Origin of the sequence: Moorena sp. SIO3E8 (genome assembly GCF_010692445.1) — a bacterium.
GTDB lineage: Bacteria > Cyanobacteriota > Cyanobacteriia > Cyanobacteriales > Coleofasciculaceae > Moorena > Moorena bouillonii.
In genome coordinates this window covers 172,141-276,366 of sequence record NZ_JAAHHM010000003.1, presented here as the reverse complement: position 1 = coordinate 276,366, position 104,226 = coordinate 172,141, and the positions used below count along the sequence as shown (strand labels likewise).

The following is a 104,226-nucleotide window of genomic DNA, read 5'->3' as shown; positions in this document are numbered from 1 at the left end:
ATTGCCCAAGTCCGGGGTTGGAAACCAGGAAGTCAAGATTATCAGTTTTTGTATTTCTCCTGGATCAGCTTTGGAGAATGGTTACAAGATTTAGTTGATTTAAATGGGAATGGTCAGATTGAACTCAGTGAATGGTTAGAATGCCTCGATAAGCGTTTGGATTATGATTTTTATGAAGCCTTTATCAAGCTCATTGATGGCAATGAAGATGGCAAAATTGTGATAGATGAACTTAGACTATTTTATCAAGCTTACCAAATCGATACAACTCATATAGAGGAAGCTTTTGAAACTCTCGATCTCAATCTTGATAGTTCGATTTCTAAAGAGGAGTTCAAACAAATCTTCGATCAATTTTTGTATAGTGAGGATCTGCAAGCACCTGGAAATTGGTTTTTAGGTGTTAGTTTAGCGAAGCAGCTCTAAAGTTTTGAGTAGTTTGTTACATTAGTCATTGGTCATTAATTATGGCTATTTAGGAATTATGGGCAATATAGCAATTATCATTTTGGTGAGGTACTTGGCTTATCCTTTTATAGCAGTCGCCAGGGCAGTTAGGACATGACAAAAGTCTCAAACCTAAGTAAGCGCAAGAGTTTGACTTCTGACTTCTGACTTCTGATTTCTGACTTCTGCTATAAGCCAGAGGGCATAATTAAAAAGTTCTTAAAGGCAATCAGCGCCAATAAATACTGTACCTCATATTTTTGAAAAAAAACTAGATATCCAATCCAAGCGGAAGTTCAGTTGAGAGCCCGAATTGTGTAGTCAAATTTTAAGCCAGGTTATTGCAATTTTATAACTCGATTAAGATGCGATTAGCATGCTTTACTATGATAAAAGTACCCTGAAAACCTAGTTTATTTAGGGGTCATAGTTTTTCGAGCTTAAACAGATGAGGGGCTGTCGCCGGAACCTACGTCTGGCTCTTGTAAGCTCGGTTCCACGCTCACCCTATCGGGCTCTTGAGGTGGAGCTTTTCCGGTTCTAGTTAAATTGAGTATACATTCAAGACATTCCATGAAAACCCAAGACAATAAGCGTGGGTTGATGCTCGTTTTATGCGCGAGTGTATTTATAGATTCCATTAGTTATGGTATCGTCATTCCCCTGCTACCTTTCTACGCTCAGTCTTTTGGTGCATCACCGATGGGAATTGGGCTCCTGGTCAGCGTGTTCCTATTCATGCAGCTATTTGGTTCACCGCTGTGGGGTAGTTTAAGCGATCGCATCGGTCGCCGCTCAGCATTACTGCTAAATCTAGCTGGTAGTGGTCTTTCCTGTCTTTGGTTTGGTTTAGCCAATTCCCTGTGGATGTTATTTGCGGCTAGGGCTTTGGCTGGGGCAAGTAGTTCCAGTATTACCATTGCTCAGTCCTATATTACAGACATAACTACACCTGAGAATCGGACTAGTAGCTTGGGGTTTTTAGAAGCAGCGACTGGATTTGGTTATCTGCTAGGTCCAGCTATCGGTGGTCTGTTAGTCGGTGCCGACCCTAACAATCCTAACTTCCGTTTACCAGGATTTGCTGCCGCTGGAGTATCACTGCTGACGCTATGCTTTGCTGTAATTGCTTTACCGAGTTTAAGGACGCCAAAGTCACTAGGGACAGTTGAAACAAGCTGGGAACCCCAGAGGCTGTTGATGAGTGGTATTGAGGTTTTACGACGACCGCTATTGGGTACCCTAATCGGTATCGTTTTCTTAGCAATGTTTGCAGGAATAGGTTCTATGGCAATCTTCCCTCTGTGGTGCGAGCATCAGTTCGGGTGGGGACCTCGACAGTATGGCTATCTCATGATCTTCTGCTGCATGTTAGGGGCAACTACCCAAATTGGCTTGATGAGACCCCTGACCCGATGGTTCCCAGAGGCTAAATTACTAATTTGGGGGTTAATCAGTATTGGCGTAGGGCTACTGCTGATTTCTTTCTCCACGAGTTTACCCTTGTTGCTAGGGGCAATGGTTTTTACCACGTGCGGTCAAGCTGTTGCTAATCCAGCAAACATCAGTTTAATTTCTCAATTGGCTGGAGCTAAGCAGCAGGGAAAAACCCTCGGACTAGCGACATCTATTGGCAGTTTAGCCAGCTTAACTGGAGCGATTTGGGCGGGATTTCTATTTGAAGCCCTTGGACCTAACTGGCCCTACTGGGTAGGTGGATTTCTGATACTGGGAGCCGCTGCTTTCAGTTGGAGCCAAATTACCAACTCACGCCTATCTACTGTGGCGCACAAGCGACGTCAACGCAAACTAATCTATTTGTTTAACATCTTAGACTTCGATAAAAATGGGGTGATTGAGCTGGCTGATTTTGAGCAAGCTGTCGAGAATATTGCCCAAGTCCGGGGTTGGAAACCAGGAAGTCAAGATTATCAGTTTTTGTATTTCTCCTGGATCAGCTTTGGAGAATGGTTACAAGATTTAGTTGATTTAAATGGGAATGGTCAGATTGAACTCAGTGAATGGTTAGAATGCCTCGATAAGCGTTTGGATTATGATTTTTATGAAGCCTTTATCAAGCTCATTGATGGCAATGAAGATGGCAAAATTGTGATAGATGAACTTAGACTATTTTATCAAGCTTACCAAATCGATACAACTCATATAGAGGAAGCTTTTGAAACTCTCGATCTCAATCTTGATAGTTCGATTTCTAAAGAGGAGTTCAAACAAATCTTCGAACAATTTTTGTATAGTGAGGATGTGCAAGCACCTGGAAATTGGTTTTTAGGTGTTAGTTTAGCGAAGCAGCTCTGAAGTTTTGGGTAGTTTCTTACATTAGTCATTGGTCATTAATTCTGGCTATCTAGGAATTATGGTTTTAATATGCGTTACTGTAGCTGTTTCTACGGATCATCACTATTAGCTTAGATAAAATGGTATTATAGCGCTACGTGCAATGGCATTGGCAAGAGGCATGCATGCTAAAGTTTACTACAACAGCTTTTTCTGCTTGTATCAATGTCCTAACTTTAGTGCGTAGTGCTATATATTCAGAATAATTTAAGTTTGATTAATGTCAACCTGCATTTATTATCAATAACCCAGAGATTATTTATTCTGTGATTTGATAAAGCTGGAAATTTTAGAGCTGATTCGTAAATTCGCTGTAATCCTTGTAGGATAAGCAGGGCTATTTCATTCTAAATTACAATATTTTATGCATTGACGAGGATACGTCGTTTCAGGCTTCGATAATTCAGGTATGGGATGCCTGAAAGCCTCTAAACTCGTTACCTAGATCCAGAATAAAATAGCCCTGGTAGGATAAGGCTTGCGCTAAACTAGAACAAGTGAACTATTTAATAACCAAAAGACAATCATAGCAAGGCTTTCAGACTTCTTAAGATTTACGTTACGAATCAGCTCTTAATTGCGATGCGGCTTTGCCGACGCTACGGGAAGGCAACGACTTCTGTTTATCTTGCTCAAAGTAAGCCAAAATCTCGGACTCAATAGGACTAATGTACGGGTTTTGACCGGAGTTTTTACGAAGTTCACTGTCAGCCATGCAAAGCGCGAGTGGGGGAAACCCCCAAGACCGCGCTGCATCGCTAAAAATCAATTGAATGTTTTTTTTCAGTTACAATTTATACCAAATTTAATGAGTTTAGGCTGGACGATTTTCCCGGATGATTCCGATCAATGTTATTACTTTCTGGATTTTCTGGATTCTGAGCCTGAAGGGTTTCAAAAGCTTTGGTGAACCGATTTTGGGAAGATTCCTGGCTGCTTGGAGAAGTTGGGAATCTCAACTGTAGTTGCGAACGCGCCCCGCGTGACCAAAGGTCAATCGCTGTTAGCGTGGCCTATGGCCAATCCCGTAGCGTGACCAAAGGTCAATCGCTTTTAGCGTGGCCTACGGCCAATCCCGCAGCGGCTCTTTTGGAGCATCGCATTTCTGTAGTTTTCTCTGCCAGAGACAAGTGACAGGATCCCCAATTTTAGGCATTTTCGGAAATCTGTGAGTATTTCATTGAGCGGTTCTCATATTAATGAGATACACAGTATTTTTGGCGTATTCCCTATGGCGTATTCCCTATGGGGTATTGTCTCCTGAGCCAAAGTTCCCTGATCCCAAGTTGCTTATTCCCTGTCTTGATGCATAAATAGCTAATTAGGCCATGATAGAGTGTTAAATCAAGGCTCTAAGTATTAAAAATATTAAATTAGTATTAAAAATATTAAACAAGTTTGTCAAACCGTCCAGCAGTTTTTATAAGATTTAGTTATAATAGGATTATTAGAAATAAATACTCATAATTAGATCTCAAAAAATAGATCTCAAAAATAGATCTCAAAAAAGTAGATCTCAAAAGAGTAACATCTGCTCACCGCAGCCCAAACAGTAAAATCAGATACTAAAGTCAGCACCGCGCTTGTGCATAGACGGGGCTTCCAAACATCCTAAGATTTTCTGTGAATCAATTCCTGCCAGTCTGGAATTTTCTTCTATCTAGAGTGTGGCTAGTTGGGCAACAATAAACTGGGCGGAAATTAGAGGTGAAGGTTAAAAAAACTGGATAGTTGGAGATAACCATAATGGCTATTACTCGTTCGGAACATCTGCCAGATCTAGAAAGTGTGCATCGGGAACTCAACCGCCGACTCACCCATTTCATGAATAGCGACGAGGGAGGATTTCCAGGGATGACGTTTATGCCCTATGCAGAGATCGAAGAAACTCCTAAAGCCGTTTACCTCAGACTAGAAATTCCAGGCATGGAAGCCAAAGACCTTGATGTTGAACTCACCGAAGACTCTGTTTGCATCAGTGGCGATCGCAAATCAGCAGCTAGGACTAAAGGAAGAGGTATGGTACGCTCGGAACTACGCTATGGGAAATTCAAACGGGTTATTCCAATATCAGCCAAGATTAACAGAAATCAGGTTGAAGCTGAATATCACAACGGCATGCTGAAGCTCACCCTGCCTAAAGGGTAAGCGTGAATCTTCAACCTTTTCTGGGAGTGAAAGTTAGTGACCTGAGGGGGTGACAACAAGGCGCTTCAAGGCGTGCTTGTCACCCCTTCAGGTTGCTTACTGACTGCCTTGCTTGTTTGATCATGTCAATTAAGGTGTAGTGAGCATCTTCAGAATCTTTAAGTACATGATCAAACGTAATGCGCACAGTGGAAGACTCCCCCTTGACTTTTGTGATTATATTCATGCCTTGAGGATCAATGGAAACCATTTCTGCTTCTTCTGTATCAGGCGAATTACCGAAAGTCTGAGCATACAGTGCCACAGCATCAGCATGATCATCGTTCATGTGCTTACAAATGCGATCGCTTACCTCAGGAGACAATGGGTCAGACATGATTAACTCAACAAGTATAGTGATCAAAACAAGTATCTTTATCAAGATATCAGGTTTCCCTTCTCAAAACAGTCAGGACTTACCCAGCTCAAAGGAAAAATAAAGGTTTTAGCCAATAGGTAACCGCCAACGGCGAACGGGGATATCAGAATTACAGACGTTTGATAGGTCTGGGTGGATATACTGTCTATGGGGAACTCCTGATTTACCTATTAGCAGTTGACTAGCTTGGAGGATAGAATTCATAGGCACAGCGGTAATTCCAACCTGTGTAAAATTCCCAGGGTGCCTGTTTCAGCATCAAGTTAGCTGATCTGATGGGCGTTTTCTGATATATTCAATATTAGGTATGAGCATTTCCTCTGATTCAAGAAGGTATGTTAAATAGTAATCCCTAAGGTCAAGAGCTACCGGGATATCGGGTGTACTCAGCTAAATCGTCAGGGTTAGATTATCAGGGTAGACGAATCAGTGAAACACCCAGGGTAAACCCATCTAATTTTTTCAATCCTATATATAGTGTTTTTCAAATTAAATAAACACTATATGTATAAAAATAATTGTCAATAAGCACAATAAGGCTAGGTTTATTGAGAACTACCCCCGCTTACCCAACAAGATGCGTTTACCCTGGTGAAACACCTTTAAACTAAAAGCTTGATAAATACTTATGAAGATACTGTGACGGTATATCAATTGGCTGCTATCAGCATAATTCATATCATTCTCAGTGATATCTAAATAGTGGTGCTTACCCTAGTTTACGAAGCTAAAACTTGCTGGATGTCCCAGAAGTCTATTTAGGGCTTGTGATCTAGAACACATCTAAAAGAGGATCTAGATCTCCAGACAGGCGTGCTATCTATCATCCTACTGGTGTGACTTTCGTAAGCGTAGTTATGGGAGTTTGATCACTTCCAATACCTAGAAATTAGTGGTCAAATAGAAAGCAGTCACTACCCACTTCGAGTGAGTAGAAACAGGGAGGGTTGTCATGCAAACTTTAAAACAGGGATCCAAGGAGTGCAATGTCATGGCAAAGTTGGCGGATAAACTGGAAAGAGAATGGCAGTCGCGCTTGTTGAGTGACTGTCCCAACCAAAATCCAGCCACCAGCTCCAGTATTGTACAGTGGTTAATTGGAGAAGATAAAGAGGGGTTTGACACTCTCACTCAGAGCAAACTGGTAATCGCTGTCCAAGCAATGGAGTATCGTTACAGAATTTTGCAACAGCGTTACTTGGGGGTGCCACCAGAACGTTGCTATCGCAATTTGACCACCCGCTTAGCTAGTCTAGTTACCTTACGCAATAAAATCCGCACTTGGGTGTCCCTAAGTCGCGATCGCCAAAGGGCTGTGGTGGATGTTCTCCAAGAAGTGATTCAGGAATTATTAAATAGCGATCGCTATATCCAAAAGCAAATTGCCTGGATTAGACAATGTACCAAGGAAGAACCGCTGCGCAATGCTTTATTATTAACTACTCTTGAAGAGTATTGTCTGCGCCCGATTCGCAACCAGCCCTTAGTTGTCTATCGGTTTGTCAACTTTCTGCGTCGGTCTCAACGTGGCGGTATGACCCATGTGCCAGAAGGAGACATGGTACGTTTAGTGTCAGAGTCAATCAACCCGGAAGGGGAAACCGATGCCCCAGTAAGTCTATTGGATAACCAAGCCATTACTAATTATCAACATAAGCAGGCTTGGGAAGACAAACAAAGCCTAAGGATGTCCGTATCTAAGGAATTTGAGGCTTACTTAGAGAAAAACTTAGGGTCTGAGGCGGCCCAATGGCTGCGACTTTACTTGCAAGGTCAATCTCAAGAGGCGATCGCTCGTCGCCTAAATTGGCCGATCAAGAAGGTCTATCGTCTACGGGAAAAAATTAGCTACCATGCCATTCGTGTCTTTTCCATCAATGGGGTAAAAGGCCAGCCAGACTTAGTAGCCAGTTGGCTGGAAACATCCTACACTGAGCACAGGTTTGGACTAACCCCAAGGCAATGGCAAGAATATCAGCAAAAACTGACCCCTGAACAACAGCAGTTGCTGGATAAGATGAAAGCTGGTCATACCTTCGAAGCGATCGCTAACGATCTTAACTGGAGAACTAACCAGGTGATGGGTGAATGGAACAAACTCTATCTAGCAGCTCAAGCCCTGCGCAGTGCTTCAGCAAGTTGAGGTTTGAATTTTATTATCCAATCAATCCCGCTAATTATTGATCAATAAGTGATAGGTATTAATTAGTATAGCTACAAGGAGCTACAGCCAAACAACACCAATTTACTTTCATCAAAAAAAAATGGGTCTGAAACCCCGTCCTTCTAGGACGGCTTTGTGCTAGAATATCAGAAAACGCAATGAAGGGAAAAGGAAGGGTGAAACTCCCAGCAGTGGGACGCCTTGGTTAAATGGTAGTTACTCGAAATGGGGACTCGGTCTAAGACTCCAATTCCAGCCCAATGCCACGCAAGAGTCTTTTCGGAAAGCGAATCAAAGTACTTCAAAAAAAAAGTAGACTCAATGACATTTCTGTCGGAGAGAGTAGAGGCAATTGGCACCGCCAAGTGGACTATCAACCCCATGTTGGTAGTTGTTACGAGCAATGCCCCAAAAGGGTACCTCCTCTAAATAATCCTCGCGCCTTTAGGCCGGGGAGTGTCAAACTAATTTAGTCAAACTAATTTACTGGAATAGGGCATGGAAAGCAATTGAGACAATTGTCCATGCCCTATTTTTTATACTCCTCACCTGACAAGGGCTAATGCCACCAAACTAGATATCACTTTTTAGCTATAAACTGACCTTTAAGGGATTGAATCTCCCCTGATAATTCTTGGCGTGTTTCGACTTTGAGTAGATAACGAGCTACAAACCAGATGGTATAGCCAATACCCACTAATTCAAACAACGGTGCCATCAGGGGAATATCGTTAATTGCATCCAGCACCGCCAACGTGACCTTAACAGTAATGAACCCAGCCAGCAAAAGACCAACGGTAAGCAAGGGTTTTTGGTAATTGCTAACAAATCCGCCGATATATTCCGGCAATTGTGACAAAATTTCTGTAAGAGTTTGCAACCATTCTTGCCACGGTTGGGTCAGTCCTGGCTCAGGAGCAGTGAGTTTGGCTATAGCACCAGGTTTGTCAACTTTGAGGTCTACTTTCAGCTGTTTTTCATCCTCCAGGGTAGTTTCATTGGTGCTGCTCTGAGTATATGCAGATGCTTGGGGATTTGACGCCATATTTCCTCCAAAATTCTATTAAAGCAGGATATTCTATCGTTTGAGCAAGGCAGCTGCATAAAATTACAGACTGACTAACTGTTGCCCATGTTATCAAAAGTTTCATCATGACCTGCTAGGGGTGAGCATCCGTAGGTATGGGCTGATTTATAGCCAACTGGTCTGGTGACCAGTGCTCACTAAGTAGGTCAGCATTACAACAACTCGTTAGGGAAAATCTAAAGATTTTGTTAAAATACTAAAAAATAAGCTTCCAGGAGAACACCTCCAATCATGAGCAACACCCTATCCCAAAAGCAAGTTGTTATTGCCCCTTCTATCCTGTCAGCTGATTTTAGCCGACTGGGAGAAGAAATTAAGGCTGTGGATGCCGCAGGGGCTGATTGGATTCATGTTGATGTAATGGATGGTAGATTTGTCCCTAACATCACCATTGGTCCTCTAGTTGTTAAAGCCATTCGCCCGATTACCGAAAAGCCACTGGATGTCCACTTGATGATTGTGGAACCAGAAAAGTATGTCGCAGACTTTGCTAAGGCAGGGGCTGATATTATATCCGTTCATGCTGAACACAACGCTTCACCCCATCTGCACCGCACTCTCTGTCAGATTAAAGAATTGGGTAAGCAAGCAGGTGTTGTACTTAACCCCTCCTCATCCTTGGATTTAATTGAGTACGTCCTAGAAGTCTGTGACTTGATCCTGATTATGAGCGTCAATCCTGGCTTTGGTGGTCAAAGCTTTATCAAAGAAGTTGTGCCAAAAATCCGCAAACTGCGTCAGATGTGTGATGAGCGTGGTCTTTCTCCCTGGATTGAAGTTGATGGGGGACTTAAGGTCAACAATACCTGGCAAGTGCTAGAAGCTGGAGCAAATGCGATTGTGGCTGGCTCGGCTGTATTCAAGGCACCAGATTACGCAGAGGCAATTAGTGGTATTCGTAACAGCAAGCGTCCTGAACCCGAACCCGAGTTAGTAACTGCCTAATCAGAAGTATCCCAATTAGGGAAATCTTAACCAGAGGTCGAGGGGGCTCATAAGGGTATGAGCTCTGAGCAGCCCCCTTCCCACACCCGAGCCCCCTACTCCCTACTCCCTACTCCCTACTCCCTACTCCCTAAAACTCCAAGGGCGTAAGTACCTCAGTCAAGGTCGAACTGCTATAATCTGCAAAACTTTCGCTCGCGGTCAAATTCTGGATTTTGCCAAGAGAAGGCAAAATGACTGACTGAGTTGATTTGTGGTGTCACTCGGCGCAATGCCTGCATCTGGTTTTCTAGGGAAGGACGATTTTTTATGGATCTTCCCCAAGTTCCTGCTAATGCTGGTTTTACGTCTGTTTCCGACGAGGCCCACTTGAACACCCGTTTGACTAAATTAGCAATACAACCGGTGTGACCACAAACACCATAAGACATGGGATGCCATTCCAGGGAACGGGGAAAATGTTCCCAAGGCTGTAGTCTGGAATCATAACCCATGCGACCTACAACTTGGTTGCCATCGGGGAAAAACACTGCACCGGCTTGTACCCCAGCTCGCTCTGCTGCCAATTCGCCTAATTTAAGAAAGTCTAATATCCCCTGGGCAGCGTGAGCAACACTTAGTTGCCATAACTGCCATTGTATAGTTCGAGTACTCTCTCTTGGGGAAGGAGTGCGACCTTGCCACAGGGGAGTTTTTTCATCAGGGTAGAGCTTTTTGACAGCTTTTATATCCTTAGCACTAATGGAACCCTTACTCAGATAGCGCCGAATTAGCTCCTTACCTTGATTGTTACCAGCCCGTTGATAGAGGGCTTGCTTAGCTGCATCACTGTAAATCCAAAGATCCTTGACACTGCTGGCCACAGACTGGGAACCTGAACCACGGGGATAGCGAATGTAGTCAAATAAAATCCCATCGGGGCGTCGCTTTAATACACCCTTAAGCATCTCATAGTAGTCTACCTGGGCTTGTCGGTTGTAAGGGTCGATAAATACTTGAGAGCCATCCTTAACTACAGACAAACTGGTCTCTCCTCGACCATTGCGGGCAAGAATCTGTTGCCGCTCAGCACGATGACCGTAGGTATAACCAAAATTCATCGTAAACATCCAGGCATACACCTGCAAACCCCGCTCACGACCTTTTTGAATCGCCTGGGCTAATAAATCTACGTTCTCAGTCCCCGGTTGTTGTATGACTGACGGCCAAGGAGTACGATTATCTGACTTTGGTAACAGGACGCGACCATCGTAAAATACTTCAACGTAGACCTGATTGTAGCCTTGGTTCACAATACGGTCGAGGGTTTCCTCAAGGGCTCCAGGACGAGCATCACAGGGATATAAGCGCACCCAAATTGCTTGATTTTGCGGCCAGGTTTGGGAACGACACTGCTGTAAGAAACTGGCGTGTTCCTGGATAATGGTTTGGTAGCTGATTTTAGAGTCTGAGTTGTCCTTTAACGAATTAACTCTTAAGCTTTCTTTTTGAGCGATCGCTTCCTGAGTAAAGTGGCAATAAGCTTTTGTTTTTGCCTCAGCGGTTGGTACAAACCAACACTGACTCAAAAGACTACTTCCTACTGCAAAGGTGGCAATCAAGCTACGATGTAGACCTTGCCGGTCTTGCCTCCGTTTACCAAAACTGTTATACATTCCTAGAAACACTACAAAAGAACAGAAAGTTAGCCAAAAGCCAGTTAACTCATCCCCGATTGCTTCAATATCTTTGAAATCTACCCCAGGTGCAGCATCAGGGATTCTAAACGGATACTACGAGAGGGTGAGCAATTCACTAACTCGTTTTCATCCCCGCCGTTATTCCACAGGGGTTTTTAACTATGATTTTTTCTAAAATTAGCTTTAGCTTGTTATTATATAGTTTAGGGATAGAAAGGGAAACACCAAGGCAGGGGTTAGAGGTAAATCTATAGGTAAATCTATATCGTTTTCGTTGATGCATATATCATTGTCTTGATGCAGTCGCTCATGGGGAGGGGCTGTGTGCGGAACCTGCGTCCGCACCTTGTAAGCCCCGTGGAAACCCCCAAGACCGCGCTGCATCGCTAAATTTGTCAACTTTGATTATTGTTGATTATTAGTGAACTAAAGCCCTAGTAGTAGCCATAAACCCTATAATAATCTCTCTAACCCCTAACCGCGCTTCGGCTGGCATTATCTTTAACTGTTTTCAGCTCTCTTACCTACTGTTCCGGAAAATTCTTACTTATGATGAGAGTTAGGGCCAGAGCAGATAAAAAAATTGGCCAAAACTTTGATCTCATCGATAATCCTACCCTCCCTTACCTGGGATGTTCTCAATAAACCTGAAGATAGGACAGGTTTCTACTCCTAGTTTTTTGTTAACCCAGCTTATCCCTCGCCTAGAATAGGCGAGGTGTGGACAGCTTAAGCGCCCCGTTTGAGAGAACGCTCTACTTGGGAAAATTCCTGCTCTAGACGATCCTTCACCTTTTTCGGTAAAGGGCGATTGGGATAGGAACTGTAGTAACCAGCCAAGGAATTGACAGCAGTTCGCATGGTAGTGAAGGAATTAAGGGTAGACACAGCTCTATCTCTGCGGTAGCGCGAAGCATAGTCATTCATCAGTAGAGTTGCTTTTTCACGAATTGCCGTCTTATCTGGTGAATCTTCTGGTAATTCAAGGGCTTGTCTTAATTCTTGTAGAGCAATTATTGTATCCTGACGGTAATCTCCTGTTAAGCCTGTACCACTTGAGGCACAACCAGTTAAACCGATAACCATAACCAGTACCAGGGCAAGAAAACCTGATAAGTAGCGCTTTATTCCCATGATTGACAACAAATCCAATTTTATAATCAGATTTGATCCTATCTTGAATTGGTACTGGGGGGATCATCCCCATCAGAAAAAAAAATCCCACGGGCGTGTTGCCGTGGCATGTGTAGTCTAAGATCAAATCTCCCATGAGTTGGGTTTGAAACGCAAGTTTTCTGTGTATGTCACGGGAAAATTTTGGGGGAATTTAGCCGAAACGCCCACTCACATAGTCCCTAGTTGCTTCCTGCTGAGGATTTTGGAAGATGACTTCAGTTCTATTGAATTCTACTAAATAGCCTTGTTTACCACCTGTTTCCGTTGCCCTAGCGTTATAGAAAGCGGTCATATCTGCTACTCGGGTAGCTTGTTGCATGTTGTGGGTAACGATAACAATCGTGTATTTTTCTTTCAGCTCGTGCATGAGTTCTTCCACTTTGAGGGTGGAGATGGGGTCAAGAGCGGAGCAGGGTTCATCCATCAACAACACTTCTGGCTTAATGGCTAAGGCACGAGCAATACACAAACGCTGTTGTTGACCACCAGATAGAGACAGACCACTCTGTCTTAGTTTATCTTTGACTTCATCCCAGAGGGCAGCTTGTTGAAGACTGCGCTCCACTAATTCATCCATGTCCCCTTGATAGCCATTAATCCGGGCTCCAAAGGCAATATTTTCATAAATGGATTTGGGAAAAGGGTTTGGCTTTTGGAATACCATCCCAATGCGGCGACGTACTTCTTCAATGCTGTTGTCAAACTTTTGATCATAGAGATTTTCCCCATGGAAGGTAATTCTACCTGTCACCCTTGCTCCCGGAATCAGGTCGTTTAAGCGATTAAAGCACCGTAACAAGGTGCTTTTTCCACAACCGGACGGTCCGATAAACGCGGTAACTTGGTTTTTTGGAATATCTAAATAGACATCTTTGACTGCTAAAAATGATCCATAGTAGACGGAAACTTTTTCAGCCCGTAAAACCGGATCTTCTACTTCTACAGACGAAGTGGTGGAGTCGATAACTTGCTCGGGATTCATCTTTCAATCCTCTGTGGAATTGTCAACGTTTTAAATCCAAACTGAAAAATTTTCTATGCCTTTTAATAGGTCTTTTACTACTGGTGCAGGTGAATTACTATCTATTGGTTTGGAATTTGTTGCGCAGGAAAATTGCTCCGGCATTCATGACCAACAGCACTACCATCAACATCACAATTGCCGCCGCAGCGTTAGTGTGAAACTCTGCTTGCGGAAGGGAGATCCACCTATAAATTTGAATTGGCAGTGCAGTAAATTGACTTTGTAACCCCGTTGGCGCACTGGTAATGAAGCTCAAGGCTCCGATAGTAATCAAGGGAGCAGTTTCTCCAATTGCCCTTGAGAGTGCCAAAATCGTTCCTGTCAGGATACCAGGTAAAGCGAGAGGAAAAATATGCTCTCGAATCACTTGCCAGCGAGTTGCTCCTAATGCGTAACCCGCTTGACGCAAACTATTGGGAATTGCCCGTAGACTTTCACGGGTGACAACAATAATTATGGGCAGAATTAACAAGGACAGGGTGAGGGCACCACTTAGTATGCTTGTACCATTAGTAATCGGTTTCAACCACCGGACAAAAACTGTTAAGCCCAACAAACCGTAAATAATTGAAGGTACAGCAGCTAGGTTAGCGATGTTGATTTCAATAATCTGGGTCAACAGGTTGTCAGTGGCATATTCTTCTAAGAAAATACCTGCCCCTACTCCCAAGGGAAAAGAGACCATTGCTGTTACCACCAACAGCCACACACTACCGATTAAGGGAGGAAAAATACCGGCTTGGTCTGGTTTACGGGAGGGAGGACTGGTGATAAATTGCCAATCGAGCCGGGGCAGACCATCAAGAAAAACATCAATCAGCAATACTGCGAGTATGGCTAGCCCAAAACAGATGCCAACCCAGGCCGCAATGGCGAAGATTTTATCAAAGTTATAGCGCTTGGTTAGCGCCAGGTTGAAGTTACCTAGGGAATCGTCTCCTAGAGGTTTTAGGTCTTGTGCCATTAGTCGTATTTCTCCCGAAAGCGACGGACAAACCAAAAGCTAAAGATATTTAGGGCTAAGGTCAGTAAGAACAGGGTCATGCCTACGGAAAAAATAGTTTTGTAGGCTAGGGAACCTGCTGGTGTATCTCCCATGCTGACCTGAACGATAGACGCTGTCATGGTCATCACTGGTACTAGGGGATTTAGTCCTAAGGTGGGATTTTGACCGGCAGCAATGCTAACAATCATGGTTTCACCTACAGCACGGGAAACTGCTAGTACGAAGGAAGCAACAATTCCAGATAATGCTGCTGGTATTACTACTCCGATGATGGTTTCTCGTTTAGTTGCCCCCAAGGCATAAGCACCTTGTCTTAAACTATTGGGTACAGCATAGATAGCATCTTCACTGAGGGAAGCTATCATGGGAATAATGGCTATTCCTAAAACAATCCCAGCGCTTAAGGCATTGAATCCTGGTAACTCGGGAATAAATCTTCTTAAGAAGGGGCTCACTAGCATCAGGGCAAAGTAACCAAATACTACTGTAGGAACCCCTGCTAATATTTCTAGAGCAGGTTTGATCCAGCGACGGACACCACTAGATGCATATTCACTCAAGCAGATAGCTGCCAGCAATCCCAACGGTAATGCTACCATCAGCGCAATTACAGAGGTCAGGAAGGTGGCACTAATCAGCACAAAAATGCCAAACTTGGGATTAGCAAACAAGGGAGTCCATGCTTTATCGGTCAGGAATTGTTTCCAGAGTGATACTTCTTGGAAAAATCCTACTGTTTCAAATATTAGGGTTAGAACAATGCCGATAGTAGTTGCGACAGAAACAAAGGCAAAGGTAGCAAAAATTATTTTTACTACCAGTTCTACCCGCTTGTTTAACTGCCGGTTTGGTCGAAACATCTCAGAGTCTGATGACTCAAAAGATGAGGGAGTGGTAGACATCAGTAAAGTATTAAGTGTGAAGGAGCAAGTTTGAAGGAGCAAGTGTGTTCGCCTGATAGCGTTCTCTTAGGGTAGGATCAAGTGTGAAGGATAAAGGATAAAGGATGAAGGATGAAGTGTGAGGAATCAAGTGTGAGGAATGAAATAATTCTACTCATAGGTGTAGTGGTGATATCTATCAAGGTGACTTACAAGGTGACTTAGCAACTTGGTTCTTTTCAGCCTTCATCCTTCATCCTTCATCCTTCAAGACATACTTTACTATTCTTTATTTCCCTTTCATCAATAGCTGTTTCACTTTCGAGCCTTTAGGAGCATTAGCAAAGACTGTACCGACTTGGCCGTCGCTAAAACGCTTTCTCACCAGCATCATAATGTCTTCTGGCATGGGAACATAGCCAACTTCTGAGATTAATTTGGAATTTTCTGCTGCCAACTGATACTCTACAAAGGCTTTAACTTCAGGTCGAGTTGCAGCCTCTTTCTTGACGTAGATAAACTCTGGACGAGATAGAGGTTTGTAACTTCCATCGGCAATAGTTGCTGTGCTAGGGGCAACGCAACCACTTCCTCCATCAATCTCTAGCAGTTTGAGTTTATCTTTGTTTTCTTCGTAGTAGGCGTAACCAAAGAAGGCTAGTCCACCCTTATCAGTCGATACCCCTTGAACAAGCAAATTATCATCTTCACTAGCGGTATAGTCGCCCCGAGAGCCAACTTTTTTACCAACCGTGTTTTCCATAAAGTAGTCATAGGTTCCCGAGTCAGTTCCTGGGCCATAAAGTCCTAGTTTGGTATCAGGGAAACCAGGACGAATTTGCTTCCAGTTTTTGATTTTGTCTTGAGCTGCTGGCTCCCACATTTTTTTGAGTTCAGAAATTTTTAGGCAGCTAGCAAAGTTATTTTCTTTGTTAACTACTACAGAGAGTCCATCAAAGGCGATGGGTAATTCGATGTACTCAATTCCTCCCTTCTTGCAAAGTTCTATTTCTGATTCTTTGATCGGACGGGAGCCGTTGGAAATATCGGTTTCTCCAGCACAAAACTTCTTGAATCCACCACCAGTACCAGAGACACCGACAGTAACTTGGATTTCCGGATTGGCTTTCTCGAACTCTTCCGCCATTGCCGCAGATATGGGAAATACGGTGCTGGAACCATCTACCTTAACTTGAGCTTTAGGGGTTGAACCACCACAGGAGGTAATCCCCATGGCTAAGGTGGTGATCAATGCTATTGACAATAAATTATTCTTTTGAGACAACATGGAATTGGCTTGATTTTTTTAGGCGTCACAGCCGGAGTTTACCGCTCCACCATAAAGAGTAGGTTAAGCATTAGGTTAAATTATAATTAAGAAAAGGTTAAATTTTTACTTGGGGTAGTAGAACTCACTAGCCAACTTACTCTAAGGTGGTATAGTGAGGGGTGCCTTTAAAGCTGATATATGTCGGAGATACTGTGGTTCAAGCACCTTTGTCAACTGCTGTAGGTCTATCTGTAGATTTATCAACTACACCAGCAAGTACACCAGCAAGTACACCAGAACAATGCTCAACATCCCCAGCATCCGTGAATGAGTGGCTGCAAAAGCTAACTGAGGGGATTATTGCAGGCGATCGCATTACTAGAGAGGAAGCCTTAGCCCTGACCAAACTCGAAGGGCAGGATAATATATTGCTGCTGTGCCAAGCAGCTGACAAAGTGCGCCAAGCCTGCTGTGGTAATACCGTGGATTTGTGTAGTATCGTCAATGTCAAATCTGGGGGCTGCTCAGAAAACTGTGGCTTTTGTGCCCAGTCGGCTCACCATCCTGGCGTTGATTCCCCGATTTATGGTCTTAAGTCTAAGGAAGAGATTATGGCTCAAGCTAAGGCAGCTGAAGCGGCTGGAGCCAAACGTTTTTGCCTAGTCAGTCAGGGACGTGGACCAAAGTACAGTAGCCCTAAATCAAAAGAGTTTGAACAAATTCTGGAAACCGTACGGGAGATTATTGCCGAAACCAGCATTAAGCCTTGCTGTGCCTTGGGAGAAGTGACCTCGGAACAAGCCCAAGCCCTGAAAGAAGCTGGGGTAACTCGCTACAACCATAACTTAGAAACCTCAGAGCGGTTTTTCCCAGAAATTGTGACTACTCACAGCTGGCGCGATCGCGTCGAGACGATCCAGAACTTGAAAGCAGTGGGGATTCAAGCCTGCACTGGTGGGATTATGGGCATGGGAGAAAGCTGGGAAGACCGAGTTGATTTAGCTCTAGCCCTGCGGGAGTTAAAGGTGGAATCAGTACCCCTGAACTTGCTCAATCCTCGCTCTGGAACGCCTTTGGGAGAATCTGGGAAGCTAGATACCTATGAAGCACTAAAAGCGATCGCAATTTTCCGGATGATCCTACCTGAGCAAATCCTGCGCTATGCTGGTGGGCGAGAAGCCGTGATGGGCCAATTGCAGGCACAAGGGCTAAAATCCGGAATCAATGCTATGCTGATTGGACACTACCTCACCACTCTGGGACAGCCACCAGAGCAAGACCACGCTATGCTGGACTCTTTGGGTCTAACCGGTGGTGAAGCTCCGATTCCCGGAGAATATAACTCCCAGAATAAATAGATTATCGATGTAACTGTGTCTGCTCCCAATGAGATTTTGTGGGCCATAATTGGTTTGCTGCTGACCATCGGCGGCACGTTTCTAGAAGCCTTCTTTGTCTCCAATCCACCCTGGGATTGGTCAACTCAAGGTGTTCAAACTATATCCTTAGGGGTTACCTATCAGATTGGAGCAGTCCTACTAGCTGCTTGTTTAGGAGGCAGAAATGCTGGTGCTCTTTCTCAAATTGCCTATGTTGTGATCGGGTTAAACCTGCCAATCTTTACTCAAGGTGGAGGTATTGGCTATATCAAAGAACCCAGCTTTGGATACATACTAGGCTTTATTGCCGGAGCCTGGGTTTGTGGTTTTTTAGCCTTTCGCGTACAACCACGAGTCGAAACATTGGCATTTAGCTGCCTCTGTGGTTTACTAACCATCCATGCCTACGGTGTCGGCTATTTGATGATTTTCCACGGCATCAATTGGTCAGTGCTTGGGGCTGTGCCTCTCATGGAAGCGATCATGAAATATACCATTTCGCCTTTACCGAGTCAGCTAGTGGTAGTTTGTTCTGTGACCGTTGTGGCATTTGGTCTACGGCAGTTAATGTTTTATTGATAGTCATTTTAATGCCCAGCTCCGAAGTTCCCTATTGGCTAAAACGTTAATTTTTCTTTTCCCTGGGTAAGTCGTAGACTAATCACAAAGGACAAATCACAAATGACTATAGCTTTTACCATACTTATCAGGTAAAGTCAATTTTGTTACCCCTACTCCCTACTCCCTACTCCCTACTCCCTACTCCCTACTCCCGACTCCCGACTCCCGACTCCCGACTCCCTACTCCCTACTCCCTAAAACCCATCGCTGTAAGTACCTGACCCAATTAATAAATGCTATCATGACTAATGACTAATGAAAAAAAACCGCCTGTTTTGGTTTGCTGCTGCTATTGGTCTGATTCTGGATCAGCTGACTAAATATTGGGTGGTGCAGAATTTTGAATTGGCTGAGACTCTACCCCTGTGGCAAGGGGTGTTTCACTTTACCTATGTGACTAATACTGGTGCCGCTTTCAGTCTCTTTAGTAAAGACGGCAGCTGGTTGCGCTGGCTGTCCTTAGCTGTGAGTCTTGGTTTAATCGCCCTAGCTTGGTTTGGGCCAAAGCTGATTAGGTTGGAACAGCTTGGTTATGGCTTCATACTGGGAGGAGCATTAGGGAATGGCATAGACCGTTTTTTCAACAGTTGTTTGGTAGATAACCAGACAGTAACGGGTTGCGTTGTGGATTTCCTCGATTTTCGGTTGATTAACTTCCCGGTATTTAATGTGGCCGATGTGTGTATCAACCTAGGTATTGTATGCTTGCTTATTGCAAGTTTTAAGCATCAATCGCCAAAATCTAGGGAGAAGGGGCAATAACATAGTCATAACATACAAGCCACAAGGCACAAGGGTTATGGCCAATCTGCTTACCCTTTGCCTGTTCCCTGTCTTCCCTCTGTGCCCCCTCTTTCCCTGATTCGCCCTTTTCCTAACTTATTTGCCAAATCCGGATCCCTTAGCTGGATTTGGTATTTTCGGCGTATCCCTGCATCCGAGGTGCATCCGTGTCGTGCCCTATTCTCAAAAGTAACCAATAATCCTTTACTATTTATTCTCAATTAGGAAATTTTCTTGCAAGTGAGAGAAATAATTATTTAATATTGTCAATAATGGCTCGTTTTTGAGAGGGTTACCATGGCTAACTATACTGCCGCTTCACTCAAGGCCGAACTCAATGCTCGAGGTTGGCGTATGACACCGCAACGGGAGACCATTCTCCACGTTTTCCAAAATTTACCGAGAGGAACCCATCTGAGTGCTGAGGAACTTCACGAATTGCTCGACCAGCGAGGAGAAGGAATCAGCTTATCTACAATTTACCGCAGCGTTAAGTTAATGTCACGGATGGGCATCCTGCGGGAATTGGAATTGGCAGAAGGGCATAAACATTATGAACTCAATCAGCCTTTTCCCCATCATCACCATCATCTGGTGTGTATTCAGTGTAACCAGACGGTGGAATTCAAGAATGACTCAATCTTGAAACAAGGGATGAAGCAGGTAGAAAAGGAAGGCTTGCAGCTAATTGATTGCCAGCTGACCATTCATACCATTTGCCCAGAAGCCCTGCGGATGGGATGGCCTTCGGCTCTACCGAGTAATTGGCGTTGCTCTCGATCCATTGCGATGGACGAACATTAGTTTTGTGAGTGGTTAGTCCTATGATAAGCGCTATACTAAGATCCTCTTGTCAATGGACTAAATGACAAGCAACATAATGTCCTCTACCTGCATCTTTAAACTCTGGTTCTGGGTCTTGCCGACAAGTATCCATTACCATAGGACAGCGAGTGTGAAACCGACAACCTTTCGGGGGATTGCTCGGGCTGGGTACATCCCCTGTTAGGATAATACGTTCCCGTTGACGCTCAAGTTCAGGGTCAGGAATTGGTACGGCTGAGATTAATGCTTGGGTATAGGGATGCAAGGGGTTCTCATATAAACAGACGCGATCTGCGAGTTCTACTATTTTGCCTAGGTACATTACTGCCACCCGGTCAGAAATGTGGCGCACTATACTTAAATCGTGAGCAATAAATAGATAAGTTAAGCCCATATCTGCTTGCAACGACTGCATCAAGTTAACCACTTGGGCTTGAATGGATACATCTAAAGCAGCAATCGGTTCATCACATACGATAAAGTCAGGGTTTAACGCTAAGGCGCGAGCAATCACAATCCGCTGACGCTGACCCCCAGAGAATTCGTGGGGATAGCGATTGATAAACTGAGGATTGAGTCCTACCACTTCTAGTAAGGACTGGACTCGTTCTTGTTTTTGTTTACCGGTGGCTAACCCATGGATTTGCAGGGGTTCACCGACAATACTTCCTACGGTCATGCGGGGATTGAGGGAAGCATAGGGGTCTTGAAAAATCATTTGCATCCGGCGGCGCATCTGGCGCAGGGATTCAGCGTCTAGCTCCGTTAGGTCGATATTTTCAAAGTAAACATGACCAGCTGTCGGACGGTATAGTTGTAGGAGCGCTCGTCCGGTGGTACTTTTGCCACAGCCAGATTCTCCTACTAAGCCTAAAGTTTCGCCACGGTTGATCTCGAAGTTGAGTCCATCCACAGCTTTGATGGAGCCTATTTGCTTTTGCAAGATGATTCCTTGGGTGATGGGGAAGTGCATCTGTAGGTTTTCTATGTGTAACAGACTGTTGTTTTGTGGGTTGGGCTTGGGGTTGTCTAGCTGTGCTGCTGTCATGTGATGGTTTAATGCTTAATCGCAATCATATAGCGTTTTTATTTTAAAATGCTATAGCTGTATTACCATATCCATTTTTTTTTGAACCCAATTTCTTTTTTGTAAATTATTTGAATACAGTCACAGGATTTTTTTTTAAATTATTAAATTTGCTCAATATTTATTTTTTATTGAGTTTTTTAAAAGCTCAATTAATTATTGAAAAGGTAATAATAAAACTCTCAAAATTGGATATACTTAGATAAGTTGTAGTCAACTTGTCAATAACCGTCTTATCAAAAAAACGGGCGATTTATTCTCCAAAAAAAACTTATATATAGCAATTATTATACTCATGAGGTACAAATTTGTGGGTTTTAGGGAGCAGAGAGCAGGGAGCAGGGAGCAGGAAGCAGGGAGCATGGAAGAGGAAAGAGGCAAGAGGCGGCAAACCTGTGTACCTCATAGCTATGATAAACGCTATAGTTGGAGTTATAAATAATACTTGACAGGGGGAAAACAATCAGCTTTATAAGTCAAATAAGGATGGCTAACTATGGCAGTTTTTACAGTTAATACCACAGCTGACAAAATTAATCCTTCTGATGGGGTTATCAGTTTACGAGAAGCCATCGCGCTAGCGAATAATAATCCTGGTCAAGATACAATCTTATTTCAACTTGAACCAGGTCAACAGACGATTACTCTAGACTCTAATCCTCTTAATCTCCCTAATATTCCGAGTCTTCCTAATATTCCGAGTCTTCCTAATATTCCGAGTCTTCCTAATATTCCGAGTCTTCCTGATATCCCTAATCTTCCAACACTCGAAAATCAACCGACACTCGAAATTACCGAAAGTGTTAATATTGTTGGACTTCAAGAGCCTGACCAAATCACTATCGAAGGTGACGGTGGGTCTTTTGATATTTTTACGATTAGCAATGGTGCGAATGTTACCGTCACAAACCTGACAATTTCTGAGGGAGAGGATGGGATCCAGGTGGATGATGGTAATCTAAACGTGATTAATAGCATCCTCACAGACAACAAAAGCGATGGCATCAAGATAGAAGGAGACAATGCTAATGTCAACGTAGTCGGTAGCTCCTTCACAAAAAACACATCAGATGGCATCGAGATTGCAGGAGAGAACACTAATCTCAAGGTGATTAATACCATCTTCACAGAGAACAAAAGCGATGGCATCGAGATTGCAGGAGAGAACACTAATCTCAACGTGGTCGGTAGCTCCTTCATAAGCAACGAAAAAGATGGCATCAATATCAAGGCAAACAACACGACATCATTTGTAAGCAAAAGCACCTTCAGCCAAAATGGAGACAATGGTTTTGATATAAATGCCGTAGGTCAAAATGTAAAGGTTATTGATAGCACTATAATCAAGAACGAGGACACTGGAATAGAAATCGGTACTTCGGAAGAAGTAACTAACAACGTTGTACAGATATTCAATAGCGATATTATTGAGAATTTGACAGGAGGTAGTGGCGGTGGTGTCAGTGTCCTTGGCATTGATAACGAGGTGCTGCTGGTCAATAATCAGATTACTGGTAACTCCGCAGAAGTCAATGGCGGCGGCATTGCTGTCGATAGTGGAAATACCATGTTCCTGGGCAACAACACAATCACTGATAATATTGCTGACAGTGACAACAATGGTACCGGCGATGGTGGAGGTCTCTTTATCGGTTTGGGTGCTATCGTCGGAATCAGAGCAAGCCAAATTACCGATAAGGTTGACCTAGGAGGTGAGTATCGCAATGTATTTGGTAATTTCTTCGACCTTGGAGATAATGACATTGCAGGTAATGACATTCAAGTTTAGAAATTGAGTTAACTTAGATCTGGCTTGGACTTTGGACAAAACCAAGGGGATCAAACATCTATCCCTAGAGCATCAAACCTCTCAAAAGCTTTCAGAAACTGTGTTTTATCGGAATCTGAACCTGAGGATATGGTTGCGCTAGGAATACCTTGGCGCAAGGGGGGAAAATAGTTTTTGCCTCCAACTTCAAAGTTATTGCTTAACCAAAGCCTGAAGTAGCCTCAAAGGAAGCCAAATTTCTCAGGGGGTGACAACAAGGCATTAAACTAAACAGGGTGACCGGGTGTGGGGGGTAGGGGGTGGGGAAAATAAAAGCGATGCCTCAGGTGCGACCCGTGGCGAATTTAATTCGCCTACGGTTCGCGCACCATTACCGACCTGCGGGGGTTTCCCCCACTCGCGCTTTGCTTGGCTGACAGCGATGCAGCGCGGTCTTGGGGAGCCAGTGCGGTCTTGGGGGTCTCCCCCATGAGCAACTGGCGTGGTTTCCCCCATGAGCGACTGCATCAAGACAGGGAATTTGGAGTGAGCCGGTGGGATAACAATCGGTTCGAGACCTGATTTAACCGTCCCGTCGCCACTCCGCCAGCTCCTGATCTTCCCCTACACCCATCACCCCACACCCGGTCACCCCGTCAAGCTTTTAAGGCTGTTTGTCACCCCGTCAGGCAAAATTTTGAATTAGAGCTTAGGTCAATAGGGAGTTTGTCTAAAGTCCAATCAAGTAAATAGGTGACATTATTGCTTAGTTATCCCCTCGACAACAACTGGTGTCGAGGGGATAAACTGTTGTTATTTAAAAATGCCTAACAGCAAGGCATAAGACAGAATACAGAAGACAGAAGCGACAAGAGTTTCAGTTTTTTTTCCTGATTGAATAAAAGGTTCTTTAAATGAATGGCTATAGTTAGTTTATCCTAACAGGTATCCCAGAGCTTATTTTCTGTCTGTCAAAGGATATTCAGAGATTTATATCCTTGATTTATTCCCTAAAAAATTTGGTTAATCTTTAAAATTTTGGTATTTTTTTTAAAAAAACTAAAGAGTCAATAAAGAAAATAAAAAACTGTAAAAATCGGATAACTTTAGGTAAGTTGTCGTAAACCTGTAAACAACCACCAGGGTTAAACGGGCTATTTATTCTCCCACAATCTCCGGTAAGTAGTCGGACAAAAGTTTTGGGTGCTGTATAAAGTTTTGTAAATATAGACAAAACCTTTTGGGGTAAAGGTTACAAGCATTTTACAGTTTTCGAGACAGTACCGTTTATTTATGTCCGACTACTTAGTGGAAGGATTAAGAATAATAGCTGACAAGGGGGAAGCAATCAGGGTAAACGCATCTAATTGGCTGATTACTATATATAGTTTTTAAAAAATCAAATAAACACTATATGTAGAAAATTTCTGGTCAATAAGCGCAATAAGGCTGGGTTTATTGAGAACTACCCCCGGTTACCCAACAAGATGCGTTTACCCTGGGGAAACAATCAGCTTTTTAACTAAAAAAAGGATGAATAACTATGGCAGTTTTCACAGTTAATACCACAGCTGACGGAATGAATTCTTTGGATGTGGTCACCACGTTACGAGAAGCGATCGAGGCAGCGAATAATTCTCCTGGTGAAGATACAATCTTATTTGAACTGGAACCAGGTCAACAGACGATTACTCTAGACCCTACCCTAGGGACACTGGAGATTACCGACAGTGTGAATATTGTTGGAAAAGATGTTGGAATCAGCTTCGATATTAGCGACAGCGACAGTCCTAATCTCGAGCTTGGTGTATTTAAATATGCTGACCAAATCACAGTACAAGGTGATGGCTCTTTTGATATCTTTACGATTAGCAATGGCGCTAATGTTAGCGCTGAGCCTAATGTTACCTTCAAAAGCCTGACAATTTCTGAGGGACAGGATGCCATCCAGGTGAATGACGGGAATCTGACAGTGATTGATAGCATCTTAAGAAATTCCTCAGATGGGATCGAGTCCGACGCAGACAACAGCAAAATCACTGTGATCAATAGCATCTTCGCAGACAACACAGATGGCATCGACATCGATGGAAACAACACTAATCTCGAAGTGTTCCGTAGCTTCTTCGTAGGCCACTCAGATGATGGCATCGAGATCGATGGAGACAACAATAATGTCAAGGTGCTCCGTAGCTCCTTTACAAACAACACATCAGATGGCATCGATCTCGATGGAGACAACACTAAATTATTTGTAAGGAACAGCAACCTCAGCCAAAATGAGGGCCAGGGTCTTGATATAAGTGCCGCAGGTCAAAATGTAACGGTGATTCATAGCACTATCAGCAATAACGAGGACAATGGAATAAAAATTGGTACTGCGAACGAAATAAGTAACAACGTTGTAAAGATATTCAATAGCCGGATTATTGACAACCTGGCAACAGACGAATTTGAAGACGGCGGTGGTGTCAATGTGATTGGAACTGCTAACGACGTGCTGCTGGCCAACAATCAGATTACTGGTAACTGGGCAGTAGTCAATGGCGGGGGCATTTCCGTCGAGAGTGGTAATACCATTACCTTGCGCAACAACAAAATCACTGGTAATATTGCTGACAGTGACAACAATGGTACCGGCGATGGTGGTGGTCTGTTTATCAGTATGGGAGCCATCGTCGAGATCACAGACACCAAAATTATCAATAACGTTGACCTAGGAGGTGAGTTTTTCAATATCTTTGGTGATTTCATCGACTTGGGAGGTAATCTGATTGGAGTTTAGCCAGTCCCAAGCAATCAAGATCCACAAGAGTTAAATTCCCCAATTGTTGACAACACTAACTTGTCTTGATTAGGGATTACCAGAGCCAGAAATAGCATGAGTAGACAGTAACTCGTTAACGTAGCGCCGAATGACAATCTGCTGGTGGTCAGAGCTAAGGCGTTTGGCTTGAATCAGGGAGTCGAGGCTAACCCCATTGACTAGGGCTAACAGGGCGTTGGCTTCTAACTCTGGCTCTATGTTAGCTCGAATCAGTTTGGCTGACTGTAGAGCAAACAACTCTTGAATAATCACCTCACGGAGCTGAGCAGCACTCTGTTGATGCTCAGCCATCAAGGATTCTCGTCCAATGGCATACCCCAAAAAGGCCACCCAGACCTTGAGAATATCTTGCCGTTCAGTGTCTAGTGGCAAAAACGCAGATAGCATTTCTACTAGTCGATCGACTCCCCTAGCGTGCTCTGTTGCAGCCTGCATCGTTTTTTGCAGACGCTGAGTTACTTGATTAAGGGCAAAGAGAATAAGCTCCTGCTTATCTCGAAAGTGGTGAGTAACAACTCCGGTGGTGCAACCAAGCTCTTGGGCGATCGCCCGCATACTGGTGCGATCTAACCCCTCTCGGACAATAACTCGCCAGGCGGCTTCAGAAACTTCAAGGCGGCGATCCTGTTGGGACATGAGCATTAAAGGGAACTATAGGGGTTTTCAATTGGGTGAGGTACAGAGTCCTGGGTTTTAGGGAACAGGGAACAGGGAACAGAGAAGAGGCAAGAGGCAAGAGGCAAGAGGCAAGAGGCAAGAGGCAAGAGGCAAGAGGCAAGAGGCAAGAGGCAAGAGGCAAGAGGCAAGAGGCAAGAGGCAAGAGGCAAGAGGCAAGAGGCAAGAGGCANCAGAACTGATTGGGGCAGCAGTTCCAGAGCTTCAAAGCTATTTGGGATAGCTGGCGGTTTGATTTCCATGGTTCTACACTACTACTCATCCTTCCCTTTTTGTCAACCCCATCACCTGAATGCTTACAAACATCCTAACCACTGCCCTTGAAAATCTAACTCTTTCCAGCTCAACTCTAATGCTGCTTCTACTCCTCTTTGAGCTGTCATTTCCCCCGATGGCTCCAGTGTGTTTAGCTTTTGCTCCAATTCCTGTGCCATCCTGGCCAAGGTCCACCTAGATTTTCTCTTGAGGAAACGTCCTACTAACTCCAATCCCAGGGGTAGGTATCCTAAGTCTTTACAGAGTTGAGAGGCTGCTACTGGTTCTTTTTCCAGTCTTGACTCATCGATAAAATTTGCTAACAACTCCAAAGCTGCTTGCTCATCTAGCACCTCTAGACGTAATTGTTCAAAGGATTCTGATAGCCAATATTTACGTGTCGTTATTAGTACTTTGAAACGGGATTCTTGGGGTGGTAGATAACCTTCAATATCCTCGTAGTTTCTAACATCATCCAGAATGATCAGGACATCACCATCTAAAGGCGGCCACCGAGACCAACAAAAGTCTAACTGGTCTAGTAACTCCCAATCTTCAGGAGGATTGAGATTGAGCTGAGACTTAGCAAAACTCAGCAATTGTAACCCAGGGTTGGATTCTTGTACCTGTATCCAACAAATACCAGCGGGATAGGTTGATTGCTGTTTCTGGCGTTGAGCATACTGTATGGCAAGTTCAGTTTTACCTACTCCAGCCATACCGCTAACCACAGCAGTGATAGCAATGCGCTCCTTCTCTTGAAGCTGTTGGTGTAGTTCTTTTAGTTGTTTCTCCCGACCAACAAAATTGACTAAGCCACTGCGTACTATAGCTAAATTATTAGGATTAGCAACTGGGATTTGGTTAACCTGCTCCCCAGGCGACTTCAGCTAATGTTGAGGAGGATTATTGTAGGTAATGCTGATGGTAGTATTACTACCAGTTCCTTCAATTACTGGAGATTGTTTTTTATTGTCATAAGTTAAATCACCAGATACCTTGTTGTAATTTACCTCACCACCAGATACTTGCCAATTTTCCCCTTGCCCTTGGTTCAAATTATCGATTTCCCTTGCTAATACTTCAATCTCCTGGGCAAATTGAGAATCTGCTCTCATCGCCTCTTGCAAATAGTCAGATACAACTTTTAGCTCAGTCTTTGACCCTGGTTCGGCACGTTGCAAAGCTACTTCAGCCCTCGGATTACCTCTTAACTTATTAATAATCTTCTCGCGCAGGAGCTTGGCTTTTTCTATGGCTGCCTCAGTGACCTTTTCTACTGTAGTTTCCGCAGCTTTGGTACCGATAAAGGCTAGGGCAGCAATGGTTAGAGGTTCCATATCTGATTAACTAGGGCAGATTTACTAAGGTATCCATGAGTACTACAGTCAAAGTTATTGTTTTTCCGGATTAACTCTAGATCAAATTAGAATCGATGCCTAGGTCTTACTCCCTCAGCGACTAGCCGGAAAACTCTCACCAGCGATGCAGCGCGGTCTTGGGGGTTTCCCCCACTCGCTATTGCATCAAGAAATAAAGTGAATATCACTAAAGGTTTCAATCCACAAACGAGCGCCACAATCCAGTGGATTATCGGGATTATAGACAATCTTACTTGGCCCAAGGATTTCCACTTCGTTGCCGTAGAGATTGGTACCACTGCGTTTTACTGAAATCACTGGCTTCCTGTCTTGAGGGCTTTTCTTGATATTCGAGCCAATGTGATTGCGATTGACATTAATCTTGGCTAAAGCGGGAGGACGACTAGTGCGCCATTTCCCTTTTGGTCCACGAGACCCTTTGGTAATTTGTGGCAAATGGTTGAACAGAGGGATAATCCAGAATTTCCCAGTTTTATAAGCACCCCGGACGCGACCCTTCTCTAGGAGTTGGCGCAATCGTCGAGAGGAAATTCCTAATAGAGATGCCGCTTCAGTAGTTCCAACGCACTTGTTCATTAGTGGACTTAATTTTTAACTCTTCCTATAATACTATTATAATGGATAAAGAAAAAATTGGCAACTTTAGGGAGTCGGGAGTCGGGAATCGGGAATCGGGAAGAAAGGGAAGAGTTTAGGGTGTGGTAGGGAAATGCGATTGACCTTTGGTCACGCTACGCGATCGCAAAGCCGACGCTTCATCGCGTAGCGGCTCCAAAGGAGCATTGTTTGGCCTGTCCTAAGAATCCCTTAAGGTAGCTTGAGTCCACGCAGCGGCTAGCTACCATCACACATAGTCACTTACAAAATTAATTAATTAATGGTTGGGGAAACAGGATTTTTCCCGACTCCACTACTCCCGACTCCCGATTCCCGACTCCCGACTCCCTCACAAGTTTGTTACAAAAATTTTCAAAATATGTTATAATATAAGATTATTTGTGCTATAATGAAATTACCGTGGGCGCTAAAGCGATGCAGCGCGGTCTTGGGGGTTTCCCCCACTCGCTATTGCATCAAGAAACGTTCCACGGTAAGAGCCAGCCTACAGAAGTCACACGGAAGGCTGGCTCTCGTCCCCCAGTTAAGGAGATAACTTATTATTATGACGTACTCTCAACGCCTATATCCATGGGCGGTAGTTCGGCTATTGCCCAAGATGCAAAGAGTAGTTGTTGGTCGTTTCCGCAACCGTTCGGATGCGGAAGGTCACATGGAGGCTCTGAAGCGGTTAATGCCTGATGGGAAATTTATCATTGTATTTGATATTGGGCAGGATATAGATGAAGAATCTGAGGAGATGGAGTAGGGAGTAATTAGCTTTCAGCGATCAGCCATCAGTAATCAGTAATCAGCTTATGGGTTAGGTCACAGGCTTCCAGCCTGTTCCACCCTACTTGAGGGGTTAGGTCACAGGCTGGAAGCCTGTGCCACAGCTGACCACTGACCGCTGACCACTGACCGCTCATTTACTACTCACAATAGTCTCCCAATTCTGAATCACTTGCTGCAAAGCTTCCGGGAGCTGATTACTACCAATATCGGCATAACGTGTGGTACCAGCATTGCTGCTCAGAGTAACACTGATGTAATCAGCAGCACCAATAGGAGCAGGGTAACTGAGCTGATCAAACTGACCAAAGTCTACGTCTTTGTTGAGAAACTCTTCAAAGCCTTTGACATCTTGACGGGAAATGCGAGCAATCTCGGTGGGAGTGCTATTCCCATTGATCCGTATGTACTGCTGAATCACTTGTCCATTGTTGAGCAGACGGGTTTCAACGGTTTGACCAAAGAAACCACCATTTGCGATCGCACGAAATACGGTATTCTTTTCTAGGGCTGGTGGTAATTCACTGCTGGGAATCGGTACTGCTGCCAGTAGGTCTTGATTGTCTACTGATTCAACCTGAGCGGTTGCGGTAGAGTTACCTGATGGTAAGAACTTACTTTGACCAGCTTGGCTAGTTACTGCACTAAAGGATAAAATTCCGGTTAATGCACAGGCAGCAATAATATAAGAGGATGGGGTGATTGCACGCAAGTTTTTCATCTGATTCCCTTTTTTAGTTGAAGGTGTACCGATAGGCCAAGGTAGAGAAGTTAGCAGCAGTATCAAGACCAATTGCTGGTGTTTGCCTCTTCACTTAGGACTATTGACTTGTGGGAGATTTGTTTTGTTTCGTGGTAACTACCGCACTAACGGTAGGGAAATCACGTCTTCTGACCGAAAAAGGCAAAAGGCAACAGGCAAAAGGCAAGAGGGGCAAGAGATCGGAAGTTTAATTGTCCAATCAAAAAAGACCATACAGGTTTACATCTGATTCAGAACGCTAAATAAGCGCGTTTGTATCTAGGTCCTAAACACACTTTTTGCCTTGGGTGTAGCGTTATATATTTGATTAACTCTTGCCTCTTGCCTCTTGCCTCTTGCCTTGACCTAAGGGATTCTGTTCACAACTCAAATATAAATGCTAGAATTTTCCGACTTTCCCCCGTAACCCTTCCAATTCCTCCCGCACTGATAACGGTTGATACCCCAAACTAAATGCTAATGAACTATCCAATGACGTATCCGGAGATCTAGGGGCAGCCATCGGTACATCCTTTTGTAGACAGCGTCCCAAGTTATCTTGGGAAAGCTCAAATACCTCAGCCATCAGACAACCAAATTCATAGCGGGAGATCCTTTCTTTTCCCCCCAGATTAACTAGACCTTGGACTTTCTCTAGCGCTAATAACAGTCCCTTGGCTGCTGTTGTGCCACTGACAGGGGTTCTAATTTCATCGGTAAATAAGCTCAATGGTCGCCCTTCTCTCAGGATTTTGAGAAAGGGTTGGATAAAGCTACTGGCAGTAGGGGGAGTGATCCCAAACATTAAGGGCATGCGGCAAATCGCGACTTTAGGATAATGCGATCGCATCCCTTCTTCTGCCATAACTTTTTGCTCACCGTAATAGCTGATGGGCGATACCGGATCAGTTTCCAGATAAGGAGGATTTAAACCATCGAAGACCAAGTCAGTAGAGGTAAACACGCAAGGGATATCATAATCTGCACTTAGTCGAGCAATATTGATAGAAGCTGTAACATTAATCGAGTATGATTCCTCTCGATGGGTCTGACAAAAATTAGGTTTAGAGTGAGCTGCGGTATGAATTACTCCTGCTGGCTGAATCTCAGCAAACAGATGCTTCATGTCTTGAAAGTCTCTCAAGTCAGCCTTTACTAGGCTTATTCCCGGAATATCTATCGTCTGGGAAAAATAAGTTCCATAAATATCCCATTTTTCTTTAGCGAGCTGGCAAAGGTTCCATCCTAGGAAACCGCTAGCTCCTGTCACTAAGAGTTTTTTTCTCATCAAAATTTAGAGTTAGTAAGGGGGGAAAACAGATATCCTTGTTACTGTTCTATCTTTTGATTTCCTTAAGTGCCCATTAAATAAGCTGACAGCAGTCAGCGGTCAGCAGTCAGCTTAGATGGGCTTTTCCCAAGACTTTCAATTGGATGCATCTCATTGTATATCTGATGTCTTCACTGCTCCCTACTCCCTACTCCCTGCTCCCTAAAAACATGTATACCTTACCTAATTGAAAACGGCTATATCAACGATTAGCCGTTCATAACAGCGTGTTCCTTAAATACCTCCAAAGGAATGTAATCAAGGGCTGCTTCATGGGTTGCTGACAAAATCACCGGTGGCGCAACCCCAGCATCCAGCGCCTCCTTCCAACGACTGAGACACAAACACCAATGATCTCCGGGTTTAAGACCAGGAAAACCATAGACCGGGGATGGTGTACTCAAATCATTCCCTCTTTGCTTAGTAAAAGAGAGAAACTCTTCCGTCATTTCTGCACAAACGATATGTACACCAACGTCAGTTGGTCCTGTGTCACATTTTCCGTTCCGAAAAAATCCCGTCATCGGAGATGTGCAGCACACCTTTAGTGTTCCGCCAAGAACGTTTTTGGCATTGTTCATGATCCGGTAGTTAACTCTAATTACTACAATAATCTTGCTTATGTGTTGTGCTAGGATGGTGTTTGGAAAGCTGTCAAACACATCGATGGTGATGAAGGTTGAAGCTTTACGTCTACGGTTTTGTAACCAGCTGTCATCAATAAATTAGTCACCACTAATTGCGCCCTTTGATTAGCTTGCTCTAGCACACCTTGCTGACAAGCAGTAGCCTGAATTTTTCGGAGGGTTTCCTGTTGAGCTAGCATCTGTAATTGAGGGGCAACATCGGGTCCAAGACCCAAAAATCCTCGGTTGTAGTCGTAGACCTGGGAACGGGTAACATCAATCTTGCTATCCAGTAATTGAGGCGCTGGTAACTGCACTTGGATCGAGTCATTGCTGACTTTGACATCATCGACGCTTAATTTCCCTAAATCAACCCCAGCTCGCACTTCCCCATAAGCAATGTAGAGTAATGTCGTTGACGCTAAGCGATATTGTCCTAAGTTTCTATCTTGACGAGTTGGGACCACCGCCTCCATGCTAAACACAGCAGTGGTCAATTCACTAACGTTACGAACTTTATTAACCACAACGTTTCTGACATCCACCTCTGGTTCTGGCTGTGATAAGTTTAATTGTGATAAGTCGAATAGACCATTAACTTGTTCAAACAAGCGGGAGCTAGTGCGCCACATCACCACTCCTAAAATTAGGGTCGTGAGTATCATGCCCCCTGTGCTCATCAAAATCAAACCTCTAGGTATACTAGAGATAATGCTGAGTAACTGATGCTTTTGATGCTGACTTTTCATTTTTGTTTACCTTAAAAATTATCGTCAGGAATTATGAACTTTAATTATTAACAGTTAGTTATTCCCAATCTATGCTATACCAAAGGGAACAGGGAACAGGGAACAGGGAATAGGTAATAGGGAATAGTGATACGCTGCATCAATAAAGGTAATCAACGTCAAAGAAGACTGTACCTCTTAACTGCGAAAAACGCTATAACAAAAAAATGCTATTCAGCGTAAAAAATCTATTCTCAAAATATCAAAGCTATAGAAGTAGTTTTAGGCGATATATAGTTATTTTTATATCCTAATGAGGTACACAAGTTTTTTCCCTGTTCCCTGTTCCCTGTTCCCTGTTCCCTGTTCCCTGTTCCCTGTTCCCTGTTCCCTGTTCCCTGTTCCCTGTTCCCTGTTCCCTGTTCCCTGTTCCCTGTTCCCTAAAACCCAAAAATTTGTACCTCACCTAATTAAAAACCGCTATACTTGTGCTTATCTACCTCAACCCAACGTCTGGTTTCATGGGACTCATGGGTTAAATCCATTAACATCTGGGAGTACACTCCTTCTTTGAGAGATAGTGTGCTGACGCCACTATTGTCAATGGCTTTTACCCAATAGTCAACCACCCGGATAAATGGGGCTAAACGACCATCGAGGTAAGTTTCAGCAAATGCTAGTCGCTGGGGAATTTCTACTTCCATCAGGGATTGACCGGCGGTGGCTGCCCACAGGCGAAATCCATGAACGTAGTCTTTGAGATTGTTACTGCCTAAGACTAAGGTACCGCGATCGCCATAAACCTCTACAAAGTGACCTCGCCCTTGATAGGTTACCGAACTAATAGTGAGTTGACAAGGGGTACCATCTGCCAATTCCAGTAATAACAGACAGGTGTCATCAGCATCTACTGGCTTAAGTAAATTGCTAGCATTGGGGTCTGGTCGGGCTGGAATTGCGGTACTCAGTTGAGCACACAACCGCTGCACTGGTCCAAATAGCCAATGAATATAATCAAAGGCATGAGAACCAACTGCCCCTAGTGCTCCGCCACCCTTATCCTTTTGAGCATACCAGTTCCAGGGGCGTTCAGGATTAGCTCGGCTAGAGACTAACCAGTCAATTTTAATCAGACGCTTTTTACCGACATAGTCTTTTTCGAGATATTCCGCTAACAGCTGCCATGAGGGGATAAAGCGGAATTCAAAATCAGGTATAGCGACAACACCCTTTTCTGTAGCGAGTTGGTAAAGCTCCTGGGTTTCCGCTGCCCTTAAGGTCATGGGTTTCTCTAGTAGCAGATGTTTCCCTGCTTCTAGAACCATTTTCGCCATTTCGTAGTGCAGAAACGGGGGAGTACAGATGCTAACCGCTTCTACTTCCGGTAAAGCTAGGATGTCTTCTAAGCGATCGCATCCATGGGGAATATCATATTGGTTTGCGATCGCATTTGCCTGATCCGGGTCTCGGTGATAGACAGCCACCACTTCCGTCCGGGAATGAGCGTTAAAGCCAGGGATGTGGATTTTTTGTCCAAATCCAGTTCCCACTACCGCTACACCAATTGTCGGTAGCTGTTCAGTTGCACCTGTTGCAGAAAACTCAGCCATTGTAGACTATACCGTGACTTATATTACTCGTGACTTATCGTAAAAATCGCAGGGTAAACGGGTAACGGTAAACCCTACCATATTGAGCAGCGATTGAAGCCATAGTCACCAGCAGCGAATCAATGATTCCCAGGATACTAGCTAGACACCATAGCCAGAATTCTATGAGCTTAAACAGCTCCAACCAAGAGTTACGGTCAAAACCCTTTATTCCACCAATCAGGATGAAAAACGCCCAGGCAAAGGCCGTAAATATGGTCAGGATAATGGTAGCGTAAAGGGTAATCGAGATTTGAAAATTAATAGATTCTTTACCGTGAACCTTTACAAAGCGGTATTTATTTCTCTTGTTTAACCAGATCATCAACGGGCCTGCCAGGTTAGCCAAAGGGATAGGTAGACCCATAATCAATAGGGGAATCCATAGCAGGGAGGATAGATGACACAGCATCCCCCAGATTCGAGCTTCCCTATCGTTCCGTGGCACTGTTATTTGATCCATAAAACTGACCCAAAACCGACATTACATCCCATGACTTTACTCAGCAGTCTGGTTACCCAATCCTATTGTTTAACCGCCGTTGTTTTTCACTGCCTCAACCCAGGTAATTACCTCTTTAGCCAGATGAGTACCATCTAAGCGGTCAATTTCCCGGATGCCAGTAGGACTGGTGACATTAACTTCGGTCAGGTAGCCGCCGATAACGTCTATGCCTACAAAATATAAGCCATCTTGCTGCAGTTTTGGCTTGAGCAGGGCACAAATTTTTTCCTCTCGGGGAGTTATTTCCGTAGCGGCTACTCGACCACCCACAGCCATGTTACCCCGAAATTCCTTACCTGTGGGAATGCGATTTACTGCTCCAATCGGTTCACCATTCAAGAGGATAATCCGTTTATCTCCATCTTTGGCAGCAGGCAGATAAGCCTGAACCATCACTGGCTCACTACCCTGTTTAGTGCTAATTTCCACCAAGGAGTTAAAATTGCGATCGCTTGCCTGTAGAAATATAATGCCCTCACCAGCTTTCCCTCCTAGAGGTTTAAGTACTGCTGCCTCTTTTTCCTCAACGAATTGCCGAATCACCGATTTCTCCTGACTGACAATAGTCTGTGGAATCACCTCCTGAAACTGGAGGGCATACATTTTTTCGTTAGCTGTCCTGATGCCAGTTGGTGAATTAATCACCAAGGTTTTATCTGGATTAATGTAGTCCAAGATATAGGTCCCATACAGGTAAGGTATGGTAACCGGCGGGTCTGTCCGCATCCAGACAGCATCCATCTCCTCTAGAGGTTTCAACAGAGCCTTACCAGTCTGGTACCACTGCTCACTGACGACCCAATGCCCGTCATCGAGTTTGGCTGGAGTTAGTTGCACAGGTTGTAGAAGTCCCCAAGCCTGACCCTTAATAACACTCAATTGTTGAGCCTGAGTGACCCAAACCTCATGACCTAATTCCTGTGCGGCTTCCATCAGTGCCACACTAGTATCATGACCGGGATCAAGTTTCGGGAGAGGGTCTATTATAAACGCAAATTTCACTGTTGAATTCCCCTGTCAGCCAATTCCCCTATGCTACAGCAATCTTATTTGATTCGGTAACATACTGTTCAAGATCTTGAATGGGGAATCGGTAACAGGGATTAAGGCAGATTAAGACAAAAGGCAAAAGGCAATAATAAATAAAGCCTTAAAGGAATCATGTCCCCCCCTTATTAAGGGGGGTTAGGGGGGATCCATTAAGGGGGGTTAGGGGGGATCCTTACTCATAAGTGGGATCAACGCTATATAAACCGGATGAGATGATCACCTTTAGGATCCTATCCGTGTAGTGATAGTTATCTAGTCGTGGGGTGTTCTTTTCCGTTGTGCTTTCTTGCATACTAGATGGTTACTCACCTAGTGGTTAGCTTGCCTTGAGCAGATTGTCTAACTGACCCTGAAATTCCAGAGTGTGAAGGTCATCACAGCCACCGATATGCTGGTCATTGATAAAAATCTGTGGTAAGGAGCGTGCTCCATTTGCCCTTTGAGACATCTTCTCCCGTGCCTGGTTATCACCATCAATACAGTATTCAGTAAATTCAACTCCCTTCTGGTTTAGTAGACCTTTAGCACGGATACAGAAGGGGCAACTGCTCCAGGTGTAGATTTCAACGTTTGCGCTCATGCTTGGCGTTAGAGTATTAAGTAATGTTTCTTAAATTTTAACTAGTGGTTTAGCTTGGCGCACCAGCTCAGTAACGTAATGCCAAATCATAGACAGCCCAGCTCCTGATTACCTCAAGGCTGGGCTGTCTATTAGTTATAAGCGTTTGTTATATCTAGGGTCTTTATATAAGCTGACCCCATTTAAAAGGTTGGTCATATCTAGGGTCTTTATATAAGCTGACCCTCTTTCCAACTGTTAACTATTGTGTCAGACAAATTTTGGTTTAGTAATTTTTATAATATTTTCTTTATATTTCAGTTTATTTTGATTTGTCAGGTTTGTTGAAGTTTTGTTGCATGGTGGTCAAGGAAACCCCTAAGGCTTGAGAGAACCACACTTCTAAATCACGCATTGGGTATAAAGACTTACTCATAGCTTGGTCTCGTATGGGCTCTACAAGAATGGTGAACATTCCCAGTCGATTCCCAGCTAAGACATCAGTGAATAAGCGATCGCCTACCATGGCCACTTGGTCTATAGGTAGGTTCATAGCATCTACAGCTATTTTCAGCTTGCGTCGCGAAGGTTTGCGAGCTCCATATATGTAAGGCAAATCTAGGGAGGAAGCAATACGGCTAATGCGATGTTCACTGAGGTTATTACTGACCAGCCACAGGGAAACCATCGCTCTAGTTTGCTCTACCCACCGTTCAATTTCCCGAGAAACACGGGATTTGGTCACTGGTATTAAAGTCTGGTCAACATCCAACACTAGACCTGAGAGCTGATATTGCTGGATAATATCTGGTGTCAGGTCTAAGATGGAGCCACCAAGGATTAAGTCAGGTTGTAACTTTGAGACCCAAGACATATGTAATTAACTGATAAATTTAAGGTTGGTAACTCTGTTGATTTTTGATGCTTACCCGTCAATTGTCAATGCATTAAGCCCGCTCAGCCTGATGATGGCAGCGGGCAACGGTTAAGTGATTCAGTTCTATTGAACCAATATTGTAAAGCTTCTTTGATCCGATACTTTTTAGCTACCAGAATCTACCAAGGCAGATCCTAGCCCGCCAATGCAAGCTGATTTCTCAGCTAGGGGGTATCTCCCAAAGCTCTCAGGAATATCCTGGGAGCGCCATAAAAATGTCAAAAAAGTTATAACACCGGAATAGAGAGCGCAACGATTAAACCCTTGGTTTTCGGCTTTAATTTAAGTTACATAATAATCCCTGTCGGTGTTACCCTAATTTAAGTCTAACAAATAATAAGAGTTTTTGGTAGACTCTGCGACATTTTCGATTAGCTTTTACTAACCCTGATTGTTGTGGTTTATTGTTTGGCTCGCCGTTCTCTACGGATAGCATTTTTAGCGGCTTCGTGTTCTGTTAGGGTTTTGCTAAAAACATGAGTGCCATCGTAACGAGCCACGAAAAACAAGTATTCGGTGTCTTCGGGATCAAGGGTTGCTTTCAAACTCCCTATGCCAGGACTGGCAATCGGGGTCGGCGGTAATCCTGGGTTGAGATAGGTATTGTAAGGGGAGGGTTGCCGCACTTGCTTGTAGGTCAGGGGCTGATCAGCAGTTTGTCGAATCCCCAATCCATATTCAACGGTGGGATCCGTTTCTAATCTCATCCCTCGCCGCAACCGTTCAGTAAAGACACCAGCAATGCGATCGCGTTCTTCAGCAACTACTGCTTCCTTCTCGACGATGCTCCCTAATGTTACCCAATCATTGATACTAAGCTGGGTTTTGTACTGACCTTTTTCGTATACTGGTAAGGCTACCTGTTCAAATCGATTAAGCATTTGTTGGATGACTGCTTGTGGCGAGATGCCATCACTGGGTAACTTATAGGTATCTGGGTATAAATAACCTTCTAGATGAGGGAGCTCACTGGGCAACCAAGGGTACTTATTCCAGGGGATTTTGCTACTAGCAGCGATAAAGTCATCAGCCGAGAAAAATCCTAGGGATTCAAAATAATCCGCCATTTGCTGAATCGACCACCCTTCCGGTATGGTGAAAGACAGCTGCATCACCTTTCCTTTCCAAATCGTTTCTGCGATTTTGGTCAGGGGTTGAGTTGGTGATAGTTCGTAAGTTCCAGCTTTAAACTCACCATCTCGGTCTAGCAGCTGCCGCCAATGAGTCCAGAGTTTCCAAGCATCGGCTGAGCGAATTAAACCAGAAGCTTCCAGATCTCTGCCTATTTGCTGACCTGGGGTTCCTGGGGGAATCTCAATTTTTACGAGGCTTCGAGCGACATCTTCGGAAGATTGTGCTTTAACGGGTGGGGATACCACCCAACTCCACCACTCCCAACCCTGCCATGCACAAAGACCAAGGGTGGTTGGCAACAGAACGAAATAAAAAAATCTATTGGAGATGCTTTTGAGCGTTTTCATACTCTTATACACCAAAACACTAGTTTCCCCTGAATCGTTTAAGGGGTCAAGCCGAGTTCTTGTCTTCTACTCGAGATCATCGAATAGCAGTTCTTCGAGCAATGGCTGAACTTGTTTAATTTCCTGTGTAGACAGTAACTCTGGTTGACCAGATTGGTTCGAGCGAGCAAAAAACAGCAGTGGCTCTACAGGAGTATAGATTCCATACTCTTGTTCTTGGTAATAAAAGCTCGCTAGCTCCTGTAGTTCCTCTGCTTCCATTGGAACATCATCCTCTTCAATTTCCAGGGTGAGAATGTCGTCTTCCTCAACTGTTGGCAACTCACCAGCAACAGTTAAGGTAAAAGCGGTGCGCTTGAGCTGAAGATTTTGCTCAGCTAGAACCGCTTGGGCGTCAGGGAAGATCAAGTCAAGCTCAGCTTCATCTTCAACTAGAGAGGCATCAGCTAAGTCTTCTTCATCATCATCCCAAGCCACAATTTCTATGGGTGAGTCCACAGGTAACAGCAGAAGGTATTGACAACCCTCCAGCTCTAGGGAATGCTCAATGTAACATTCGAGAGTTTTACCGTTAGCGTCCTTCAGCGTAATGTCCCCTTTTGGAGATTCCCCATTTTCTTGGGGAGATTGAGATGAAAACATGGCACTTAATGTGTCTATTATTGGTCAAGTGGTCGTGGAAATAAATCCAACCTCCCTTTTGACAGTACGCTTTAACAGTACGCGACAGTAAGCTTTGACAGTACGCCACAGTACGCTCGAGTTTAGACTGCTTCCGATCAGCATAGCACCAAAACCAAAGACGAGAGTTCCAGCAGTTGTCTTTGAATGATTTAGTCTATACTTTTTATCCAATCATAGGCTTTCTGTGCTCATAAGCATTAGTTAACTATGGACTGTACAAAAATTGCACATTCTTTAATCATACCGAACGCGCCCCTGGTGACCTACGGTCAATCAGTGATCAAAAAGTGTTGTGAGCAAACTATAAATATAACTAATCAGTCGAACTTGACATAAGTACTATAATTTGTTGCTATAGGAAATCAGCTCAGCCAAAAGGTTGTAGAGCCATGGGTTATGATGCTCTTAAGGCCAAAGGCCACGCTACGCGAACAGAGCCGCTACGGGAGCCTATGATTAGCACTACCAACCCCCTATGTTATTGCCGTCGTGAATTGGTTTATAAATTCTACTAAACCTACAAGAAAACTGCTAAAGCTGTCGTAACTAGGGCTTGCTGATTAACTCTCAAAGCATTTACATATAAAGGTTTTCGCCTTTTTGGGTCGAAAAAAGTGCCAGCAAATCGATCGAAAAAGCTCAATAACTTAGGCTTTTGGGCAGACAAGAGCCGAAAAATAAAGGGACAAGTCTTTCGACTACCTCCTATATAATTACCATTTATCCACACTCGCTGACTCCACACTCGCTGACTCAATCCAATACCTATTGACTTTTTCAGCAAACCCTAACTATTAAGCTATCAGCTAATGCGCTACTATATATGCTACTTGAGGTGCTATCAGCTATCAGCTTATGGGCAAGCTACTTGAGGTGCCATTGGCCAACAACTGACCACTGACCACTGACCACTGACCGCTGACCGCTGAACGCGCACGCGTGCGCGTAGCGCATATGCTTACGAGCTGTGATCGTGAGCAACTAGGAATTAGAAATTGTATATTATAAAGGATTAAAATCTCAGGGTGTTATTCTTAAGAATACTCAGCAGTATTTTAAAGTTAATTAACAAGACTAACGGCCCAGAATTCGCTGCCGTCCAATTCTCAAGTACTCCCAAACTGGAAATTGATAAAATTCCATCACCAACCAGACAACAATTGCTAAATGGCAGAAAAACGTTAAGCCTACCCAAGCAGCTGGAAGCCAGGATACAGGACTATCTGGGGCAGGCGGAAACATATAAACGGCTGCCCCAATTAACGTGGTTGGACAAACTACAAATGCCAAGGCTAACAACCAATTCACCCATCCCCATTCAACCCCCTCTAGATGCGCCCCTGTCCACTTTTTGCCATTCCAGTGCCAGGTCATTGGGGGCTGCCGATCGGTTATTTTGAGTATTTGCCTTTCGAGATCAGCAGTGAAAATGTGGCGGCACTCGTGACAGGCAAAAGCTTCCATTAACGATAAATTTTGAATCTGACCCACACGACAGACTGGGCAGGGGTAGACTCCCTGATAGTTCAAAGCTTTATACTTCACATTCACAGGTTGGGATGATTGTTTGGAACTGTACATTTGTAGTCAGTCTAATCCTTTATTTTATCTCTTGGCAATCACCCAAACGGCATGGATAATTCCTGGAATATACCCCAATAGGGTTAAAAGGATATTTATCCAAAAGGGCCAGCCAAAACCCACTTGCAAAAATACTCCCAGTGGTGGCACGAAAATAGCACATAAAATCCTAATTAAATCCATTCTGGTATACCTTTGGTGTTTGTTACGACAAGGCTGATTGGCTTAAGCACTCTTGAGCGCGTACTCATTTCCATTGTGCCAAATTTTTCTAGTCTTAGAGTCGGATTACCCGACCTATAATCCTTGTTTTGTGTTCGGTTAGGGCGCTCGTCCCTATTAAACAGTCTAATCCTGATATTGATTAGCAGTCACCCATACAGCATGGAGTATGGCAGCCACTACACCATATTTGGGAAAACCAAATTGAGTGCCTACTATGATACCCAATACCATTAACAGAATATTAAGCCAAAAGGACTTGCCAAAACTCACTTGCAAGAACACACCTAGTGGTGGCAGGAAAATGGCACAGATGATTCGGATGAAATACATTATTGTTGTACCTCGATTACTGCTCTTAGTTAATTCCCTGGTAATTTCCTCTGAATCCGGAATTTCCTAGCTAAGATGCCAGCAATGGAGTTCCTAGTCAGTAATAGGTAATCTCTAATTACTAATTTTGTAAGTATTCAGCAGTCAGCGGTCAGCGGTCAGCTTATTTTATTCAAAACCTGTTTCCGTAGCTTGCTCATAACCCATAAGCACCTCAAGTAGCCAATGGCTGATAACTGAATGCTGATAGCTGAATGCTTACCTAATTTTGATTACTTAAGGGTTTATTAGCTATTAGCTATACCTATTACCTATGACTAAAAAAAACTTCCAAAAATCTTTTCGCCCTTAGGAGCAGTTATTTACAATGTCTTATCAACAAGAGAAACAAGTTGCCATTGAGGCAGCCTTAGCCGCTGCCAAAATTTGTGAGCAAGTCCGGAGTGAACGGGTGACTGAAGCTATGGAAAAAAGTGACAAAAGTCCTGTCACTGTTGCCGATTATGGCTCTCAGGCAGTGATTTGCCGCTTACTTGGCCAAGCTTTTCCTAATGATCCAGTAGTGGGTGAAGAAGATGCTGCTGATTTGGTGGAACCAACCATGGCGAATCAGTTGGCACAGGTAACCAGTTATGTGCAATCTGTCACTAATGATGCTACTCCTGAAGCAGTGGTTAGTTGGATTAATCGAGGCAATGGTGAGATTGGACCTCGCTACTGGACCTTAGACCCGATTGATGGCACCAAAGGGTTTCTGCGTAAGGATCAATATGCCGTAGCCTTGGCTTTGGTAGAACAAGGTGAAGTGAAAGTAGGAGTGCTAGCTTGCCCAGCGTTACCCGTGAACCTAGCACAACCAGATGGAGAGCGGGGTGTTCTATTTGTAGCAGTACGGGGTCAGGGAGCCACCATGGTACCTATTAATGGTGGGGAACCCCAGTCGATTCAAGTGACTGATGCTGAGAATACAGCAGAACTCCGGTTCGTCGAAAGCGTGGAATCTGGTCATGGGGACCATTCTCGGCAAGATTTGGTCGCTAAAGCGGTGGGAATTACTGCAGACTCCCTGCGGATGGATTCTCAGGCTAAGTATGGTGCGGTTGCCTCTGGTCATGCCGCCCTTTACCTACGTTTACCTTCCTCGAAGTATCCCAACTACCGTGAGAAAATTTGGGACCATGCTGCAGGCACCATTGTTGTAGAGGAAGCTGGTGGGGTTGTTACAGATATGCATGGCAAGCCCCTGAACTTTTCTATCGGTTCTAAGCTAGTTGAAAATCAGGGTGTGGTTGTCAGCAATGGTGTGATTCATGAGACGGTCCTGGCAGCACTGCGGGATACAGCCAACTAGAATCAGCTAAAGAACAGGGTATATCCTAACCTAGGGCAACGATCCGGCAAGGGAATAGTATTTCTCTTGCCGGATCATCCCTGTGTGTAAACGCGCGGGAAGTTTCATTCACACTTATAGGTTTATTAAGGGATTAACCATTGCGCAATACCTGGGTAAAAATATCCCATCCAATATCCCCAGTCTAATGATTGGCTAACTGGAGCAGGGATCATCTCTCCTCGAAAATCTAGCAGCTGGACAATAATTAAGTAAGCGATCGCTAGCAATATCGATATAGCTCCAGTTATAATAGCGACTATTTTTCCGCGTTCCATAAGTGTCCTATCAAATCACAGCACAGTTGTGGGGTTGTCGATCGATCCTTTGAATATGGTTAAAGGAAAAGAGGTTGAAATGTCAGACGTTGGATTGAAATGCCAGATCCTATCCGGTTGTTTCAGTAGTGTTTATAGTTAAAGGTGTTTTTCGGTCAGAGTAATGGTGCATGGGTAATAGCCCGGTGAGTCATCATAATTACCAATTACTCAAGCTTAACAATACCAATGCTCCCGCAGATGATGTCACAGAGCTTTCTATTCCCAAAATCCCATCCTACTATGGACGTGCATCACCAGGAGGCTCTATGAAACGGTCTCGTTTGAAATTCTCCCGCTACTATCCTTTATTGCGCCAGCAATTGCGCCAGCGTACCAGACGACAAATCCTACTAGCGTCTAGTGTGGGATTGAGCCTACTGCTGATCTCGATTACCATCTTCGCGTTAATTGATCGCAAGAACCCGCGAGGATTAACGAATTGGGTAGTTTTGCTCCCCCAGCAAATCATGGGGCGCAGAGATCCTAGGGACACTACAGTCCTAAAACTAGCATCCCAATCCCCCGAGGAGCGGGTGGCACAACTCGAAGCGATCGCAACTAGACCAAAATCCCTCAATCGTGGCCGTGCTCGTTACCTATTGGCCGTTGATGCCATAGCTGGGCAGCAGGGAACGGAGGCATTGCGTTGGTTAGATAAATTAGAGTGGGAATATCCAGTATTAGCAGGACAGATTGTGCTCAAACGAGCACAGGCTTACCAACTCACTGGGGACAAAGCTCAAGCCCAACAAGCTTGGCAGGAGTTGCTCCAACGCTATGGTAATCAGCCAGTGGCAGCTGAAGCCTTGTATGCCTTCAAGTCAGATGATTCACCCTACCGCAAACCAAAAAAGGAATCTATTGCTCCGAAATATGCCAGCACCATCTCGACTTCTGAGCAGCCCTGGTTGGCAAAAATACAGCAGATGTATGACTTCTCTGCGGAAGAGCCCAAATACTGGGAACGAGCACTGAAAAACTATCCTTCTCATCCTCGCATCATTGAATTAATCCAGCAAGACCTCAAGGATCAGCCTAATCAACCTGAACTGATGCTGTTATTAGCCAGGTATACCTTTGACCAACCGGGGGTTACCCTAGTGCTAGATAAACTAGTGAGTAACTACGGGAAATCTGTCGATGAGAAAAATCGTGCTATAATCCAGCCGAAAGATTGGGAAGCGATCGCATTAGCCTATTGGAAAGACCGCAAATATGCTCAAGCCAGTGCTGCTTATGGCAATGCTAAACCAACACCTAAGCATACTTACCTAGGGGCTAGAGGACTTCAGTATGCCCAAAAGCCCAGAGCAGCGAAACTGGCTTATAAAAAGATGGTCGAGGAATTTCCCGATGCGAAAGAAACCCCTTTGGCTTATCTCCAACTCGCTGCACTAGAACCACCCATTGACAAGATACCGTATTTCGACCAAGTTATCGATCGCTTTCCCGACCGAGCTGCTGAGGCACTTTTGGCCAAAGCCAAAACTCTCGAACAACTCAAAAGTCCCAACGCTGCTGAGCAAGCCTATCAATTATTAATCAACAACTATAGCAATTCTGATGCGGCAGCGGACTATCGCTGGCAGATGGCTCAAGAGGCGGCACAAAACAGAGACATCCTGACAGCTTGGCATAACGTTCAGCCGATCCTTAAGGATAATCCCCACAGTCTGATCGCCCGTAGAGCAGGGTTTTGGTCGGGAAAATGGGCAACTCAGCTAGGACGGAAGCAGGAAGCCGAAGCAGCGTTTAAGCAGGTGATTACCAACCATATTCAATCTTACTATGCTTGGCGCTCAGCGGTACAGTTGGGTTGGGATGTGGGAGACTTTAGCACACTGCGCCAGTCATCCCTTACTGTAAACTGGCCAACGGTGCGACCCGAGTTACCTGTGGGCTCAGCAGCTTTGAAGGAATTGTATCAGCTTGGTCAAGACCAGGATGCTTGGAGCCTATGGCAAGGGGAATTTCAAACTCGCCTCAAGCCCACTGTGCCCCAACAGTTTACTGATGGCTTGTTCAGGCTAGCGATGGGAGAATACCTCAAAGGCATTTCCGAGGTAGAGACTCTCGAAGACCGAGAAACCTCCCAAGAACAGGAGCAGTATCAGAAAATCAGGAAAAAACCCGCTTACTGGCAAGCCCTCTATCCCTTTCCCTATATAGAGGTAATCGAAACTGAGTCAAAACAGCGTGACATTAATCCTCTACTGGTTATATCCTTAATGCGTCAAGAGTCTCGATTTGAGCCAAACATTACATCAGTTGCTGGTGCCATGGGCTTAATGCAAATGTTACCCAGTACTGCAGCTTGGGTAGGGCAATCCATCAATTTTAACGACTATAAACTCGATAATCCCAACGATAATATTAAACTAGGAACCTGGTTTCTCGCCCATAGCCATCGCGTGTATGAGGATAACTCCGCATTCGCTATTGCTAGTTACAATGCTGGTCAAGGTAATGTAGGGAAATGGCTCAAGGGAAATGAACCCATTGATTTAGATGAATTTGTGGAAACTATACCCTTTGGTGAAACCAGAAACTATGTCAAGCAAGTTTTGGGTAATTACTGGAATTACTTACGCTTATACAATCCTGAGGTTGATCAGCAGTTAGTAGACTTTTTCGCTCAAGAGTGATCCAGCAACACTGACCGTAAACATTCAGCAAGACCCTACCGGATCAGATATCATGGATTTTATTCATAATAGATACAAAAGTAACCAAAATAGGGAATAAATAAGTATAGATTATATCCTCATCTCCCAGCAACAGGATGGAGCAATCTACTCTCACTTTACCCCCCCAACTAACTACCTCTGAACCAATCCCAGTGGTTCAGACCTCCCAACTGCGCAAAGTCTACCGCACCGGCTTCTGGCTCAATCAAAAAATTGAATCCCTGAAAAATTGCTCCCTCAGCGTCTATCAGGGAGAAACCTTTGGATTACTCGGTCCAAATGGAGCCGGGAAAACTACCCTCTTAAAAACCTTACTAGGAATTGTCCGTCCTACTGGCGGACAAGGATGGTTACTGGGACATCCCCTTGGTAATGTTAAAGTCAAGCAGCGCATTGGTTACTTACCAGAAAACCCCTACTTCTATGACTATCTCACTGGCTGGGAATTTTTGCACTTTACCGCTGGACTATTTGAAATTCCCCATGAGGTAAAACGTAAACGCATTCCTCGACTGTTAGAACTAGTAGGATTGTCCCAATCAGCAGCACGCAAGAAACAACTACGTCAGTATTCTAAAGGGATGCTCCAGCGCATCGGTATGGCCCAGGCACTGATTAATAACCCAGAAGTAGTATTTCTCGATGAACCCATGTCCGGTCTTGACCCGATGGGACGCTACCAAATCCGGGAAATTATTATGTCTCTGAAAGCTCAAGGCAAGACTATTTTCTTCAACAGCCATGTCTTGTCAGATGTAGAGAAAATATGCGATCGCATCGCAATTCTCGCTAATGGGGAATTAATTTGTATGGGAGCGTTAGATGAACTTTTGGGTACCGATAACACCTACCGAGTTAAAGGCAAAGGTGGAAATATAGACATTATCAAACGGTGGCTGATGGAATTGGAATTTGAGGATGACTGCTGGTACGGTCAATTGCGAGGGGAACCCCAAGAGTTTATAGCTTCCCTGCGGCTGATGGATGCCCAATTGATGAGTATGACGTTAAATCGTCCTTCTTTGGAAGAGTTTTTTATGAAGCACTTGAATAATCCGGGTTTTAGGGAGTAGGGAGTCGGGAGTCGGGATCCAGCAGAATTCTTGATATGGGCACTCTGATATAATCGTTTAATGTTCGATAATACCTGCAAGTTCCTCGCTGAGAGCTTTTCGGAAGATTTTGCCTCCTGGTTACTTGGTGAACCCATCACCATGACCCAACTCAGTCCATCTGAACTGTCCCTTGAACCCATTCGAGCGGATGCTTTGATTTTGCTGAATTCTGATGATTTTGTCCTTCACGTCGAGTTTCAGACTCAACCTGACTCAACTATGGCCTTCAGAATGGCAGATTACCGCCTAAGAGTTTTCCGCCGTTTTCCAAATAAGCAGATGCGCCAAGTGGTCATTTACTTAACCAGTTCAACTTCTGAACTCGTTTATCAGACAGCGTTTGAGATTCCTGGTACTCGTCACGAATTTGAGGTCATTCGGCTATGGGAACAACCAACTCAGCCGTTTCTGGAATCGACGGGGTTATTGCCCTTGGCTGTGCTGACACAAACCCCCGATGCTGCTCAAACCTTGCGTCAGGTGGCTGCAAGAGTTGAGGCGATTCCAGAAATGAGGATACAGAGCAATGTGGCTGCGTGCGCTGGGATTCTAGCAGGGCTATTATTAAAGAGGGACTTGATTAACCAGGTTTTACGCACAGATATCATGCAGCAGTCTGTAATTTATCAAGACATTAAGGATGAAGGCCGTCACGAAGGGGAACAATCTCTCATCCTCCGCCTACTCTTGCGTCGCATCGGCGAAGTGTCCCCAGAAATGCGATCGCAGGTTCAAGCCTTATCCCTCCCTCAGCTTGAAGCTTTGGGGGAAGCGTTGTTGGACTTTACGAAACCCGAGGATTTGGATGAATGGATGCGTTCACTATCTGTTGCTGATAGCAAATCCGACTTGTAGGTTTCGCTTTGGGTGCGATTGGCCTACGGCCACGCTACGGGATGAAGCGTTTCGGCAAAGCCGACGCTACGCGAACGCAAAGCGTGGCCAAAGGCCTCAGCTTCCGCTAAAAGCGATCAGCCCTACGGGCATAGCTGCGTTTAGCACACTACTTCTCAACTAAGATTAACTGAGTTAGCGTACGCTTCTTTTTCATGCTGCTCCCGCTAAGTGTTGATGGAAATAATATTAGCTAAAGCTCGCAGTGCATCATTAATTGATTTTTGATCTGGAAACATTTCAGCAACATCGTTATCTAACTTAACAATGTTGCTACCTTCGCTATATCTCTGAGCATATTTACCCCGTATGCCTTTGCTGAAATCGTATTCATCTAGCAGATCCTGATCCTGTTGATTATTAATAGTCATTGTTCTCCTCGTATGTCCTTTTCTCTGGTGATGTAGCCAAACGAGCACGCTTTAAGCCTGATCGATTACTATTTACTTAAAGTCCGGTTTGCCGGATTATGGTTATTTGGAATTATGGAAGTCATCAAGCTAGGAAAAAAAGGTGAACTCTCTATTCCCAAAGCAATTCTCAAGCGTCTAGGGTTGGAGGGTGAAACTATGCTACTGGTAGAGACTACTGCTGATGGTGGAATTCTACTGCGTCCTGCGGGAGTGTATCCGATTGAGATGTATACAGAGGAACGGATTGAGGAGTTTTTATCAGGCGATCGCTGGCTACAACAGAATCATTGATTTTCAAGGTCTTTTTTGGCTCTAATTTCTTGAATGTCTTGCCAAAAATCAGATCTTGTCACATTTTTTAGAGACTGTTGACGTTCTTGAGTATAATCACCAAAACCCCATCCTAAATCTTGTAAAAAACGAATTGCATCAACTTGCCCTAATTCCTTAACTAAGGCATAATAGGCTTTTTGTTTTAATTCAATTGGTGTCATTTTTGTTATTTCCCGCAATAGCTTAAGTTTAGCGCTCAATCCGCGTTTCATCCATGTCGAGTAATTCCCTTCAAAATTGAAAGAGGCGATCGCTATTGTATACCAATAGTTTTCATAAAGCGATTGACCTTTGGTCACGCTACGCGAACGCATTTATGTACCAACAGTTTTGAGAAAGCGATTGACCTTTGGTCACGCTACGCGAACGCAAATTCTTAGACAATTAGAAAGATGAGCCAATTGCAAAAAACCTAATCGTGGGTTAGTGAGGCTGAAGTGGCTACCAAAACTTTTAACTTTTGTAACTACTTGTTAACATTGTCGCAGAGATGGCGATCGCTTTCCTCAATATTGGGGTTATTCTCCAAATAGTCACGCACCCAATTGCAACCCCGCACCATCAGATCATCGAATGATTCAATCTTCCATAACCTCACTATTTGATCGTTGTCAACCATAGCCAGTTGCTTACCATCGCGGCTAAAATTGAGATCCAAGACCCGATATTTTTCCTGTGCGTTGAATTCTGCCACCTGCTCCTTGGTCTCTACATCCCATAACTTAGCGATACGATCTAATCCAGCAGTTGCAAGTAATTTGCCATCAGGACTAAAACGGACATCCATTGCCCCGTTTGCATATCCTTTGAATTTGGCTAACTCATTGTAATCTGAGTCCCACAAACAGACGTTGCCATCTGTGGCAGAAGTAGCCACCAACTTTCTATTAGGGCTAGAAATTACCTGATCGATTATACGAGAGTGACATCCCGAGAATAAAGTAGTGTCTAAGCTGTCTAAACTAACTTCATCACTCGAGTAGGATACTTTAGGAGTATCACTCGGATCAGTAACTTCATTAGCTTTAAAGTCCCAAATACGGATGATGCCATCTCTACCTGCGGTAATCAACTGCTGACCATCAGGGCTGAAAACCGCTATTTCTATCCAAGTGTGATTGGTTTCGATTGTAATATCAGAAGGCTCAGACGGGTTATCTAAAACTAATGTGTTTTTATAAGAAGAAGGAAACCTTTTATGTTCTGGAAAAGTGGCGGTCTTACCATCACTGCTATAAATTTTATCTAGCATCGAGAATTGCGGTTCTCCTTTAAATTGGTTTTCGGATATTTGTTCACCCAATAAGTTCCACCAGCTAACACGATCAGAGCCGTCCTTACTAGCCAGTTGCTCGCCATCCTTGCTAAAGCTAACCTCCCACGCCCAGCCTCTAAGACCTTGGTTTAGCTCAACCTGCTGTTGAGTTTCTAAGTCCCATAAACCCAAGGTAACAATGCTATCTGCTCCCATACCTCCATCAGAATCCACACTGGCAGTAATGGTAGCCAGTGAACTGACATCAGGGTTAAAACTGACACTTAGAACCCAGCCTTCAGGCCCTTGGAAACAATCATGATTCAGAAGTTTGCCTGACCTGTCCCACAAGCAGATCAATCCTGTAGTGTCAACGCTAGCGATTCTGCTGTGATCGGGGCTAATACCAAGACCGATGACTGTGCCTTGATGTTTTTCCAGGCGATTCCGTTCTCTTACTCCATAAGCCACCTTGTGCAGTGTTTTTGTAACTTGTATTTTTAGCTTAGAGTCTGGCTTGAATAAGGATAAGTATCCCGGCCAATCTTTAAGAGATTTCGCTGCCCGTAAACTGGCAAGCGAAGCTTCTAAATGTGGTAAGTTTCCTTCAGCGGCTTGCCGATCAGCCTTAATTTGACCGATCAGGGCATCTCTCTGACCAATTAAGGAGAATACTAAACCTGTACCTAATCCCAGCATAACTGCGATCGCAACACCCCAATTCCGACGAGTATTAAAGCTTTTTCGCCCGACGCTACGCCGCACAAACTCCGCTTCTACTTGGTTCAGCCAGTTATCATCAGAATTGAGTACCTTTTTCAACAAATCAAGACGAGGGTTAGCATGCCAAAGAAACTTTGCCTGTTGCTGGCTGTTCCACTCCACCGCCGCAGGAGTCAACCGCCGTTGTAGAAGTAAATTTTCCTCATCATGTAGTTTCCACTCCAGCAACCTTTGCCAACCCCGCACCAAAGCGTCATGGGCTGGTTCTACATAAAGATCACCATCAGTATCTTCTCCTTTCACCAATAACCGTGCATTGGTAAAACGCTCAATCACTTCCTTGACTAAACCATTTTTCTCTCCCGGATATTCTAATTCTGATAAAGGTACACGCCTACGAGCTAACTCACCCCCAGTCAGGGCAACCATCCGCAGCATTACATGACGGATAACTTGGTCATAAGCGGGATTTTGATTAACTAGCGCCTGATATTCCTCATCAGCCCTTTGAGTTAGCGATCGCATTACTCCCCCCAATTCAATATAATCGGCTTTTCTCAAGGCCCGATCAATAGTAATACCCCTATATTGTGCCTCCCGTTGTCGCGTTAAGTATTTCAGATACAGTTCGCTCAAGGCAAAAGAAAGCAGGGGCAATGTTCCGGGCATATCCGCCACTTCCTCTATTAATTCTTCTACTAAATCGTGGGGCTGAAAATACATCACCCGTGCTTGAGTCGGTTTCTCGATTACTTCCTTTAGTTCCCCTCGTGTCATCCCTGGAACAATAAATCGTCCCCTGTGCCAACGATTTTTAAGCACAGTATTTCCCAGGTTATAGTCTGTGGGGATAAACTTTAAGCCAGCATCCCTGACTTGGGGTTCAAAGTCAGAACGTAGGGTTAATACTACCCGTAATTTATCCCGATGGCCATTTATGGCTGTGAGTATCTGTTGGAAAAACTCCTGACGCTCATCTAAGTTTTGACAGAGTGTAATAATTTCTTCGCTTTGGTCAATAAACAGTAATAACTTAGAGTTGGGGTTATTTTTTTCCCAAACATCAATGGTCATTGCCAGGTTATGCTGGGGGTTTTGGGCTGCTACCTCTGGTAATTGGGCATCCCTTAAAGCCTTATTTAACCCTTGCAAGGGAGTCTCACCAGGACGGATGGGTGGCAAAATACACCATTTCTCGGTATTATCTTGCCGTAGTTTGGGAATTAATCCGGCCTTGACCAAGCTAGACTTACCCGAACCAGAAGCACCCAACACCACTGTTAGGGGATTAGCTTTGACAAAATAGTCTAACTTTTCTACTAGTAATGTTCTACCGAAAAACAGTGAACTGTGTTTCTCGTCAAAGGACTTTAAACCGCGATAGGGATTTTGTGAGAGATCTAAAGGTGGTGCGGGGGGTAAATTAAGTTCATGTCCGGGAGAAAGAAAGATATATTCTCCCTTATCGTGCTTATTTAAACACCAAATACCAGGGGTTTGTCGTAGACGGCATTTTTCTGTGGGTATTTCGACTCGATCCCGTAAATACAAATATAATTCGGTGGCTGTAATTACCCCATCTCCAGCGGGTTTGCCATTCGTAGCTGGAGGAATTATATCTGCTGCACCTTCGAGAGCTTCTAATAATGCCGCCGCAAAAGGGGAATGATTGCCGACTTGACCGCGTTCGCTATCTAAATAAAAGTTATCGAGGGCTTTTTGGTCCGAGGCTGAGGACGTAATAATTTGCCAGGCTGGGTCAGTAATAAAACGGTCATAACGCTCTTGGTGAATAACTTCTGGCGAGGTTAATAAATCCCTGGTACTCGACCATTTAAAAGCACCAGCAAAACAACAATCGAGAATTCCTAAGAAATGACGACAGGGTAATTGACTTAAAGCATCGTGTAACTTGATCATGGGCAGATAACTATTAGTATCCCCCAGTTTGGCATCTTGAGGAATTAAGTAACCTGCCGGGCCATCATCGCCATTGAGAGCGACTCCATGACCAGCAAAGTAAAAGAATAAGCGGTCATTTTTAGTGACTTGTTCTGGTAAGGTATGGGATAAAAATTTGTGGAAGTTAGACAGAGTTGCCACTTCGTCCAAGCATTCCCAGACTTCGTAATCATGCTTAGTGCGGAGAATTTCTACTAGTTTTTTGGCATCGTTTACGGCGGTATTCAGGGATGAAATGCCGTTTGTGTAGTTATTGATGCCGATGATAAAGGCGAGATTGCGGGAGAACATATAGCAGTTGGCAATTTTATTAAGTGCCAAATTATAGGTTTTTAGTCAACAGGAATAACCCCTTATTAAGGGGCAGATATGTTTCAAAATTTGTAAGCATTTAGCTCAGGCACTACCTGCTAAATGCTGAGGGCTAATAGCCGATTTTTAAGTATCTATAAACTTATCTGGCTAACCACCAAGAATTATGCAGCAAATTTTCAATACCAGGGTGGCTCTCCCACAGGACTTACCCACGAACACTCTTAAGTCCCCATCTTCCCCCTATCGCCACACTCTTGCCCCTGTTCCCTAGGCAACATTTCTGCCAATTACCAATTACCAGGCTTCATTGATAAATTGAATAAAATTGTTGGCTTCTCTAGGGCTAATGCTAATAAAAATAACCAGATAAATAATTAACATTAAGCTTAATGTATTGAACTCTCTCATTTCTAGTTTCCTCAGAATAGTTAGGGATTAACTTAGTGATTGACTTAGTGATTGAAGGTATAATAGTAAGGATTAGTAAGTATTCAGCTATCAACAGCTGATAGCTGACAAGGGTAGCTTTGCCACTAGCCCGTTAGCCCTAGACTGAATCCTGACATAGCTGTCGTTTAGAACTCTCCAATTAACAAGCTTTAATCAACTTCCTCTAGTTTCGTAGCTTTTTCAGGTTTTAACAGTACCCTTGTGGGTACTCTTAATCCTGGAACTGTCAGCTTTTGGACTGTGATTCGTCACAATCCAAATCTCTCCCCAAAGCTAGCTATACAGGAGTTTTTCCCGATTCCCGATTCCCGATTCCCGATTCCCGATTCCCGATTCCCGAACCCAATTGAGAACTGTTATATTGGGTGGCATGGGTGCCTACACCATTGAACTGGGTATCTGCCTAGCTCATAAATCCCTTTGATAGTGCGGTCGTTTTCTTTTCTTTGTTATCCTTATTACTTTTTTCTCTGTTCACCGAGAAAAGGGGGTTCGGGGGATGAGAAGCTCTTGCCTTTAGGTATAGGAAGGGATAATCCCCCAGAGCCAACCGTTCGCGCAGCGTGACATGCAGGTCAAGGGTTCAATACCCTTGAGGTTGGCGGCGAGATCTTCGGGAATATCCAGAATCTTGGTGTAGAATAAAATATATAGTCACCTTTGAAGTGATGGAGATGGTAAACACAGTATTAACAATAGTTTGCAAGATTCAACCGACCCCTGAACAAGCCGATAAAATTGAGGCGACACTCGAAGGGTTTGCGGATGCTTGTACCTATACCAATAATGCTGTTAAGCCGTCCATAACCAGTAAAAACGCCATACAAGCTCAGGTTTATCAATACATTAGAGAAACCTATGACTTAAGCGCAAATTTAGCAGTAAGAGTTTGTGGACGTGTGGCTGCAAACAGAAAAACTGCTAAACACAAAAACAAGCCTGTATCAAAATTCAGTCCCACTAGTGCTGATTATGATTCAAGGATTTTTAGCTACAGGGAAAAAGAGCAAACTGTTAGCTTAACTTTAGTGGGTGGTAGAGAGAGATTCCTTTTGGAGATTGGGAATTATCAAATTGGCAAACTCAAAGGGAGAAAACCTACATCGGCTCAGTTATGCAAGCATCGTGATGGTCAATATTACATCCATATTCAAATAAAAAATAAGGCTCCTAAACCCCAAAAAACGAAAAAAGTAATTGGGGTAGACTTAGGTCGCACAGATATTGCTGTTACCAGCGAAAACCACAGTTTTTCTGGTAAGCAGGTAAACGAGATTAGAGACAAATTTGCTAGGGTCAGGAAACAAATTCAGCACAAAGCCTCGAAGGGCACAAGAAGTAGTAGGCGCAAATGTCGCCAACTTCAGAAACGGCTATCAGGTAAAGAAAGACGTTTTCAGACTTGGGTCAACCACAATGTAAGTAAGGCCATCGTAGAATCGGCAAAATCTCAAGGGGCAGTGATTGCCTTGGAGGATTTGACAGGTATCAGGGAAAGAACAAACCTCCAGCCAAGATCTAAAACTGAAAAAAGAAGATCCAACAATTGGGCATTCTATCAACTTCGCGAATTTATACAATATAAGGCTTTAGAGGCTGGAGTAAAAGTTATCTTTGTTAATCCTCGTTATACTTCCCAGACATGCCATCAATGCCTACACATCCATCCAATTAAGGGTAAATCTTACAGGTCTCGAAAGCGCTACAAATGTGGTGCCTGTGGATGGAATGGGGATGCTGACTTTAACGGTTCTATGATGATTAAATTATTGGGGCAGAGCGTAACCCTGCCCGGAGGTTCGTACTTATCCTGTTCTCTAACAGATATTGTACAGGGCTACTAAAAGCCCCTGGCATAAGTGCCGTGGGGATTGGTTACTCTACCCTGATAGTATGTCGTATTGGTCGTTAATTGTAATAGAGGTTATTACCTCTATTGTTATTCACGTGTTATTCAGAGCTGATTGACTGACAAAACTCCTACAAACTATGGTGTCGCTGCTATCCCGCTAGGGATAAAGGGTTGGAGTCGGTTGAAACCGACCTTAGCTATGAGCTGTGGACTTAAATCTATGGCGGGTTTGATAGCAAAGCCCAAGATTTTTCAGTAAACCAGTATTCAAAGACAGACTACGCCAGACTCAAACCTCATCTTTATATGCCCAAAAGCCGGGATTTTGGGGATTGGTCAATAACATCTAAATCGGTAGCTCCTGAGTAGTTTGTAGCTACCTACTAATTGAAGTAGCAATGGATAAGCCAATGGGAATTTTTAAGCCACGTCAGCAGCCAAAAGAAACCAATGCTCAAAGTGCTAATTTTTACTACTTTAGAGGAATTAGCCATGTACTGGTGGGCAGATTTCAAGCAGCCATTCTGGAATTGAATGAAGCGATTGAGATTGACCCCAACCATGCTGCTGCCTATGACAACCGTGGGATGTGCCTTCGAGAATTAGGTAAGCATCAAGAAGCCCTAGCAAATTTTCAAAAATCAGCAGAAATTTATCAAAAAAAGGGTAAAACGGAAGATTATCACAAGATAATAGCCAAAATTCACGACCTTCACTTACGGTGATGAACTCAAGCCTGTGTAGTGAATGGTATAGGGCTAGGGGCAATGGCATTGGCAAGAGGCAAGAGGCAAAAGTTAACTACAGGTGCGCTTTCCGGTTCAGGACTGACACAAAACTGGGCACTAAACTATACAAGTAGTAGGGTACGTTAATAACGCACCCTACAGATAGGGTCACTACAGAATTACTGAATTCTTACTCTTGCCTTTTTCATAAATTTTTACAAAGCGCCTGATTAAGTAATGGGTTGTTCAAAGACTATGCAGGATTGGCGAGGCTAGCCAAGGGCATCTATTGATTAACTCATTTAACAATCATTTGTCAAATGTTATTGGTCTTTTTTGATTTTTCCAAAGTTAATTGGAAATTGAATAATGACCAATGTTCGATTATTAATTGATACAAAAGCACCCAGTCATGCAACTTGGTAAAATTCTAGTCCGTAAACGACTTATTTCTCATATTCAACTCAATACAGCCCTTGAAATTCAGTCTTTAACTGGTATCAAATTAGGAGAAATTTTGGTAACTAAAGAATTGATTGAATCTCAGGATTTGGAGCAAGCACTGTTGGAACAATATTGGCGTAAAAAGGGTTTTTGGGTGATTGATTAGTCCCCCTGGGCATAATTAAAAATTAAAAATTAAAAATTCTTCTGGTTTTTGATAGCTTGGAATGGGATATTGGGATTGGGTGCATCTCAATGTATGAAATTAGGCAGAAATTCTAATAAAACTCCCAAACTCCTCACACTAGCTACACTCTCTTAATTGCCTTTCCCCCAACTGGTCCTGATGGTAGCGATATCATTGCCAAAGCTCAACAGGGAAAAGGTGGTGAAATCACCATTGATGCCGAAGATGTCCGTCTGATTGAGGAGCGCGAAGCCATGGAGGGAAATCGCACTAATGATATCGATGCCAGTTCTGAGTCTGGTCCAGGAATAGTTACCATCAAAACGGGCAATCTTGACCCCTCTCGGGGATTAGATCAACTACCAATTAATTTAACTGACCCATCATCACTCATTGTTGCTAGCTGTCCGAGAAGTGGGAAAATCTCAGTCGATGAACTTGGTGAATTTATTGTTACTGGACGCGGTGGCATTCCGCCCAGTCCCCTCGACCCGATTATCGGTCGAACCATTATTGCTGATTGGGTGACTCTAGATGATGAAACCGTTACTGAAATTGATAACAATGACAGTAACCCTCCCTCGACCGAACAGAATTCTGTGCCACAGAAGTCTCAGCGCAAAAGGATTGTAGAAGCTCAAGGCTGGATGACCGGTCCCGATGGTACGATCATTCTCACCTCTTTCCCTACCGATACCACTAGCCCACCCAAGCCTTGGTATCACTATTTCTCTTGCCGGGATTTATAGCGTTTGGCCTAGGGAATCGGGAATCGGCAATCGGCAATCGGCAATCGGCAATCGGGAATCGGGAATCGGGAATCGGGAATAAGCAAGAACTGATAGAATTACCCTAACGCGATCCGACCTAGGAGCCGCTAAAAGCGAACGCAAAAAATAACTTGAACTGAATATGGGTGCAGGAAAGCGATTGCTCACCCTGACCGGAGGCTGGGCTACAGCAATGTCGCTCACTCTGGGTGGGGTAACTGTAGGTATTTCGGGAAACTGTCTTTTGGCCGACTATGCCTTGGCTGACATAGTTCCGGATGGGACATTGGGTAATGAATCCTCTGTGGTCATACCTAATACCACTGTCAGAGGAGAAATAGCCGATAAGATCGAAGGTGGCGCAACACGAGGTGCTAACCTATTTCACAGTTTCCAAGAATTTAATGTAGGGGAACTGCAACGGGTTTATTTTGCTAATCCTTCTGGGATCGAAAATATTCTAACCCGGGTAACCGGGGGGAATCTATCCAATATTCTAGGGACATTGGGAGTAGATGGTGCAGCAAATCTGTTTGTGCTCAATCCCAATGGTATTGTGTTTGGATCCCAGGCCAGATTAGATGTCGCTGGTTCGTTTTTTGCGTCTACTGCCAATAGTCTGGTATTTGGTGATGGGGTCGAGTTTAGTGCCACATCTCCACAAGCCCCACCACTGTTAACCATTAATATTACTCCAGGATTGCAGTATGGTAAGTATGACCCCAGGACAACAATTACAAATGCTGGAAATTTAGCTGCTGGAAAAGACTTGACCCTAGCCGCTGGCAATCTGGATTTACAGGGTCAACTGGAGGCTGGTCGGAATTTGACTCTGTTGGCAGAAGATACAGTCAACATCACCGATAGTGTAGCGCAACCGTTTCAAGCGTACTCTGGTGGTTTGCTGGTAATTCAGGGAAATCAGTCAATTACTATTGCAGCAAAGAACCATGTCCTAAGTGGTTTATTTGCTGGTTCCGATTTACGGTTGCGATCGCAAAATCCCATCACCGGAGATACTAACTATACCGTTGGCGGAAATATCACCATTGAGCAGTTGGATGGTAACCCAGGGAATTTCATCAGTCCCAATGATCCGATAATTCTGGCTAATGGGGATGTCAGTTTAGGAAACTATACCGGAGCCTCACTGCATATTTTGGCAGGAGGGAGTGTTACCGTTGGGGACATCGAAATTAACTCTACCGATACCGGGGATAATGCGATTAGCCCTGATAACTCCAATCCGTTCTTGGCGAGTCTGGCCAATGTGACCTTGTCGGACGAAGGGAGAACGCCTGTAGTAATTAATGGCAATAACCAACCTACCCTAGATATTCGTGCTGGTATAGATTGGACATTACTCGGCGGTTTTCCAGGAAATACCGATAGTGGTAACCTAGCCCCTAACTTTGGCAGTGCTGCTACTAGTGCAAATATCGAAATTGGCAAGATTGATATTAAAGCAGCGAATGGACTGGTATTGTTAACCAATCAGTATCAAGCTAACCCATCGTTAGTTAGTGACACCCTGAAAATTAGTTCACTTCTGACTGGTGACGGTACGGATAAAAATAACTTCAAGACCTTGAAGAGCCAGAGATTTTCAGGGAATGGTGGCTCGGTCTATATTGATTATCGCGGCGGGATTGACATAAGCGATCGCATTGATTCTTCTTCTGCTTCTGGGAAAGCGGGGGATATTACCTTGATTACAAATGGTCAACTATCCCTTGACAAAAGTTTCATGATTAGCAACACCTTTGGCAACAAAAAGGGTGGGGATATTACTATCGATACTGGCTCCCTCTATGCCAAAGGTGGCGCTCAGATCGAAACCAGTACGTTTGGTAATGCAGATGCCGGTAAAATTACCATTGTTGCTGATGAGACAGTCACTTTCGAGCGATTCGTAAATGGTCAAGATAGGGATATATCTGATCGAGCAACCGGTCTAGTAAATATTATCAGAGAAGGGGCTGAAGGTAACAGTGGTGGTATTTCTATTACCACCGGTTCCTTGTTTCTAATTGATGGTGCTCAACTGCAAGTCAGAGTTGGAGATCGACAGACTAAGGGGCAGAAGTCAGTGGGTAACTCGGGGGATATTAAAATTGTTGCCCGTGATCAAGTTTCCTTTCGCACCAAGAATCAAGAGAGTAGTGGTACTGCTATAACTAGTATCGAGAACAAAGGTGAAGGTAAAGCTGGCAACATCAGGATCGAGGCTAGGTCGGTTTCGTTAACTAATGGCTCCCTGCAATCAAACACTCAAGGGATAGGGGATGCGGGTTCGGTAACGATTATTGCTAAAGAAACAGTCACCTTCGACAAAAGTCCTAATTCTATCCTAAGTAGGGTGAATGACAAGGGTAATGGCAAGGGTGGCGATGTTTACATAGAAACTGGGTCACTTTTCCTCACCAATGGTGGTGCCATTAGGTCTGAGACAAAAGGGAAAGGAGATGGGGGTCAGGTCACAATTAAGGCACGGGATCAGGTCATCGTTAATGGGGTAAGGATGATAGATCGCAAGCTTTGCAAGGTTCCTATATGTCCCAGTGGTGTATTCAGTAGTGTCTTAGAAACAGCAATGGGTGATGGTATGAAGGAGATAAAAGGTGGAGACATAAAGATCTCAACTAATCAGCTCATACTGCGAGATGGCGGCAAGATTTCTACTGAGGCTTTTAAAAATAAGGATTTCCAAGTCAAGGGCGGCAATATCTATATTAAGACCGAATTTCTGATTGCCTTTCCCGCAACTCCTCCTGATGGTAGCGATATCCTTACTAGAGCTCCAACGGGTCAAGGGGGTGATATCACTATCGAGGCCTTCACCATCTTTGGTGATATTAAAGAGCGCAAAGCCTTCCCAGACGATGAAAAAAATGATATCGATGCCAGTGGTAGTATAGAGAGTGGTGATGTAACTTTCAAGATTAACAGTGAGTTCGTGGAGCGCGAACCAAACAGCTTACCAACGGAACCAGGCAATGATCAACTTTACCAGCGCTGTCAACCGGGTAATAGCACTGGCAGTAGGTTGATCAATACTGGACGTGGAGGATTACCCCCTCGCCCAGGTGAAATCAGCAGCAATAGCAATTGGGAAGATATACGCCGTCCCACTGCTCGTGGACGGTATCGCTCCCGTACGGCATTGGTGAAACCCCCCGTTAAACCCCCCACTACCCCTAAGCCAAAACGGATTATAGAAGCTCAAGGCTTGATGATTGATGCTGAAGGCAATATCTTTCTGACCGCTAATCCAACTACAGTGACACCGGATGGGTCTTGGCGGCTGTCTGGAAAGTGTGGGGAAATGTAGTGTGGAGATGGGGAGATGGGGAGATGGGGGGCGTTGCTGATTCTGGGTATGGTTTCGCCCCCCTAGCCCCCCAATTTTGGGGGGAACAAAACTCTTAAAGTCCCCCAGAATTGGGGGATTTAGGGGGCTTTAATAAAACCAGATTATCGCGCATTCATTCCTTAATTCAGCAATGCCAGATGGTGAGAATTTAGGTAAATTTTAAATTCAATGTTCACAAATCCGATTCCCGATTCCCGATTCCCGATTCCCGATTCCCGATTCCCGATTCCCTACTCCCTACTCCCTACTCCCTACTCCCTAAAGTTTAGTAATAATAAGGATTTTCCGGTTCCGGAATTTTCTTAATTGCAGTTGCTTCAATAACCAGCTGGCGTTTATCATCCAGGGTTTCTGTAATCATGTTACCTTCAACCTCTATCCAAGTATCAGACGGATAATCATTACGGTTTTCAGTTAGTTTTACGGGCAAACCTAAAGGATAAGCGTCAGCAGCACAACAGGTAATCACAAACCGGGAAATTAAGAGATGGTCTGGAGGGAGATTAGGAGCAATTACGACAAAACCATCGACTTTGACTTTTTGACCGGTATAGGCATCTGGTTCAGGATAAACATTCAAAAGCTTGATCCATTCAATTAGGGTGCGCTTTTCAGGATTGCTAGCACTGCGGAAGGATTGCGGTTGCGATCGCGTTATGGTGGGGGAGTCGGCAATACCCCGGTGTAGGGCGGTTTGGCTAGTAAATGCTTTGGGTGTCACAATTAAACCAACCATTGCCGTAGCGATTAGGAAGCCACTACTCCAACTAGGGGGAAATAAGGTTGTATGTTGAACAGCTGGCCTAGTTACTGCCTTACCTAATCGGTGTTGACGCTCTAACTTCAGCAGTTGGGATAACCTCAACCCGGATATTAACAATAAAATTATACCAGTGATAACTACCAAGCTAAAGTAATTGGGATGAATTAACAAACTTAACTCACCAGTTAGCCAGGATTTCAACAATAAAACTCCCCATAACGCTAAAGCAATTACTTCTAAAAGAGGGATTGACCAGTTTCTTCTGTAAGAACTTTTTCTGGACAAACGTCCTGAATGGTTAGATGGATTCATCATTAACAAGCTAATGGATTTTAGGAAGATTTAAAATTTAATCTAGGGAGTCGGGAGTCGGGAGTCGGGAGTCGGGAATCGGGAGTCGGGAGTCGGGAGTCGGGGTTAAGAGATTGAGGCGGGGGCGCGGGGATTGTGGGGATAGGTGAGACATTTTGGGAAACCTTTATTACTGGATTCAACACTTCTGTTAAAATTACTCGTGACCCTTCATCCTTAATAATTCATCCTTCATAATTTAATTCCATAATCAGGTACACAGGATTTTTTCCCGATTCCCGATTCCCGATTCCCGATTCCCGATTCCCGATTCCCGATTCCCGATTCCCTACTCCCTACTCCCTACTCCCTACTCCCTACTCCCTACTCCCTGTTCCCTGTTCCCTACTCCCTACTCCCTACTCCCTACTCCCTAACTAACATACAAATTAATAAACAAAGTCAATAAAAATGTTAATTGTCCTGCTATTAGAAATAGGTAAATGATTGACTTGGTTTTAAATACTGATAACAGTAAACCGATGGCTTTGATGTCAATCATTGGTCCGAAGATTAGAAATGCTAACAACGAGCCACTGGTGAAGGTTGAGGCAAAGGCGAGGGCAAAAAATGCATCGACAGTGGAACAGATGGATACTACAGCGGCCAATAGCATCATGGCCAAAATAGACATCACTGGTCCTTGACCGAGGCTAATGATAATATCACGGGGGATAACGACTTGAATGATGGCTGCGATCGCACTACCTAAAACTAGGATTGAGCCTAGCTCCCGAAACTCTTGTATAGCATTTTCGACAAAGAGCTGTAGTCGATCAGATAAGGGTTTAGTATTTATGTTCTGGCTAACGGGTGTGTTTAAGACATTAGCGTCTAAGGGCAAAGGTGTACCAGATTGACCGAGTAAATATGAGCCTGATTGTAGTAATGCTGGCTTATCCTCAGCAAATTTCCTTGGTCTAGAGCGAAACACTGCTCGTTGCAGTAGGGGGCCTAAGTCTTTCTGAGTACTGAAGACACAGCCGATAAAGATGGAAATACTTAAGGAAAATAAAATTCGCAATACCCAGATTTCCGGCTGGTCTCGAAAGGCTACCCAAGTTGACCAAATTACTACAGGATTGATGGTTGGGGCTGCGAGCAAAAACCCAATTGCTACTGGTGCTGGTGCTCCCTGGCTCAGCAACCGCCTAGCCACTGGCACATTACCACACTCACACACTGGGAACAAAAAGCCGACACAACTACCAAAAACTGCTCCTAGAAAGGGGTGGCGAGGCATACTAGCAATTAGCTTGCGCTCATCCACAAAAAACAGCAATAAGCTGGAGAGAATAACCCCCAGTAGCAAAAAAGGTGTTGCTTCAACCAACAAACTCAAGAATAGGGTGAAGGCGTTGTTGAGCTGATTCATGCATTTTCCTATTTATGCTTGAGCAACGTGTTAAGCAAGAGAAAAATCAAAGGTCAAAGGTCAAACACTAGTCTAGGGCAAGGCTTTTGGCTACCAGCGATAGGTAATTTAATCGGGAATACCTTACCTGATACCAGATGATTCTTTTCTTTTCTAGCATAGAGGCTAGCTGTTTCCCCGTAGGGTGGCGCTTAGCTACACTTCATGAGAGGGTTGGGAATAGGTGACAGTGTTACTATCCTTGTTACTATCCTGATGAAAGGGTAAGCCAATGTCTGACCTAAGCAAAATAGTATACCCTAATCTTGACCTATTCCTCTACGATCTACGGGAAGGTCTAGGGCAAGACCCGGAAATTATTGATCACAACCGTGAACGATTCTGGCAAAGAATCTATGGTCATGCCGAGGGTGATGAATCAGACCTGATCCTAGAGCCAACGTTACTGGCTAAGCTGAAACAGGCAGAGCGCTCAGAATCTAGGTTGGTGGAACTATTGGGTGCTGATGTGGTCAAGCATTTCGAGCGTCCTTTGGAAGGCTACTACTACCCTATCCAAATTGGTAACACTTACGCCCTTCAGGTGAACTGTTCCGGAGTCTATGCTGATGGTATCAGACAATCAAACCATTCCCCCCAACCCATTACAAATATTAAGAAAATCCAAGGGGAAATTCTTGCCCACATCAATCACCAACCTGGAGCAATTGGTCAAACTTGGATCATGTGGGGTCAACTGTGTGACCGTGATCAAGACCCTACACAAATTGCCCTAGAATGCTACAAGCAACTGGTGTCTCAATCCGACTGGTCAAGAGACTTCCAAGCCCAAGGCAAAGTGCTAGGGGGGACTTTATTTGAATTTTGGCGTCCTCCCGCCGATTGGTCAGAGCCAGAAGCGATCAAGCACAACCATCATTTGTTAATCTGGTTGTTTCCCAAAAAGCGGTCTATTGATTCTATCATCGACACCATTACTGGCATTTATATAGACTTAATTTACCTATTGTATTATCGTAACAAAATTCTTTGGGCTTATGGTGAAATTAACAGACCACTAGCAGAACTTAAAGCTGATCTAGTCTCAGTTAAAAGTACTATTGATCAGATCAGTATGTTACCCCAAAATACAGTCAAATTAAGGGAAATACTAAGCAATAATCTCAACCTATTGTCTCGTTATGCTACTAATTTAGGGAGGCTGGATTCCCAAACCCAAACCATTAAAACCAATATCGAAGATTACCAACAACGATTGATTAAATTAAAACAGGTTTATCAACGGAGTGATTGGCACATTCTGGGAGAGTTTAGGGATTTAGCAGCTAGCCAATATCTGCAACAATTGGAGATGGAGCATGGCAGATTAAAGTCTGGTTTAACCTTACTAGAAAATCTAATTCGGACAGTAGATGGCATGACCCAAACTTACCAAACTCAGAGTAATCGCAGCTTACACCAAAGCATTGCTCTAGCTGGCGTGGGAGTAGCAACTAGTAGCATTACCGCTACTGTCCTAGTTAAACAACAACCCCCTGATAACAATACTATCTTTATCTTGACACCAGCTTTTGCCTGGAGTATTCTCACTGGTGCGATCGCTACTTTGGTAATGTGGATAATTTTACGGTTATTTAGTCGTTGAGGGAATAGGGAATAGGGAACAGGGAGTAGGGAGTAGGGAGTCGGGAGTAGGGAAATGGGGAGATGGGGAGATGGGGAGATGGGGAGTCGGGAGTCGGGAGTCGGGAGTCGGGAGTCGGGAGTCGGGAGTCGGGGTAATAAAATTGAATGTAGCTGATCAGCTTAAAAAACGTTATATAAATTGTTAAAAATAAGGGTTATTTAAACTGTTTAATTACCATAAAATCAATTTTTAAATACGTGTTTTATTAAGCAAAAAAGGTTTAAATAAGAGTTAATAAAAATTGTAAATAATTGAAATTAATAAGCTAAATCATTCCCGATTCCCGATTCCCGATTCCCGATTCCCGATTCCCGATTCCCTGTTCCCGATTCCCTGTTCCCTGTTCCCGATTCCCTTTCCTTTATGTACTTAAAAAAATCCCAAACTGTTTTATTACTACTGCTGTGGATTACGATTGGGGCTTTGCTGCGCTTTGCTGGTCTAGGGGTTTTACCTCCTTGGACTGATGAATGTGCCACAACAGTATTTAGCTTGGGCAACAGTTTTTACTCGTTACCTCTGAATCAGTTTATGGGAGTAGAAACGCTATTAAGCCCACTGAAACCGTCTCCTGATGCTGGCATTAGTGATGTTATTCATTATTTATTAAGGGAAAGTACCCATCCCCCAGTTTATTTTGCTCTGACCCATCTGTGGCTGAAACTATTCCGATTAGAGGATGGTATGGTTTCCATTTGGGCAGTGCGATCGCTTTCTGCCTTATTGGGAGTAATCTCGATTCCCGCTATCTTTTGCCTAGGTCGGCTAGCCTTTCGCTCACTATTGGTAGGTCACATAGCAGCAGCAATGATGGCTGTTTCCCCTTTCGGGATTTTCCTAGCTCAACAGGCTCGTCATTATACTCTGGCTATTTTGCTAGTGATAGCATCTCTGGGTTGCTTGGTGAAAGCGGTAGAGTTAATCGACCGTGGTGAACGGTTGCCCAGTTGGCTAGGGTTAGGGTGGGTGGGAGTGAATAGTCTGGGGATTGCTACCCATTATTTTTTTATCCTGACCTTAGCTGCGGAAGCGATCGCATTATTGGGACAAGCTTGGCGAGAAACTCAGCAAGACCGACTAGCTTTCATAAAACCTTACTGGTGGCGGATTTATGGAGTAGCTATGGGTTCCTTAGCGGGATGTTTAGTGTGGATACCGGCCTTACAAGCCATTCATGATAGTCCCCCTACCCAATGGATTTATAGCCAAAATGCGATCGCACGATGGATTGAACCCATAGGACGATTCTTACTATGGCTGTTCAGTATGGTGTTACTGCTACCTTCTTCTTTCTATGACCTATCCCTAGGAATTATTATTGTTTCCGGTATAGTTACTTTAATCCTAGTGATTTGGATAGTATCCCGTCTCCGCTATGGACTGAAATTACAGCAACTCGATCACCATAACCGTTTCGCTATCACAATCCTAAGGGAGTATGTCTTGGCAGCAATTGGGTTATGTTTAGTCTTGACCTGGGGTTTCGGTATAGATTTAAGCACAGCCCCTCGTTTTCACTTCGTCTACTTTCCAGCAGTGATCCTCTTGGTGGCAGCAAGCTTAGGTGGTTGTTGGAATCAGATTAGACTTGTTGCAGTTTTCAAGGGATCCCCCCTAACCCCCCTTAATAAGGGGGGGAAAGAGTACGGAATAGGGAACAGGGAGCAGGGAGCAGGGAGCAGGGAGCAGGGAAATGGGACAAAATTCGATGTACCTGATCGGGATGACAAAGGGTATACAGCAAATTCCGCTCCCCTAACCCCCCAAGCGAGGGATTGCTCGCTTGGGGGGGAAATTGAGTCAAAGTCCCCCAGAATTGGGGGATTTAGGGGGCTTGCAGCTAAAGGCAGTGAGGTCAATTCATCTGAAAAAGGCTATAAGTCTTACTTTGGCAGAAGGATAGTTGTAGCGGTATGGTTGATTGGGCTGTTGGGTGGATTAGTGACAGTCTCGAATCTTGGTTATCTTCAAAACGAGCGCCCGGATCTATTAGTGTCTATTATTAACCAAGCAAGTGAAGCACCGGTTGCGATCGCAACCACCTACAAACACCATGGACAGACCGGGCGCATGATCGGATTAGCTTGGGGATTGAAAGGTATGGCTGTTGCTAATGGTTCTCATGGTAATTCCAGGGATTTTCCCCAATTTTTCTTAGTAGCTCGTGACCGGAATAGTTTTAGTTACGAAGATGCTGTCCAACAATTACAACAACAATTAAATGAATTGCCACGACCACTAGATTTATGGTTAGTCAATTTCCGTACCAAAATTGACCTAGACTCTCAGCAATGCTTTCGAGAAAAGCGCTCTCGAAAGTGGGCTGGTCAATATAGTTATAAACTTTATCGATGTGTTAAGAAGTAAGCAGTCAGCAGTCAGCGGTCAGTGGTCAGTGGTCAGCCGTCAGCCGTCAGCCGTCAGCCGTCAGCCGTCAGCTTAACATCAACCTCGTTCAGTAGAATTTAATAGTTCGAGATTAATGAAAATTGATGTAAGCATATGCTGATAGCTGATAGCTGATTGCTGACAGCTTAAGTAAAACAATAAAAACTACTGAAACTCCTATGGATAAAGACACTAAATTTGCTTTACTAGTGATTGCTATTCCCCTGTGTGGGTTAATTTATTGTGGCTCAGCAATAGCAGTGATGGTTTACAGCGAATATGTCAGAGAACATCCCTTGACATTTGGTACCCTTTTTTTACTAATTCCCTTCGCTACCGGAGCATTCATTTGGCTGAGAGCTTCCGCTAAAGCTTATCAAGTCAAGGGAATAGGGAACAGGGAACAGGGAACAGGGAGTAGGGAGTAGGGAGTAGGGAGTAGGGAGTAGGGAAATGGCATCAACAATTCTCACAATTCCTAAACTGATTACTATACCCTACTGAAAGACCAAAGGCGAACAAAATTCAACCTTAATAACCTTAAACATCATAACCTTCAACCTTCAACATCCTAATCTTAAACATCCTAACCTTCAACCTTCAACATCCTAACCTTCAACCTTAAACATCCTAACCTTCAACCTTAAACATCCTAACCTTCAACCTTAAACATCCTAACCTTCAACCTTAAACATCCTAACCTTCAACCTTAAACACCCTAACCTTCAACCTTAATAACCTTCAACCTTCAACTTCCCAAAAAAAATAGCCGCAGAAATCTTTTCCACGGCTAGAGGTTTTGATGATGACTACAATTTTTCAACCAAACCTAAACACAATCCCATGTCATGAGACCTAATGTTTCGGCCAGGGGGGTTACCCCCCCTAAATTAGTTTAATCGATAATCAGGTATTTGGTCATCATCGTGATGAATTCGCCTGGGATGCCAGTGGGCTGAAGGGGGCTCCACTCGGAGATTTCCGCGTAACGCAGCGCATATAGGGTATGCATGGTCTTCATTATGGCTTTACGTGATCCTTTTAAAATGTGCTTAACTGGGTATTTTTTTGGAGAAGGTTCCTGAGGAGTATTAGCGGGAGTAATCTCTTCAGGATTGTTGTTTTCGTTTGGGATAAACTCTTCAGTCATCGTTAAAACCTTTGTTTGAAGTTTATACTATAATCATAACGATTATAGTATAAATTGTCAAGGGATTTTAGAAATTATTTTCTGAGAGGGTATTGAAAGAAAATGTACAGAATTGAGAATTAATAATTAAGAATCGGGAATCGGGAATCGGGAATAGAGGGGAAATTTTGAAATAGAATCCCGTAGGGTATCTTTGAAAGAATCGCGTTTTTTTGGAGTAATTGTATCGAGATACATGGAAACATTAAATCGGACAAACTTGGAAAGATATCCGAAAAAAAAATTCTACTAATCCTCAATGAATTATGATAGTTTTTGTTCCCGATTCCCGACTCCCGACTCCCGACTCCCGACTCCCGACTACCTATATTTTCCTGTGTTAAACTATATATAGATTGGGTTTTATGCATCTACTGGTTAATGCTATATAATTAACTGGAGGCTAATCGTTGAGTAATTTAACGGGCTTGATAAAAATCTCAAGCCACCAGAACTCACTTGCTAGTGCGGATGTGGTATTTGTTCACGGGCTGGGAGGGGATGCTAGAAGCACGTGGCATCCTAAGGGAAAACAAGATGATGATGACTTCTGGCCAGTTTGGTTAGGACAAGATCAGCTAGGTCTTAATATCTGGTCTTTTGGGTATAACGCTGAAGGGACAAACTGGAAAAGCAACAGCAGTATGCCCCTTTTCGATCAAGCCAGTAATTTATTAGGTTGGTTAGACAGCTGTAAGCTGGGTAAGCGTCCATTGGTATTTATTACTCACAGTCTGGGCGGGCTTATAGTTAAAGAGATGCTTAGTAGTGCTCATAATTTTGATCAATATAAAGGTATTGTTGAGCAGACTAAAGGGATTGTATTTCTGGGTACTCCCCACACTGGGGCTCATCTAGCTAAATTAATTGATAATATTCGCATTTTGGCACGAACTACAGTAAGCGTTAACGAACTAAAAGCTCATGCCCCTCAGTTACGGAAATTAAATGAGTGGTATCGACAAAACGTTCGGAGTTTAGGAATTGCCACAAACGTCTATTATGAGACCCAGAAGCTAAAGGGGATTTTGGTTGTAGACGAGGATAGTGCCAACCCAGGCATTGAAGGAGTGAAGCCGTTTGCCATACCAAAGAATCATATTGACCTATGCAAACCAGAGTCTCAAAACAGTCTGGTCTATCTTGGTGTCAGGAAATTTATCAAGGAATGCCTCAAAACTCCTGTACACCTAAAAGATTATAGCAACGGAACAGTTTATGTTGGCGAGATTCCTATTCATGAGCATTAGCTGGAGTCGTCCGACCGGGAACGGACAAAGTTAAATCCCCCCACTAACATTACTAATCGTGGCACTCCCCACTTTGTGGGCAGGGAAGATCAACTTGAGCAGCTCCATCGGGAACTTCAACAGACCGATCGATTAGCAATTTGTGCCATTGCCGGAATGGGCGGTGTTGGCAAAACCGAGTTAGCTCTACAATATGCACTTAGATATCAGGAAAACTACCCTGGTGGTAGCTGCTGGTTATCGGTGCGCGGTGCAGATCTCGGGACTCAACTTGTTAGTTTTGCGCGTACTAAATTAGGATTAACGATTCCAGATGAACTACAGTTCAACGAACAGGTAGAATACTGCTGGGGGCATTGGCCAGAGGGAACAGCATTGATCGTGCTGGATGATGTGCCTTATTTCGGCAAGGACTACAAAAATAAAATTGAACCCTATTTACCTCCAGCCCAATCCCGTTTCAAAGTACTGGTCACCAGTCGTCAGCGGCCAGGGGCTTCTTACCGACGAATTGACTTGGATGTATTATCCCCAGAAGCAGCATTAAAATTATTGGAATCCCTTGTTGGAAAAGAGCGCATCGATAACGAACTAAACGAAGCAGAAGCCTTATGTGAATGGTTGGGTTATTTGCCCTTGGGTTTAGAGTTAGTCGGACGATATTTAGATATACATCAGAGTGTAACCATTGCTAAGGTTCAGAAACGTTTAGAAAAGAACAAGTTAGCAGCAAAGGCATTACTTTCTCAAGAAGAACAAGGGCAAATGACAGCCCAGTTGGGAGTAGCAGCAGCATTTGAATTATCGTGGCAGGAGTTGCCACTAGAAGCCCAGCAGTTGGGATGTCGTTTGAGTCTGTTTGCTCAAGCTCCTTTTGATTGGTTCCTGGTAGAGAAGTGTGTTATCGAAACTGAAGATGAAGATGACTGGGAAGAAGAACAAGAAGAATTGGAGGAGTTACGTAATCGCTTTCTGGTCAATCGTAATCTCTTGCAACTGAGCGAACATAAAACCTATCGACTTCATCAACTAATTCGAGAATTTTTCCTGACCAAGCTGGCTCAATTACCAGAGGCGGATACCTACAAGCAAAGCTTTTGTCAAACAATGGTGGCTGTTGCCAAAGAAATTCCTTATATGCCAAATCAGGGAATCATTGCAGAAGTTACCCCCGCCATCCTTCATTTAGTCGAAGCTGCTACAGCTCTAACTGACTGGCTCAGGGATGAAGATTTAATCTGGCCCTTTCTTGGCTTAGGAAGATTGTATGAGGGTCAAGGTAGCTATGATCAGGCTGAACCGTGGTTTACCCAATGTTTAGAGATAAGCAGAAGCCGCCTGGGTGAGGAACATCCGCATGTAGCCACCAGTCTCAACGACCTGGCATTACTCTACTGGTCAATGGGGCGCTACCATGAAGCAGAACTCCTCTTGCTTCAGTGTTTAGAGATGAAAAATCAGCTGTTAGGTGAGGAAGATCTCGAACTATCCACCACTCTCAACAATCTGGGATTAATCTACCATGCTCAGGGTCGCTACCATGAAGCAGAACCTATCTTGCTCCAAGCCTTGGAGATGACAAAGCAGTGGCGGGGTGAGGAACATCCGGATGTAGCCACCAGTCTCAACAACCTGGGAATACTCTACGATGATCAGGGAAGGTACCCTGAGGCAGAACCCCTCTTTGTCCAGGCTTTGGAGATGAGAAAGAAGCTGCTAGGCCAGGATCATCCCGATGTGGTTAAAAGTTTCAACAACCTGGGATTACTCTACTATAATCAGGGGCGCTATCATGAGGCAGAACCTCTCTTTGTCCAGGCTTTGAAGATGAGAAAGGTGCTGGGTGAGAACCATCCCCATGTGGCCGAAAGTCTCAACAACCTCGCATTACTCTACCATGTTCAGGGGCACTCTGATGAAGCAGAACCCCTCTTTGTCGAGGCATTGGATATCAGAAAGCAGCTGCTGGGTCAGTACCATCCCCATGTGGCCGAAAGTCTCAACAACCTCGCATTACTCTACCACTCAAGGGGTCGCTATGATCAGGCCGAACCCCTCTGTTTCCAAGCATTGGAGATGAAAAAGCAGCTGCTGGGTGGTGACCATCCCCATGTGGCCGAAAGTCTCAACAACCTGGCTGCACTCTACTATGCTCAGGGGAAGTACCATGAAGCAGAACCCCTCTATGTCCAGGCATTGGAGATTGCAGAACGGAAGTTAGGGTCAAATCATCCTAAAACGGTGACCTTTCGTGATAATCTGGAGAATGTGCGCGACAACCTTAATAATACCTAAGTTTTTAGGTATATTCGGAATAAATTTGCGATTTTGCGCGATTTATGCATAAAAATGATCAGTGATCAAAATAAATTCTAATTCACAGGAAGCGATTGACCTTTGGTCACCCTACACGATGAAGCGTTCGCAAAGCGTGGCCTACGGCCTCAGCTTCCGCGCTTATGCGATCGCATTCTCAACCCAACAACGAAACAATAGCGCTATAATATAAGATTACCCTATCTTATTACCACACCCCACACCCCACACCCTACACCCCACAACTCCCACACTCCCCACCCGCTATTTCACGTAACTACACAATATTCTTCGGTCAACACTTCTCATTTTTAAGTAAAGTGTAAGTATATGGACCTCAAAAGCAATTATTGAAAATTCTAGAACCATGAGTTTATCCCTAAAGCAGCTAACCGTTTATCTGACATTGCTGGGCTTGGGCGGAGGTGCAGGGGTTTTGGGTAGTCGCTATCTCATGGCAGAGCAAGAGGTAATCAGACGCCCACAAATCGTTCCAGCAGTATTACAACCATTCACGCCACAACGATCAAGTGTTACACCCCAGAGAAACCTGAATTTCATTGCTAAAGCCGTAGAAAAAGTAGGTCCGGCAGTGGTGAGAATCGATGCAGCCCGTCAGGTATCACGGGATATCCCACAACCGTTCCACAATCCCTTCTTTAGGCGCTTTTTTGGGGATGACCTGCCTATGCCAAAACAGCGCATCGAGCAAGGCACCGGCTCAGGGTTTATCCTCAGCTCCGATGGACGCTTGATCACCAATGCCCACGTTGTAGAAGGCACAGAGGAAGTTAAAGTCACCCTAAAAGACGGTCGCAGCTTTGATGGTCAAGTAGTGGGCACTGACCCAGTCACCGATGTAGCGGTAGTCAAAATTGAAGCAACGGACTTGCCCACAGTCAACTTGGGTAAAGCTGAGAATTTGACCCCAGGAGAATGGGCGATCGCTATTGGTAATCCCCTCGGTTTAGATAATACTGTAACCGTTGGTATCATCAGTGCCTTAGGGCGCTCCAGTTCCCAAGTCGGGGTTCCTGAAAAACGGGTCAGCTTTATCCAAACTGATGCCGCCATTAACCCTGGTAATTCTGGTGGTCCGTTGTTGAATGCCACTGGTGAAGTGGTTGGGATTAACACTGCTATTCGAGCCAATGCCCAAGGCTTAGGGTTTGCTATCCCCGTGGAAACTGCGGAACGGATTGCCAATCAACTATTTTCTAAAGGTAAAGTTGAGCATCCTTACCTAGGCATTCAGATGGTGACCTTGACCCCAGACTTGAGAGAAAAAATTAATCAAGACCAAGACTTTGACCTGAAAGTCACCCAAGATGATGGGGTTTTAATCGTCCGGGTGGTGCCAGGCTCCCCCGCTCAGAGAGCTGGTTTCAAACAAGGAGATATCATTAAAACCGTTGCGTCGAAACCAGTAAAAAATGCCACTGAGGTTCAGCAGGGTGTCGAAGCCTCAGAGGTTGGTGCCCAGTTAGAGGTGGAAGTGCTTCGTAACGGTAAGACCAAATTAATCAGCGTGCGACCAGGGGCTTTTCCCATGGATAATTGATGATAGCAGAGGGAGTAGGGAGTAGGGAGTAGGGAGTAGGGAATCGGGAATCGGGAGTAGGGAATCGGGAGTCGGGAGTTTGGCAAGTTAATTAAATAAATAAGGTTATTTTTGGAACAAATCTGATAAGTGTGATCTAATAATGAGCCCTGCATAGTTGAATGAATTGATTGTGAGTAGGTGGGCAGTAGCTAGCTACAGAATTGGCAAGCTGAGTTAATGTGCCCACCCTACATCTAGATCCCTGCTCCCTGCTCCCTGCTCCCTGCTCCCTGCTCCCTGCTCCCCACTTCCTCTGCTTGTAAAAAATCAATAAATTGTCGTGCTGTCCTACCAGAGAAACCATTGGCTCGGATTGCCCACTGTAAGGCACGAGGTCTGATCTCACTAGGCTCAAGGGGGATTTGGGCTAGGGTAGCTAGATGTTGGACAATCTTGAGGTAGGTTTTCTGGTCAGCTTTCTCAAAGGTTAGGGTTAAGCCAAAGCGATCGCTAAAGGACAGTTTCTCGTGAACCGTATCCCAACCATGGACCTCTTCATTGCTAGGACGGGGACGGTCTTCAAAGAATTCTCGAATCAAGTGTCGTCGATTAGAGGTGGCGTAAACCACAACATTGTCAGGTCGTGCTGTTAAATTCCCTTCCAAGATTACCTTTAAAGCTTTGTAGGAATCATTATCCTCTTCAAAGGATAAATCATCGATAAAGATAATAAATTTTTGAGGCTGGTCTCGCAATTGTTCGGTAATTACCGGTAAATCGATCATCTCTGATTTCGGGACTTCAATAATTCGCAATCCCTGCTCACCGTATTCATTTAACAACGCCTTGACCAAAGAAGACTTACCTGAACCGCGACTACCGTAAAGTAATACATTCAGGGCTCGGTAGCCTTTCAGCAGAAATTCTGTATTCTTGAGCAATTGCGTCCGTGCCAATTCATAGCCCACCAGCTCACTGAGTCTAATCGGATCGGGATTAGCAACACCAAGCAACTGACCGGATTGCCAACGAAATCCTTGATAGTCAGCAAAAAGTCCAGTACCAAACTCTCGATAGTATGATGCGATCGCTTCCAAGCCATCAGCCCAATTGTCTAAATTGTTTAGTTTAGCTTGTAGATCAGCGTGCCATTGAGTACGTTTATCAATCTGGTCAGACCCAGACCTTGATTGACTTGACTCACAATTCCAAGGCACCAGTTCAACCGGTAAAACAGATGCTCTTTTGACGTAAGCATTCAGGTGATGGGGTTGACAAAAAGGGAAGGATGAGTAGTAGTGTAGAACCATGGAAATCAAACCGCCAGCTATCCCAAATAGCTTTGAAGCTCTGGAACTGCTGCCCCAATCAGTTCTGNTTTAGTTCGGAAGATATCGTCAAAACGCTGACACCATCTATCGAAGCACGGGGGCATTGCTGTGGAAACAGTTTCTTTCATGGGATTGGAGGGAAAAAGTAACCAACCTAAAAAACTTACCCTATATTATAGCATAGCACTATTTATGCCTTGAATTATCGCGCTTAGTCCCACTAGGCGAATGCCCAAATCTAAAAAACATACCCTTGAAAGGGGGTTAGGGGTGGGTTCCGATTCCCGATTCCCGATTCCCGATTCCCGATTCCCGATTCCCGATTCCCGATTCCCGATTCCCGATTCCCGATTCCCGATTCCCGATTCCCTATTCCCTACTCCCTACTCCCTACTCCCTACTCCCTTAGGATTCAATCAACCCCTAAAAGACTGACCAGTAAAGCTTTTTGAGCATGTAAACGGTTTTCTGCCTGGTCCCAAACACGGGATTGCGAGCCTTCGATTACCTGGTCTGTAATTTCTTCCTCCCGGTGAGCGGGTAAACAGTGGAGTACGATTGCTGATGGGTCGGCATGGTCTAACAACTGTTGATTAACTTGATAAGGCTTAAAAATTGGAATTCGCTCCTCAGCTGAGGCTTCTTGACCCATACTTGCCCAAACATCAGTATAAAGTACGTGAGCTTCCTTGGCAGCAGCTACTGGGTCATCGGTAACCATTACTTCTGTGCGGCCAGCTGCAGTTTTCAGGGCAAGCTCACAAATAGCACTATCAGGTTGATAAGCTGGTGGTGTGGCGACTCTGACATTCATTCCCATTAGAGCGCAGCCCAACATTAGTGAATGAGCAACATTATTACCGTCGCCAACATAAGTCAATGTCAAACCAGCCAGTGTTCCAAAGCATTCCTGAATCGTTAACAAATCGGCTAAAATTTGACAGGGATGCTCCCAATCAGTCAAAGCATTAATAATCGGAATCTGGGCATAGTCGGCAAAGGTTTCCAACTGTTTTTGCTCAAAGGTACGAATTGCTAGAATATCCAAGTACCGATCTAACACTCGCGCTGTATCTACTACCGGTTCTCCACGACCAACTTGGGTGACATTGGGATTTAAGTCAATCACCTGACCCCCTAGTTGGTACATAGCTACGGAAAAACTGACCCGTGTCCGTGTGGAAGCCTTATAAAACAATAATCCCAAAACCTTATTGCACCTAGGAGTCCACTGACCTTTTTTTAACTGAGTGGCTTTATCCAATAGTTCCTGAATGTCACTAGCACTGAGGTCTGTTAAGCCTAGAAAATCGCGTCCTTTTAATGTATTCATGTTCTATATTCAATGAGTAAACTAGTTTACCCTAGCCACAGTGCTACACACAATTGCCCCAAAAAATGTACTATTTTACGGGAATGAGCACCATTAAGCTCCCCAGTTTTTGTTAAGATGCACCCTGTTAAGACGCTATCCTATTTATTTTAAATTATCATAGCTAGTCTCCCAAAAAATACTAAAAAACTAGTTAGTATTTTTTAGGAAAACAAGCTTGAATCTTGGCTAGAGTTATTCACTCTACCACAAATCTTCGCTATAACATAATCCCAGTCTATTTAATATATCCCTAAATGTCATCAAAAATTGACAAATCGTTATTACATAATACAAATGTCTTGCCCGACTCAGCACTAGGGAGTAGGGAGTCGGGAGTCGGGAGCGGTGCGACCCATGATGGCGAACGCGCCCCGCGTGACCTACGGTCAAGGGATTGCTCGCCATCACGGAAAGCGCACCGAGGGAGTCGGGAGTCGGGAGTTGGGCTATAGTATTTCCATTTGAGATGTGAACAAATAATGAAATGCTTTAGGGAACCTAAAACTCTAGATAACTAATATTAGTGGCTAATACAGCGTTTTTTGTATTAGAAAAAATTACAATATCTTTTTACAACTCATTTGGAAAGTCTATATGTTAAGATTCGCAAAAGGTAAACCAAAAACTAGACTAGGGTGGCTGGTGCTGAATCTAGGATTGTTGGTCACTCCAGTGATAATTTCTGCACCAGTTGAGGCAGCAGAGAAAATCTATATTTCCTATGGTCCAATCGAGTTTTCCCTACCGATCGCAGCTCTAGAAGTTTATGCGACAGTGGGCAAAGTTGAGCCATCCTTAGCCTTCTATGCGGGGTATATAAAGCCGGAAGAATTCAAACAACTGCGGCAGGTCTTAATCACTCCCATTGATGTCACACCAGTAGCGATCGCTCAATTCCTCTATTCACCTCAAGGGGAAATAGTTCTACAACGGGTAGGTGAAGTGATTCAAACCAAAGCTCGTCAACCCGGTTTCTATGCTATTCGAGCGGCTTTAATCAAAGCCGCTTTTAAGCCAGAAGGGTTGACGATTTTGAATGTGTTGCAGGAATTTCCGACTTACGGCATTCGGATTAACTCACAACGGGGTTTTGAAATTATTGATGACTTATCGAAGCTGATTCAGCAAACCCAGATGACCATTGCAGCAGTGGAACAGGCATCGGAGCAGGAAGCGGCAGCCCAGACAGAGCGAGGTTTATCGGATTTATCCCTAGACTTACGGCAACCCGGTTCAGTAAGCTATACTAAGCAAACCATTACCTTCGATGACCTGAGCCGTCGGCGAGAGTTTCCCGTTGATTTGTATTTGCCAGAGCCCCCAAGGGAAGGGTTAGCACCAGTAATTGTTATTTCCCACGGACTGGGTTCAGAACGGAAGACATTTGAGTACTTAGCCCGTCACCTGGCATCCCATGGATTTGCTGTGGCTGTACCGGAACATCCAGGCAGTAATGCGGATCAAATACAGGCTTTGTTAAGTGGTCTTGCCAAAGAGGTAGCTCCACCATCAGAATTTATTAACCGCCCTCTGGATATCAAGTTGTTACTGGATGAACTAGAAAGTTCCTTTAAAGGGCAGTTAAATTTGCAACAGGTGGGAGTATTGGGTCAGTCCTTTGGGGGTTACACATCCTTAGCTCTTGCTGGAGCCGAGATTAATTTTGAGCAATTGCAAAAGGATTGCGCTCCCTTAAATGAGGATACCTTGAATATATCCCTACTACTTCAGTGTCGTGCCTTTGATTTGCCACCACAGGACTATCAGTTATCAGATCAACGGATTAAAGGTGCGATCGCAATTAATCCAATTGCTAGCACAGTCTTAGGAAAATCCCAACTTAGCCAAATTCAAGTGCCCCTGATGGTAGTCGCTGGTAGTGATGATACCGTAGCGCCAGCGTTACCAGAACAGATTCAACCCTTTACTTGGCTGACAACTCTACAGAAGTATCTAGTATTGCTCAAGAGAGGAACCCACTTTTCCACCCTCGCCCCATCAGAAGATGATGTCCCCTTACCTGAGGCAGTGGTTGGTCCTGACCCAACTATTGCTCAGGAGTATATGAAGGCATTGAGTTTAGCATTTTTTCAAACCTATATTGCTGGTAAATCAGAGTACCAAGCTTATCTAAGTGCTGCCTATGCTCAATCCCTTAGTCAAGAGCTGATGCCCTTGAGTTTGCTAACAATTCTCGAGCCTTTGGTACGGGAAAAAGCAGGGTTGTGAGGTCAGCGGTCAGCGGTCAGTGGTCAGCTTATTTTATTCAAAAGGTGTTCGGTGTAGCGTGCCCTATGGGCATAAGCTGATAGCTGATAGCTGATAGCTGTTCGCGTAGCGTGCGCGTAGCGCATTAGCTTGCTCAATTATTGACTTCCAGCGCCACCTTTTGGACTATTTTCCCCTGAAGTCGCAGTCACAGGAGGCTCAGACTGATCAAAAGTAGCCAAGTCTTGAAAAGCGTTAGCTAAAAGCACTAGGGCTTGTTGGCGGTGCTTAACGCTTTCTTGTACTCCTTGCACTTGTTTTTCTAGTGCTGAAAGTTTTTTTTGGTTAGCTTCTAAGTCAGTTGCCAGATTCGATGGCACTTGCTTTTTGAGTTGAGATAGCTGACTTTCTAGCTGTTGAACTTGTTTTGCCAGTTCTAATTCTCCCTGAGCCTCTTTGACTGAATTAATTTGTGTAGTTAGCTCTTTGAGCTGGGTATAAAAGAAATATCCTGTCCAAGCTCCTGCTGCTCCCACCATCAAGATTAAAATCATCCAAATAGCGGTGAAGCGACCCATTTTTTTCTGTAGCTGCTTTGTTTCTTGCTCCTGTTTCTTCTTATCGGACATGGCAGTCATTTGAAATTCCAGCAATGCTTCGGCGACTTCTTCGATATGTTGCTCTTGGAGATTAGCAAGAGGATTGACTGGGGTAACAACAGGAAGGGCTGTGTTATAAAGAGGTTTGTTGTCTATACCAAAATTATTGATCGTGCTTATTTTCCTTAGATTATTGTTGTTAGACATGGCCTTTATTTGAGACTATTTATTGTTGGTTTTTTATAGCAAAGAGAACTGGAATTCGGGAGTAGGGCTTAGGGAGTCGGCAGTCGGTAATTTATGATCAAAAATGGGCACAATTAATTTAGTAATACTCTAGTATTTATTATTTAGTTTTAATGGTCAATAATTAATCAAAAAATTACCAGTTTTATTGAGTGGTTTTCCAGGAATTTACTGGTGCAAATTGCTGCTGCAACTGGTTGTAAGTTATAGCACCAAGGGGACTGATAGCAGCAATACTACCTCCTAGGATCACAATACTTAACACCAGCAAGATTTGGAGCCGTTTCACTGAGGCTTCTAGGGATTGCACCTCCTGTTGCAGCCCATTGATAACTCTTATTGCTCTGAGGTCAGACCATATACTGTCTTCTTGAAGAAATTCACAATCGCTATTGTTGTCAGTCGTCATCATTGTTTGAATTCTCCTTAAATAAAGGTTTTTTGCCACGGTCTAAGTAATTACTAAGTAACTATTGAGCCATTGGCTGAGAGCCAACGGCTGAGAGCTGAGAGCTGAGAGCTGAGAGCTGAGAGCTGAGAGCTAATAGCTGAGAGCTAATAGCTGAAATTACTGATCAGCGATCATTAACACAGAGATGATGTTCTGCAGAGACTTCTGTTTTTCTTTTCTCTCGGATGCAGCGGTTTCTGCTGGTGTTTGGGGTGCAGTTGCTTCTGGTGAACTCGGAGTCGGTTGAGACTGAGAGTTCTCATTACCATCAGTAGCTAGAGACAACCAAGATGCGATCGCTAAAATACTTAGCACCATTGCAAATTGTCTAGTTACCAGTATTGCCACTTGTCTCATGGTATTTTTCTCTTTCAGTTGTATAGATCAGTTAGTGCCAGGACTTACGCACAGACTCCATGGGTAGGGTGGGCAAGGTTTTTACCACCCTACAAGTAGCGTTAAATTAAGAGATTTGCGTAAGTCCTAAGTGATTAAGAGCTGTTTTGGCAGATTCTGGTTCAGAACTAGGGTTGAGTGTCTTGTCTTTCTGAGCAGCGTCTGTAGTAGTAGCGGAGTCAGCACTCGGCAACTTTGTCTTTACTTGAACTAGTTTTTCCTTAGCCTGGTCAGTCAGCTGTTTAGTAGTCTGTTGTGCTTGACCAGCAACCTCAGAGAACTTCTCTTGGCTATTCTCCGCTACTTTTTTAGTAGCCTCTTGCACTTGAGTGGTGACATCAGAAAGCTTCTCTTTGGTATTACCAGTCACCTGTTTAGCCGTTTGTTGCACTTGAGCAGCAATCTCAGAAAACTTCTCTTGGGCATTGGCCGCTACTTTTTTATTGGTCGGTTGTATTTGACCAGCGACCTCAGAGAGCTTCTGTTGAGCATTACCAGTTAGCTGTTTAGTGGTCTGTTGTGCTTGACCAGCAATATCAGAAAACTTCTCTTGGGCATTCTTCGCTACTTTTTTATTGCTCGGTTGTACTTGACCAGCAATATCAGAGAGCTTCTGTTGAGCATTACCAGTTAGCTGTTTAGTAGTCTGTTGTGCTTGACCAGCAACCTCAGAGAACTTATTTTGGGTATTCTCCGCTACTTTTTTAGTAGTCTGTTGCACTTGACCAGCAACATCAGAGAGCTTCTGTTGAGCATTACCAGTGAGCTCTTTAGTGGTCTGTTGTGCTTGACCAGCAACCTCAGAGAGCTTCTGTTGAGCATTACCAGTGAGCTCTTTAGTGGTCTGTTGTGCTTGACCAGCAACATCAGAGAGCTTCTGTTGGGTATTCTCCGCTACTTTTTTAGTAGTTTCTTGCACTTGACCAGCGACCTCAGAGAACTTATCTTGAGCATTCCCCGCTACTTTTTTAGTAGTTTCTTGCACTTGAGTCGCTAACCCCTGAGTCCCTTTCACCAGCGCCGCCATATCTTCCTTGGTTTTAGCGTAGTCATCTTTCAAGGATTCAGCCGCCTGAGAAATTTTGTGATTGATGCCACCCGTATATTGCTCAGCCTTTTGCACCATCGCCTCGATCGCCATCACTCGTTTACCGCCCACACTAGCGATCGCGACAGGGGGAAGTCGGTAGGAGCCATCAGTGAGACCACGCCAGCCCTTGGATCCAAAGATATACTCAACTACCTTCCCCGTGTTGGGGTCGAATCGATAGTCCATCAAAGTACCTGCCTGATTCCCTCCGTCCGTCCACAACTGATGTCCCACAATCGATTCCACAGATTCCGGTTTTTTCGCTGTGGTTTCCGAGCCAAGGTAAACTAGAATGCTGTCGGAGCCAATCGTCTCAATTTCTGCCCAAGTAAATGACCGTTTTTTGTGACCGAGCAGTCCTGACTTGCAAACCAAACCCAAAACTTGGTGAGCAATTGGGTCGAGCCACAGCTCAGCTACCCGACCAATTTCTTCGGTGTTTTGGCGATTCAGTACTATCTGGTTGATTACATCACTGTGCTTAATGGCAGTTTCTGATTGTGTGTTCATCAACGTTCTCCTTAGTTTGAAATCAGAGTTTTTAGAGCAAATCTGGTAGCATTGGCCTTGTTAACAACTTGCATTTGCCGAGCTTGACTCTCTCCATCTCCTCCCCTCTATAGTCATGAGATTAGGCATCAGCTAGTTGTTTAGACCGCGCGCAGAGTATTTACTTAGAAATTCGGCTCCTTTGATTAAGCTCTGATGAAAGATTAATCAAACTTTGTGAACAAACTGTGAGCATGCTAGGGGCGCACTCGCGCTAAAAAAGCTTTTGAATGACTGATATCAGCAGAAAATTGTCAACTGCTTGACCAGATTTGTAAACTATTGGTTTTGTGAAAATTCCTAACTCAAGGTGTCAGCATTCAGCCGTCAGCTTATTTTATTCAAAAGCTGTTCGGTGTCAGGATAGGCTGAGCCAGCGGTAAACTTTTCAGGACTTACGCATAAAGGCGTTTCTCGTACTTATCAGGTACACTCAATTTTATTCCCCCTACTCCCGACTCCCTACTCCCTACTCCCTACTCCCTACTCCCTACTCGCTGCTGCCTTGCACTTGCTCCCCCAGCCACTTAGTAATCAGTTCTGGACAATTCTTCTTAAACCAGCGCAGAGCAACAACTCTGAAGGCTGGTTTAGACATACGGGCAATTGATTTCATCATCCAGTTGAGGGAGCGAGACTGAAACTTTTTGTTGATCAGGTTGACTGATCCGACATCGTAGAGGCAATCGAGGATGAGCTTTACGGTAGCTTCTTCCCTCTCTACTAAATGTTCCAGAAGCAGCAGTACATCATGCATACGCTCCTTTTGTATGCGCTCTTCTTCCAAGATTTTCGGCACCTCGACCAATGGTTCGGAAGATGTCATCATAGTCGTGGTATCTATACTTGACTGTTCCAGGCTTGGATTCATTCCTTACACCCTAATCAAAAATGTACCTATGTCAGACACTATAACCTAGTACTGCGTCAAAATTAAATTGATAACCATTAGGTACCCTATTAGTTGCATGTTTGAGCCATCGATGCCTTTCCAGGGATTGCTTTGTTTTACCATCAAGCCCCTGGTTTGAGATAAGTTTTGTTTTTAACCAATAGGAAACTTCTGATCGGGGCATGGGAAATAGAGAATTACAGATTCTTGAGAATTTAATACTTTTAATACTTGATGCGATCGCGAACAGCTCCACTGCGAGGTGTACCTTTTTTATCATTCGCAGCACTTTTTTCCAAAAATTCAATAATCTTCCCCGCCACATCCACCCCAGTCGCCTTTTCAATTCCTTCTAGTCCTGGTGAAGAATTCACTTCCAACACTAGCGGACCACGATGGGAGCGTACCATGTCTACCCCAGCTATGGGTAATCCCATGGCTTTAGCAGCACGAATTGCTGTGATACGCTCTTGAGAGGTTAACTGGATTTTTTCAGCTGTTCCCCCTCGGTGTAGGTTCGAGCGGAATTCCCCCTCTGCTCCCTGTCGCTTAATTGATGCCACTACCTTACTATCAATCACAAGACAGCGAATATCCATACCCCCTGCTTCTTTGATAAATTCTTGGACTAAAATATTGGCTTGTAAACCGCGAAAGGCTTCAATCACCGACTTGGCAGCTTGATGGGTTTCTGCCAGGACTACCCCAATACCTTGGGTACCCTCCAATAGTTTAATCACCAAAGGAGCACCACCTACCATCTCGATTAAGTGGTCAATATCTTCGGTTAAATAGGCAAAGCCAGTTACGGGTAAACCAATACCTTCACCAGAAAGGATCTGAAGAGAGCGTAGTTTATCACGGGAGCGGGAAATTCCCTGATTTGGAATAGCACTCTTTACACCCATCAATTCAAACTGCCGTACAACGGCGGTGCCATAGAAGGTCTGTGATGCCCCGATCCGGGGAATAATGGCATCAAAGTCATCTAAGGGTTTGCCCTGATACATTACCATTGGCTTGTCAGCTGTAATATTCAGGTAACAGCACATATAGTTAATCACCCGCATTTGATGACCCCGCTTGTCCCCAGCATCCTTCAAGCGTCGGGTAGAATACAAGGTAGCATCTAGGGATAAGATCGCAATTTTCATTGGGTTTACCCTATATCACTAACGCTATATTTTAAAAATAAATCTTAGGGGCGCATCTGGTGCGCCCCTAAGGTGTGTCACTAATTGATTGTAAACCGCAGCAAGTCACAAGTGCGATTGGCCGTAGGCCACGCTACGCGAACGCATAATTTGATTGAGCGCTTTTTGTTTAGACTCAACAAAGTGTCAACGCTCAACACAGGTCACTTCAGGCATGGCCTTCCCAGCTCAAATCTACCGACTCAGCGATTACTGGTCGGTCGTAACCATTTTCATTCATCATCCACATCCCTGTCTTGCCATCAACAGTATTGCTCCAGAAAATGTCATCGTAACCATTCTTGTCAAAATCCATAACTCCTTGAAATTTCCAGGTGTCGTCAAGGGGTGCATTATTAACGAACACTGATTCTATGTAATCTGTACCTGCCATGCGCCAGTAGTAAACATTTTGGTTTTCAGTGTCAAGCCAGAGAACATCCGCGTTTTTATCTCCATCAAAGTCTCCGGCACCAAGGATTTTCCATTTACTGTTGGCTAATTCTGATTGGATTAGTACTCCTCGATTCGGCTCAGTGCCATTCATCAGCCAAACTGCATTTTCCCCAGTGGAGTCATTACGCCACAGCAGATCGGTTTGCTGATCACGGTTGAAATCTCCTGTGCCATGGATTTTCCAGTTAAGGTCTGAGACTGGGACGATGGATACTGCTTCTTGAAACTGGGAACCATTCATTAACCAGATACCAATGTCTCCATTCGCGGTATTGCGCCAAACCATATCTTTGTGGCTATCACCGTTGAAGTCTCCAGCAGCACGAATCTCCCAGTCACTGTTAACGGATTCCATTTGAATCGTCACTGCCTCATCTAGGTCAGTACCCATTACCCCATGCATCCGCCAAGCTCCCATGGTGCCAGTCTCAGAATTATGCCAGAACAGATCCACTTCAGCGGAGGTGAATTCAATGGCGTCAATTCGCCCTAACTCGAAGGTCTCATTATCAAGACTATCTGCCTCTACAACAATTTCGATGCGATCGCCTGGAGCAAGTTGTACATCTTTAAAGATAGGATTTGGATTAGGATCACCATTGCTGAGAGAGTCAGTGAAACCGACATAGTTACCGGAGTTGGGTCCATCTCCACCAAGGTTTTTATCCAAAGTATAGGTGTCAACATCAGTACCGTTGACCCGTAGTGTTAGTTTGGCTTGTCCATCTATTTCATCAAAGTGAGCAATACCGATATGGTATTTGCCAGCAACACCATCACTTTCTGTCCAGTCAATTCTGATTATGCCGTTGGTTTCAATGTCTTCGATTCTGACTGCTTTAGAGCCTGAAGCACTATTATTATCAAAAACCTCGTAATTTTCTAGGGTAACGCGAGTTGTGTTTTCTGCTTCGATTTTCATAGTTGTTTTCCTGTTTTAGATGAAGCGCGTTTTGTGAATTGGTAATTGTCAGCGGTCAGCGGTCAGCGGTCAGCGGTCAGCGGTCAGCTAAAAGCTCACGCTACGCGAACAGCTTCAAATAAAATTGAAAGTCTGGGGAAAACCCCCATTGCACGTGGAACAGGCTTCTAGCCTGTGATGTAGCGTATTAGCTGTTCGCTTAAATTAACGGCGTTCCTGATTCTGGGTATGGTTTCGCCCCCCTAGGGCGTGTTTTCAAAGTTTTCCGCAAGATTTAGATCCCCCCCAGCCCCCCTTAAAAAAGGGGGGAGCCATAGTCAAAGTCCCCCTTTTTTAAGGGGGATTTAGGGGGATCTCCGAGTTTGAAGACACACCCTAGCCCCCCAATTCTGGGGGGAACAAGAATCAATTTGTTGCTAAAAGTCCCCCAAAATTGGGGGATTTAGGGGGCTTGAATGTAGCAAATGAGACTTCTCAGACAACCTCTGATAGCTGATAGCTTACAGTGGTTTGCTGAAAATACCTTTGGCATAACTGTTATGAATTGCTCTAAGAATTCCCAAACTATTGAGCAAAACTATTGGTAGAATGCGGTTTTTGGTTTAAATGCAGCCTGGTCTGATCTTGTGTCGATTACACAAGTGTGTCTTTTATGTGGATGGTAGAGATTGCACACTAGAGTATTTTCTACCATGATATATTTTCGAGCTGTTTTGAAATTAGGTCACTTTGAAAAGTGGCACAGTTAAAGGCTATTTTATAAATAAGATGATATAATGTAGCGGACTTTAATTGGGTAAGGTATAGGAAAGGGAATAGGGAATAGGGAGTACGGAACAAAAACTATCACAATTCCTACACGGATTGCTAGAGCTTTTTATTGTTATCATAGAAAGCGATGCAGCGCCGCCAAAGGGGGTTTCCCCCATGAGCGACTGCATCAAGACAAAGCCTTGTGTATTCTGTAAACCCTACAGCATGTCGAATCAGACTTATAACTGGCAGCGATTTTGGTGTTCTATCTCTGATGACTTCAATTTAGGTTATGATGGTTACTTATCCGATCCAGACGTTACATTGGTCAACGGTTACAATTACAATCCCAATCCTAAGTTGGTAACCTTTAGGGAAATTTCTGGAATACCCTGCCTAATACTCCTCGGTGAACCGGGCATCGGCAAGACTCAAACCATGAAGGAGGAAGAAGAGAAGGTTACTGCTGAGCTTAAAAATACAGACGATGAAATACTGTCACTTGATATTGGATTCTTTTCTAAAGAAGATACACTAAAGAAGGAGTTGTTTGAAAGCCCGCAATTTACTAAGTGGCAATCTGGAAGCCATAGGCTTCACATATTTTTAGATAGTCTTGATGAATGCCTTTTACGAATACAAACACTGGCACGTATTTTAGTTTATGAGCTTAAAAAGTATAAGGAGCATGTTGAGCGTTTAACTCTTCGGATTGCCTGTAGAACAGCTGTTTTACCATCTGGTCTTGAGCCAGGTCTCAAGGAACTTTTTGGTAAAGATTCCCTAGGAATATATCAGCTAGTTCCACTTCGTCGTCAAGATGTTGTTAAAGCAGCAAAAGCTAACGAAATTGATCCAGATACTTTCTTAGAAGAAGTTTCTAAAAAAAATCTCGTCCCCCTAGCTATCAAGCCGATCACCCTAGACTTTCTTCTGAAGATTTATTGCCGTGGTAGTGGTGAGTCTCTCGAAAATAAGAGGATTGATCAACTTTATCTTGACGGCTGTCGCTGTTTATGCGAAGAACCTAATCCTAACCGTCGTGACTCAGGTGCTATCGGTGATCTCGATCCAGACCAGCGCCTGATTATTGCTGCTCGGATTGCGGCTGTTACAATTTTTGCCAATCGATTTGGTGTTTGGACTGGACTTTATCGAAATTATGCTCCATATCCAGATCAGTTAATTCTCATTAAGGAGCTTTGCATTGGGGAGGAAGTTGCTAATAGCAAGAATTTGGATATCACTGAATTAGCTATCAAAGAGGTTTTAGATACTGGCTTGTTTTCATCTCGTGGTGAAAAGCGTATTGGGTGCTCTGATCAGACCTATGGTGAAAAGCTGATAGGGTGGTCTCATCAGACCTATGCTGAGTTTCTAGCAGCATGGTATTTGAAGGAACATAATGTCTCTGAGTCCTTCTTCCAGAGGCATTTCTATTTATGTAACCATAAAGATCCTGAGCATAAATTGATTCCTCAGCTCCATGAAACTGCTGCATGGTTAGCCACCATGATATCTGAGATACGTGAGGTAATTCTTAGCAGTGATCCTGATGTGTTACTTCTGAGCGATATACGTAAACATTATAGTGATGATAGTGATGATAGTGTGCGAGAATATGATAGTGTTCGAGAAAGGGTGGTTTCAAATTTATTGAGGCAGTATGAGCAAGGAAAAATAAATCAAAAACTAATTAACTACCGCTTATACTACGAGAAACTAAAACATCCTAACCTTGCGGAACAACTTCGTCCATATATTGTGGATGCAACTAAGCAAAGGGATGCACGACATACAGCTATCACGATGGCTCAATTCTGTCAACTGAAAGAACTCCAAAATGAATTGGTTACCTTAGCAACTGATTCAACTGAAACCATTGAACTTAGGATTAGTGCTGTTCAAGCTATTGGGGAGATTGGCGATCAGAAGTCAAGACTCAAACTCAAGCCGTTAGCCCTTAATCCCCTTCCAGAGGATGAGCAGGACAGGCTTAAGGGTTGTTGCCTACAAGCAGTGTTTAATAAGTGCAATGATTTGACATATGATGAGGTGTTTGATATCTTAACTCCTGCCAAGGCAATAAATCTTATTAGTGATTCCTACCGATGGTTTCTAAACTATACACTTGTACCAATGCTTAAAGACAAATGGCTGAGGGAACCATTAAAATCGGATTTTATAAAGGAATATGGTAAGAGTCAAAAGTTTGTCAAGGCACTAGTTAATTTAGGAGAAATTAACTATGATTGTCGATTAGATCATTTCGTATTATCTTTAATAGAAGATATCTACCTAAAACCTAGGCTTGCTGATCACGATCAGGATTGGATGGAAGATCCAATGCTTAGCTCACGATTGGCCATACTAAATAAACTTTTTGCGCAGGAAATATACGATACATTTGAGCTAAATAATACAGCATCGATTGATGGGATTATTGAAGATTATTATAATTGGGCTAATCAAAAATGGCTCTCTGAGCAATTTAGTAATTATTTTATAGAGGGACAACAAGCTTCAAAACAAGCTTTAAATGACCGTCATCAACAAAAATTATTAGATCATAGAGAGAGAATTATTCGTATTTTGGATCAATTAGAAGATGGTAACTTATCAGCTTGGTGGTGGTTGAATATGGAAATGACCCTTAAGCCAGACAGCCGATACTATGATAATGCATTTGAACCTGATTTAACTAAGCTTCCAGGGTGGAAAGAGGCTGATGAACTGACTTGCAATAGGATTATTAAAGGTGCTGAAAAGTATATTAAAAATCAGAAAGATATAAATACTGATTGGATTGGTAAAAAGTCATTATACATTGATCTATATATACCAAAATTTGCGGGTTATCAAGCTTTTCTGTTGCTTCGAAACAAAGCTCCAGAGATTCTTGAAACTATTCCACCTGAGACATGGCGCATTTGGGCACCTGTGATCATCGCTTTTCCTCGTGGAAGCGAACATTCTAACAGCTGTTTAGAGTTAGTAAAGAGGGTTTACTCAAATGCTCCTGATCAGGTAATTGAAACTTTGAATATCCTGATTGATAAAGAAAATGAGCAGTCTGACTATATATTTGTAATTAGACTCGTTGAAAAATGTTGGGATAAACATCTAAGTGATTTTATTTTAAAAAAGGCTCAAGATAAATCCCTAAAGCCCAAATGTATGGGACATCTGTTAGAATATATTCTAAAACATGGCTCGAATGAAGCTAAAGAGAAATCTATAGAATATCTCCAAACATTTAGATCATTCCCATTGCCTTTGAACAAAGATGAACGTGACAGAGTCATCATTGCCTTAACATTCCTATTCTACTACCCAACTACCAACAGTTGGTCTAGTATATGGTCGATTCTTGAGCAAGAAGCAAATCTTGATCTTGGACGAGAATTGATTGAGTTAGTTGCTAATCCCAATAAATCGTTTCTCGGTCTCTTAGAGCTTAAGCTTAATCTTAATGAGAAACAGTTAGCTGATCTATATATCTGGATGGTTAGGCAATATCCCTATGACGAAGCTCCCGATCATAGTAATTATTTCTTGGGTCCAAGGGAGATGGTGGCTAGATTAAGAGATGACATTCTACGGCAACTAAAAAATATTGGAACGCCTGATGCCTGTGAGGAAGTTGAGGGTATTATTCGAGAATGTCCTCAACTTCCTTGGCTTAAGAAAACGCTGATATCTGCCAAAGATAGCATGCGTCGTAAAACTTGGAAGGCACTCCAACCAAAAAAGGTTATTGATGATATATTAGCTCATGATTCCAGAAGTAAAACTGTGCAAGGTAATCAAGGTACATCTAATAATATAGTAAATTTGGATAATAAAGGTGGTATTGTTAACATAGGAGGAAAAAATACAAACACTATGGCTGAAAATATTAATAACAACACGAATGGCGGCGATGTTATCAACAATACAGGTATTGTTGATAACCGTAAAATTGGTAATAACAACAACATTATCGCAAACGGAGAAGGCAATAATATCAACGTCAATGACTCTAAAAGCAATCCTAACAGCGGAGATATATGGAACAAAATCCTTGGGATTGTGACAATTGTTGGTGTGGTTGCGGCAGTGCTCGGATTATTCGGTAATGGGATATTTAACGAGCCGAACAAAAGATTTTTTAGAATAGATCAGCAGCCGTCACTGTCACCAACGCCAACTGTTCCATCTCCTTCTTCAACTCCAGATAGTGAATAGCGATAATCTATAGCAAAGGGAACAGGGAGTAGGGAGCAGGGAGTAGGGAAGTCATAATAGGTAAGAGGGTAAAAATAATGTCTACCTGATTAGACTATAAACCGCTATAGTCTAATAAAAGCTGTTTTAATTTTGATTGCTATACTTTCATAATTAATAATATTTAATTATAGCGTTTATTGAATTTATGAGGTACGGTTATCAACCTCAAACTCCCCCTTTCTCACGGGAATTTAGGGGGATCGCTTTGTAGCTCATGGGATAGAAAATAGCTATAGCGTTTTTAATAGCTATGAGGTACAGAGATTTTTCCCTGTTCCCTGTTCCCTGTTCCCCGTTCCCTGTTCCCTGTTCCCTGTTCCCTGTTCCCTGTTCCCTGTTCCCTGTTCCCTGTTCCCTGTTCCCTGTTCCCTGTTCCCTAGCTCCCTTTACCATAGTTTACAAAACTTTACAAACCTCTTCACCAAAATATCCGGGTTCACAAAATAAATTCAGCAAAGCTTACTAGACTCAAGTGCTGTCTATAGCGTTTCTCGATCAGATGTAAACCTAGGAGGTCTTTTTTTATTGTCGAATAAAACTCCCGATCTCTTTCCCCTCTTACCTCCCCCCCTTATTAAGGGCTAGCGGGGATTCCTCTTGCATCTTGCCTTTTAAAGCAAGAACTGTGTTTACAACCCAGATACAAACGCTATATGCCTGACCCCTCTACTCTCTTACTGCTAGCCTACAGCCACTGCAAAAATGCCACTGCTAGTCTTGACTACAGTAAAAGCATGATCTGCACGCCCACTCAGAAGCCCAAGCAATCCCCTCGGCTGGGGAAACCCCCCAATCGCATCACTGCTCCAGATGCGATCGCATTGGCTCAAGACTCTCGATTCAGTAATCTCAAAACACTCCAGGGAGAGTCTTCACAAGAGATAAAGTTGCCCCCAACACTGCGTTTGGGTAGCCAAGGGGAAGTTGTGACTAGACTACAAACTCTACTGCAACAGTTGGGATACTACCAACAGCCAGTGGATGGTGTATACGGTTCCAATACCTTTGCTGCTGTCTCTACATTCCAGCAAGCACTAGGGTTGAATGCGGATGGTATTGTTGGACCAATAACCTGGATAACGCTACAACAATTGCACTCAGAATCCTTATCTGCTAACCAAGAGAGTATCGGGGAAAGCCAGGATACTATCATTAATAATTTTATTTCAACACCAGAGTCTCCCTTAGCAAATCAATCTGTTCGTTCAACCCCCTTGAACTACCTCAGCAATAAACCACTATACCTATGGTTATTTGGCTGGGCAGTGGTATCTCTTAGTGGATGGGGAGTAATTGCGCTACAGATAAACTATAAACGGCTCCCAATTCGGCTGAGGATAGGAAAATCCTCTAGAAAAACAGGGCAACCTGAGAATATTATTTTGCCCATAGAAGATAGCGAATCAAGCATCTATTCAGATGATTTGCTAACTATCATCAGTGAGAGCGAGATAGAGCAATCCTCAAGCCCTGAAACGGTCTCTGAAACGGTTGCCATAGATGAAACTGTAGACCAAAACAATCAAGACTTAACCTTAGGGAAGTATGGTCTACTTCTGTTCACCAGCCCAGTGGCAACAAGCCCTAATAGTTTACCGATACAATTTGAAGAGAGTAAAGAAAATACAGCTAAGCTAAACTTGGCTAAATGCTCTACTTTGTTCTTGCCCTTAGATCAGATTAAATTTAAACAATCACCACCATCAAGGGGTGAAACTAATCTATCTTTATCAGCTGTTTTGGACTATTTGGAATCTTCTGCGGAAGGTCTTTACAGTTTTACCCACCCATCTATATCCTCCGTTATTCAAGAATTGACCAACAATGAGTTAGTGGAAGTTGAAGCAGCTCAGGGTCGGATTGAACCTCTCAAGCACTTCTTTACTGACTTTACTGAGGTGTATCGCGTTGGTCAAAACGCTAGCTTAGCTGAGGAAAACCATCACCAAGATACCAGCACAAGTCAGGAAAATGTCCGCCAAACAGCCCAAGAGTCTGACCAAGGGGATAAACCTATCCCTGAGCAGATGAAACCAGGAACTGTGGTTGGTATGCTCTCCCCGACTAACCCAAAAACAGGGGAACGCTATACCTACTCATTAATTGATGATGCTGGCGGGCGGTTTATGTTAAGGGAGAATAAACTGGAGCTTACTGAGCAAACCTTGATGGATTTCAACGGAGATACTAGCCATACCGTGATTGTCCGTCGCACTGACTCCAAAGGTATCTATGTTGATAAATCCTTTACTCTGCGTTTGAAGGCTGAGAACGAGTCAGCACCTCCTCAGCCCCCAGTTGAAAGCCAGAAGAAGGTATCCACTGAAACGCGATCGCTTACCAGCGTCAGCAGTTAATTAATTCATGATTTACCCAGTATTATCAAATCCAGTTGAATACCCATAATTGTGGGGGAGTGTGGGGAGATGGGGGAGATGGGGAGATGGGGGAGATTTTTATTAAGCGATGCAGCGCGGTCTTGGGGGTTTCCCCCATGAGCGACTGCATCAAGACAGGGGAATTATCCTGAAATGATATAAGTCTACAGTGTAGCACTCCCATTAAGGTGTTTGACATTGATACAAGCAGCAATTAGCATGCATGCCTTTTGCCTTTTGCCTTTTGCCTTTTGCCTTTTGCCTTTTTTCTTCGGGTCTTCCCAAGGTAAGCTAGAATTATTAAGAAATCTTTAGAAAAAATTGTAACTGCTGCTACCTATTTCCAGGCGCTGGTATGACTCTCCCAATTCGCAACGTTGCTATTATTGCTCACGTCGATCACGGCAAAACTACCTTAGTTGACGCTCTACTCAAACAATCCGGTATCTTCCGCGAAGGGGAAGACGTTCCAGACTGCGTCATGGACTCCAACGATTTAGAGCGGGAGCGGGGTATTACTATTCTTTCTAAGAATACCGCCGTTCGGTACAAAGACATCCTAATTAATATTGTTGATACTCCCGGTCACGCTGACTTTGGTGGAGAAGTAGAGCGGGTATTGGGTATGGTGGATGGCTGCATCCTAATTGTGGATGCTAATGAAGGACCAATGCCTCAAACCCGATTTGTCCTGAAAAAAGCTCTGGAAAAAGGACTGCGCCCGATTGTAGTGGTCAATAAAATTGACCGACCCCAAGCGGACCCTTATGGTGCCATCGACAAAGTCCTGGATCTGTTCCTAGAATTAGGAGCAGACGATGACCAGTGTGAGTTTCCCTACCTATTTGCCTCCGGTCTACAAGGCTACGCCAAAGAAGATTTGGACGCAGAAGCGGTAGATATGCAGCCACTGTTTGAAGCAATTTTGCATCATGTCCCGCCACCAGTAGGAGACCCTGCCAAGCCGCTACAACTACAAGTCACCACCTTGGACTATTCCGAGTACCTAGGTCGCATTGTGATTGGCAGAATTCACAACGGAACCATTAAGGCCAGTCAACAAGCTGCTTTAGTTAAGGATACTGGGGACATAGTTCAGGCAAAAGTAACCAAGTTGATGGGATTTGAAGGACTCAAGCGAGTTGACCTAAAAGAAGCATCAGCTGGTTATATCGTGGCAGTAGCTGGGTTTGCTGATGCCAATATTGGTGAAACCATTACTTGTCCCAATGAACCCCAAGCTTTACCCCTAATTAAGGTAGATGAGCCTACCTTGCAAATGACCTTCTGCGTGAATGATTCCCCCTTTGCGGGTAAGGAAGGGGACTTTGTAACGTCGCGACAATTACGCGATCGCTTATTCCGAGAATTAGAAACAAACGTAGCACTACGGGTAGAACCCACTGACTCCCCCGATAAATTCCTAGTATCTGGTCGTGGAGAGCTACACCTGGGTATTCTGATCGAAACCATGCGTCGCCAAGGATATGAGTTCCAAGTTTCCCAACCCCAAGTCATCTACCGGGAAGTCAATGGTCAACCTTGCGAACCCTTTGAATATCTAGTGCTAGATGTACCAGAAGAAGCCGTGGGTAGCTGTATCGAGCGTTTAGGACAGCGCAAAGGGGAAATGCAAGATATGCAAGTGGGTGCCAATGGTCGAACCCAAATCGATTTTGTGATTCCTGCCCGTGGCTTAGTCGGTTTCCGGGGGGACTTCCTTCGCCTGACCAAAGGTGAAGGGATCATGAATCATAGCTTCCTAGAATATCGTCCCATGACTGGGGAATTAGAAACTCGCCGCAATGGAGTAATTGTAGCCTTTGAAGAAGGGATGGCTACCTTCTATGCCCTGAAAAATGGAGAAGACCGTGGTGTATTCTTTATTAAACCAGGCACTAAGGTTTACAAAAACATGATTATTGGGGAACACAATCGTCCTCAGGACTTAGATCTAAATGTCTGTAAAACTAAGCAGTTAACTAACCATCGTTCCGCCACTGGGGATGAATTAGTGCAGTTACAAGCCCCAGTGGAGATGAGTTTGGAACGGGCTTTGGAGTATATTGGACCCGATGAACTGGTAGAGATTACACCTCAGTCAGTTCGTTTGCGGAAGCTGTCTAAGAAGAAGTTGGCGAAGCAAGGTAAAAGGTAAGAATTAAGAATTAAGAATTTAGAATGTAGAATTTAGAATTTAGAATTTAGAATTTAGAATTGGGAATTGGGAATTTAGAATTGGGAATTCACCATTATGGATTTTGGATATTGGATTTTGGATTTTGGATTCACCATTCACCATTCTGTATTCTGGATTCACCATTCTAAATTCACCATTCTTAATTCTGGATTCACCATTCTAAATTCTGCATTCTTAATTCTAAATTCTGCATTCTTAATTCACCATTCTAAATTCTACATTCTAAATTCAAGCTTCATTCATCCAATCACGAGCCGAGGCGGAAGCATCTATACCACCAGTGCGCATCTGGCGTATCAAAGCCTGGGGATCAGGAGACACTTTAAGGGCTTCGGTGGGTGTGATTTTTTCATCAATTAGGTAGTTGTAGAGAGCCTGATTCATAACTTGCATTCCTTCAATGGTTTCAGTTTCCATCAGTCGGAACACATCCCCATCTTCTCCCTTAAGCAGGTAATCCTGTACAGTTGGGGTATTGATTAAAATGTCATGAACCGCAATCCGACCCTTATCGGTGGTTGGTACTAAGAGTTGGGCAATAACTGCCAACAGGGACTCAGCAATCTGGATGCGGATCGCTGCCTGTTCATCAGGATTGTAGAGATTCAACAGACGGTTAATACTGCTGATAGCATTGCGAGTGTGTAGAGTACCCAAGACCAGATGACCGGTTTGGGCAGCTTGCAGGGCTGTATCAACTGTGATGCGATCGCGCATTTCCCCAATTAGAATTATATCGGGATCCTCCCGTAACACAGACCGCAGAGCGTGGTGAAACTGATGGGTGTGCAATCCCACTTCTCGCTGACTAATCAGGCACTTTCGGGAGCGGTGGACATATTCAACCGGGTCTTCAATGGTAACAATATGTTTGTACTCTGTTTCATTGAGATGGCGAATCATAGCCGCAAGAGTCGTTGATTTACCTGATCCTGTCGGACCGGTAACTAAAATAATTCCCTGACCCTTGCTAACTATTTTTTTGAAAACTTGCGGTAGAGTTAAATCATCGATTGAAGGAACATCAAGGCTGATTAATCGCAGCACAATAGCTCCCCCGTTTAGGGAGTCAAAACAATTGACCCTACAGCGCACTAAGCCAGGGTAAAAAATAGCCGTATCCAGTTCTTTGGTTTCAGCAAACTGCTTCCTCTGAGCCGGAGTGAGAATTTCATTGAGGTATGCCTCAAAGACTTCCACTGTGACCTTGGTATGACGTTTAGCCACATACATCTTGCCCCGAATCCTAAATCTGGGGACCTGTCCCACTCGAATATGAATGTCAGAAGCTTTGTGACCATGAGCCTCTGCGACGATTTGCTCGATAGAAGGGGAATGGCTAAGGTTCTGGTTAAGTTCTACTACTGGTTTAAGTGGTGATGGGAAAGTTTGAGGCTCTTGATCAATTTGCACTCCTAAACCAGAATTCGTGTTCTTCATATGATGTACCTAGGGATACCCTTGCTGGACTGATCGGGTCGGGGCGTTAATGTTTACTTATCTTATTGTTGGCAGTGAATTTCGGTTGCTTGTTATCCAACCAAAGAACTGTCAACCCTAGAGAAATTTTACTTTACATAAAAAGTTTTCACACTAATCTAGCTAGGTTTTTGATATTGCTGTCAGACATCACCTAGATATGATATACTTAGGGTGCGGCTCTTATAGAAAGACGATAGAATGGGGAAGAGTTTTTTAACCCAAGCTGTCCTGTAGCAGTGTTTTGAGAGAAAAAACCGAAGGACTCGACAGGCGCAACCGCAGCAGTATGAGCCAGGCTAGATTTTGTTCTCCTGAGATTCCATCGTTCCTGTGCCCCTTCGAGTGGGAACCAGTCCTGAACCCTGGACTGTGGAAAGCTCTTACCCTTTCCACTTCCTATGAGCGCCTTTCATCGGTCGCCCCACAGTCCAAACCTTAACGTAAAGTTAACCAAAAGCCCACTTTGATTAACTTTACGTTAAGGATAAAAATAATGTTTTCTATTATTACTTATTCAGAGAATATTGTCAAGTTATGATCAGACTTTGCATAGAGGTTTGCAGCTCATGAGTCAGGTCAACTATAGCTTGTCGGATAAATTCTAGGGGCGGTTGGGCATGACTCATCGGTGTCTGGTCGATTTTGTCTGTTGGATGATATTGGCAGCACTAACTGATTAATCGAAGGTTTGATTGAGTGTGATCAGATGTGGTGATCTAAGGATGGATGGTTCCATCAGGCATAATTGTTTCCCTTAGATTAACTTGGCTTAGTTCAGCTTCAATGATAGTAGCCCCAGTTAAGTTAGCTTTACTGAGGTTAGCGCCCCTGAGCTTAGCTGTAGTCAGGTTAGACCCGCTTAAATTTGCTTTAGTAAGGTTCGCCCATCTAATGTCAACCCTGTAAAGGTCTGCCTCTGCTAGGTTAGCTCCAAACAGATAGCTTCCACTCAGGTGAGCTTCTGCTAGGTTAGCCCCTGGACACTCAGCTTTGTATAGGTAAGCCCCAAGGAGTTCAGCTTGATGAAGATTAGCATTGCTCAGATTAGCATGGCAGAGATTGGCAGCCATAAGGTTAGCCTCAACCAGGTTAGTCCGTCTTAGCTTTGCCCCACTTAAATCTGCTTCTGAGAGATTAGCTTTGAGCAAGCTAGTGCCAATTAGGTTTGCATTACTCAAATCAGCTTCCATGAGGTTAGCTAGGGTCAAGTCAGCCCCAATTAAATTGGCACCATTTAGGTCAGCCCTGATTAGGTTAGCTGCTATAAGTTTAGTCCCAATTAGCTCTGCCGAGATCAGTTTAGCTTTGATCAGTTCAGCATCTTGGAGGTTGGCATTACTGAGGTTAGCTTGGCTGAGGTTAGCGCTAATCAGTTTAATATTGCCTAGATTTGCCTTTTTTAGGTTAGCTTTTGCTAAGTTTACCCTTTCAAAGTTAGCCCCATTGAGGTTAACTTCGCTAAGGTCTGGTTCTAGATCTAGATTTGTCTTTCTCCATTCTGTCCATCTCAATGGATCTTGTTTGAGTAGAGCAAGATGTTCTAGATTGGCCATTGAGGTTCTCCTTCACATTATGTAGCGGTGCCAACAAAGACTTTAACTCAATGGCACTACATTAAGGGATCAGCTCAGGAAGAATTCCTTTCTATTCCTTGCGCTTGGCAGCAGGATGTTCACGACCACTCACGCTTTCAATAGCTGTCAGCGCTGCCTGAGACGCTGCTAATATATCCCGTTCTTCTCCACCTAGGTAGAGGCGTCCAAAGCTGCCCACTGCACTAATTTGTAAGATGTTAATTAAGGCGGATTTCTCTGCTTCATTGGCAGCTAGGGCGGCATAGGCAGCTGGCTCAACTTCTAATACATATAGGGTTTGCCCTGCTAGCAACATTTGACCCCGCCGTGTGCGATTAATTAACTGGGTCTGGTGGGCATCAATATTACGGATAATTTGGCTAGAAATGACCCGAGGTTTGAGCCGATCCTGTTCACGGACGCCCAGTGCGTCTAAAATTGCTTTGCCAGCTGTACGGGTTTCCCCTTGTTTATTAGCATGCACCTCTAGAAGTCCGTAAAGCCGTTCGACCACCAGCACTCCTGGACGCACGGCAGTGGATTTGAGGGCAATATCGGTAATCCGGTTAATTTCAATACCTGGTGAGATTTCAATCCAAAGGGAGGTATCTCCTGGTAAGGGCAAAAATCCTAACGCTACTGTTCCCATGTAAGCGGCGTGCTGAGGCTGCAAGCTGTCTATGTATACGTAACTGCGTAGTTCAATACCCAAAGTTTAATCTGTTCCTTTTTTGGTGACTAGAAGTTGTCCAAAAGGTAATTCGCACTCAAAGAAGCCTACCACACCTCTCGACCTTCTGCTTTACCCCAGTGAACCTCTTCACTGATTTCGACTTCATTGGCTAGTAATTCATCTAGGGTATATTCTCTGGGGGGGCAGATGGGTTGCTCGAGCTTTTGTTCATAGACATCAACAGCAATGATGACAAGCAACGAAAGATATTATTGTTGTTTTTATCCTTCAATAAAAAAATTTTTGATGATTAAAAAAAACTGCAAAATTAGTTTTATATGTTTAGATTTAGTATTGACTTTATAGTTAATTTTATATAATTTAGGTTGAGGTTAAAGCTATTAATATAAAAGAAATCGGTATTTTAAAAAAACCTGAACAATAGCATCACCACAAACCTTACTTTTTTAAAGCTCCGATGGTAACCTGTTTACTCATTAAACCAAGGAAATGTAAAACTTCGTGAGTTGAAAGGTTTATAACCACGATTCTGCTAATTTAAATTAAATTAGAAACTAGCCTATAATCACATACCTTCTCAGAGGGTGAATAGTTTGTCAATCCTGGCTGACATACTGTTGATGAAAGTTTTAAACTGATGAGATAATGGTAGTTTGGTCTAAAAAGGAAGTAAGTAATGCGACTGTCTCAGATGCTGTTGGTGACACTGCGGGAAGACCCAGTGGAAGCAGAAATCCCTAGCCATAAACTTTTGCTCCGTGCGGGTTATATTCGACGTATTGGCAGTGGCATCTACGCCTATTTACCCATGATGTGGCGTGTCCTGAAAAAAGTTTCTCAGATTGTGCGGGAGGAAATGGATGCCACAGGTGCTCAAGAGTGTCTACTACCTCAGCTACAACCGTCTGAGCTGTGGAAAGAATCGGGTCGTTGGGACACCTATACGAAAGCTGAGGGCATTATGTTTGCTCTGATTGACCGACAAAAGCGGGAATTGGGACTTGGACCAACCCATGAAGAGGTAATCACTACTGTTGCTAAGGACATGATTCGCTCCTATCGGCAATTACCTCTAAACCTGTATCAAATTCAAACTAAGTTCCGAGATGAAATTCGCCCCCGATTTGGCCTGATGCGGGGACGGGAATTCATTATGAAGGATGCATACTCCTTCCATACCGATCACGAAAGCCTAAAAAAGACTTATCAGGCGATGGATCAAGCCTATCGAAATATGTTTAGCCGCAGTGGTTTGGAGTTTAGAGCGGTTGAGGCTGACTCTGGGGCGATTGGGGGTTCGGGTTCTCAAGAATTTATGGTTCTGGCTGATGCTGGGGAAGACGAGATTCTCTACACGGAGGATGGCAAGTATTCTGCCAATGTGGAAAAAGCAGTTTCCTTACCACCAGACCTAGAGCCCTCACCCTATAACACTTATGAAAAACTAGAAACTCCAAACACCTCAACTATTGACACCCTCTGTCAATTCCTGAAGTGCTCTGCCACTAATGTGGTTAAAAATGTTCTTTACCAAATTGTCTATGACAACGGCATGACGGTGTTGGTTTTGGTGAGCATTCGGGGGGATCAAGATGTAAATGAGGTGAAGTTACAAAATGAATTGGTGAAATTGGCAGACCAATACGATGCCACAACGGTTTTAGCCCTGAGTGTACCAGAGGTGGCTACCCAGGAAAAATGGGCATCGAAACCTCTACCTTTGGGTTACATGGCACCTGATTTGGCAGATGATTACATCAAACCAGCTAAAGATATTGCGCCTCAGTTTTTGCGGTTGGTAGATCAAACAGCAGTGGAACTGAAAAACTTTACTACTGGTTCTAATCAGTCAGGCTATCACGTAGTTGGTGCCAATTGGGGTGAGCAATTCCAGTTACCGAAGCTAGTGGTGGATGTCCGTAAGGCGAGTCCAGGCGATCGCGCCATCCATGACCCGAATCAAACCCTCTTATGCGCTCGCGGAATTGAAGTTGGCCATATTTTCCAGTTGGGGAGGAAATACTCATCTGTGATGGGGGCTACTTACACCAGTGAGCAAGGAGAAGAAATTCCGTTATGTATGGGCTGTTATGGGGTGGGAGTGTCTCGGTTAGCTCAAGCAGCTGTAGAGCAATCCTATGACAAGGATGGGATTATCTGGCCAGTTGCGATCGCACCCTACCATGTGATTATCACGATCCCCAATGTGGGAGATACCCAGCAGATGGCAGCAGCAGAAAAACTTTACACTCAACTCAATGAAGCAGGTATCGAAACCCTGCTTGATGACCGCAACGAACGAGCTGGGGTCAAGTTCAAAGATGCTGATTTAATTGGGATTCCCTACCGGATTGTGACTGGGCGATCGCTTAAAGATGGCAAAGTGGAAGTGGTGGAACGGGCTACCCACAAATCGACAGAACTCTCCCTTGAGGAAGTGCTACCCACCCTAAAGCAGTGGATTGATACAGCTCTAAGTACGGTTTAGGATTGAGGGTTGCAGGTTCCGTAGCGTGGCCGAAAGGCCAAGGTTGCAGGTTCCGTAGCGTGGCCGAAAGGCCAAGGTTGAATGATACAAGGATAAGCATCAAGCGTGAATATGACTAATGACTAATTAGTGTTAAAGCCATTCTATGGGTAGGGAAACGGTAAAGGTCGTTCCCTTACCCAATTCACTGTCCACAGTTATCTGACCGCCCATCAGATGACAGAGTTTTTTTGCGATCGCTAAACCCAAGCCAGCCCCACCATACTTGCGGGTGTCCGACTCATCTACCTGAGTGAAGGGTTCAAAAATCTTTGAATGTTGCTCTGGACTGATGCCAATACCGGTGTCACTGACTTGAAATGTGATTGATGGTTTAGTTCTTTGGTGTTGACCAAAATCAGGAATAATTGTAGATGGTGAATTAAATTTATCGTCAATCTCTGCTGTGCCATCACTCTTTTTGACTATCAATTTAACAGTTCCATGCTCTGTAAATTTACAAGCGTTGTTGAGCAAGTTAAGCAGGATTTGGCGCATTTTGGTGGGGTCAGTACGGATTCTGCCAGGGTTGTTCAAATAGATTACTTCTAAGGTATTTTTGTTTTTTTCCGATAAAGGACGCACATTGGTTATCAGTTCTTCAATCAATGAGGATATCTCAGTCTTTTCTTCATGGATTTCTAGCTCACCTACTTTCATTTTCGATAGGTCAAGTATGTCGTTAAATAAATTCAGCAGATGCCAACTAGAGTTTTGAATCTTCTCTAGCCGGGGAATAAAGTATTCTGGATCCGACTTTTGAGCCCGAGCTTGTAATAACTCACTATTACCAATAATGATATTTAGAGGCGTGCGAAACTCATGGCTCATGTTGGCTATAAATTGGCTCTTAGCATAGTTAGCTTTCTCAGCTATTTCTTTAGCTTTGATTAGCTCCTGCAAGTAAAGTTGACGCTGTTTATGAGCCTGTCGGATTTGGTGCTGTTGATCTCTAACTTGATCGACAAACTTTAGGGTTTTATTGATGGTAATTTCCAAATCCTGAAAATCTATTGGTTTGGTCAGAAAATCAAAAGCACCACAGTTCATCGCTGTCCTAATATTTTTCATATCCCCATAAGCTGATACCACCACTGCTTTAAGTGTTGGGTCAACTTCAGGGATAAACCCTAGCAAAGTAAGACCATCCATCTCAGGCATATTGATATCAGTTAAGATCAGATCTATTCGTTTTGAGGATTTTAGGATGTCGAGCGCTTCAGAGCCATTATGCGCAAATAAAAAGTCCAACTCTTGAGTTCTGATCCGTTTTCTAAGTCGCTGTTTTATGAGACGTTCTAATTCCAGCTCATCATCCACAACAAGGATGATTTTTTTTGAAAATGCCATGTAATTTTATCTCCCCTTGAGGATTACCACTTAGTTTTAATAGTTGGTAATGGGTAATAAGAAAAATAATGAATTGGGAATTGGGAATTGGGAATTGTTCTTACCCATGACCGATTAGCCATGACCGATTAGCCATGACCGATTAGCCATTACCAAAAAAACGTTTATTATGAACACTACTAAAAATACCGGACGTGATATATCTATATAATTCCCATTAACCCTTAATTAAGTAACAGTCTAGAGTAGTAAAGTTATTTAATTATGTTTACTGGTTTGTGAATATATGATGACCAAAGGAGTGTCAGTTGCTGCTGTCTAAATTCCTTAAGGGTAGGCAAATTATAAATTCCGTATAAGCTCCCAATTTAGTGTCCACATTGAGTGTTCCTCTATGCTGTCCAATGATGATATCATAGGTTAAGGATAATCCTAAGCCTGTTCCTTCTCCCGTAGGTTTAGTAGTAAAGAAAGGATGGAATATCTTCTCCTTAATTTCAGGCGGGATACCAGTACCATTATCACCAATCCGAATTTCTACTGAGTCACTTAAGCGCAATGTCTTCACCCAAAGCATGGCGGTAAATGGTTCACCGATGTTTTTCTGCTTGCTTTGGAGGGCATAGCAAGCATTTTCGACAATGTTAATGAAGGCACGACTAATATCACTAGACACCAACTCCAGTTGACCAATGGAATCATCATAGTCAGTTTTAATCGTGACATTGAAGTGATGATTCTTGGCACGAACACTGTGATAAGCCAACTGGATAGCTTGGGCTAATACAGTATTGAGGTCAGTCAGTTGGAGTTGAGTACTGTCAGTTCGAGCATGCTGCATCATACTTTGAATGATGCCCTCGGCTCTTTGACCATGACGTTTGATAGCGAGAGAATTGTCTCGCAGTTCTGTCAAGGTTTCTTTGATATAGCTAGCTGTTGTTGTTTCTATATGCTCTAATTGGATTTTAAATTCTTCGATGAGTTCCTCAGCTAACTCCATCGAACCTTCGGCATAATTGTTGACAAAGTTGAGAGGATTCCTAAGTTCATGGGCAACCCCTGCAGTTAAGGTGCCGAGGTATGCTAGTTTCTCTGTGGCAATAATTTGCTCTTGGGCTTCCTTAAGCTGTTGGAAAGTTTTACTTAACCTCGTTTCCGCCGCCGCACGTTCCGCAACTTCTTCTTTCAAACGGGCAT

Annotated in this window: 102 protein-coding genes and 1 pseudogene (1 of these 103 only partly in view); 42 read left to right on the top strand and 61 right to left on the bottom strand. The window is 43.9% G+C overall.

The window, feature by feature from the left end; genetic code table 11:
- From F6K46_RS02780 to F6K46_RS02760, 5 genes are all read left to right on the top strand, one after another.
- Nucleotides 1–426: EF-hand domain-containing protein (locus F6K46_RS02780; RefSeq protein WP_293116738.1), on the top strand; the 426-nt coding region annotated here is incomplete at its 5' end.
- Between the two features lie 594 nt (nt 427–1,020).
- Nucleotides 1,021–2,763 carry an MFS transporter gene (locus F6K46_RS02775; protein ID WP_293052127.1) on the top strand — a complete coding sequence of 581 codons (1,743 nt, stop codon included), beginning with the start codon at nt 1,021–1,023 and terminating at the stop codon, nt 2,761–2,763.
- A 616-nt stretch (nt 2,764–3,379) separates the two neighbouring features.
- Nucleotides 3,380–3,712, top strand: a complete 333-nt coding sequence (locus F6K46_RS02770) for a hypothetical protein (protein WP_293052124.1) — start codon at nt 3,380–3,382, stop codon at nt 3,710–3,712.
- Nucleotides 3,713–3,810: 98 nt separating this feature from the next.
- Nucleotides 3,811–3,936, top strand: a complete 126-nt coding sequence (locus F6K46_RS02765; RefSeq protein WP_293052121.1) for a hypothetical protein — start codon at nt 3,811–3,813, stop codon at nt 3,934–3,936.
- 612 nt (nt 3,937–4,548) lie between these two features.
- Nucleotides 4,549–4,950 (top strand): Hsp20/alpha crystallin family protein, encoded by a 402-nt coding sequence (locus F6K46_RS02760; RefSeq protein ID WP_070393149.1) that lies wholly within the window; start codon nt 4,549–4,551, stop codon nt 4,948–4,950.
- A 79-nt stretch (nt 4,951–5,029) separates the two neighbouring features.
- On the opposite strand, the gene F6K46_RS02755 is transcribed toward F6K46_RS02760, so the two are convergent.
- Nucleotides 5,030–5,326, bottom strand: a complete 297-nt coding sequence (locus F6K46_RS02755) for a DUF2470 domain-containing protein (protein WP_070393148.1) — start codon at nt 5,324–5,326, stop codon at nt 5,030–5,032.
- 994 nt (nt 5,327–6,320) lie between these two features.
- On the opposite strand from F6K46_RS02755, the gene F6K46_RS02750 reads away from it, so the two are divergent.
- Nucleotides 6,321–7,511, top strand: coding sequence for a HetZ-related protein 2 (locus F6K46_RS02750; protein WP_293021870.1), 1,191 nt, complete (start codon nt 6,321–6,323; stop codon nt 7,509–7,511).
- A gap of 601 nt (nt 7,512–8,112) precedes the next feature.
- On the opposite strand, the gene F6K46_RS02745 is transcribed toward F6K46_RS02750, so the two are convergent.
- Nucleotides 8,113–8,577, bottom strand: a complete 465-nt coding sequence (locus F6K46_RS02745; protein WP_293021868.1) for a CAAD domain-containing protein — start codon at nt 8,575–8,577, stop codon at nt 8,113–8,115.
- Between the two features lie 273 nt (nt 8,578–8,850).
- On the opposite strand from F6K46_RS02745, the gene rpe reads away from it, so the two are divergent.
- Nucleotides 8,851–9,564: a ribulose-phosphate 3-epimerase gene (gene rpe / locus F6K46_RS02740; RefSeq protein ID WP_293052113.1), complete on the top strand. Its 714-nt coding sequence runs from the start codon at nt 8,851–8,853 to the stop codon at nt 9,562–9,564.
- Between the two features lie 173 nt (nt 9,565–9,737).
- Here the strand turns inward: rpe and F6K46_RS02735 are convergent, their stop codons facing one another.
- The 7 genes from F6K46_RS02735 to F6K46_RS02705 all read right to left on the bottom strand — a co-directional run bounded on the left by F6K46_RS02735 (nt 9,738) and on the right by F6K46_RS02705 (nt 16,594).
- The gene (locus F6K46_RS02735; protein WP_293052110.1) at nt 9,738–11,219 is read right to left on the bottom strand and encodes a family 10 glycosylhydrolase; all 1,482 of its coding nucleotides are present in this window, start codon (nt 11,217–11,219) and stop codon (nt 9,738–9,740) included.
- 207 nt (nt 11,220–11,426) lie between these two features.
- Complete coding sequence (locus F6K46_RS02730; protein WP_293052107.1) at nt 11,427–11,627, bottom strand: hypothetical protein; 201 nt, start codon at nt 11,625–11,627, stop codon at nt 11,427–11,429.
- A gap of 345 nt (nt 11,628–11,972) precedes the next feature.
- Nucleotides 11,973–12,377 carry a photosystem II protein Psb27 gene (psb27, locus tag F6K46_RS02725; protein WP_366510654.1) on the bottom strand — a complete coding sequence of 135 codons (405 nt, stop codon included), beginning with the start codon at nt 12,375–12,377 and terminating at the stop codon, nt 11,973–11,975.
- A 193-nt stretch (nt 12,378–12,570) separates the two neighbouring features.
- Entirely contained in the window at nt 12,571–13,401 is an 831-nt protein-coding gene (gene pstB, locus F6K46_RS02720; protein ID WP_293052104.1) for a phosphate ABC transporter ATP-binding protein PstB, read from the bottom strand.
- A gap of 97 nt (nt 13,402–13,498) precedes the next feature.
- A complete protein-coding gene (gene pstA / locus F6K46_RS02715; RefSeq protein ID WP_293052101.1) occupies nt 13,499–14,407 on the bottom strand; it encodes a phosphate ABC transporter permease PstA in 909 nt (302 codons plus the stop codon).
- A complete protein-coding gene (gene pstC / locus F6K46_RS02710; protein WP_293052098.1) occupies nt 14,407–15,351 on the bottom strand; it encodes a phosphate ABC transporter permease subunit PstC in 945 nt (314 codons plus the stop codon). The genes pstA and pstC overlap by 1 nt, the downstream gene beginning before the upstream one ends.
- A 268-nt stretch (nt 15,352–15,619) precedes the next feature.
- Nucleotides 15,620–16,594, bottom strand: a complete 975-nt coding sequence (locus F6K46_RS02705; protein WP_293052095.1) for a PstS family phosphate ABC transporter substrate-binding protein — start codon at nt 16,592–16,594, stop codon at nt 15,620–15,622.
- A 233-nt stretch (nt 16,595–16,827) separates the two neighbouring features.
- On the opposite strand from F6K46_RS02705, the gene bioB reads away from it, so the two are divergent.
- The 4 genes from bioB (at nt 16,828) to F6K46_RS02685 (ending at nt 20,187) form a co-directional block, all read left to right on the top strand.
- Nucleotides 16,828–17,958, top strand: coding sequence for a biotin synthase BioB (gene bioB, locus F6K46_RS02700; protein WP_293052092.1), 1,131 nt, complete (start codon nt 16,828–16,830; stop codon nt 17,956–17,958).
- 15 nt (nt 17,959–17,973) lie between these two features.
- A complete protein-coding gene (locus F6K46_RS02695) occupies nt 17,974–18,558 on the top strand; it encodes a biotin transporter BioY (protein WP_070393139.1) in 585 nt (194 codons plus the stop codon).
- Nucleotides 18,559–18,855: 297 nt separating this feature from the next.
- The gene (gene lspA / locus F6K46_RS02690; protein WP_075899801.1) at nt 18,856–19,362 is read left to right on the top strand and encodes a signal peptidase II; all 507 of its coding nucleotides are present in this window, start codon (nt 18,856–18,858) and stop codon (nt 19,360–19,362) included.
- Between the two features lie 318 nt (nt 19,363–19,680).
- Nucleotides 19,681–20,187, top strand: coding sequence for a transcriptional repressor (locus F6K46_RS02685; RefSeq protein WP_293052087.1), 507 nt, complete (start codon nt 19,681–19,683; stop codon nt 20,185–20,187).
- A gap of 49 nt (nt 20,188–20,236) precedes the next feature.
- Here the strand turns inward: F6K46_RS02685 and F6K46_RS02680 are convergent, their stop codons facing one another.
- Nucleotides 20,237–21,256: an ABC transporter ATP-binding protein gene (locus tag F6K46_RS02680; RefSeq protein ID WP_293052084.1), complete on the bottom strand. Its 1,020-nt coding sequence runs from the start codon at nt 21,254–21,256 to the stop codon at nt 20,237–20,239.
- 310 nt (nt 21,257–21,566) lie between these two features.
- A complete protein-coding gene (locus tag F6K46_RS02675) occupies nt 21,567–21,701 on the bottom strand; it encodes a hypothetical protein (RefSeq protein WP_293052081.1) in 135 nt (44 codons plus the stop codon).
- A 90-nt stretch (nt 21,702–21,791) separates the two neighbouring features.
- On the opposite strand from F6K46_RS02675, the gene F6K46_RS02670 reads away from it, so the two are divergent.
- On the top strand, nt 21,792–23,084 hold the full coding sequence (locus F6K46_RS02670; RefSeq protein ID WP_293052078.1) for a right-handed parallel beta-helix repeat-containing protein: 1,293 nt from the start codon (nt 21,792–21,794) through the stop codon (nt 23,082–23,084).
- A 261-nt stretch (nt 23,085–23,345) separates the two neighbouring features.
- On the opposite strand, the gene F6K46_RS02665 is transcribed toward F6K46_RS02670, so the two are convergent.
- The gene (locus tag F6K46_RS02665; protein WP_293052075.1) at nt 23,346–23,591 is read right to left on the bottom strand and encodes a hypothetical protein; all 246 of its coding nucleotides are present in this window, start codon (nt 23,589–23,591) and stop codon (nt 23,346–23,348) included.
- Between the two features lie 1,015 nt (nt 23,592–24,606).
- Between F6K46_RS02665 and F6K46_RS02660 the strand changes: the two genes are divergently transcribed.
- Nucleotides 24,607–25,848 (top strand): right-handed parallel beta-helix repeat-containing protein, encoded by a 1,242-nt coding sequence (locus F6K46_RS02660; RefSeq protein WP_293052073.1) that lies wholly within the window; start codon nt 24,607–24,609, stop codon nt 25,846–25,848.
- Nucleotides 25,849–25,917: 69 nt separating this feature from the next.
- Here the strand turns inward: F6K46_RS02660 and F6K46_RS02655 are convergent, their stop codons facing one another.
- The 4 genes from F6K46_RS02655 to F6K46_RS02640 all read right to left on the bottom strand — a co-directional run bounded on the left by F6K46_RS02655 (nt 25,918) and on the right by F6K46_RS02640 (nt 28,778).
- Entirely contained in the window at nt 25,918–26,532 is a 615-nt protein-coding gene (locus F6K46_RS02655; RefSeq protein WP_293052070.1) for a TetR/AcrR family transcriptional regulator, read from the bottom strand.
- Nucleotides 26,533–26,861: 329 nt separating this feature from the next.
- Nucleotides 26,862–27,650: an NB-ARC domain-containing protein gene (locus F6K46_RS02650; RefSeq protein WP_293054775.1), complete on the bottom strand. Its 789-nt coding sequence runs from the start codon at nt 27,648–27,650 to the stop codon at nt 26,862–26,864.
- A 60-nt stretch (nt 27,651–27,710) separates the two neighbouring features.
- Nucleotides 27,711–28,160 (bottom strand): hypothetical protein, encoded by a 450-nt coding sequence (locus F6K46_RS02645; RefSeq protein WP_293054670.1) that lies wholly within the window; start codon nt 28,158–28,160, stop codon nt 27,711–27,713.
- Nucleotides 28,161–28,346: 186 nt separating this feature from the next.
- Entirely contained in the window at nt 28,347–28,778 is a 432-nt protein-coding gene (locus F6K46_RS02640; RefSeq protein WP_293054672.1) for a DNA-binding protein, read from the bottom strand.
- A 586-nt stretch (nt 28,779–29,364) separates the two neighbouring features.
- Here F6K46_RS02640 and F6K46_RS02635 point away from each other — a divergent pair.
- Complete coding sequence (locus tag F6K46_RS02635) at nt 29,365–29,568, top strand: hypothetical protein (protein WP_293054674.1); 204 nt, start codon at nt 29,365–29,367, stop codon at nt 29,566–29,568.
- 28 nt (nt 29,569–29,596) lie between these two features.
- On the opposite strand, the gene F6K46_RS02630 is transcribed toward F6K46_RS02635, so the two are convergent.
- A complete protein-coding gene (locus F6K46_RS02630) occupies nt 29,597–29,728 on the bottom strand; it encodes a hypothetical protein (protein WP_293116734.1) in 132 nt (43 codons plus the stop codon).
- A complete protein-coding gene (locus F6K46_RS02625; RefSeq protein WP_293025314.1) occupies nt 29,725–30,312 on the bottom strand; it encodes a hypothetical protein in 588 nt (195 codons plus the stop codon). The genes F6K46_RS02630 and F6K46_RS02625 overlap by 4 nt, the downstream gene beginning before the upstream one ends.
- Before the next feature lie 124 nt (nt 30,313–30,436).
- Here F6K46_RS02625 and F6K46_RS02620 point away from each other — a divergent pair, with 124 nt between their 5' ends.
- Nucleotides 30,437–30,583 (top strand): hypothetical protein, encoded by a 147-nt coding sequence (locus tag F6K46_RS02620; RefSeq protein ID WP_293054676.1) that lies wholly within the window; start codon nt 30,437–30,439, stop codon nt 30,581–30,583.
- 150 nt (nt 30,584–30,733) lie between these two features.
- Here F6K46_RS02620 and F6K46_RS02615 read toward each other — a convergent pair whose 3' ends face one another.
- The 3 genes from F6K46_RS02615 to F6K46_RS02605 all read right to left on the bottom strand — a co-directional run bounded on the left by F6K46_RS02615 (nt 30,734) and on the right by F6K46_RS02605 (nt 32,969).
- Nucleotides 30,734–31,621, bottom strand: a complete 888-nt coding sequence (locus tag F6K46_RS02615; protein WP_293054678.1) for an NAD(P)-dependent oxidoreductase — start codon at nt 31,619–31,621, stop codon at nt 30,734–30,736.
- Between the two features lie 251 nt (nt 31,622–31,872).
- Entirely contained in the window at nt 31,873–32,244 is a 372-nt protein-coding gene (locus tag F6K46_RS02610; RefSeq protein ID WP_293046451.1) for a DUF2237 domain-containing protein, read from the bottom strand.
- Nucleotides 32,245–32,294: 50 nt separating this feature from the next.
- Nucleotides 32,295–32,969 carry a DUF4230 domain-containing protein gene (locus F6K46_RS02605; protein ID WP_293116748.1) on the bottom strand — a complete coding sequence of 225 codons (675 nt, stop codon included), beginning with the start codon at nt 32,967–32,969 and terminating at the stop codon, nt 32,295–32,297.
- A 361-nt stretch (nt 32,970–33,330) separates the two neighbouring features.
- Between F6K46_RS02605 and F6K46_RS02600 the strand changes: the two genes are divergently transcribed.
- The gene (locus tag F6K46_RS02600) at nt 33,331–33,591 is read left to right on the top strand and encodes a hypothetical protein (RefSeq protein ID WP_293054682.1); all 261 of its coding nucleotides are present in this window, start codon (nt 33,331–33,333) and stop codon (nt 33,589–33,591) included.
- On the opposite strand, the gene F6K46_RS02595 is transcribed toward F6K46_RS02600, so the two are convergent.
- The 7 genes from F6K46_RS02595 to F6K46_RS02565 form a co-directional block, all read right to left on the bottom strand.
- Nucleotides 33,488–34,627 carry a Gfo/Idh/MocA family oxidoreductase gene (locus F6K46_RS02595; protein WP_293054684.1) on the bottom strand — a complete coding sequence of 380 codons (1,140 nt, stop codon included), beginning with the start codon at nt 34,625–34,627 and terminating at the stop codon, nt 33,488–33,490. The two genes, F6K46_RS02600 and F6K46_RS02595, sit on opposite strands and share 104 nt — an antisense overlap.
- Nucleotides 34,628–34,661: 34 nt before the next feature.
- A complete protein-coding gene (locus F6K46_RS02590; RefSeq protein ID WP_293054685.1) occupies nt 34,662–35,129 on the bottom strand; it encodes a DUF4870 domain-containing protein in 468 nt (155 codons plus the stop codon).
- A 69-nt stretch (nt 35,130–35,198) separates the two neighbouring features.
- Nucleotides 35,199–36,173, bottom strand: a complete 975-nt coding sequence (gene gshB, locus F6K46_RS02585; protein WP_293054686.1) for a glutathione synthase — start codon at nt 36,171–36,173, stop codon at nt 35,199–35,201.
- Between the two features lie 364 nt (nt 36,174–36,537).
- Nucleotides 36,538–36,801, bottom strand: a complete 264-nt coding sequence (grxC, locus tag F6K46_RS02580) for a glutaredoxin 3 (RefSeq protein ID WP_293054687.1) — start codon at nt 36,799–36,801, stop codon at nt 36,538–36,540.
- Between the two features lie 301 nt (nt 36,802–37,102).
- Nucleotides 37,103–37,654, bottom strand: a complete 552-nt coding sequence (locus F6K46_RS02575) for a YqeG family HAD IIIA-type phosphatase (protein ID WP_070391775.1) — start codon at nt 37,652–37,654, stop codon at nt 37,103–37,105.
- A 464-nt stretch (nt 37,655–38,118) separates the two neighbouring features.
- Nucleotides 38,119–39,198: an endolytic transglycosylase MltG gene (mltG, locus tag F6K46_RS02570; protein WP_070391774.1), complete on the bottom strand. Its 1,080-nt coding sequence runs from the start codon at nt 39,196–39,198 to the stop codon at nt 38,119–38,121.
- Nucleotides 39,199–39,264: 66 nt separating this feature from the next.
- Nucleotides 39,265–39,840, bottom strand: a complete 576-nt coding sequence (locus tag F6K46_RS02565; RefSeq protein ID WP_293054690.1) for a DUF3727 domain-containing protein — start codon at nt 39,838–39,840, stop codon at nt 39,265–39,267.
- Between the two features lie 431 nt (nt 39,841–40,271).
- Here F6K46_RS02565 and F6K46_RS02560 point away from each other — a divergent pair, with 431 nt between their 5' ends.
- Nucleotides 40,272–40,397, top strand: a complete 126-nt coding sequence (locus F6K46_RS02560) for a hypothetical protein (protein ID WP_269086964.1) — start codon at nt 40,272–40,274, stop codon at nt 40,395–40,397.
- A gap of 2 nt (nt 40,398–40,399) precedes the next feature.
- Here F6K46_RS02560 and F6K46_RS02555 read toward each other — a convergent pair whose 3' ends face one another.
- The 4 genes and pseudogenes from F6K46_RS02555 to F6K46_RS39995 all read right to left on the bottom strand — a co-directional run.
- The gene (locus F6K46_RS02555) at nt 40,400–40,639 is read right to left on the bottom strand and encodes a hypothetical protein (RefSeq protein ID WP_293116731.1); all 240 of its coding nucleotides are present in this window, start codon (nt 40,637–40,639) and stop codon (nt 40,400–40,402) included.
- 317 nt (nt 40,640–40,956) lie between these two features.
- Nucleotides 40,957–41,463, bottom strand: a complete 507-nt coding sequence (locus F6K46_RS02550; protein ID WP_075897606.1) for a hypothetical protein — start codon at nt 41,461–41,463, stop codon at nt 40,957–40,959.
- A 24-nt stretch (nt 41,464–41,487) separates the two neighbouring features.
- A complete protein-coding gene (locus tag F6K46_RS02545) occupies nt 41,488–41,646 on the bottom strand; it encodes a YqaE/Pmp3 family membrane protein (RefSeq protein ID WP_070391771.1) in 159 nt (52 codons plus the stop codon).
- A 249-nt stretch (nt 41,647–41,895) separates the two neighbouring features.
- Nucleotides 41,896–42,018 (bottom strand): annotated as a pseudogene (locus tag F6K46_RS39995) (YqaE/Pmp3 family membrane protein); the annotation flags it as partial.
- Nucleotides 42,019–42,385: 367 nt separating this feature from the next.
- On the opposite strand from F6K46_RS39995, the gene F6K46_RS02535 reads away from it, so the two are divergent.
- Nucleotides 42,386–43,369, top strand: coding sequence for a 3'(2'),5'-bisphosphate nucleotidase (locus F6K46_RS02535; RefSeq protein ID WP_075897602.1), 984 nt, complete (start codon nt 42,386–42,388; stop codon nt 43,367–43,369).
- A 125-nt stretch (nt 43,370–43,494) separates the two neighbouring features.
- On the opposite strand, the gene F6K46_RS02530 is transcribed toward F6K46_RS02535, so the two are convergent.
- Complete coding sequence (locus tag F6K46_RS02530; protein ID WP_075897600.1) at nt 43,495–43,686, bottom strand: hypothetical protein; 192 nt, start codon at nt 43,684–43,686, stop codon at nt 43,495–43,497.
- Nucleotides 43,687–43,856: 170 nt separating this feature from the next.
- Between F6K46_RS02530 and F6K46_RS02525 the strand changes: the two genes are divergently transcribed.
- From F6K46_RS02525 to F6K46_RS02515, 3 genes are all read left to right on the top strand, one after another.
- The gene (locus F6K46_RS02525; RefSeq protein WP_293054695.1) at nt 43,857–46,373 is read left to right on the top strand and encodes a transglycosylase SLT domain-containing protein; all 2,517 of its coding nucleotides are present in this window, start codon (nt 43,857–43,859) and stop codon (nt 46,371–46,373) included.
- Nucleotides 46,374–46,510: 137 nt separating this feature from the next.
- On the top strand, nt 46,511–47,488 hold the full coding sequence (locus tag F6K46_RS02520) for an ABC transporter ATP-binding protein (protein WP_293054697.1): 978 nt from the start codon (nt 46,511–46,513) through the stop codon (nt 47,486–47,488).
- A 60-nt stretch (nt 47,489–47,548) separates the two neighbouring features.
- Nucleotides 47,549–48,385 (top strand): Rpn family recombination-promoting nuclease/putative transposase, encoded by an 837-nt coding sequence (locus F6K46_RS02515; RefSeq protein WP_293054699.1) that lies wholly within the window; start codon nt 47,549–47,551, stop codon nt 48,383–48,385.
- A gap of 206 nt (nt 48,386–48,591) precedes the next feature.
- Here F6K46_RS02515 and F6K46_RS02510 read toward each other — a convergent pair whose 3' ends face one another.
- Nucleotides 48,592–48,795, bottom strand: a complete 204-nt coding sequence (locus tag F6K46_RS02510) for a hypothetical protein (RefSeq protein ID WP_293054701.1) — start codon at nt 48,793–48,795, stop codon at nt 48,592–48,594.
- A gap of 114 nt (nt 48,796–48,909) precedes the next feature.
- On the opposite strand from F6K46_RS02510, the gene F6K46_RS02505 reads away from it, so the two are divergent.
- Nucleotides 48,910–49,128 (top strand): AbrB/MazE/SpoVT family DNA-binding domain-containing protein, encoded by a 219-nt coding sequence (locus F6K46_RS02505; RefSeq protein WP_293054703.1) that lies wholly within the window; start codon nt 48,910–48,912, stop codon nt 49,126–49,128.
- Here the strand turns inward: F6K46_RS02505 and F6K46_RS39990 are convergent.
- On the bottom strand, nt 49,122–49,469 hold the full coding sequence (locus tag F6K46_RS39990) for a hypothetical protein (RefSeq protein WP_330359420.1): 348 nt from the start codon (nt 49,467–49,469) through the stop codon (nt 49,122–49,124). The two genes, F6K46_RS02505 and F6K46_RS39990, sit on opposite strands and share 7 nt — an antisense overlap.
- Before the next feature lie 167 nt (nt 49,470–49,636).
- A complete protein-coding gene (locus tag F6K46_RS02495; protein WP_293054705.1) occupies nt 49,637–53,431 on the bottom strand; it encodes a caspase family protein in 3,795 nt (1,264 codons plus the stop codon).
- Nucleotides 53,432–54,076: 645 nt separating this feature from the next.
- On the opposite strand from F6K46_RS02495, the gene F6K46_RS02490 reads away from it, so the two are divergent.
- The 5 genes from F6K46_RS02490 to F6K46_RS02470 all read left to right on the top strand — a co-directional run bounded on the left by F6K46_RS02490 (nt 54,077) and on the right by F6K46_RS02470 (nt 57,835).
- Nucleotides 54,077–54,265, top strand: coding sequence for a hypothetical protein (locus F6K46_RS02490; RefSeq protein ID WP_293054707.1), 189 nt, complete (start codon nt 54,077–54,079; stop codon nt 54,263–54,265).
- A 284-nt stretch (nt 54,266–54,549) separates the two neighbouring features.
- Nucleotides 54,550–55,719, top strand: a complete 1,170-nt coding sequence (locus tag F6K46_RS02485; RefSeq protein WP_330359421.1) for a transposase — start codon at nt 54,550–54,552, stop codon at nt 55,717–55,719.
- A 406-nt stretch (nt 55,720–56,125) separates the two neighbouring features.
- The gene (locus tag F6K46_RS02480; protein WP_081431141.1) at nt 56,126–56,452 is read left to right on the top strand and encodes a tetratricopeptide repeat protein; all 327 of its coding nucleotides are present in this window, start codon (nt 56,126–56,128) and stop codon (nt 56,450–56,452) included.
- 415 nt (nt 56,453–56,867) lie between these two features.
- The gene (locus tag F6K46_RS02475; RefSeq protein ID WP_070391763.1) at nt 56,868–57,065 is read left to right on the top strand and encodes a hypothetical protein; all 198 of its coding nucleotides are present in this window, start codon (nt 56,868–56,870) and stop codon (nt 57,063–57,065) included.
- A gap of 275 nt (nt 57,066–57,340) precedes the next feature.
- Nucleotides 57,341–57,835 carry an S-layer family protein gene (locus F6K46_RS02470; RefSeq protein WP_293054709.1) on the top strand — a complete coding sequence of 165 codons (495 nt, stop codon included), beginning with the start codon at nt 57,341–57,343 and terminating at the stop codon, nt 57,833–57,835.
- Here F6K46_RS02470 and F6K46_RS02465 read toward each other — a convergent pair.
- Nucleotides 57,830–57,979: a hypothetical protein gene (locus tag F6K46_RS02465; RefSeq protein WP_293054711.1), complete on the bottom strand. Its 150-nt coding sequence runs from the start codon at nt 57,977–57,979 to the stop codon at nt 57,830–57,832. The genes F6K46_RS02470 and F6K46_RS02465 overlap by 6 nt on opposite strands.
- 19 nt (nt 57,980–57,998) lie before the next feature.
- Here F6K46_RS02465 and F6K46_RS02460 point away from each other — a divergent pair, with 19 nt between their 5' ends.
- Together F6K46_RS02460 and F6K46_RS02455 are read left to right on the top strand one after the other, a co-directional pair.
- Nucleotides 57,999–61,187, top strand: coding sequence for a filamentous hemagglutinin N-terminal domain-containing protein (locus tag F6K46_RS02460; protein ID WP_293054713.1), 3,189 nt, complete (start codon nt 57,999–58,001; stop codon nt 61,185–61,187).
- A 210-nt stretch (nt 61,188–61,397) separates the two neighbouring features.
- Nucleotides 61,398–61,535 carry a hypothetical protein gene (locus F6K46_RS02455; RefSeq protein WP_293054715.1) on the top strand — a complete coding sequence of 46 codons (138 nt, stop codon included), beginning with the start codon at nt 61,398–61,400 and terminating at the stop codon, nt 61,533–61,535.
- Here the strand turns inward: F6K46_RS02455 and F6K46_RS02450 are convergent.
- Nucleotides 61,495–62,307, bottom strand: a complete 813-nt coding sequence (locus F6K46_RS02450) for a TIGR03943 family protein (protein ID WP_293054717.1) — start codon at nt 62,305–62,307, stop codon at nt 61,495–61,497. The two genes, F6K46_RS02455 and F6K46_RS02450, sit on opposite strands and share 41 nt — an antisense overlap.
- Nucleotides 62,308–62,716: 409 nt before the next feature.
- Nucleotides 62,717–63,718 carry a permease gene (locus tag F6K46_RS02445; protein ID WP_075898786.1) on the bottom strand — a complete coding sequence of 334 codons (1,002 nt, stop codon included), beginning with the start codon at nt 63,716–63,718 and terminating at the stop codon, nt 62,717–62,719.
- Nucleotides 63,719–63,989: 271 nt separating this feature from the next.
- Here F6K46_RS02445 and F6K46_RS02440 point away from each other — a divergent pair, with 271 nt between their 5' ends.
- Entirely contained in the window at nt 63,990–65,363 is a 1,374-nt protein-coding gene (locus tag F6K46_RS02440; protein ID WP_293054718.1) for a hypothetical protein, read from the top strand.
- Nucleotides 65,364–65,662: 299 nt separating this feature from the next.
- On the opposite strand, the gene F6K46_RS02435 is transcribed toward F6K46_RS02440, so the two are convergent.
- Nucleotides 65,663–65,905 (bottom strand): hypothetical protein, encoded by a 243-nt coding sequence (locus F6K46_RS02435; protein ID WP_293054719.1) that lies wholly within the window; start codon nt 65,903–65,905, stop codon nt 65,663–65,665.
- Nucleotides 65,906–65,936: 31 nt separating this feature from the next.
- On the opposite strand from F6K46_RS02435, the gene F6K46_RS02430 reads away from it, so the two are divergent.
- Nucleotides 65,937–67,772, top strand: a complete 1,836-nt coding sequence (locus tag F6K46_RS02430; protein ID WP_293054720.1) for a glycosyltransferase family 39 protein — start codon at nt 65,937–65,939, stop codon at nt 67,770–67,772.
- A 341-nt stretch (nt 67,773–68,113) separates the two neighbouring features.
- Here F6K46_RS02430 and F6K46_RS02425 read toward each other — a convergent pair whose 3' ends face one another.
- Complete coding sequence (locus F6K46_RS02425) at nt 68,114–68,266, bottom strand: hypothetical protein (protein ID WP_293054721.1); 153 nt, start codon at nt 68,264–68,266, stop codon at nt 68,114–68,116.
- A gap of 422 nt (nt 68,267–68,688) precedes the next feature.
- Nucleotides 68,689–68,943, bottom strand: coding sequence for a hypothetical protein (locus tag F6K46_RS02420; RefSeq protein ID WP_293054722.1), 255 nt, complete (start codon nt 68,941–68,943; stop codon nt 68,689–68,691).
- A 449-nt stretch (nt 68,944–69,392) separates the two neighbouring features.
- Between F6K46_RS02420 and F6K46_RS02415 the strand changes: the two genes are divergently transcribed.
- From F6K46_RS02415 to F6K46_RS02400, 4 genes are all read left to right on the top strand, one after another.
- On the top strand, nt 69,393–70,232 hold the full coding sequence (locus F6K46_RS02415) for a hypothetical protein (RefSeq protein ID WP_293054723.1): 840 nt from the start codon (nt 69,393–69,395) through the stop codon (nt 70,230–70,232).
- A 75-nt stretch (nt 70,233–70,307) separates the two neighbouring features.
- Nucleotides 70,308–72,527: a tetratricopeptide repeat protein gene (locus tag F6K46_RS02410; RefSeq protein ID WP_293054724.1), complete on the top strand. Its 2,220-nt coding sequence runs from the start codon at nt 70,308–70,310 to the stop codon at nt 72,525–72,527.
- 61 nt (nt 72,528–72,588) lie between these two features.
- Nucleotides 72,589–72,741: a hypothetical protein gene (locus F6K46_RS02405; protein ID WP_293054725.1), complete on the top strand. Its 153-nt coding sequence runs from the start codon at nt 72,589–72,591 to the stop codon at nt 72,739–72,741.
- Nucleotides 72,742–72,915: 174 nt separating this feature from the next.
- Nucleotides 72,916–74,109 (top strand): HhoA/HhoB/HtrA family serine endopeptidase, encoded by a 1,194-nt coding sequence (locus tag F6K46_RS02400; protein WP_293054726.1) that lies wholly within the window; start codon nt 72,916–72,918, stop codon nt 74,107–74,109.
- On the opposite strand, the gene F6K46_RS02395 is transcribed toward F6K46_RS02400, so the two are convergent.
- A complete protein-coding gene (locus F6K46_RS02395) occupies nt 73,995–74,264 on the bottom strand; it encodes a hypothetical protein (protein ID WP_293054727.1) in 270 nt (89 codons plus the stop codon). The genes F6K46_RS02400 and F6K46_RS02395 overlap by 115 nt on opposite strands.
- Nucleotides 74,265–74,345: 81 nt before the next feature.
- Complete coding sequence (locus F6K46_RS02390) at nt 74,346–75,401, bottom strand: ATP-binding protein (protein WP_293054728.1); 1,056 nt, start codon at nt 75,399–75,401, stop codon at nt 74,346–74,348.
- A gap of 249 nt (nt 75,402–75,650) precedes the next feature.
- Here F6K46_RS02390 and F6K46_RS02385 point away from each other — a divergent pair, with 249 nt between their 5' ends.
- A complete protein-coding gene (locus tag F6K46_RS02385; protein WP_293054730.1) occupies nt 75,651–75,857 on the top strand; it encodes a hypothetical protein in 207 nt (68 codons plus the stop codon).
- Here F6K46_RS02385 and argF read toward each other — a convergent pair.
- Nucleotides 75,835–76,755 carry an ornithine carbamoyltransferase gene (gene argF / locus F6K46_RS02380; RefSeq protein ID WP_293054731.1) on the bottom strand — a complete coding sequence of 307 codons (921 nt, stop codon included), beginning with the start codon at nt 76,753–76,755 and terminating at the stop codon, nt 75,835–75,837. The two genes, F6K46_RS02385 and argF, sit on opposite strands and share 23 nt — an antisense overlap.
- A gap of 243 nt (nt 76,756–76,998) precedes the next feature.
- A complete protein-coding gene (locus tag F6K46_RS02375) occupies nt 76,999–77,187 on the bottom strand; it encodes a hypothetical protein (protein ID WP_293054732.1) in 189 nt (62 codons plus the stop codon).
- Nucleotides 77,188–77,391: 204 nt separating this feature from the next.
- On the opposite strand from F6K46_RS02375, the gene F6K46_RS02370 reads away from it, so the two are divergent.
- On the top strand, nt 77,392–79,026 hold the full coding sequence (locus F6K46_RS02370; protein WP_293054733.1) for an alpha/beta hydrolase: 1,635 nt from the start codon (nt 77,392–77,394) through the stop codon (nt 79,024–79,026).
- 137 nt (nt 79,027–79,163) lie between these two features.
- On the opposite strand, the gene F6K46_RS02365 is transcribed toward F6K46_RS02370, so the two are convergent.
- The 8 genes from F6K46_RS02365 to F6K46_RS02330 all read right to left on the bottom strand — a co-directional run bounded on the left by F6K46_RS02365 (nt 79,164) and on the right by F6K46_RS02330 (nt 86,740).
- Nucleotides 79,164–79,811, bottom strand: a complete 648-nt coding sequence (locus F6K46_RS02365) for a hypothetical protein (protein ID WP_293054734.1) — start codon at nt 79,809–79,811, stop codon at nt 79,164–79,166.
- Nucleotides 79,812–79,995: 184 nt separating this feature from the next.
- Entirely contained in the window at nt 79,996–80,262 is a 267-nt protein-coding gene (locus tag F6K46_RS02360) for a hypothetical protein (RefSeq protein WP_149030778.1), read from the bottom strand.
- A 156-nt stretch (nt 80,263–80,418) separates the two neighbouring features.
- The gene (locus F6K46_RS02355; RefSeq protein ID WP_293054735.1) at nt 80,419–80,658 is read right to left on the bottom strand and encodes a hypothetical protein; all 240 of its coding nucleotides are present in this window, start codon (nt 80,656–80,658) and stop codon (nt 80,419–80,421) included.
- Between the two features lie 106 nt (nt 80,659–80,764).
- Entirely contained in the window at nt 80,765–82,297 is a 1,533-nt protein-coding gene (locus F6K46_RS02350) for a PRC-barrel domain-containing protein (RefSeq protein ID WP_293116727.1), read from the bottom strand.
- A 529-nt stretch (nt 82,298–82,826) separates the two neighbouring features.
- Nucleotides 82,827–83,207: a hypothetical protein gene (locus F6K46_RS02345; RefSeq protein WP_293054737.1), complete on the bottom strand. Its 381-nt coding sequence runs from the start codon at nt 83,205–83,207 to the stop codon at nt 82,827–82,829.
- Nucleotides 83,208–83,452: 245 nt separating this feature from the next.
- Nucleotides 83,453–84,382: a 30S ribosomal protein S6--L-glutamate ligase gene (rimK, locus tag F6K46_RS02340; protein ID WP_293054738.1), complete on the bottom strand. Its 930-nt coding sequence runs from the start codon at nt 84,380–84,382 to the stop codon at nt 83,453–83,455.
- Nucleotides 84,383–84,590: 208 nt separating this feature from the next.
- Nucleotides 84,591–85,799: a VCBS repeat-containing protein gene (locus F6K46_RS02335; RefSeq protein ID WP_293054739.1), complete on the bottom strand. Its 1,209-nt coding sequence runs from the start codon at nt 85,797–85,799 to the stop codon at nt 84,591–84,593.
- Between the two features lie 788 nt (nt 85,800–86,587).
- Complete coding sequence (locus F6K46_RS02330) at nt 86,588–86,740, bottom strand: hypothetical protein (RefSeq protein WP_293054740.1); 153 nt, start codon at nt 86,738–86,740, stop codon at nt 86,588–86,590.
- Nucleotides 86,741–86,777: 37 nt separating this feature from the next.
- Between F6K46_RS02330 and F6K46_RS02325 the strand changes: the two genes are divergently transcribed.
- The 3 genes from F6K46_RS02325 (at nt 86,778) to F6K46_RS02315 (ending at nt 93,178) form a co-directional block, all read left to right on the top strand.
- Nucleotides 86,778–90,779, top strand: coding sequence for a hypothetical protein (locus tag F6K46_RS02325; protein ID WP_293054741.1), 4,002 nt, complete (start codon nt 86,778–86,780; stop codon nt 90,777–90,779).
- A gap of 292 nt (nt 90,780–91,071) precedes the next feature.
- Nucleotides 91,072–91,287 carry a hypothetical protein gene (locus F6K46_RS02320; protein WP_293054742.1) on the top strand — a complete coding sequence of 72 codons (216 nt, stop codon included), beginning with the start codon at nt 91,072–91,074 and terminating at the stop codon, nt 91,285–91,287.
- A 187-nt stretch (nt 91,288–91,474) separates the two neighbouring features.
- Nucleotides 91,475–93,178, top strand: a complete 1,704-nt coding sequence (locus F6K46_RS02315; RefSeq protein WP_293054743.1) for a peptidoglycan-binding protein — start codon at nt 91,475–91,477, stop codon at nt 93,176–93,178.
- A gap of 25 nt (nt 93,179–93,203) precedes the next feature.
- Here the strand turns inward: F6K46_RS02315 and F6K46_RS02310 are convergent, their stop codons facing one another.
- Nucleotides 93,204–93,329 (bottom strand): hypothetical protein, encoded by a 126-nt coding sequence (locus tag F6K46_RS02310; RefSeq protein ID WP_293054744.1) that lies wholly within the window; start codon nt 93,327–93,329, stop codon nt 93,204–93,206.
- A gap of 225 nt (nt 93,330–93,554) precedes the next feature.
- Between F6K46_RS02310 and typA the strand changes: the two genes are divergently transcribed.
- Nucleotides 93,555–95,357 carry a translational GTPase TypA gene (gene typA / locus F6K46_RS02305; RefSeq protein WP_293054745.1) on the top strand — a complete coding sequence of 601 codons (1,803 nt, stop codon included), beginning with the start codon at nt 93,555–93,557 and terminating at the stop codon, nt 95,355–95,357.
- Nucleotides 95,358–95,627: 270 nt separating this feature from the next.
- On the opposite strand, the gene F6K46_RS02300 is transcribed toward typA, so the two are convergent.
- From F6K46_RS02300 to F6K46_RS02285, 4 genes are all read right to left on the bottom strand, one after another.
- Nucleotides 95,628–96,839 carry a PilT/PilU family type 4a pilus ATPase gene (locus tag F6K46_RS02300; RefSeq protein ID WP_293054746.1) on the bottom strand — a complete coding sequence of 404 codons (1,212 nt, stop codon included), beginning with the start codon at nt 96,837–96,839 and terminating at the stop codon, nt 95,628–95,630.
- A gap of 758 nt (nt 96,840–97,597) precedes the next feature.
- The gene (locus tag F6K46_RS02295; protein ID WP_070396125.1) at nt 97,598–98,434 is read right to left on the bottom strand and encodes a pentapeptide repeat-containing protein; all 837 of its coding nucleotides are present in this window, start codon (nt 98,432–98,434) and stop codon (nt 97,598–97,600) included.
- Nucleotides 98,435–98,525: 91 nt separating this feature from the next.
- Nucleotides 98,526–99,167, bottom strand: coding sequence for a hypothetical protein (locus F6K46_RS02290; RefSeq protein WP_044491860.1), 642 nt, complete (start codon nt 99,165–99,167; stop codon nt 98,526–98,528).
- A 65-nt stretch (nt 99,168–99,232) separates the two neighbouring features.
- A complete protein-coding gene (locus F6K46_RS02285; protein WP_293025344.1) occupies nt 99,233–99,388 on the bottom strand; it encodes a hypothetical protein in 156 nt (51 codons plus the stop codon).
- Nucleotides 99,389–99,825: 437 nt separating this feature from the next.
- Here F6K46_RS02285 and proS point away from each other — a divergent pair, with 437 nt between their 5' ends.
- Nucleotides 99,826–101,637 carry a proline--tRNA ligase gene (gene proS, locus F6K46_RS02280; protein ID WP_293058418.1) on the top strand — a complete coding sequence of 604 codons (1,812 nt, stop codon included), beginning with the start codon at nt 99,826–99,828 and terminating at the stop codon, nt 101,635–101,637.
- A 132-nt stretch (nt 101,638–101,769) separates the two neighbouring features.
- Here the strand turns inward: proS and F6K46_RS02275 are convergent, their stop codons facing one another.
- A complete protein-coding gene (locus tag F6K46_RS02275; protein WP_293058416.1) occupies nt 101,770–103,026 on the bottom strand; it encodes an ATP-binding protein in 1,257 nt (418 codons plus the stop codon).
- A gap of 304 nt (nt 103,027–103,330) precedes the next feature.
- Nucleotides 103,331–104,226, bottom strand: the 3' portion of a protein-coding gene (locus tag F6K46_RS02270; protein WP_293058414.1) for a response regulator. 412 nt of this gene lie beyond the right edge of the window; only the last 896 of its 1,308 coding nucleotides appear in the window; its start codon lies beyond the right edge, outside the window; it ends in the stop codon at nt 103,331–103,333.

Excerpts from the sequence above, each read along its gene's own strand:
- F6K46_RS02775 (WP_293052127.1), top strand. The coding sequence starts at position 1,021 with ATGAAAACCCAAGACAATAAGCGTGGGTTGATGCTCGTTTTATGCGCG.
- F6K46_RS02310 (WP_293054744.1), bottom strand. The coding sequence starts at position 93,329 with ATGCAGTCGCTCATGGGGGAAACCCCCAAGACCGCGCTGCATCGCTTA.
- mltG (WP_070391774.1), bottom strand. The coding sequence starts at position 39,198 with ATGAAAACGCTCAAAAGCATCTCCAATAGATTTTTTTATTTCGTTCTG.
- F6K46_RS02755 (WP_070393148.1), bottom strand. The coding sequence starts at position 5,326 with ATGTCTGACCCATTGTCTCCTGAGGTAAGCGATCGCATTTGTAAGCAC.
- F6K46_RS02430 (WP_293054720.1), top strand. The coding sequence starts at position 65,937 with ATGGGAGTAGAAACGCTATTAAGCCCACTGAAACCGTCTCCTGATGCT.
- argF (WP_293054731.1), bottom strand. The coding sequence starts at position 76,755 with ATGAATACATTAAAAGGACGCGATTTTCTAGGCTTAACAGACCTCAGT.
- F6K46_RS02760 (WP_070393149.1), top strand. The coding sequence starts at position 4,549 with ATGGCTATTACTCGTTCGGAACATCTGCCAGATCTAGAAAGTGTGCAT.
- F6K46_RS02400 (WP_293054726.1), top strand. The coding sequence starts at position 72,916 with ATGAGTTTATCCCTAAAGCAGCTAACCGTTTATCTGACATTGCTGGGC.
- F6K46_RS02395 (WP_293054727.1), bottom strand. The coding sequence starts at position 74,264 with ATGCAGGGCTCATTATTAGATCACACTTATCAGATTTGTTCCAAAAAT.
- rimK (WP_293054738.1), bottom strand. The coding sequence starts at position 84,382 with ATGAAAATTGCGATCTTATCCCTAGATGCTACCTTGTATTCTACCCGA.
- pstA (WP_293052101.1), bottom strand. The coding sequence starts at position 14,407 with ATGGCACAAGACCTAAAACCTCTAGGAGACGATTCCCTAGGTAACTTC.
- F6K46_RS02355 (WP_293054735.1), bottom strand. The coding sequence starts at position 80,658 with ATGAGACAAGTGGCAATACTGGTAACTAGACAATTTGCAATGGTGCTA.
- F6K46_RS02325 (WP_293054741.1), top strand. The coding sequence starts at position 86,778 with ATGTCGAATCAGACTTATAACTGGCAGCGATTTTGGTGTTCTATCTCT.
- F6K46_RS02610 (WP_293046451.1), bottom strand. The coding sequence starts at position 32,244 with ATGAACAATGCCAAAAACGTTCTTGGCGGAACACTAAAGGTGTGCTGC.
- F6K46_RS02370 (WP_293054733.1), top strand. The coding sequence starts at position 77,392 with ATGTTAAGATTCGCAAAAGGTAAACCAAAAACTAGACTAGGGTGGCTG.
- F6K46_RS02365 (WP_293054734.1), bottom strand. The coding sequence starts at position 79,811 with ATGTCTAACAACAATAATCTAAGGAAAATAAGCACGATCAATAATTTT.
- F6K46_RS02660 (WP_293052073.1), top strand. The coding sequence starts at position 24,607 with ATGGCAGTTTTCACAGTTAATACCACAGCTGACGGAATGAATTCTTTG.
- F6K46_RS02735 (WP_293052110.1), bottom strand. The coding sequence starts at position 11,219 with ATGTATAACAGTTTTGGTAAACGGAGGCAAGACCGGCAAGGTCTACAT.
- F6K46_RS02450 (WP_293054717.1), bottom strand. The coding sequence starts at position 62,307 with ATGATGAATCCATCTAACCATTCAGGACGTTTGTCCAGAAAAAGTTCT.
- F6K46_RS02630 (WP_293116734.1), bottom strand. The coding sequence starts at position 29,728 with ATGAGCGGTCAGTGGTCAGCGGTCAGTGGTCAGCTGTGGCACAGGCTT.
- F6K46_RS02480 (WP_081431141.1), top strand. The coding sequence starts at position 56,126 with ATGGATAAGCCAATGGGAATTTTTAAGCCACGTCAGCAGCCAAAAGAA.
- F6K46_RS02615 (WP_293054678.1), bottom strand. The coding sequence starts at position 31,621 with ATGAGAAAAAAACTCTTAGTGACAGGAGCTAGCGGTTTCCTAGGATGG.
- F6K46_RS02535 (WP_075897602.1), top strand. The coding sequence starts at position 42,386 with ATGTCTTATCAACAAGAGAAACAAGTTGCCATTGAGGCAGCCTTAGCC.
- F6K46_RS02655 (WP_293052070.1), bottom strand. The coding sequence starts at position 26,532 with ATGCTCATGTCCCAACAGGATCGCCGCCTTGAAGTTTCTGAAGCCGCC.
- F6K46_RS02390 (WP_293054728.1), bottom strand. The coding sequence starts at position 75,401 with ATGGTTCTACACTACTACTCATCCTTCCCTTTTTGTCAACCCCATCAC.
- F6K46_RS02320 (WP_293054742.1), top strand. The coding sequence starts at position 91,072 with ATGAGGTACAGAGATTTTTCCCTGTTCCCTGTTCCCTGTTCCCCGTTC.
- F6K46_RS02515 (WP_293054699.1), top strand. The coding sequence starts at position 47,549 with ATGTTCGATAATACCTGCAAGTTCCTCGCTGAGAGCTTTTCGGAAGAT.
- F6K46_RS02445 (WP_075898786.1), bottom strand. The coding sequence starts at position 63,718 with ATGAATCAGCTCAACAACGCCTTCACCCTATTCTTGAGTTTGTTGGTT.
- F6K46_RS02665 (WP_293052075.1), bottom strand. The coding sequence starts at position 23,591 with ATGCAGTCGCTCATGGGGGAAACCACGCCAGTTGCTCATGGGGGAGAC.
- F6K46_RS02680 (WP_293052084.1), bottom strand. The coding sequence starts at position 21,256 with ATGACAGCAGCACAGCTAGACAACCCCAAGCCCAACCCACAAAACAAC.
- F6K46_RS02315 (WP_293054743.1), top strand. The coding sequence starts at position 91,475 with ATGCCTGACCCCTCTACTCTCTTACTGCTAGCCTACAGCCACTGCAAA.
- psb27 (WP_366510654.1), bottom strand. The coding sequence starts at position 12,377 with ATGGGAATAAAGCGCTACTTATCAGGTTTTCTTGCCCTGGTACTGGTT.
- F6K46_RS02675 (WP_293052081.1), bottom strand. The coding sequence starts at position 21,701 with ATGAGGTACACAGGTTTGCCGCCTCTTGCCTCTTTCCTCTTCCATGCT.
- F6K46_RS02360 (WP_149030778.1), bottom strand. The coding sequence starts at position 80,262 with ATGATGACGACTGACAACAATAGCGATTGTGAATTTCTTCAAGAAGAC.
- lspA (WP_075899801.1), top strand. The coding sequence starts at position 18,856 with ATGAAAAAAAACCGCCTGTTTTGGTTTGCTGCTGCTATTGGTCTGATT.
- F6K46_RS02730 (WP_293052107.1), bottom strand. The coding sequence starts at position 11,627 with ATGCAGCGCGGTCTTGGGGGTTTCCACGGGGCTTACAAGGTGCGGACG.
- F6K46_RS02600 (WP_293054682.1), top strand. The coding sequence starts at position 33,331 with ATGAGGTACACAAGTTTTTTCCCTGTTCCCTGTTCCCTGTTCCCTGTT.
- F6K46_RS02345 (WP_293054737.1), bottom strand. The coding sequence starts at position 83,207 with ATGAATCCAAGCCTGGAACAGTCAAGTATAGATACCACGACTATGATG.
- F6K46_RS02745 (WP_293021868.1), bottom strand. The coding sequence starts at position 8,577 with ATGGCGTCAAATCCCCAAGCATCTGCATATACTCAGAGCAGCACCAAT.
- F6K46_RS02545 (WP_070391771.1), bottom strand. The coding sequence starts at position 41,646 with ATGGATTTAATTAGGATTTTATGTGCTATTTTCGTGCCACCACTGGGA.
- F6K46_RS02350 (WP_293116727.1), bottom strand. The coding sequence starts at position 82,297 with ATGAACACACAATCAGAAACTGCCATTAAGCACAGTGATGTAATCAAC.
- typA (WP_293054745.1), top strand. The coding sequence starts at position 93,555 with ATGACTCTCCCAATTCGCAACGTTGCTATTATTGCTCACGTCGATCAC.
- F6K46_RS02645 (WP_293054670.1), bottom strand. The coding sequence starts at position 28,160 with ATGGAACCTCTAACCATTGCTGCCCTAGCCTTTATCGGTACCAAAGCT.
- F6K46_RS02335 (WP_293054739.1), bottom strand. The coding sequence starts at position 85,799 with ATGAAAATCGAAGCAGAAAACACAACTCGCGTTACCCTAGAAAATTAC.
- pstC (WP_293052098.1), bottom strand. The coding sequence starts at position 15,351 with ATGTCTACCACTCCCTCATCTTTTGAGTCATCAGACTCTGAGATGTTT.
- pstB (WP_293052104.1), bottom strand. The coding sequence starts at position 13,401 with ATGAATCCCGAGCAAGTTATCGACTCCACCACTTCGTCTGTAGAAGTA.
- F6K46_RS02440 (WP_293054718.1), top strand. The coding sequence starts at position 63,990 with ATGTCTGACCTAAGCAAAATAGTATACCCTAATCTTGACCTATTCCTC.
- F6K46_RS02275 (WP_293058416.1), bottom strand. The coding sequence starts at position 103,026 with ATGGCATTTTCAAAAAAAATCATCCTTGTTGTGGATGATGAGCTGGAA.
- F6K46_RS02575 (WP_070391775.1), bottom strand. The coding sequence starts at position 37,654 with ATGTCTTGGGTCTCAAAGTTACAACCTGACTTAATCCTTGGTGGCTCC.
- F6K46_RS02475 (WP_070391763.1), top strand. The coding sequence starts at position 56,868 with ATGCAACTTGGTAAAATTCTAGTCCGTAAACGACTTATTTCTCATATT.
- F6K46_RS02560 (WP_269086964.1), top strand. The coding sequence starts at position 40,272 with ATGGGTTATGATGCTCTTAAGGCCAAAGGCCACGCTACGCGAACAGAG.
- grxC (WP_293054687.1), bottom strand. The coding sequence starts at position 36,801 with ATGAGCGCAAACGTTGAAATCTACACCTGGAGCAGTTGCCCCTTCTGT.
- F6K46_RS02460 (WP_293054713.1), top strand. The coding sequence starts at position 57,999 with ATGGGTGCAGGAAAGCGATTGCTCACCCTGACCGGAGGCTGGGCTACA.
- F6K46_RS02525 (WP_293054695.1), top strand. The coding sequence starts at position 43,857 with ATGGGTAATAGCCCGGTGAGTCATCATAATTACCAATTACTCAAGCTT.
- F6K46_RS02750 (WP_293021870.1), top strand. The coding sequence starts at position 6,321 with ATGCAAACTTTAAAACAGGGATCCAAGGAGTGCAATGTCATGGCAAAG.
- F6K46_RS02670 (WP_293052078.1), top strand. The coding sequence starts at position 21,792 with ATGGCAGTTTTTACAGTTAATACCACAGCTGACAAAATTAATCCTTCT.
- F6K46_RS02330 (WP_293054740.1), bottom strand. The coding sequence starts at position 86,740 with ATGCAGTCGCTCATGGGGGAAACCCCCTTTGGCGGCGCTGCATCGCTT.
- F6K46_RS02685 (WP_293052087.1), top strand. The coding sequence starts at position 19,681 with ATGGCTAACTATACTGCCGCTTCACTCAAGGCCGAACTCAATGCTCGA.
- F6K46_RS02485 (WP_330359421.1), top strand. The coding sequence starts at position 54,550 with ATGGTAAACACAGTATTAACAATAGTTTGCAAGATTCAACCGACCCCT.
- F6K46_RS02530 (WP_075897600.1), bottom strand. The coding sequence starts at position 43,686 with ATGGAACGCGGAAAAATAGTCGCTATTATAACTGGAGCTATATCGATA.
- F6K46_RS02590 (WP_293054685.1), bottom strand. The coding sequence starts at position 35,129 with ATGGATCAAATAACAGTGCCACGGAACGATAGGGAAGCTCGAATCTGG.
- F6K46_RS02385 (WP_293054730.1), top strand. The coding sequence starts at position 75,651 with ATGCCCAAATCTAAAAAACATACCCTTGAAAGGGGGTTAGGGGTGGGT.
- F6K46_RS02510 (WP_293054701.1), bottom strand. The coding sequence starts at position 48,795 with ATGACTATTAATAATCAACAGGATCAGGATCTGCTAGATGAATACGAT.
- F6K46_RS02625 (WP_293025314.1), bottom strand. The coding sequence starts at position 30,312 with ATGAAAAACTTGCGTGCAATCACCCCATCCTCTTATATTATTGCTGCC.
- proS (WP_293058418.1), top strand. The coding sequence starts at position 99,826 with ATGCGACTGTCTCAGATGCTGTTGGTGACACTGCGGGAAGACCCAGTG.
- F6K46_RS02640 (WP_293054672.1), bottom strand. The coding sequence starts at position 28,778 with ATGAACAAGTGCGTTGGAACTACTGAAGCGGCATCTCTATTAGGAATT.
- F6K46_RS02455 (WP_293054715.1), top strand. The coding sequence starts at position 61,398 with ATGTTCACAAATCCGATTCCCGATTCCCGATTCCCGATTCCCGATTCC.
- F6K46_RS02565 (WP_293054690.1), bottom strand. The coding sequence starts at position 39,840 with ATGTTTTCATCTCAATCTCCCCAAGAAAATGGGGAATCTCCAAAAGGG.
- F6K46_RS02595 (WP_293054684.1), bottom strand. The coding sequence starts at position 34,627 with ATGGCTGAGTTTTCTGCAACAGGTGCAACTGAACAGCTACCGACAATT.
- F6K46_RS02505 (WP_293054703.1), top strand. The coding sequence starts at position 48,910 with ATGGAAGTCATCAAGCTAGGAAAAAAAGGTGAACTCTCTATTCCCAAA.
- F6K46_RS02520 (WP_293054697.1), top strand. The coding sequence starts at position 46,511 with ATGGAGCAATCTACTCTCACTTTACCCCCCCAACTAACTACCTCTGAA.
- F6K46_RS02635 (WP_293054674.1), top strand. The coding sequence starts at position 29,365 with ATGACGTACTCTCAACGCCTATATCCATGGGCGGTAGTTCGGCTATTG.
- F6K46_RS02550 (WP_075897606.1), bottom strand. The coding sequence starts at position 41,463 with ATGTACAGTTCCAAACAATCATCCCAACCTGTGAATGTGAAGTATAAA.
- F6K46_RS02470 (WP_293054709.1), top strand. The coding sequence starts at position 57,341 with ATGGAGGGAAATCGCACTAATGATATCGATGCCAGTTCTGAGTCTGGT.
- rpe (WP_293052113.1), top strand. The coding sequence starts at position 8,851 with ATGAGCAACACCCTATCCCAAAAGCAAGTTGTTATTGCCCCTTCTATC.
- F6K46_RS02295 (WP_070396125.1), bottom strand. The coding sequence starts at position 98,434 with ATGGCCAATCTAGAACATCTTGCTCTACTCAAACAAGATCCATTGAGA.
- F6K46_RS02420 (WP_293054722.1), bottom strand. The coding sequence starts at position 68,943 with ATGACTGAAGAGTTTATCCCAAACGAAAACAACAATCCTGAAGAGATT.
- F6K46_RS02605 (WP_293116748.1), bottom strand. The coding sequence starts at position 32,969 with ATGAGCACAGGGGGCATGATACTCACGACCCTAATTTTAGGAGTGGTG.
- F6K46_RS02300 (WP_293054746.1), bottom strand. The coding sequence starts at position 96,839 with ATGAAGAACACGAATTCTGGTTTAGGAGTGCAAATTGATCAAGAGCCT.